At 62.0% G+C, this 114,002-nt stretch carries 99 protein-coding genes, 1 tRNA gene and 1 riboswitch (2 of these 101 only partly in view); of the genes, 45 read left to right on the forward strand and 55 right to left on the reverse strand.

Annotated elements, in window-relative coordinates; translation table 11 throughout:
- The 3 genes from purL to ACTJKM_RS12320 all read right to left on the reverse strand — a co-directional run.
- On the reverse strand, positions 1–508 hold the start of the coding sequence (gene purL, locus ACTJKM_RS12310; RefSeq protein WP_057248941.1) for a phosphoribosylformylglycinamidine synthase subunit PurL. It extends 1,724 nt beyond the left edge of the window; 508 of the gene's 2,232 nt are visible here — the first part of the coding sequence; the start codon lies at positions 506–508; the stop codon falls past the left edge of the window.
- Positions 509–703: 195 nt separating this feature from the next.
- Complete coding sequence (locus ACTJKM_RS12315) at positions 704–1,285, reverse strand: acyloxyacyl hydrolase (protein ID WP_058328255.1); 582 nt, start codon at positions 1,283–1,285, stop codon at positions 704–706.
- A 91-nt stretch (positions 1,286–1,376) separates the two neighbouring features.
- Positions 1,377–2,795 (reverse strand): aminotransferase-like domain-containing protein, encoded by a 1,419-nt coding sequence (locus tag ACTJKM_RS12320; protein ID WP_058328254.1) that lies wholly within the window; start codon positions 2,793–2,795, stop codon positions 1,377–1,379.
- 82 nt (positions 2,796–2,877) lie between these two features.
- Between ACTJKM_RS12320 and ACTJKM_RS12325 the strand changes: the two genes are divergently transcribed.
- Positions 2,878–3,132: a DUF1127 domain-containing protein gene (locus tag ACTJKM_RS12325; RefSeq protein WP_245296174.1), complete on the forward strand. Its 255-nt coding sequence runs from the start codon at positions 2,878–2,880 to the stop codon at positions 3,130–3,132.
- Between the two features lie 90 nt (positions 3,133–3,222).
- Here the strand turns inward: ACTJKM_RS12325 and ACTJKM_RS12330 are convergent, their stop codons facing one another.
- The 4 genes from ACTJKM_RS12330 to purC form a co-directional block, all read right to left on the reverse strand.
- Positions 3,223–3,630: a hypothetical protein gene (locus ACTJKM_RS12330; protein ID WP_057248958.1), complete on the reverse strand. Its 408-nt coding sequence runs from the start codon at positions 3,628–3,630 to the stop codon at positions 3,223–3,225.
- A gap of 56 nt (positions 3,631–3,686) precedes the next feature.
- Positions 3,687–4,358 (reverse strand): phosphoribosylformylglycinamidine synthase subunit PurQ, encoded by a 672-nt coding sequence (gene purQ / locus ACTJKM_RS12335; RefSeq protein ID WP_043614510.1) that lies wholly within the window; start codon positions 4,356–4,358, stop codon positions 3,687–3,689.
- 165 nt (positions 4,359–4,523) lie between these two features.
- Positions 4,524–4,766, reverse strand: coding sequence for a phosphoribosylformylglycinamidine synthase subunit PurS (purS, locus tag ACTJKM_RS12340; protein WP_057248959.1), 243 nt, complete (start codon positions 4,764–4,766; stop codon positions 4,524–4,526).
- An 18-nt stretch (positions 4,767–4,784) separates the two neighbouring features.
- Positions 4,785–5,549 (reverse strand): phosphoribosylaminoimidazolesuccinocarboxamide synthase, encoded by a 765-nt coding sequence (gene purC / locus ACTJKM_RS12345; RefSeq protein WP_058328252.1) that lies wholly within the window; start codon positions 5,547–5,549, stop codon positions 4,785–4,787.
- A gap of 336 nt (positions 5,550–5,885) precedes the next feature.
- Between purC and ACTJKM_RS12350 the strand changes: the two genes are divergently transcribed.
- Positions 5,886–6,200 carry a DUF1476 domain-containing protein gene (locus ACTJKM_RS12350; RefSeq protein ID WP_057248961.1) on the forward strand — a complete coding sequence of 105 codons (315 nt, stop codon included), beginning with the start codon at positions 5,886–5,888 and terminating at the stop codon, positions 6,198–6,200.
- A 53-nt stretch (positions 6,201–6,253) separates the two neighbouring features.
- Here ACTJKM_RS12350 and ACTJKM_RS12355 read toward each other — a convergent pair whose 3' ends face one another.
- Both ACTJKM_RS12355 and ACTJKM_RS12360 read right to left on the reverse strand, forming a co-directional pair.
- The gene (locus ACTJKM_RS12355) at positions 6,254–8,788 is read right to left on the reverse strand and encodes an EAL domain-containing protein (protein ID WP_058328251.1); all 2,535 of its coding nucleotides are present in this window, start codon (positions 8,786–8,788) and stop codon (positions 6,254–6,256) included.
- Between the two features lie 194 nt (positions 8,789–8,982).
- Positions 8,983–9,537, reverse strand: a complete 555-nt coding sequence (locus ACTJKM_RS12360; RefSeq protein WP_058324128.1) for an RBBP9/YdeN family alpha/beta hydrolase — start codon at positions 9,535–9,537, stop codon at positions 8,983–8,985.
- Positions 9,538–9,794: 257 nt separating this feature from the next.
- Here ACTJKM_RS12360 and ACTJKM_RS12365 point away from each other — a divergent pair, with 257 nt between their 5' ends.
- Positions 9,795–10,610: a DUF2189 domain-containing protein gene (locus ACTJKM_RS12365; RefSeq protein ID WP_057248964.1), complete on the forward strand. Its 816-nt coding sequence runs from the start codon at positions 9,795–9,797 to the stop codon at positions 10,608–10,610.
- Positions 10,611–10,814: 204 nt separating this feature from the next.
- On the opposite strand, the gene ACTJKM_RS12370 is transcribed toward ACTJKM_RS12365, so the two are convergent.
- The 7 genes from ACTJKM_RS12370 to ACTJKM_RS12400 all read right to left on the reverse strand — a co-directional run bounded on the left by ACTJKM_RS12370 (position 10,815) and on the right by ACTJKM_RS12400 (position 16,779).
- Positions 10,815–11,120, reverse strand: coding sequence for a PilZ domain-containing protein (locus tag ACTJKM_RS12370; protein WP_058328250.1), 306 nt, complete (start codon positions 11,118–11,120; stop codon positions 10,815–10,817).
- Positions 11,121–11,272: 152 nt separating this feature from the next.
- On the reverse strand, positions 11,273–12,574 hold the full coding sequence (gene purB / locus ACTJKM_RS12375) for an adenylosuccinate lyase (protein WP_058328249.1): 1,302 nt from the start codon (positions 12,572–12,574) through the stop codon (positions 11,273–11,275).
- A gap of 62 nt (positions 12,575–12,636) precedes the next feature.
- Positions 12,637–13,197, reverse strand: a complete 561-nt coding sequence (locus ACTJKM_RS12380) for a hypothetical protein (protein ID WP_440660399.1) — start codon at positions 13,195–13,197, stop codon at positions 12,637–12,639.
- Positions 13,194–13,937: a DUF2259 domain-containing protein gene (locus ACTJKM_RS12385; protein ID WP_058328248.1), complete on the reverse strand. Its 744-nt coding sequence runs from the start codon at positions 13,935–13,937 to the stop codon at positions 13,194–13,196. The genes ACTJKM_RS12380 and ACTJKM_RS12385 overlap by 4 nt, the downstream gene beginning before the upstream one ends.
- Positions 13,934–14,611: a ribulose-phosphate 3-epimerase gene (gene rpe, locus ACTJKM_RS12390; protein WP_058328247.1), complete on the reverse strand. Its 678-nt coding sequence runs from the start codon at positions 14,609–14,611 to the stop codon at positions 13,934–13,936. The genes ACTJKM_RS12385 and rpe overlap by 4 nt, the downstream gene beginning before the upstream one ends.
- Before the next feature lie 75 nt (positions 14,612–14,686).
- A complete protein-coding gene (locus ACTJKM_RS12395) occupies positions 14,687–15,694 on the reverse strand; it encodes a P1 family peptidase (RefSeq protein ID WP_058328246.1) in 1,008 nt (335 codons plus the stop codon).
- Positions 15,691–16,779 carry a branched-chain amino acid ABC transporter substrate-binding protein gene (locus ACTJKM_RS12400; RefSeq protein WP_058328245.1) on the reverse strand — a complete coding sequence of 363 codons (1,089 nt, stop codon included), beginning with the start codon at positions 16,777–16,779 and terminating at the stop codon, positions 15,691–15,693. The genes ACTJKM_RS12395 and ACTJKM_RS12400 overlap by 4 nt, the downstream gene beginning before the upstream one ends.
- Before the next feature lie 331 nt (positions 16,780–17,110).
- On the opposite strand from ACTJKM_RS12400, the gene ACTJKM_RS12405 reads away from it, so the two are divergent.
- From ACTJKM_RS12405 to ACTJKM_RS12435, 7 genes are all read left to right on the forward strand, one after another.
- Positions 17,111–17,560 carry a flavin reductase family protein gene (locus tag ACTJKM_RS12405; protein WP_082615818.1) on the forward strand — a complete coding sequence of 150 codons (450 nt, stop codon included), beginning with the start codon at positions 17,111–17,113 and terminating at the stop codon, positions 17,558–17,560.
- Between the two features lie 126 nt (positions 17,561–17,686).
- Entirely contained in the window at positions 17,687–18,616 is a 930-nt protein-coding gene (locus ACTJKM_RS12410; protein WP_058324135.1) for an AAA family ATPase, read from the forward strand.
- A gap of 2 nt (positions 18,617–18,618) precedes the next feature.
- Positions 18,619–19,872 carry a vWA domain-containing protein gene (locus tag ACTJKM_RS12415; RefSeq protein WP_058328244.1) on the forward strand — a complete coding sequence of 418 codons (1,254 nt, stop codon included), beginning with the start codon at positions 18,619–18,621 and terminating at the stop codon, positions 19,870–19,872.
- A 24-nt stretch (positions 19,873–19,896) separates the two neighbouring features.
- Positions 19,897–20,229, forward strand: a complete 333-nt coding sequence (locus ACTJKM_RS12420) for an XdhC family protein (protein WP_057250185.1) — start codon at positions 19,897–19,899, stop codon at positions 20,227–20,229.
- 2 nt (positions 20,230–20,231) lie between these two features.
- Complete coding sequence (locus tag ACTJKM_RS12425) at positions 20,232–20,939, forward strand: XdhC family protein (protein WP_058328243.1); 708 nt, start codon at positions 20,232–20,234, stop codon at positions 20,937–20,939.
- Positions 20,936–22,552, forward strand: a complete 1,617-nt coding sequence (locus ACTJKM_RS12430; protein WP_058328242.1) for an NTP transferase domain-containing protein — start codon at positions 20,936–20,938, stop codon at positions 22,550–22,552. Before ACTJKM_RS12425 ends, ACTJKM_RS12430 begins: the two co-directional genes overlap by 4 nt.
- 4 nt (positions 22,553–22,556) lie before the next feature.
- Positions 22,557–22,874, forward strand: a complete 318-nt coding sequence (locus tag ACTJKM_RS12435; protein ID WP_058324140.1) for a TfoX/Sxy family protein — start codon at positions 22,557–22,559, stop codon at positions 22,872–22,874.
- 97 nt (positions 22,875–22,971) lie between these two features.
- On the opposite strand, the gene ACTJKM_RS12440 is transcribed toward ACTJKM_RS12435, so the two are convergent.
- The 5 genes from ACTJKM_RS12440 to ACTJKM_RS12460 all read right to left on the reverse strand — a co-directional run bounded on the left by ACTJKM_RS12440 (position 22,972) and on the right by ACTJKM_RS12460 (position 27,900).
- Complete coding sequence (locus ACTJKM_RS12440) at positions 22,972–23,439, reverse strand: NUDIX domain-containing protein (protein WP_058324141.1); 468 nt, start codon at positions 23,437–23,439, stop codon at positions 22,972–22,974.
- 8 nt (positions 23,440–23,447) lie between these two features.
- Complete coding sequence (locus tag ACTJKM_RS12445) at positions 23,448–24,962, reverse strand: DEAD/DEAH box helicase (RefSeq protein ID WP_058324142.1); 1,515 nt, start codon at positions 24,960–24,962, stop codon at positions 23,448–23,450.
- A 199-nt stretch (positions 24,963–25,161) separates the two neighbouring features.
- Positions 25,162–26,493: a M23 family metallopeptidase gene (locus ACTJKM_RS12450; protein WP_058324143.1), complete on the reverse strand. Its 1,332-nt coding sequence runs from the start codon at positions 26,491–26,493 to the stop codon at positions 25,162–25,164.
- A gap of 103 nt (positions 26,494–26,596) precedes the next feature.
- Entirely contained in the window at positions 26,597–27,424 is an 828-nt protein-coding gene (locus ACTJKM_RS12455; protein WP_058324144.1) for a ferritin-like domain-containing protein, read from the reverse strand.
- 8 nt (positions 27,425–27,432) lie between these two features.
- On the reverse strand, positions 27,433–27,900 hold the full coding sequence (locus ACTJKM_RS12460) for a peroxiredoxin (RefSeq protein ID WP_058328241.1): 468 nt from the start codon (positions 27,898–27,900) through the stop codon (positions 27,433–27,435).
- A gap of 412 nt (positions 27,901–28,312) precedes the next feature.
- Between ACTJKM_RS12460 and ACTJKM_RS12465 the strand changes: the two genes are divergently transcribed.
- Complete coding sequence (locus ACTJKM_RS12465; protein WP_058328240.1) at positions 28,313–31,705, forward strand: YhdP family protein; 3,393 nt, start codon at positions 28,313–28,315, stop codon at positions 31,703–31,705.
- Positions 31,706–31,756: 51 nt separating this feature from the next.
- Here ACTJKM_RS12465 and tyrS read toward each other — a convergent pair whose 3' ends face one another.
- Positions 31,757–33,010, reverse strand: coding sequence for a tyrosine--tRNA ligase (tyrS, locus tag ACTJKM_RS12470; protein ID WP_058328239.1), 1,254 nt, complete (start codon positions 33,008–33,010; stop codon positions 31,757–31,759).
- Between the two features lie 98 nt (positions 33,011–33,108).
- Between tyrS and ACTJKM_RS12475 the strand changes: the two genes are divergently transcribed.
- Together ACTJKM_RS12475 and ACTJKM_RS12480 are read left to right on the forward strand one after the other, a co-directional pair.
- The gene (locus tag ACTJKM_RS12475) at positions 33,109–34,236 is read left to right on the forward strand and encodes an anhydro-N-acetylmuramic acid kinase (RefSeq protein ID WP_058328238.1); all 1,128 of its coding nucleotides are present in this window, start codon (positions 33,109–33,111) and stop codon (positions 34,234–34,236) included.
- A gap of 135 nt (positions 34,237–34,371) precedes the next feature.
- Positions 34,372–35,571, forward strand: a complete 1,200-nt coding sequence (locus tag ACTJKM_RS12480; protein WP_058328237.1) for a GGDEF domain-containing protein — start codon at positions 34,372–34,374, stop codon at positions 35,569–35,571.
- Positions 35,572–35,582: 11 nt separating this feature from the next.
- On the opposite strand, the gene ACTJKM_RS12485 is transcribed toward ACTJKM_RS12480, so the two are convergent.
- The gene (locus tag ACTJKM_RS12485) at positions 35,583–36,485 is read right to left on the reverse strand and encodes an alpha/beta fold hydrolase (RefSeq protein WP_440660456.1); all 903 of its coding nucleotides are present in this window, start codon (positions 36,483–36,485) and stop codon (positions 35,583–35,585) included.
- Positions 36,486–36,723: 238 nt separating this feature from the next.
- Entirely contained in the window at positions 36,724–37,401 is a 678-nt protein-coding gene (locus ACTJKM_RS12490; RefSeq protein WP_057250211.1) for an alpha/beta hydrolase, read from the reverse strand.
- 224 nt (positions 37,402–37,625) lie between these two features.
- Between ACTJKM_RS12490 and ACTJKM_RS12495 the strand changes: the two genes are divergently transcribed.
- The 9 genes from ACTJKM_RS12495 to ACTJKM_RS12535 all read left to right on the forward strand — a co-directional run bounded on the left by ACTJKM_RS12495 (position 37,626) and on the right by ACTJKM_RS12535 (position 46,899).
- Positions 37,626–38,792, forward strand: a complete 1,167-nt coding sequence (locus ACTJKM_RS12495; RefSeq protein ID WP_058328236.1) for a cysteine desulfurase family protein — start codon at positions 37,626–37,628, stop codon at positions 38,790–38,792.
- A 150-nt stretch (positions 38,793–38,942) separates the two neighbouring features.
- Entirely contained in the window at positions 38,943–40,412 is a 1,470-nt protein-coding gene (gene sufB / locus ACTJKM_RS12500) for a Fe-S cluster assembly protein SufB (protein WP_058328235.1), read from the forward strand.
- An 80-nt stretch (positions 40,413–40,492) separates the two neighbouring features.
- Positions 40,493–41,248 carry a Fe-S cluster assembly ATPase SufC gene (gene sufC, locus ACTJKM_RS12505; protein ID WP_057250217.1) on the forward strand — a complete coding sequence of 252 codons (756 nt, stop codon included), beginning with the start codon at positions 40,493–40,495 and terminating at the stop codon, positions 41,246–41,248.
- Positions 41,249–41,270: 22 nt separating this feature from the next.
- Positions 41,271–42,551 carry a Fe-S cluster assembly protein SufD gene (gene sufD, locus ACTJKM_RS12510; RefSeq protein ID WP_058324152.1) on the forward strand — a complete coding sequence of 427 codons (1,281 nt, stop codon included), beginning with the start codon at positions 41,271–41,273 and terminating at the stop codon, positions 42,549–42,551.
- A 128-nt stretch (positions 42,552–42,679) separates the two neighbouring features.
- Positions 42,680–43,921 carry a cysteine desulfurase gene (locus tag ACTJKM_RS12515; RefSeq protein WP_058324153.1) on the forward strand — a complete coding sequence of 414 codons (1,242 nt, stop codon included), beginning with the start codon at positions 42,680–42,682 and terminating at the stop codon, positions 43,919–43,921.
- Positions 43,922–43,990: 69 nt separating this feature from the next.
- Positions 43,991–44,371 (forward strand): SUF system Fe-S cluster assembly protein, encoded by a 381-nt coding sequence (locus ACTJKM_RS12520; protein WP_057250224.1) that lies wholly within the window; start codon positions 43,991–43,993, stop codon positions 44,369–44,371.
- Positions 44,372–44,468: 97 nt separating this feature from the next.
- Complete coding sequence (gene sufA, locus ACTJKM_RS12525) at positions 44,469–44,861, forward strand: Fe-S cluster assembly scaffold SufA (RefSeq protein ID WP_058328234.1); 393 nt, start codon at positions 44,469–44,471, stop codon at positions 44,859–44,861.
- A 93-nt stretch (positions 44,862–44,954) separates the two neighbouring features.
- The gene (locus ACTJKM_RS12530) at positions 44,955–46,460 is read left to right on the forward strand and encodes a PAS domain S-box protein (protein ID WP_112996148.1); all 1,506 of its coding nucleotides are present in this window, start codon (positions 44,955–44,957) and stop codon (positions 46,458–46,460) included.
- 10 nt (positions 46,461–46,470) lie between these two features.
- Positions 46,471–46,899 (forward strand): response regulator, encoded by a 429-nt coding sequence (locus ACTJKM_RS12535; RefSeq protein ID WP_057250231.1) that lies wholly within the window; start codon positions 46,471–46,473, stop codon positions 46,897–46,899.
- Positions 46,900–47,065: 166 nt separating this feature from the next.
- Here the strand turns inward: ACTJKM_RS12535 and gcvP are convergent, their stop codons facing one another.
- The 3 genes from gcvP to gcvT are packed head-to-tail and all read right to left on the reverse strand — an operon-like array spanning position 47,066 to position 51,448.
- Positions 47,066–49,930, reverse strand: coding sequence for an aminomethyl-transferring glycine dehydrogenase (gcvP, locus tag ACTJKM_RS12540; protein ID WP_058328232.1), 2,865 nt, complete (start codon positions 49,928–49,930; stop codon positions 47,066–47,068).
- Positions 49,930–50,292 (reverse strand): glycine cleavage system protein GcvH, encoded by a 363-nt coding sequence (gcvH, locus tag ACTJKM_RS12545; RefSeq protein WP_057250234.1) that lies wholly within the window; start codon positions 50,290–50,292, stop codon positions 49,930–49,932. Before gcvH ends, gcvP begins: the two co-directional genes overlap by 1 nt.
- Positions 50,293–50,308: 16 nt before the next feature.
- Positions 50,309–51,448, reverse strand: coding sequence for a glycine cleavage system aminomethyltransferase GcvT (gene gcvT, locus ACTJKM_RS12550; RefSeq protein ID WP_057250236.1), 1,140 nt, complete (start codon positions 51,446–51,448; stop codon positions 50,309–50,311).
- A gap of 141 nt (positions 51,449–51,589) precedes the next feature.
- Positions 51,590–51,677, reverse strand: a riboswitch (glycine riboswitch).
- 162 nt (positions 51,678–51,839) lie between these two features.
- Between gcvT and ACTJKM_RS12555 the strand changes: the two genes are divergently transcribed.
- Positions 51,840–52,229, forward strand: coding sequence for a hypothetical protein (locus tag ACTJKM_RS12555; RefSeq protein ID WP_058328309.1), 390 nt, complete (start codon positions 51,840–51,842; stop codon positions 52,227–52,229).
- A 76-nt stretch (positions 52,230–52,305) separates the two neighbouring features.
- Entirely contained in the window at positions 52,306–53,292 is a 987-nt protein-coding gene (locus ACTJKM_RS12560; RefSeq protein WP_058328231.1) for a DUF1775 domain-containing protein, read from the forward strand.
- 18 nt (positions 53,293–53,310) lie between these two features.
- Here ACTJKM_RS12560 and ACTJKM_RS12565 read toward each other — a convergent pair whose 3' ends face one another.
- The gene (locus ACTJKM_RS12565; protein WP_058328230.1) at positions 53,311–53,667 is read right to left on the reverse strand and encodes a hypothetical protein; all 357 of its coding nucleotides are present in this window, start codon (positions 53,665–53,667) and stop codon (positions 53,311–53,313) included.
- 209 nt (positions 53,668–53,876) lie between these two features.
- On the opposite strand from ACTJKM_RS12565, the gene ACTJKM_RS12570 reads away from it, so the two are divergent.
- A complete protein-coding gene (locus tag ACTJKM_RS12570) occupies positions 53,877–54,338 on the forward strand; it encodes a nuclear transport factor 2 family protein (RefSeq protein ID WP_058328229.1) in 462 nt (153 codons plus the stop codon).
- On the opposite strand, the gene ACTJKM_RS12575 is transcribed toward ACTJKM_RS12570, so the two are convergent.
- Both ACTJKM_RS12575 and ACTJKM_RS12580 read right to left on the reverse strand, forming a co-directional pair.
- Positions 54,302–54,616 (reverse strand): chaperone modulator CbpM, encoded by a 315-nt coding sequence (locus ACTJKM_RS12575; protein WP_058328228.1) that lies wholly within the window; start codon positions 54,614–54,616, stop codon positions 54,302–54,304. The genes ACTJKM_RS12570 and ACTJKM_RS12575 overlap by 37 nt on opposite strands.
- Complete coding sequence (locus ACTJKM_RS12580) at positions 54,613–55,533, reverse strand: DnaJ C-terminal domain-containing protein (protein WP_058328227.1); 921 nt, start codon at positions 55,531–55,533, stop codon at positions 54,613–54,615. The genes ACTJKM_RS12575 and ACTJKM_RS12580 overlap by 4 nt, the downstream gene beginning before the upstream one ends.
- Positions 55,534–55,803: 270 nt before the next feature.
- On the opposite strand from ACTJKM_RS12580, the gene ACTJKM_RS12585 reads away from it, so the two are divergent.
- Both ACTJKM_RS12585 and ACTJKM_RS12590 read left to right on the forward strand, forming a co-directional pair.
- The gene (locus ACTJKM_RS12585; protein ID WP_058328308.1) at positions 55,804–56,046 is read left to right on the forward strand and encodes a hypothetical protein; all 243 of its coding nucleotides are present in this window, start codon (positions 55,804–55,806) and stop codon (positions 56,044–56,046) included.
- A gap of 217 nt (positions 56,047–56,263) precedes the next feature.
- On the forward strand, positions 56,264–56,389 hold the full coding sequence (locus ACTJKM_RS12590) for a hypothetical protein (RefSeq protein ID WP_255571446.1): 126 nt from the start codon (positions 56,264–56,266) through the stop codon (positions 56,387–56,389).
- Positions 56,390–56,564: 175 nt separating this feature from the next.
- Here ACTJKM_RS12590 and ACTJKM_RS12595 read toward each other — a convergent pair whose 3' ends face one another.
- The 6 genes from ACTJKM_RS12595 to ACTJKM_RS12620 all read right to left on the reverse strand — a co-directional run bounded on the left by ACTJKM_RS12595 (position 56,565) and on the right by ACTJKM_RS12620 (position 67,088).
- Positions 56,565–58,241, reverse strand: a complete 1,677-nt coding sequence (locus ACTJKM_RS12595; RefSeq protein WP_058328226.1) for an ABC transporter ATP-binding protein/permease — start codon at positions 58,239–58,241, stop codon at positions 56,565–56,567.
- A 26-nt stretch (positions 58,242–58,267) separates the two neighbouring features.
- A complete protein-coding gene (locus ACTJKM_RS12600) occupies positions 58,268–59,587 on the reverse strand; it encodes a glucoamylase family protein (protein ID WP_058328225.1) in 1,320 nt (439 codons plus the stop codon).
- Between the two features lie 2 nt (positions 59,588–59,589).
- Positions 59,590–63,441 carry a GH36-type glycosyl hydrolase domain-containing protein gene (locus ACTJKM_RS12605; RefSeq protein ID WP_440660410.1) on the reverse strand — a complete coding sequence of 1,284 codons (3,852 nt, stop codon included), beginning with the start codon at positions 63,439–63,441 and terminating at the stop codon, positions 59,590–59,592.
- Between the two features lie 22 nt (positions 63,442–63,463).
- A complete protein-coding gene (locus tag ACTJKM_RS12610) occupies positions 63,464–65,926 on the reverse strand; it encodes a phosphoketolase family protein (protein WP_082663605.1) in 2,463 nt (820 codons plus the stop codon).
- A 211-nt stretch (positions 65,927–66,137) separates the two neighbouring features.
- Entirely contained in the window at positions 66,138–66,803 is a 666-nt protein-coding gene (locus ACTJKM_RS12615) for a CBS domain-containing protein (protein ID WP_058328223.1), read from the reverse strand.
- A gap of 209 nt (positions 66,804–67,012) precedes the next feature.
- Positions 67,013–67,088: transfer RNA gene (locus tag ACTJKM_RS12620), tRNA-Ala, on the reverse strand.
- A 463-nt stretch (positions 67,089–67,551) separates the two neighbouring features.
- Between ACTJKM_RS12620 and adhP the strand changes: the two genes are divergently transcribed.
- Positions 67,552–68,577: an alcohol dehydrogenase AdhP gene (gene adhP, locus ACTJKM_RS12625; RefSeq protein WP_058328222.1), complete on the forward strand. Its 1,026-nt coding sequence runs from the start codon at positions 67,552–67,554 to the stop codon at positions 68,575–68,577.
- A gap of 205 nt (positions 68,578–68,782) precedes the next feature.
- Positions 68,783–71,131: an ethanolamine ammonia-lyase gene (locus ACTJKM_RS12630; RefSeq protein WP_440660458.1), complete on the forward strand. Its 2,349-nt coding sequence runs from the start codon at positions 68,783–68,785 to the stop codon at positions 71,129–71,131.
- 245 nt (positions 71,132–71,376) lie between these two features.
- Here the strand turns inward: ACTJKM_RS12630 and ACTJKM_RS12635 are convergent, their stop codons facing one another.
- The 4 genes from ACTJKM_RS12635 to uvrA all read right to left on the reverse strand — a co-directional run bounded on the left by ACTJKM_RS12635 (position 71,377) and on the right by uvrA (position 80,227).
- Positions 71,377–75,180, reverse strand: a complete 3,804-nt coding sequence (locus ACTJKM_RS12635) for a vitamin B12-dependent ribonucleotide reductase (RefSeq protein ID WP_058328220.1) — start codon at positions 75,178–75,180, stop codon at positions 71,377–71,379.
- Between the two features lie 781 nt (positions 75,181–75,961).
- Positions 75,962–76,765, reverse strand: coding sequence for a DUF72 domain-containing protein (locus ACTJKM_RS12640; RefSeq protein WP_058324166.1), 804 nt, complete (start codon positions 76,763–76,765; stop codon positions 75,962–75,964).
- A gap of 42 nt (positions 76,766–76,807) precedes the next feature.
- Positions 76,808–77,260 (reverse strand): GNAT family N-acetyltransferase, encoded by a 453-nt coding sequence (locus tag ACTJKM_RS12645; RefSeq protein WP_082641124.1) that lies wholly within the window; start codon positions 77,258–77,260, stop codon positions 76,808–76,810.
- 45 nt (positions 77,261–77,305) lie between these two features.
- A complete protein-coding gene (gene uvrA, locus ACTJKM_RS12650; protein WP_058324168.1) occupies positions 77,306–80,227 on the reverse strand; it encodes an excinuclease ABC subunit UvrA in 2,922 nt (973 codons plus the stop codon).
- Positions 80,228–80,506: 279 nt separating this feature from the next.
- On the opposite strand from uvrA, the gene ACTJKM_RS12655 reads away from it, so the two are divergent.
- A complete protein-coding gene (locus ACTJKM_RS12655) occupies positions 80,507–81,064 on the forward strand; it encodes a single-stranded DNA-binding protein (protein WP_057250266.1) in 558 nt (185 codons plus the stop codon).
- Between the two features lie 122 nt (positions 81,065–81,186).
- On the opposite strand, the gene ACTJKM_RS12660 is transcribed toward ACTJKM_RS12655, so the two are convergent.
- On the reverse strand, positions 81,187–81,816 hold the full coding sequence (locus ACTJKM_RS12660) for a MarC family protein (protein ID WP_057250268.1): 630 nt from the start codon (positions 81,814–81,816) through the stop codon (positions 81,187–81,189).
- Between the two features lie 422 nt (positions 81,817–82,238).
- On the opposite strand from ACTJKM_RS12660, the gene gyrA reads away from it, so the two are divergent.
- A complete protein-coding gene (gene gyrA, locus ACTJKM_RS12665) occupies positions 82,239–85,016 on the forward strand; it encodes a DNA gyrase subunit A (RefSeq protein WP_057250270.1) in 2,778 nt (925 codons plus the stop codon).
- A 276-nt stretch (positions 85,017–85,292) separates the two neighbouring features.
- Positions 85,293–85,688 (forward strand): YybH family protein, encoded by a 396-nt coding sequence (locus tag ACTJKM_RS12670; protein WP_058328219.1) that lies wholly within the window; start codon positions 85,293–85,295, stop codon positions 85,686–85,688.
- Positions 85,689–85,798: 110 nt separating this feature from the next.
- On the opposite strand, the gene ACTJKM_RS12675 is transcribed toward ACTJKM_RS12670, so the two are convergent.
- On the reverse strand, positions 85,799–86,728 hold the full coding sequence (locus tag ACTJKM_RS12675) for a LysR family transcriptional regulator (protein ID WP_058328218.1): 930 nt from the start codon (positions 86,726–86,728) through the stop codon (positions 85,799–85,801).
- 92 nt (positions 86,729–86,820) lie between these two features.
- On the opposite strand from ACTJKM_RS12675, the gene ACTJKM_RS12680 reads away from it, so the two are divergent.
- Positions 86,821–87,837 (forward strand): SDR family NAD(P)-dependent oxidoreductase, encoded by a 1,017-nt coding sequence (locus ACTJKM_RS12680; RefSeq protein WP_082663604.1) that lies wholly within the window; start codon positions 86,821–86,823, stop codon positions 87,835–87,837.
- A gap of 55 nt (positions 87,838–87,892) precedes the next feature.
- Here ACTJKM_RS12680 and ACTJKM_RS12685 read toward each other — a convergent pair whose 3' ends face one another.
- The gene (locus ACTJKM_RS12685) at positions 87,893–88,855 is read right to left on the reverse strand and encodes a lytic transglycosylase domain-containing protein (protein WP_440660416.1); all 963 of its coding nucleotides are present in this window, start codon (positions 88,853–88,855) and stop codon (positions 87,893–87,895) included.
- A gap of 80 nt (positions 88,856–88,935) precedes the next feature.
- Positions 88,936–89,445, reverse strand: coding sequence for an N-acetyltransferase family protein (locus tag ACTJKM_RS12690; RefSeq protein ID WP_440660418.1), 510 nt, complete (start codon positions 89,443–89,445; stop codon positions 88,936–88,938).
- Between the two features lie 37 nt (positions 89,446–89,482).
- Here ACTJKM_RS12690 and ACTJKM_RS12695 point away from each other — a divergent pair, with 37 nt between their 5' ends.
- Positions 89,483–90,052, forward strand: coding sequence for a helix-turn-helix domain-containing protein (locus ACTJKM_RS12695; protein WP_440660420.1), 570 nt, complete (start codon positions 89,483–89,485; stop codon positions 90,050–90,052).
- 2 nt (positions 90,053–90,054) lie between these two features.
- Here ACTJKM_RS12695 and ACTJKM_RS12700 read toward each other — a convergent pair whose 3' ends face one another.
- From ACTJKM_RS12700 to trxB, 5 genes are all read right to left on the reverse strand, one after another.
- Positions 90,055–90,858, reverse strand: a complete 804-nt coding sequence (locus tag ACTJKM_RS12700) for an aminoglycoside phosphotransferase family protein (RefSeq protein WP_440660422.1) — start codon at positions 90,856–90,858, stop codon at positions 90,055–90,057.
- Positions 90,859–90,923: 65 nt separating this feature from the next.
- A complete protein-coding gene (locus tag ACTJKM_RS12705; RefSeq protein ID WP_440660424.1) occupies positions 90,924–92,060 on the reverse strand; it encodes an alkene reductase in 1,137 nt (378 codons plus the stop codon).
- Between the two features lie 30 nt (positions 92,061–92,090).
- On the reverse strand, positions 92,091–92,381 hold the full coding sequence (locus ACTJKM_RS12710) for an ArsR/SmtB family transcription factor (protein WP_440660426.1): 291 nt from the start codon (positions 92,379–92,381) through the stop codon (positions 92,091–92,093).
- 618 nt (positions 92,382–92,999) lie between these two features.
- Complete coding sequence (locus ACTJKM_RS12715; RefSeq protein WP_034791460.1) at positions 93,000–93,896, reverse strand: LysR family transcriptional regulator VtlR; 897 nt, start codon at positions 93,894–93,896, stop codon at positions 93,000–93,002.
- A gap of 117 nt (positions 93,897–94,013) precedes the next feature.
- A complete protein-coding gene (gene trxB / locus ACTJKM_RS12720; protein ID WP_440660428.1) occupies positions 94,014–94,988 on the reverse strand; it encodes a thioredoxin-disulfide reductase in 975 nt (324 codons plus the stop codon).
- A gap of 657 nt (positions 94,989–95,645) precedes the next feature.
- Between trxB and ACTJKM_RS12725 the strand changes: the two genes are divergently transcribed.
- From ACTJKM_RS12725 to ACTJKM_RS12735, 3 genes are read left to right on the forward strand one after another with little or no spacing between them, the layout of a single operon-like run.
- Entirely contained in the window at positions 95,646–96,116 is a 471-nt protein-coding gene (locus tag ACTJKM_RS12725) for an Lrp/AsnC family transcriptional regulator (RefSeq protein WP_053247447.1), read from the forward strand.
- Between the two features lie 9 nt (positions 96,117–96,125).
- The gene (locus ACTJKM_RS12730) at positions 96,126–96,947 is read left to right on the forward strand and encodes a glycosyltransferase family 2 protein (protein ID WP_057250288.1); all 822 of its coding nucleotides are present in this window, start codon (positions 96,126–96,128) and stop codon (positions 96,945–96,947) included.
- A gap of 7 nt (positions 96,948–96,954) precedes the next feature.
- On the forward strand, positions 96,955–97,977 hold the full coding sequence (locus tag ACTJKM_RS12735) for a glycosyltransferase (protein ID WP_058328212.1): 1,023 nt from the start codon (positions 96,955–96,957) through the stop codon (positions 97,975–97,977).
- Positions 97,978–98,018: 41 nt separating this feature from the next.
- On the opposite strand, the gene ACTJKM_RS12740 is transcribed toward ACTJKM_RS12735, so the two are convergent.
- Together ACTJKM_RS12740 and greA are read right to left on the reverse strand one after the other, a co-directional pair.
- Positions 98,019–99,077 carry a glycosyltransferase family 4 protein gene (locus tag ACTJKM_RS12740; protein ID WP_057250291.1) on the reverse strand — a complete coding sequence of 353 codons (1,059 nt, stop codon included), beginning with the start codon at positions 99,075–99,077 and terminating at the stop codon, positions 98,019–98,021.
- 86 nt (positions 99,078–99,163) lie between these two features.
- On the reverse strand, positions 99,164–99,640 hold the full coding sequence (gene greA / locus ACTJKM_RS12745) for a transcription elongation factor GreA (protein ID WP_058324180.1): 477 nt from the start codon (positions 99,638–99,640) through the stop codon (positions 99,164–99,166).
- Positions 99,641–99,924: 284 nt separating this feature from the next.
- Here greA and ACTJKM_RS12750 point away from each other — a divergent pair, with 284 nt between their 5' ends.
- Complete coding sequence (locus ACTJKM_RS12750) at positions 99,925–101,415, forward strand: MFS transporter (RefSeq protein ID WP_440660431.1); 1,491 nt, start codon at positions 99,925–99,927, stop codon at positions 101,413–101,415.
- 28 nt (positions 101,416–101,443) lie between these two features.
- On the opposite strand, the gene ACTJKM_RS12755 is transcribed toward ACTJKM_RS12750, so the two are convergent.
- Together ACTJKM_RS12755 and carB are read right to left on the reverse strand one after the other, a co-directional pair.
- Positions 101,444–101,719, reverse strand: a complete 276-nt coding sequence (locus tag ACTJKM_RS12755) for a DUF6894 family protein (RefSeq protein WP_063893379.1) — start codon at positions 101,717–101,719, stop codon at positions 101,444–101,446.
- A gap of 219 nt (positions 101,720–101,938) precedes the next feature.
- Positions 101,939–105,430 (reverse strand): carbamoyl-phosphate synthase large subunit, encoded by a 3,492-nt coding sequence (carB, locus tag ACTJKM_RS12760; RefSeq protein WP_058324182.1) that lies wholly within the window; start codon positions 105,428–105,430, stop codon positions 101,939–101,941.
- 593 nt (positions 105,431–106,023) lie between these two features.
- Between carB and ypfJ the strand changes: the two genes are divergently transcribed.
- A complete protein-coding gene (gene ypfJ, locus ACTJKM_RS12765; protein WP_057250299.1) occupies positions 106,024–106,962 on the forward strand; it encodes a KPN_02809 family neutral zinc metallopeptidase in 939 nt (312 codons plus the stop codon).
- A 61-nt stretch (positions 106,963–107,023) separates the two neighbouring features.
- Here the strand turns inward: ypfJ and ACTJKM_RS12770 are convergent, their stop codons facing one another.
- A complete protein-coding gene (locus ACTJKM_RS12770) occupies positions 107,024–108,016 on the reverse strand; it encodes an aldo/keto reductase (RefSeq protein ID WP_058328210.1) in 993 nt (330 codons plus the stop codon).
- Between the two features lie 119 nt (positions 108,017–108,135).
- On the opposite strand from ACTJKM_RS12770, the gene ACTJKM_RS12775 reads away from it, so the two are divergent.
- The 3 genes from ACTJKM_RS12775 to ACTJKM_RS12785 all read left to right on the forward strand — a co-directional run bounded on the left by ACTJKM_RS12775 (position 108,136) and on the right by ACTJKM_RS12785 (position 112,088).
- Positions 108,136–109,044 (forward strand): LysR family transcriptional regulator, encoded by a 909-nt coding sequence (locus ACTJKM_RS12775; protein WP_057250302.1) that lies wholly within the window; start codon positions 108,136–108,138, stop codon positions 109,042–109,044.
- Between the two features lie 166 nt (positions 109,045–109,210).
- Entirely contained in the window at positions 109,211–110,533 is a 1,323-nt protein-coding gene (locus tag ACTJKM_RS12780; RefSeq protein WP_082663603.1) for a TCR/Tet family MFS transporter, read from the forward strand.
- 142 nt (positions 110,534–110,675) lie between these two features.
- On the forward strand, positions 110,676–112,088 hold the full coding sequence (locus ACTJKM_RS12785; RefSeq protein ID WP_058328209.1) for an MATE family efflux transporter: 1,413 nt from the start codon (positions 110,676–110,678) through the stop codon (positions 112,086–112,088).
- A 135-nt stretch (positions 112,089–112,223) separates the two neighbouring features.
- On the opposite strand, the gene ACTJKM_RS12790 is transcribed toward ACTJKM_RS12785, so the two are convergent.
- Positions 112,224–112,352 carry a hypothetical protein gene (locus ACTJKM_RS12790; protein ID WP_255571450.1) on the reverse strand — a complete coding sequence of 43 codons (129 nt, stop codon included), beginning with the start codon at positions 112,350–112,352 and terminating at the stop codon, positions 112,224–112,226.
- A 359-nt stretch (positions 112,353–112,711) separates the two neighbouring features.
- Between ACTJKM_RS12790 and coaD the strand changes: the two genes are divergently transcribed.
- The 3 genes in view from coaD to ACTJKM_RS12805 are tightly spaced (at most 35 nt apart) and all read left to right on the forward strand, a layout consistent with a single transcriptional unit that may run on beyond the window.
- Positions 112,712–113,206 carry a pantetheine-phosphate adenylyltransferase gene (coaD, locus tag ACTJKM_RS12795; RefSeq protein WP_057250308.1) on the forward strand — a complete coding sequence of 165 codons (495 nt, stop codon included), beginning with the start codon at positions 112,712–112,714 and terminating at the stop codon, positions 113,204–113,206.
- A 35-nt stretch (positions 113,207–113,241) separates the two neighbouring features.
- Entirely contained in the window at positions 113,242–113,814 is a 573-nt protein-coding gene (locus ACTJKM_RS12800; protein WP_058328208.1) for a peptidylprolyl isomerase, read from the forward strand.
- A 22-nt stretch (positions 113,815–113,836) separates the two neighbouring features.
- On the forward strand, positions 113,837–114,002 hold the 5' portion of the coding sequence (locus tag ACTJKM_RS12805; protein ID WP_057250311.1) for a peptidylprolyl isomerase. It continues 344 nt past the right edge of the window; 166 of the gene's 510 nt are visible here — the first part of the coding sequence; it begins with the start codon at positions 113,837–113,839; its stop codon lies beyond the right edge, outside the window.

The following is a 114,002-nucleotide window of genomic DNA, read 5'->3' on the forward strand; positions in this document are numbered from 1 at the left end:
CTTCGCCGCCGACGGTCGGAACGCCGAAGGAATTGCCATAGCCGCCGACGCCGGCAACGACGCCGGAAACGAGGTGGCGGGTCTTCGGATGATCAGGCGCGCCGAAGCGGAGCGCATTCATCGCAGCAACCGGACGGGCGCCCATGGTGAAGACGTCGCGCAGGATGCCGCCGACGCCGGTCGCAGCGCCCTGGTAGGGCTCGATATAGGACGGGTGGTTGTGGCTCTCCATCTTGAAGACGACGCAGTCGCCATCATCGATATCGACCACGCCGGCGTTTTCGCCCGGCCCCTGGATGACGCGCGGGCCTTTGGTCGGCAGCGTGCGCAGCCACTTCTTCGAGGACTTGTAGGAGCAGTGCTCGTTCCACATCGCCGAAAAGATGCCGAGCTCGGTGAAAGTCGGCTCGCGCCCGATCAGGCTCAGGATGCGCTCGTATTCGTCGGGCTTCAGCCCGTGCGATGCGATGAGGTCCGGGGTGATGGGGCGGGTGTTCGAAATCGTCATCGTCGACCGTCAAATCCTTCGGGCGGCGCGCAATCCACTTAAGAGGAATATGGCGCGTGCGAACCGCAACAGACACAGGGAGCGCTTTGCGGCTTCTTTAGCCTATGCTGCGGCGCGGCGCGACAGAAAAATACGGGCGATCAACAGCGGTTGACGCCCGTATAAGCTTTGCAGAAGGCAGTGCGGCGACCAGCGTCAGAACTTGTAGCCGAGCGCAAGGCCGGCGCGTGTCAGGCCGTTGTTCGGACCGTCGCACAGATTGGCATGCGAAGCATGTTCCACGGTCGCCGAGACGTTCCAGTGCTCGTCGAGGCGGACGCCGGCAGCGGCGTATTCGCGGAAGAGGACGCGGCAGCCGAGTTGGGGACCGGAACCATTGGGTTCATCGAGGTCGCCGTCATGAATCGTGCCGCCGGCGCCGAACTCGACGAAGAGGCGCTGGGTCATGTCGAAGGTCCAGCTCAAACCGCCATGGGCCTGATTGACCCCGTTAGACGACGTCGCAACCGCCGCGCCGGTATAGACCCGCGGGCGCAGCAGTTTTTCGCCGAGGTCGGTCGCCCCATCGGCGTCGAACGGGTCGAAATACACGGTGAATGACGGAAAGACCCCGTCTTCCTGCTTATCGCCGGCGGCGATCGACGTCGTCACGCCGAAGCGCATTTCGTCGAAAACACCGTCCGCGGCAAGAGCCGGTGCGGCGGCGGTCAACGTGGTGGTGGCGAGAAGAAGATATGCGATGCGATGCGACAAGGCGGGGCTGAACGGTAGCGGCATGCGGAATCCTTAGAGGCGAATCATGTGCGCAAACTGCTAAAGTAGTATGTTGCTCAACCTTGCCCGAAAGTCACCCCGTGGATTTCTATAGTCACTCAAAACTGTCGTAGCCCGCCCGCCCGCTGTCGAGCAGCCGCTTCAGCGCCTGAAAACCTGCTCTTACCTGGGCTCGGTCCGGCGGCGAGGAAAAACCGATGCGAATGCGATGGAAAACGCGGTCGGTTCGTCCGGCCTTGAACTCGTCCTCGTCGTCGACAAGCACACCCTCCTGCAAAGCAGCCTGCTTGAAGGTACCTGAAAGCCAGGGGTCGGGCAGCTTCATCCAAAGGAACGGAATACAGGGGTGCGAGGTGAACTCGATGCCTTCGAAAATTTCGCGGGCCATCGCCTCGCGGGCGCGCACCTCTTCAATGCCCTTGCTGCGCAGGATTGCAGCCGAACCGGAAAGCACGAGGCGCGCGCAGAGCTCAGCGAGAATGAACGGCAAGCCGCCGCTCACCATTTTGTGGGCAATGCGAATACGCTGGCTGAAATGCGGAGGGCAGGCGACCCAGCCGCCACGGACACCGGCAGCGACCGACTTCGAAAGACCGCCAACCAGGAAGGTGCGTTCCGGCGCAAGCTCGGCCAAGAGCGGCGTCTGATCACCGGTCATTGCGCCATAGAGATCGTCCTCAACAAGCCAGACACCGTATTTGCGGGCGATGTCGGCGATCGCCTGGCGGCGCGCAAGCGGCATGACGGCAACCGTCGGGTTTTGTGCGCTCGGCATCAGGAACGCGAGCTTCGGATGCTGCTGCGCGCAGACGCGCTCGAAATCCTCGGGGATCATCCCGAACTCGTCGCTTTCGACCAGCGTCGTCCGGCGACCGACCAGGCCGGCGCTGCGGCTCACCTGCGAATAGGTGAGCGTCTCGAAGGCGATACGGTCGCCAGGCGCGGTAACCGCAGTGATGACGGCAACCACACCCGCATGGGCACCGAGCGTCGGCACGATGTTTTCCGGCTTCGGGCGGAAGCCGCCGCGCGCCAGCCATAGGCAACCCGCCTCGAACCAATGGTCCGGGAAGTTGCGGGCGTAGCTTGCGATGTCCGCATGGTGGTCGTGACTGATCTCGCCAAGCACCTCGCTCAAGACCGTGCCCTGGCCGATATCGGGCGCCGCTGTGCTGTCGAACCTCAACTTGCCGGCAGGCGCCACAAGCGGCCGGGTGCCGGCGAGCGAAGTCGTCAGCGGATCCGCCTGCTCCGGCGGACGGCTTTCGGGATGATCTAGTACATAGGTGCCGCGACCGACTTCACCGCTCACAAGTCCGCGTTCGCGGACGATGTTATAGGCGCGTCCAATCGTGCCGATTGTCACGCCGATGTCGTAGGCGAGGTTGCGCTGCGGTGGCAATTTGGCGCCGACGGGCAGGGCGCCGTTGCCAATTGCCTGTTCGATCTGGTCAGCAATCCGCGCATAGAGCGGACCGTGACCCTGCTGAATGTCTGGGAGCCAACTTGTCATAGTGACAATTCTTTAGATTACAGCGCGAAATATGTCAATTATCACCGATACAACGATAGCAATCGCTGCATTGGGGTTATCAATGAGTACAATCAATACAATTTGTTTGTCCCGCGCGGAAGCGAAGTCCGTCGAGCGCACCAGCACATTGCTGGGCGGTGACTATTCGGACGAACGCGAAAGTCTCTTGAAGCGGCTGTGGGGGCTCTATTGCGAACTGGCAGCGAAGCGACGCGGTCGCATGGCGCTCGGGGAAATGAGCGATTGGCAGCTTAGGGATATCGGTGTTTCCGAGAAGGACGCGCGCCAGGAATCGACTGTCCCGTTCTGGCGCTAGCTCGGATTAGAACGACTGTCCGACAATGCACAATGGCCGGCGCCCTTTGAGGTCGGCGGCCATTGGTCAATTCGCCAATTTGACTGGGGTCTACTTGCAGCCCTGTCCGCCGGCAGCCCAGCGCTTGATATCGGCGGCCATCCGCGTGCCGACGGGTTCGCTCATCAACGGTCCGAAGGCCTGCAGGCGTGCCGGGTTGCCCTCGGCCTGAACGACGGCGAGCGGGCGTGCTTCCGGGGATTTGCGCGGCACGATCAGTATGCGCGGGCGGCCCGAGAAGGAATTAAGCTCCGGCGCCAGGCGATAGGACTTGAACTCGGAATCGCCCGATTTGAACCAGCAGCCGTTGGCGCCAAGCGCCACGCGCTCCATGGTCGGCAGTGCCGCCGTGTTCGGGCTCGGCGCCGGCGGCTTCGGCGATTGGCACGAAGCGAGAAGGGCCAGGCCAAACGTTGCGCAGGCAAGGCCGGCCAGGCGTGCAGGGACAAATGAAGGCATCGACGGTCTCGCTCGCATTTGGGGGATGGGTCGGATGCCTTCTATCAGCCGGATGGTTAAGCGGCGATTACTTCGAGCGCAGACGCAAAGAGGCCGCGGCCGTCGGAGCCGCCATGAGCCGCTTCGATCAGGTTTTCCGGATGCGGCATCATACCGAGCACGTTACCCTCGGCATTCATCACGCCGGCGATATCGTTCATCGAACCGTTCGGATTGGTGCCTTCGGCATAGCGGAACACCACCTGGCCATTGCCTTCGATCGTCTTCAGTGTCTCAGCATCGGCGAAGTAGTTGCCGTCGTGGTGGGCGACCGGCGAGCGGATGATCTGGCCCTTCGAGTAGGCGCGGGTGAAGTCGGTGTCGGCATTGACCACTTCGAGCTTGATCTCGCGGCAGACGAACTTCAGCGAGGCGTTGCGCATCAGCGCGCCTGGCAGGAGGCCAGCCTCGACGAGGATCTGGAAGCCGTTGCAGACGCCGAGAACCTTGACGCCCTTTTCCGCCTTGGCCTTGATCGCCTGCATGACCGGCATGCGCGCTGCGATCGCGCCACAGCGCAGATAGTCGCCATAGGAGAAGCCGCCCGGGATGACGATCAGATCGACATCGGGGATATCCGTTTCCGTCTGCCAGACGGTGACCGGAGCCTTGCCGGAAATCTTGGTGAGGGCCGCGATCATGTCGCGGTCGCGGTTGAGGCCCGGAAGCTGAACGACGGCTGACTTCATATCTCTGTCTCCGTTAGCGGCGAGATCAAATCTTGATGCCCCACCCCGACGAGCCAGGCATCTCCCGATCGCAGCACCGCTCCGTTGGGCGTTCGTGCTGCTTCGGCGTTTCTTAACGTCTGGATCCGCGCCCGAAGGCACGGACCGATCTTCATGCCTGATCGATCAGGCGAACGAGATGCTGTAGTTCTCGATCACCGTGTTGGCGAGCAGCTTTTCGCACATCGCCTTGAGGTCTTCTTCGGCCTTGGCCTTGTCTGTGGATTCGATCTGCAGATCGAAAACCTTGCCCTGACGGACCTGGCCGATGCCGTCGAAGCCGAGTGCGCCGAGCGCACCTTCGATTGCCTTGCCCTGCGGATCGAGAACGCCGTTCTTCAGCGTCACGGTTACACGTGCCTTGATCACTTTGATTTTCCCCGAAAGTTATTTCACCAGAACCGGACCGGTGCCGCGCACGGGTTCGTTCTCGTTCATGATGCCAAGACGGCGGGCGACTTCCTGGTAGGCCTCGACGAGGCCGCCAAGGTCGCGGCGGAAGCGGTCCTTGTCGAGCTTCTCGCGGGTCTCGATGTCCCAGAGACGGCAGCTATCCGGCGAGATCTCGTCGGCGAGCGCGATGCGCATCATGTCGCCCTCGAACAGACGGCCGCACTCGATCTTGAAGTCGACGAGCTGAATGCCGACGCCCAGGAACAGGCCCGAAAGGAAGTCGTTGATGCGGATGGCGAGCGCCATGATGTCGTCGAGTTCCTGGGGGCTTGCCCAGCCGAAGGCGGTGATGTGCTCTTCGGAGACCATCGGGTCTTCCAGTGCATCGGCCTTGTAGTAGAACTCGATGATCGAACGGGGGAGAACGGTGCCTTCCTCGATGCCGAGGCGCTTGGACAGCGAGCCGGCGGCAACGTTGCGCACGACAATCTCGAGCGGGATGATCTCGACTTCCTTGATCAACTGCTCGCGCATATTGAGGCGGCGGATGAAGTGCGTGGGGATGCCGATCTTGTTGAGATGCGTGAAGATGTACTCGGAAATACGGTTGTTCAGCACGCCTTTGCCGTCGATGACGTCATGCTTTTTCTTGTTGAAGGCGGTCGCGTCGTCCTTGAAGAACTGGATGAGCGTGCCCGGCTCTGGACCCTCATAGAGGATCTTGGCCTTGCCCTCGTAGATACGGCGGCGACGATTCATGGATTCTGTCTCTGTGGTTGTTGGCGCTCTTGGGTCGCGCGCATGGAATATCTCTCGGGGTCCATAACTGAAAAGAACGGATTTCACAATCGGCGTATCTTCCCGTCCCCTGATTTGCATAGGGCGCCCGCGCGTCTCTACCTGGACGCGTCAAGGTCGCCGTGTCACTTTGGGCGCTGCGACGTATGTAGTCCTTGAATCGAAGGCGATTTCAGGAACCATACGGAGGGTAACATGAAAGTCATCAAACCGGAAAACTACGCATTGCAGTTTGACCTCCGTTTTGGTTTATGGCGATAACTATTTCCGGCATGGAATTTTCAGGGAGATCGATTGATGACGACGATGCAGGATCGCGAAAAGGCCTTCGAGGCGAAGTTTGCGCTGGACGAAGAGCTGAAGTTCAAGGCTGAAGCGCGCCGCAACAAGCTTGTCGGTCTCTGGGCTGCCGGTCTGCTCGGCAAGGCCGACGCCGACGCCTACGCCAACGAAGTGGTGGTTGCCGACTTCGAAGAGGCCGGCCACGAAGACGTCGTCCGTAAGATCAAGGCCGACTTTGACGCTGCAGGCGTTGCCCAGACGGAAGATCAGATCCGCTTGCGGATGCTCGAGCTTCTCGGCGAAGCCGTCCAGCAGATCCAGAACAAGTAAGCCTTCAGGCACCAATGCCGACCATTCACGCCCGGCCATGAAGCCGGGCGTTTTTACTTGTCCTCCGTGCCGAAGACCGGCTTCCATCCGCGCCGCAGGCGCCGCTCAAGCTCCAGACGATCCATCGGGCGGGCCAGCGCGTAGCCCTGCAGCACATCGCAGCCAAGATCCCGCAGCATCGCTGCATGCTCCCAGGTCTCGACGCCTTCGCCGACGACCTCGATGTTGAGCGAATGGCCGATGTCGATGATCGCGCGGACCAGCTTGGCCTGTTTCGCGCTCTCCGTCATCGGTCCGACCAGCGCCCGGTCGATCTTGAGCCGCGCCGGATTGAGATTGAGCAGTCCGATGATCGAGGCGTGCCCGGTGCCGAAGTCGTCGATCTCCACCTCGATCCCAAGCGCGCCGAGGGCCGAGATGGTTTCGGCGATTTCATCTTCCGGATCGTCGAGGAAGATGGATTCGAGCAATTCGAACGAGAGGACGCCAGGGGCGATCTGCAGATCACGCAGGTCGGTGATCAGGCCGGGATCACGCAGGCGCGGCGACGACATGTTGACCGAGATCTTGGGAATGGCGAGGCCGGACTGCCGCCAGGACTGAAAGTCGGCATAGGCGAGCTCTACGACCTTTCGGTCGATGGCCGGCAGGACATTGATCTCCTCCGCGACCTTCAGGAAATGGAAGGGGGCGAGCACCCCGCGCTCAGGATGGTTCCAGCGGACCAGAGCCTCGACACCGGTTATCTCGAGCGAACGCGCATCGAACTGCGGCTGATAGTAAACCGTGAACTGCCCTTCCTCGATCGCCTGGCGAATATCGTCGCCGATCCGTTTGGCCGTCAGAATTTGTGTCTGGATCTGTTCAGAAAAGGCTTCGACCCGGTCCCGGCCGAGGCTCTTTGCCCGGTAGAGCGCGATGTCGGCGTTCATCAACAACTGCTTCGCATCGAAATCGTCATGCCCTTTCCAGGCAATGCCGATGCTCGCGCCCAGGCGGCAGAGCTGGCCCTCGTAGGGAATGGGGCGACGGAAGGCGTGCACGATGCGCTCGGCAAGCTCGGAGAGCTGCGGCAGGTTGCGACCGCGGCGGCAGAGAATGACGAATTCGTCGCCGCCGATGCGGGCAATGAAATCGTCATGTCGAGCGTGCGCGCGAAGGATGGCAGCGGCATGGGTCAGCATGGCATCACCAGCCTGGTGCCCAAGCGTGTCGTTGATCTGTTTGAAACGATCGAGGTCGATATGCAGGATGGCGTTGACCGCGACGTTTTCCGCCAGCATCTGGTCAAGGTAGCGCCGGTTGGGCAGATCCGTCAGGTAGTCGTGCAGGGCGTTGTATTCGATCCTTATCCGCGCCAGCTCGAGCTCGCGGTTGCGCGCTTCGGCGGAAGCCTGGGCCTGGCGCAAGTCCTCCTGCAATGCGATGTCTTCGGTGACGTCCCAGTTCGCCCCGATGAGCTTTCGCGTCCCGAGATGATCGATATAGGTCGCCGCATTGGAGCGGATATGCCGGATCGTGCCGTCCGGGCGCACGATCCGAAAGGCATTGCTATAGGGCTTGCCGGAAGCGATGCCTTCGTTGGTCCGAGCGATGACCTTGTCGCGGTCGTCGGGATGCAGGGTGTTTTCCCAGGATTCGGAGCTCGGCGGCCCATCACTTGGGTCGAGGCCGTAGATCTCGAACATGCGCTCGTCCCAGTCGTCCCTCTGGGCGTCGAGGTTGAAGTCGAACACGCCGATCTTCGAAACGCCGAGAGCGAGCCTCAGGCGGCGAGAGACCTCTTCGAGACGGGCCTCCGCCTCCTTGCGCGCCGTGATGTCCGTGTCCGTCCCGATGATGCGGGAGGGTCTGCCATCCGGCCAATAGGCAACTGACGCGCCACGGCTCTCGATCCAGACCCAATGCCCGTCCGCATGGCGCTCGCGGTACTCGAAGGTGTTGAACACTGCCTCGCCAGAATCCTGGCGCTCGATTGCGGCACGCACATGCGCGTGGTCGTCGGGGTGGACGTTCTGGATCCAGGTCTCAAGACTACCGTCGACTTCGGCATCATCGGGCAGGCCACGAAGCCGCTTCCAGGTGGTGGAGTAAAACAGGTTCCCGGTTTCGAAGTCGTGATCCCACACGCCTTCAAGTGCGCTGTCGAGCGCATATTTCCAGCGGGTTTCGTCGTTGCGAAGACCGGCGATTTCGTCGACGAGCTCATGGGCGGGGAGCATCAGCAGGAGAAAGGCGTCCTGGTCGGCAAAAAGCACAGGTGACCAGGAGACAAGCATCGGCAGCGGACCGGAGAGGCTTTCGAAACGGAGCGTCGTGGACGCGGTCGTCGTGGGCGGCAAGATGTTCCGCGCCGGCAACAGCGGCCGGTCCTCATCCAGCACGAGATCTGCGAGAAGGGCTTTGCGGAGCGAAGCGGGTGTCCTTAGCAGCAGTTCGCCGGCACGCGCGTTGGTCGTTACGATCCGTCCCAGATCATTGGCAATGATTGCTCCGGCCGGCAAGCGCTCCAGAGCGGCCTGCGTGAGAACATCCGAATTCGCTGGCGCACCACGCGCACCTTTGGTGAGACCTTCGTTGACGGCCACTTATCCCATGTCCAGCGTTTGCGGCCGCATTTCCAAGGCACGGGAGCCGGAAATCAGGCTGCAAATCAAGATTCGACAGCGCTCAACGCCCTTTGACGACGAGTCACGTTGCCATGCCGACCGATGATGACCGCGGACAATGAACGTCGGATTAATGGGAAGTCGCAGCAGCCGTCAACCGGGGCGGCGAAGCATCAGGGCTTCAGGCGGCTCAGGAACTGAGCGAACACCATCGTTCCCTCCGGCCAGGGGCCATGCCCGGACTCGGTGTTGATATGGCCCGATTCGCCGGCGTCGACGAGCAGCGAACCCCAGGCATTGGCGATATCGTCTGCGTGTTCGTAGGAACCGAAAGGATCGTTGCGGCTTGCAACCATCAGCGACGGGAACGGCAGGGGATCACGCGGATAGGGGCCGAATGTCATCAGATGCTTCGGGCGGATCGTTGGATTGGCCACATCCGGAGGTGCTACCAGGAAGGCGCCAGCGATCGGCTTGTTGAAGTGGGGCAGGGCGTGCACGGCGGTCGCGACGCCAAGCGAATGGGCGACGATGACGACCGGCTTTTCCGCCGCATTGACCTCTTCGATCATGCGCGCCACCCAATCTTCACGCACGGGCTTTGCCCACTCCGCCTGCTCGACGCGGCGCGCGGTGGACATCTTGCGCTCCCAGCGGGTCTGCCAGTGCTCCGGTCCGGAGTTGGTGTAGCCAGGGACAATGAGGATATGGGCGTCGGATACTTTCATAGTGGCCGCGATGTGGCGCTGAAAGCGGCCGAAGTCAAGACCTGCAACGCCGTGCGCTATTTGAGAGGCGCCATGGTCGCAGCAGCACCTCGAAGGACTGGATGTTTTCATCCCTGGATCGGTGACGACTGGAGAAACAGGCAGCAGGCGACAGCGCCTTCATTTTCTGTATAATCGCCATGACGGTCGCGGTCGGTGCGACTTTGTTTCGTCGCATCTCTGTTCCGCGGCCGCTCTAGTTCGTTGAGGAGTGAGCCATGACAACATTCCATGTTCTGTCGGGGGCGGATGCGAGTGTCGCCCACCCCGGGATAAAGAAGATTGGTGTCTCGGATGTGTTCGACGCCTTGCGTCTCGGATTTGAAGATTTTCGCGAAAAACCGTCGCACTACGTCTTTCTATGCCTGATCTACCCGATTGCCGGCGCCGTGCTGATTACCTGGAGTGCAGGCGCAAACATGCTGCCGCTGCTTTATCCGTTGGTCTCGGGCTTTGCCCTGATCGGCCCTGTCGCGGCGATCGGTCTTTACGAAATCAGTCGACGGCGTGAACTCGGCATGGACTATTCATGGCCGCATGCGCTTCGCCTGCATCGCTCTCCAGCCTTGCCATCGATCATGGCCGTTGCCGCCATGCTTTTCGTGGTCTTCATTGTTTGGCTGCTGGTGGCCCAGGCGCTCTACGTACAAATCTTCGGGGCCGAACCGCCGGCTTCGATCGCTGCGTTCTGGAATGGCATCATCGGTACCGAACAGGGCTGGAACCTGATCCTCGTCGGCAACGCCGTCGGCTTCGTCTTCGCCGTCATCGTGCTCGCGACAACGGTCGTATCCTTCCCGTTGCTGATCGATCGCGATGTCGGCGCCGTCGCGGCGGTGGAAACGTCGATCCGCGCGACCCTCGTCAATCCGGTACCCGTCGCGCTCTGGGGCTTCATCATCGCGGCTGGTCTGGTGATCGGCTCGATCCCGGTCTTCGTCGGTCTTGCCGTCATCATGCCGATCTTCGGCCACGCCACATGGCATATCTATCGCAAGATGGTGGAGCCAGGTCCGCGCGCCGGTTCACGATAGGCGAGTCACAGCGAGAGCCGACGCAACCTATCAACGCGAAAAGCGCCGCAGGTCAATCGACTTGCGGCGCTTTCAAGCGTGAGCGAAGACCGGTCTTACGGCCTAGATCACTTCATTGTTTCATCGAAACAATGAAGTGATCTAGGTCTTTGAAATTACGCAATTCCGGACGGAAAACCGTTTCGCACTTTTCCTGGAATTGCTCTAGCGAAAGTGCTTGTAGTAGGAGGAAATCTGCGCCGCCGTGTTGGACGACAGATTGAGCTTGATGCCGATCTTGTCGCCGCGGTACCAGCGTACCATGCCGGTCAGAAAGCCCAGTTCCTCGCTCCTGATCGTCACTTCCTGCCCCGTCTTGGCGCCGATGTCGAAATAGAGCTGGAAGCAGATGCCTTCGTCCGAAAGGTCCTTGACGACGCCGTTGCTGGACCCGGTCTTGCAGGTGACCATGCCGGTGATCTTCGTCTGTGTGCGTGCTGCCGCACGCTCCGTACTGTCCTTGTAGGCCATGTGATCCTCGAACCTGAATTGACAGGCCCGGATCGTCACACACGATCACTGAACATCGCGCTAAAAGAAATGCCCGCATTTGAGCGACGTGCGCCAAATGCGGGCATATTCATGAAATGCAACGCGGGCGCGTGACCCGCGCACAGTCAGGTTCAGCCGAAGACGCGCTTGAAAATCGTGTCGACGTGCTTGGTGTGGTAGCCAAGATCGAACTTCTCGCGGATGTCTTCCTCGGAAAGCGCTGCACGGACTTCCGTATCGGCGAGTAGTTCCTCAAGGAAATCCTTGCCCTGTTCCCAGACCTTCATGGCGTTGCGCTGCACGAGGCGGTAGGCATCTTCACGTGATACCCCTGCCTGGGTCAACGCCAGCAGCACGCGCTGCGAATGAACCAGACCGCGGAACTTGTTCATGTTCTTGATCATGTTCTCGGGGTAGACGAGCAGCTTGTCGATCACACCGGTCAGGCGGGCAAGCGCGAAGTCGAGCGTCACCGTCGCGTCCGGTCCGATCATGCGCTCGACGGAGGAGTGCGAGATGTCGCGCTCGTGCCAGAGGGCAACGTTTTCCATTGCCGGTACCGAGAAGGCGCGGACCATGCGGGCGAGACCCGTCAGGTTCTCGGTCAGTACAGGGTTGCGCTTGTGCGGCATTGCCGACGAGCCCTTCTGGCCCGGCGAGAAATACTCTTCGGCTTCGAGCACTTCGGTGCGCTGCAGGTGACGGATTTCCGTCGCCAGGCGCTCGATCGACGAGGCGATGACGCCGAGGGTGGCGAAGTACATGGCATGACGGTCGCGCGGGATGACCTGTGTCGAAACCGGTTCCGGCTTCAGGCCAAGCGCCTTGGCGACATGTTCTTCCACGCGCGGATCGATGTTGGCGAAGGTGCCGACGGCGCCGGAGATCGCGCAGGTGGCGACTTCCTCACGTGCGGCCAGCAGGCGTTGCTTGCAGCGGTCGAACTCGGCATAGGCAAGCGCCAGCTTGACGCCGAACGTCGTCGGTTCGGCGTGGATACCGTGCGAACGGCCGATCGTCACCGTGTCCTTGTGTTCAAAAGCGCGGCGCTTCAGAGCTTCGAGCAGATGCTCGAGATCCGCGAGCAGCAGATCGGTCGCGCGGACGAGCTGGACGTTGAAGCAGGTGTCGAGCACGTCGGACGAGGTCATGCCCTGGTGGATGAAGCGGCTGTCCGGGCCGACGAATTCGGCAAGATGCGTCAGGAAGGCGATGACGTCATGCTTGGTGACGGCTTCGATCTCATCGATGCGCGCGACGTCGAAGGTGGCAGCGCCGCCCTTTTCCCAGATCGTGCGGGCTGCATCCTTCGGGATCACACCGATTTCGGCGAGTGCATCGCAGGCATGAGCCTCGATCTCGAACCAGATGCGGAATTTCGTTTCCGGCGACCAGATGGCCACCATTTCCGGACGGGAGTAGCGCGGGATCATGGGCTTTAGCTTTCGTCGTCAGTGGAGGATGGCCGTGCCTCTAGCAAAGATAGCCGTGAAGCTCAACGCGTTTGGCTCGTGCGCTCGCTCGCCAGCCACAGGCTGACGCCGACGAGTATAGCACCACCAAGGGGCAGATAGAGGCGAAGCCCCATCACCAGAAACTGGTAGAACGCGATGAGCGAGGTGAAGGCGAACTGGAAAAACCAGGTCCTGGTGCCGGCAGGCGCGTGCCATTGGGCGTAAAACTGCCGATAGTCGAGGGCATAGAGCATCGCCGTCATCGCGACGGTGCCGAGCGAAAGGAAGAAGAAGTAAGCCGCAAAACGTGTTTCCGGCCGACGCCCCAAGGCTGCAAGTCGAGCCAGGAACAGCGATGGCGCCCAGGCCAGAAGCGCCCCGAAGCCGAAGATCAGAAGCAGCTCGGACAGATGAAATGTGAGAGCACGCTCGCGAAGCCAGAGGCCACACCAGGCCGAAAGCACCATCGCGCCGCCCCAGAGCGGCGCACCGATGACAAGCTCCCGCATCGTCGGAAGGGATCGGGCGAACCGTCGTCGATGTAGGGCGCCTACTGGCGCCAGATCTGCTTTTGCCTCGACGCCGGCCGCCGCGTCGTTCATTTCGCGATCCGGGTCGGGATCGCGATCCAGCGTCCATCGGTTGTGCCTTCGAAGCCGAGCGACTTGACGAGAACCATGATGACGTGGGTTTCGGAGCCGTCGTCATTCCGATGGGTGACGGCGCCACTGACCTGATAGCCGGTGGGGCAGCGGCGGCTCTCGGGCAAGCGGCTATCGTCCTGCAGGATGTCTGTTGCCGGCTTGCCGGCCTTCACCGTCATCGACAGACGAAAGCCTTTGACCTCCTTCAGGAAGTCCTTGCAGATGCCTTCCGGCTCGAAGGTTTTCTCTTCGAGCGTCACCGAATAGGTCTCGCGGAACCCTTCGTCGGCCGCAAAGGAATCGTAGGTCAGCGCCAGCGGCTTGGCGTTCGCCTCGGTGATCGGATTATAGGCGGCAAGCAGCCCGGGTGCATCAGCCAGGCGGTAGGCGTCGATCAAGGGTGCCGCACGGCGGCGTGCCTCGTGACGCGCCTTGGAGAGCGGGCTGCCGTCCTCGCGGCTGACGGCACGCACCGGCGCGCCGGGCAAGAAACTGTCATTGCGCGTATCGATCACATAGATGGTCGAATAGGGAAAGCCGGAGCCATCCTGAACGCCGTATTCCTCGAAGGCGAAGACATTGCCGTCGGCCGAAAAACCGATCGGCTGGAGCGCGGCATAGTCGCCCGCCACGGCCGGCGCTGCGGCTGCCGCAGCGCCCAGCAAGAGCACGCTGGGTAGTGCCGCGCGCGGCTTCATCGATAGGCATTTTCAGCCGGCGTGCGGATCGCCTCGATCGCCGTGCGATAGGCTTCGACGGAGCCGCCCTTGAAGATCGCCGAACCGGCGACGAGAACGTTGGCGCCGGCGCCGGTTGCGAAAGCCGCCGTGTCGGGCGTAATGCCGCCGTCGACTTCGATCTCGATCGGACGATCGCCGATCATCGCCTTGATGCGGCGAATCTTTTCCGCCGTAGCTTCGATGAACTTCTGTCCGCCAAAGCCCGGGTTCACGGTCATGACCAGGATGAGATCAACCTGATCGAGCACGTATTCGATGGCGCTTTCCGGCGTTGCCGGGTTGAGCGAGACACCGGCCTTCTTGCCGAGCGACCGAACGGTCTGCAACGAACGGTGAAGGTGCGGACCGGCTTCGGCATGCACGGTGAGGATATCGCAGCCGGCTTTCGCGAAGGCTTCGAGGAACGGATCGGCGGGCGAAATCATCAGGTGGCAATCGAACGTCGCATCGGTGTAGCGGCGCAGCGACTTGATCACGTCGGGGCCGAAGGTGATGTTCGGCACGAAGTGCCCGTCCATGACATCGAGATGGATCCAGTCGGCGCCGGCATCGACGACGTCGCGGACTTCCTGTCCGAGCTTGGAGAAATCGGCCGCCAGGATCGACGGAGCAATGCGGATAGGGTGGGTCATGGCGCACTCCAGCGTGTTTTCCGCGCAATAGCACCGGCTGGCCGCGCAAACAACATGCCTGCGATCAAAGCTGCGTCAGCTGAGCTGCGACCAGCACGGCATGAGGTCGTTTTCTGCCGGGGCGGCGTCGTGAACGCCACGGGCGATGGCGCGTGCCATCGTCGATGCCGCCACCGCGCCGAGGTCGATGAAATCCTCAAGTGTGGGGGTCTTGCCGCTGGCGCCGGTGGCAAGCGCAAAGATGAGATCGCCGTCGAGCGGCGTGTGCGCCGGCCAGAGCGCTCGGGAAAAACCGTCATGGGCGGCGATTGCCAGGCGCTTCGCCTCGGCCTTTGTGAGCACCGCATCCGTCGCGATGACGGCGATCGTCGTGTTGGCGGCGGCGGACTGCCGGTCGCGGAACTTGATGCGGATATCGGCGGCGTCAGCGGGCAGGGGATGCGGCAGGCCGAGTGCACCGAACTCGCCATCAAGCTCGAAGGGCGCCGACCAGAAATGCCTGCTATCACCAACAGTCGCCGAGCCCAACGCGTTGACCGCAACGAGCGCGCCGATGGTGATACCGCTCGGCAGAACGGTCGATGCCGAGCCGAGGCCGCCCTTGACGGTGGCAGTCAGAGCGCCGGTACCGGCGCCGGCGGTTCCGGTCGCGAACGACGGGCCGGCGCGACGAACCGCCTCGAAGCCGAGTTCGCGATAGGGCGGGTAACGTCCCCAGTCCTTGTCGCCACCGTTGATCAGGTCGAACAGGATGGCGGTGGGCACGATCGGTATCCGGTGCGGACCGACGGCAAAGCCGCGGCCCATTTCTCTCAGCGCGGCCTGGGCTCCGGACGCAGCGTCGAGGCCAAAGGCCGAACCGCCGGAAAGCACCAGAGCGTCGACTGTCTGCACCGTATTGTGCGGGTCGAGCAGATCGGTTTCACGCGTTCCGGGCGCGCCGCCCAGCACCTGAACCGCTGCCGTTGCCGGCGGATCGCAGACGATGGCGGTGACACCGGACTTCAGCCGATGATCCTCGGCATTGCCGACCGTCAGGCCCGCGACGTCGGTAATCAGGTTCAGCGGTCCGGTGCGCATCATTGGGCGGTTCCTTCGGCGGGCGCCGGCACGAAGCGGCCGCCTTGCCACTGCATCAGGCGATAGGGATTTTCGGCGCGCTCGTGCTGCGCGTTGAAGACGATGGGGCCGAGCACGGTCGGGTAGGGTCCCTTGGCGAATGCGTCGAGAAGGGGCTTGTCGTCCTTTTCCGCCTGGTCCTTGGCTTGCTCGAGCAGGGAGACCGCCGCAAAGGCGGACAAAACGTAGCCATCCGGCTCGGTTCCGGCGGCGCGCAAGGCGTCCGCGACCGGCTTGCCCTCGGGTGATTGCGATGCGTCCGGCAGGGTGACCGCGAAAACGCCATCGGCGAGCGGCACGGTGAGATCGGCGGCATTCAGCGCGTCGCCACCGAGCAACGCGAGGCCCGCGCCTTCGCCTTCTGCATCGCGCGCGATCACCGCCGTGTCCTGTCTATCGCCACCGGTAAAGACATGGGTCGCGCCGCTCTTCACCAGTCGCCGCACCAGGTTGACCTGCTGCTCCTGGGCGGGCCGATAGGTGTCGGTGAAGACCGGTGTCAGCCCAATTTCACCGAGAGCGGAGCGCACGCTTTCGACCAGTTCCCGGCTGTGGATGGTTCCATCGTCGATCAACGCGATCGGCTTGTCCTTCCAGCGCTGGACGATGGTGTCGACGATGCTGGCAGCCTCGGCGTTGCCGCTCGGCGCAAGACGGAAGAGCGGCCACTTCTTCTTCAGCGCATCTTCCATCAGGACATCGGAACGCACACTGAGGGTGATGGTGGGAAGGCCCGCTTCGGCAAGTGCCGGAAGGGTCGCGTCCAGGCTTTCGGTGCAGAGGAACCCGATCGCTGCCTCGGCGCCGGCCGCAAGCAGCGCCTTGGTCAGCGCTTCGTTGCCGGCCGTATCGCAGGTCTCTGGAATGACGACGATCTCACTGCCGCGATCGCCGGCCTGGAATGCGGCGCCATCGATGATCTGCTTGCCGAGAGGTGCAAACGGGCCTTCGACCGGCGCGACGACGGCCACCTTGATGCCGGCTGCCGCGGCGGGTGCGGCCTGTACCAGTCCGGCCACGACAAGGCTGGCGACGATCGATCGAAGCATTCATTTTCTCCGCTGCCGCATTTTCCCCGGATCAGGAGGGATCCTGACCCTGCGGCGAGCCCAAACATTGCCTTATCCGTGCCGGTCGCGACTGGCGCGCGGCACGGTAGTGGCCGCATGTTTTAAGGATGTGCCCTGCCGCGTCAAAGGAAAAGATGTGACTTCGGCCGCGGATGGTTCTATCCGCGTCGCTGCCGTGTCGCAGATCTGCAAGATTCTCCTTGCAGCGGGTTTCATATTTCCCGGTACTGTCTATGTATGTGGCTGACTTCGCTCGGAGAAAGAATTGTTGGACAAGAGCCGGCTGGACCCCATCAGTTACCGCGACGCCATGAGTCGCCTGGCCGGTCACGTGCAGATCATCACTGTGGCCGATGGTGTCGAGCGGCGCGGCGTCACGGTCACCGCATCCTGCTCCGTGTCCGACAGTCCGCCGACGATTCTGGCCTGCCTCAACGGCGCCAATCCGCGCAATGAGATCTTCACGCGCAGCGACAGTTTCGCGCTCAATCTGCTTGGCGACGAACATCGCGCCATGGCACACGCTTTTTCCGGCCGCGATCAGCTCGACATGGATCTGCGCTTTGCCCTTGGCAAGTGGACCAAGCTGACGACAGGCTCTCCGATCCTCACCAACGCGATCGCTTCGTTCGATTGCCGGCTCATCGAGGTGAAGACGATCGCCACGCATCTGGTGCTTTTCGGCGAAGTCGTCGATGTCGCCATCGGACCGGCGCGGCCGCCACTCATTTATGTGGACCGCGGATACCACTCGCTATAAGTTTTACGTGGCGAGATTTCGTGCCCATCGAGACATGAGAAGATCGCCGTAAGCCTTTGAGTTGGAAGAGTGAATTCATTCGCTTTTCAACATCAAGTTATCGATTCGGGCCGTGGCGGAGGAGACATGGCGACACAGGCGACCACAGCCCTGCCGCAGTCCATCGAGGAGACGATGGCGCTGCTGGAGGCGCATGACTATCTCGCGGGAACGGCGCTCGCGACGGTGCTGTTTCTGGCGCTCAGGATGAAGCGCCCACTCTTTCTCGAGGGCGAAGCAGGCGTCGGCAAGACCGAGATCGCCAAGGTTCTGGCAAAGGCGCTCGATCGGCCGTTGATCCGGCTGCAATGTTATGAGGGCCTCGACGTCGCCTCGGCCGTCTACGAATGGAATTATCCGGCACAGATGCTGGAAATCCGCTTATCGGAAGCAGCCGGCAAGGTCGATCGCAAACGGATCGAAAGCGATATCTTTTCCGAACGCTTCCTGATCCGCCGCCCGGTCCTGCAGGCAATTTCTTCCAGTGCGGGCCGCGCGCCTGTCTTCCTGATCGACGAGCTGGACCGGACAGATGAGGCCTTCGAGGCGTTCCTGCTCGAAGTTTTGTCCGATTTTCAGGTCACGATACCGGAACTTGGAACAATCCGTGCGGACGAACCGCCAATCGTCATCATCACCACCAACCGCACCCGTGAGATTCATGACGCGCTCAAGCGACGCTGCCTCTATCATTGGGTCGATTATCCCAAGGCGGCGCAGGAGTTGGAAATTATCCGCCGCAAGGTGCCCGGCTGCAACGCGACGCTGTCGCGCGAAGTCATCGCCTATGTGCAGCGGCTGCGGACGATCGACCTCTTCAAGAACCCCGGCGTCGCCGAAACCATAGACTGGGCAACGGCGCTGACGGAACTCGACCGGCTGGCGCTCGATCCGGAAACGATCGCCGATACGCTCGGAACATTGCTCAAGTATCAGGACGACATCGCCAGGATAGAGGGTGCCGAGGGGCGCAAGCTGCTCGCCGAAGTCAAGGCGGAACTGCTGGCGGCGGGCTGACCATGGAGGAGCGGGAGCCGCACAGGGACGGTGCTATTGTCCCGCCGCTTGGGGAAAGCGACGGCCGGCTTGCCGACAACATCGTCTTCTTCGCACGCGCCCTGCGTCGCGCCGGCATCAAGATCGGGCCCGGTGCCATCGCCGATGCCATCGATGCGGCGGCACTGATCGGGATCGGCGGCCGGGACGCGTTTTACGCCGCACTGCAATGCGTCTTCGTGAAGCGCCACGAGGACCAGCCGGTGTTCGACGAAGCTTTTCGGCTGTTCTGGCGCTCGCGCGGCCTCGTCGAGAAGATGATCGCGATGATGTCGCCGCTGGCGCCGGAGCGCGAAAGCGAGCGGCACCAGCGGCGTGCCGGCGAGACACGCGTTAGCGATGCGTTGCTTTCCGGGCACGAAGCGGATCGACCGCCACGTGAGGAACCCGAGATCGATATCGATGCGCGCTTCACGGTTTCGGGCCGGGAGCTGCTGCGTCGGGCCGATTTTGCGCAGATGAGTGCTGCCGAACTTGCCGCGGCGAAGCGCGCCCTTGCCGCGCTGACGCTGCCGATGGACCGCGTCGTAACCCGTCGCTTCCGTCCATCAAAGAGGCAGATCCGCATCGACCCGCGCACCACCATGCGTGACGCGATGCGTTTCGGCGGGGAACTGATCCTGCCGCGGTTCCGGGAGCGGCGTGTGGTGCATCCGCCGCTCGTCGTGCTTGCCGACATCTCCGGCTCGATGAGCCAATACACCCGCATCTTTCTGCATTTCCTGCATGCGTTGACCAAGGAGCGGCGGCGCGTGCACACCTTCCTGTTCGGCACACGGCTGACCAATGTCTCCCGCCAGTTGCGCAATCGCGATCCGGATGCCGCGATCGACGACTGCGTGGCTGCGGTGAAGGACTGGTCCGGCGGTACGCGCATTGGCGAAACGCTGCATGAATTCAACAGACGCTGGTCGCGGCGCGTGCTCGGACAAGGCGCCATCGTGCTGATGATCACCGATGGCCTGGAGCGTGACGATGTGGGCGATCTTGAAATCGAAATCGATCGACTGCACCGGTCCTGCCGCCGGCTGATCTGGCTCAACCCGCTGCTGCGCTTCGACGGCTTCGAGGCGCGTGCGCGCGGCGTCAGAGCGATGCTGCCGCATGTTGACGAATTCCGGGCGGTGCACAATCTTGAATCGATTGGGGAACTGGTGAAGGCGCTTTCCGGGCAGGGTTCCCGGCAGGCTGACCCGCGGCGGTTCCTCAGATCTTGATCGGTCCGGCGGGAGGGTGACAATATGCTGGAAGCTGCAAATGTTCTGGACCCGCTCGACATCGCCCAAGCCTGGATGAAGGAAGGGCGCAAGGTGGCGATTGCCACCGTGATCGAAACCTGGGGCTCGGCGCCGCGCCCCGTCGGCAGCCATCTGGTGATCGACGGCGACGGCAATTTTCAGGGCTCGGTTTCCGGCGGCTGCGTCGAAGGCGCCGTCATCACCGAAGCGGCAGATGTGATCGCTTCGGGCGCGCCAAGGATCCTCGATTTCGGCGTTGCGGACGAAACCGCCTGGCGCGTCGGGCTTTCCTGCGGCGGCAGGATTCGGGTCTTTGTTGAACGGGTCGAAGGCTAGCGATGGAACGGAGCATTCTTGAAGCACTCAATGCGGCGCGTTCGGCGCGTCGGGCGGTTGTCACTGTCAGCGCTCTAGCCGGCAGCAGCAGCCAGGTCTATCTTGAGGGCGATGATTGTCCGGATGTCTGGCGCGGCCCGGTCGCGCGCGCCCTGCAATCCGGCAAGGCCGGGATCGTGGAGACGGAGCAGGGCTCTTTCTTCCTCAATGTCTACTTGCCGCCGCCACGCATTCTCGTCATCGGCGCCGTGCATATTTCACAGGCCTTGGCCCAGCTGGCGCCCGTTGCCGGTTTCGACATGACGATCATCGATCCGCGTACTGCCTTCGCAACGCCGGAACGTTTCGCAGGCGTCGAGCTCATCGCCGAATGGCCCGAGGATGCCCTGAAACAGAGGCCGCTCGACCGCTTCACCGCCGTGCTGGCCGTCACCCATGATCCGAAAATCGACGACGAACCAATCCGGATCGCCCTTGCAGCCGGCTGTTTCTACGTCGGCGCGCTCGGCAGCCGGAAAACCCATGCGACACGGGTCGAACGGTTGCGACAGGCCGGTGTTTCCGATGTTGACATAGCCCGCATCCGCGCACCGATCGGCCTCGATATCGGTGCGGCGAGCCCGGCCGAGATCGCCGTCGCCATCCTGGCCGAAATCATCGAGGCGCTACGGCGCCGCGATACCAGCCATGTCAAAGGAGTGATTGCGTGAGGTTCGGGCCGGTCAAGACCAGCGAAGCGGAGGGCGCCATGCTGGCGCATGCGGTCAAGACGGATGAGATCCGGCTGCCGAAGGGCCACCGGCTTTCGCCCGCCGATATCGCCGCCTTGATCGCCTGCGGCACGCTGGAGGTGGTTGTTGCGCGCCTTGACCCCGGCGATCTCATGGAAGACGAGGCCGCAACGCGCATTGCGGCGGCAATTGCACCCGACCACCTGCGCTTCTCTCAGGCGGCAACCGGGCGTGTGAACGTCTACTCTCGGGTTGCCGGCCTCTTCGTCGCGAAGCGCGACACCGTCAACCGATTGAACCGCATCGACCCCGCCATCACGCTCGCCTGCCTTGCCGACCATGTGCCTGTGCAGGCCGGCGACATGGTCGCGACGATCAAGATCATTCCACTCGCCGTGGCCGGCCAACTCGTCGAGGAAGCACAGAAGCTGCTCCGGAGCCATGCCGCCTTCGAAGTAAAACCCTTTTCCGCGCGACGCGCAGCGCTAATAGCAACTCAGTTGCCGACACTGAAACCCCAGGTCATGGACAAGACGAAAACCATCCTGGCGGCTCGCCTGCGGCAATCGGGAAGCGAGCTTGTGACCGAGCGACGCGTCGCACACACGGAAGGCGCGGTCGCCGCGGCAATCGACGAACTCCAGGCCGACCATGACCTGCTGGTGGTCTTCGGTGCTTCCGCTGTCGTCGATCCGGATGATGTGATTCCCGCGGCGGTTCGTCGGGCAGGCGGCGTCGTCGATCATGTCGGCATGCCCGTCGATCCCGGCAATCTTCTCGTTCTTGGCCGTGTCGGCGAGATCCCCGTGATCGGGGCGCCCGGATGCGCCCGCAGCCCGCGCGAGAACGGATTCGACTGGATCCTCGACCGTATCCTCGCCGGCGAGTGGCCGAGCTTCGACGACATAACCGGCCTTGGCGTCGGTGGTTTGCTCGGCGAAATCCCGACCCGGCCGCAGCCGCGCGAAAAAGCAACGGCGTTGCCGTTAGGACCGGTCGAGATCGTCGTTCTGGCCGCCGGCCGCGCCAGCCGGATGGGACCGGACGGCGGGCACAAGCTGCTGGCGACCTTTGACGGCGTGCCGCTGGTTCGCCGCAGCGTCGAGGCAGCGATTGCTGCGGCCCCCGGCGGGGTTGTCGTGGTCACCGGCCACCGCGAGACCGATATCCGCGCTGCGTTGGAGGGTCTGCCCGCGAAGCTCGTCTCGAATCCAGACTACATGTCCGGAATGGCCTCATCTCTGACGATTGGACTTTCGGCCATCAACGAGCGATCCGCGGGCATGTTGGTCATGCTCGCCGACATGCCGGGCGTCAGCAGCGGCGATCTGCGCAGGTTGCTCGATCGTTTTGCGGCCGAAGGCGGCCGCGCCGTCATTCGGGCAACCGCCGATGGGCAACGCGGCAATCCGGTCATCCTGCCGCGGCAAACCTTTTCCGCTGTCCGTCTTTTGGTTGGAGACGTTGGCGCAAGGCACATCATCGAGAAGTGCGGACTGCCGGTCATCGATGTCGAGCTTGGTTCGGCGGCGCGGCTTGATCTCGACACGCCGGAGCAGATTGTGGCTGCCGGCGGTATCCTGGAGGAATGAACGCGTGGACAATGCTGCCATCGAGGAGATGTTCGAGACGCTGGGGCCGGTGACCATCAAGCGGATGTTCGGCGGCAAGGGGATCTATTGCCAGGGCATCATCTTCGCACTCGAGGTGGACGGAGAAATCCTCCTGAAGGGGGACGAGCAGACGGCGCCGACCTTCGAGGCGGCCGGCTCCCGGCAATGGGCCTATGATGGCAAGGGCAAGCCGGTGAAGATGCCCTATTGGAGCATACCGGACGACGCCTTTGACGACCCCGACGAGATGGCGCGCTGGGTGCGGCTTGCCTATGAAGCAGCGTTACGATCGAGAAAATAGAGGATAAACCCGCCAGCGGAGGCAATCCGCGACGACTGCGCCGCTAGAGCATCCCGCTCTCAAGTGGAATCACTGGAGGCGGAAAGATGCTCTATAATCAAAGTGCTAGAGCGTCCTTTGTGCCTTCGCTTGAACGCACGGCGCTCTTGTGCTCCAGCCTGCGCAACGCATCGACTGCGTCGGCCGTAAAACGTGACAGCGGCTGGGGCAGGGCATCGAGATCGAACCAGCCGAGAGCGGAAAGCTTGTCCGGCTCGGTGAGTTCAGGCTCACCGATAAAGTCCCGGGTCACATAGATCATCGAGATCCAGTGCTGGCGGTCAGCCTCGATCACCTGTTCGCTGAGGCAGAGGAACTCGCTCGAACGGATCTGGAGGCCGCTTTCCTCTTCGGCCTCGCGCCGCGCTGCGGCTTCCGAGCGTTCCATATGATCGACCTTGCCGCCGACGATGTTCCAGTGCTCGGCTTCAGGCGCGTTAACGCGCTTGTAGAGCAGGATCTTGCCGTCGCGCACGATTGCAAGTCCGCAGCCGAGACCCGGAAAATCGATGCCCGGCAGGCCCATAGGCTTAATCAGGCCTTGCCGGCAATCAGCATGAAAGCGGGGATTTCGTCGCCGAAGCCAACGGGCGTCGGGCCGTCATCATAGTCGCGGCGGTGACGGTTGCGGCGATCGCGATTGTCATCGTTGGCCGGGTTCGATGCGCGCACCGGACGATCGGCGCGGTTGTTCTGTCCCTGCTTGTTTTCTGCGCTGCGTGCCGGTTTCACCGATTCCGCCCTTTCCACGACTGTTGCAACTTCGGCCTCACTATCGACACGCACGGTATCGGATTTATGATCGGCGCGAGCCCTCGGGCCGCGATCCCCATCTTTTTTCCGGTCCTTGCGGCCATCGCGATCGCGACCGCGATCGCGGCGACCGCTGTCGTGGCTTTCCATCGGCTCGGGCAAATTGGAAAGGTCGCCGTTCAGCCATTCGACCTTCTGGCCAATCAGCTTCTCGATCGCATCGGAGAACTTCGTGTCGCGCTTGGTCACAAGCGTGAAGGAGGCGCCAGAGCGACCGGCACGGCCGGTGCGGCCGATCCGGTGAACATAGTCTTCCGCATGGATCGGAACGTCGAAGTTGAAGACATGGCTGACATCGGGGATGTCGAGGCCGCGGGCAGCAACATCGGATGCAACGAGCAGCGTGATATTGTTGTCCTTGAAGCCGGCAAGCATGGCCATGCGCGAGCGCTGGTCCATGTCACCATGCAGGGCGCCGACCGAGAAGCCATGACGCTCGAGCGACCGAAAGAGGTCGGCGACATCCTTCTTGCGGTTGCAGAAGATGATGGCGTTCTTCAGATCGTCCTGGGCGCGAATCAGATCGCGCAGCACCGCGCGCTTTTCGTAATCCTTGGCGTGCGCCGCGACGAAGCGCTGTGTCACCGTCTGTGCCGTGGAGGCCGGGCGGGCGACTTCGACGCGCTCCGGGTTCTGCAGGAAGCGATCGGCGAGCTTCTGGATTTCCGGCGGCATGGTCGCCGAGAAGAACAGAGTCTGACGCGTGAACGGGATCATCTTGGCGATGCGTTCGATGTCGGGAATGAAGCCCATGTCGAGCATGCGGTCGGCTTCGTCGATGACCAGGATCTCGACGCCGGTCATCAGCAGCTTGCCGCGCTCGAAGTGATCAAGCAGGCGGCCGGGCGTGCAGATCAGAACGTCTGCGCCGCGCTCGAGCTTGCGATCCTGCTCATCGAACGAAACGCCGCCGATCAGAAGCGCGATGTTGAGCTTGTGGTTCTTGCCGTACTTGTCGAAGTTCTCCGCGACCTGGGCGGCGAGTTCGCGCGTCGGCTCCAGGATGAGCGTGCGCGGCATGCGGGCGCGCGCGCGGCCCTTTTCCAGCAGCGTCAACATCGGCAGCACGAACGAAGCGGTCTTACCCGTTCCCGTCTGGGCGATGCCCAGAATGTCACGACGCTGCAGGGCCGGCGGAATGGCGCCAGCCTGGATCGGGGTCGGGATTGTGTAGCCCGCATCGGTGACAGCGGAGAGAACTTTTTGGCTCAGGCCAAGGTCAGCAAAATTGGTCAAAGGGAAATCTGTTTCCGTTCCGGTTCAATAGAACACTGATCGATCGATGGAAAACGCACGAGACGTGGCCGCGCTCATAAGCTGAACGTCGCTGAAAGTCAAGAAATCCAGCACGTTGAAGCAGCAAAAGGTAAATAGTGGCGAATCTGTCGCATTTCTTGTCAAGCCGCGCAAGACCTGGAGACAGCCAAACGACCCGTCAGTTCATGTAGGAGGCGAGCTTCCGGCTGGCATCGAGAAAGCGCATGGGATCCACCGCCTCGCCATTCAGGCGGATTTCATAATGAAGGTGCGGACCGGTGGAACGACCCGTATTGCCGGACTTGGCAATGACTTCACCTTCCGTCACCTGGTCGCCAACCTTCACCAGAACGGCGGAAAGGTGGGCGTATCGGCTCGACACGCCGTTTCCGTGGTCGATTTCGACCATGTTCCCGTAGCCGCCGGTCAGGCCGGCATTCGTCACGGTGCCGGGCGCGGCCGCGCGAATGCGCGTGCCGACCGTCGCGCGGAAGTCGATGCCGGCATGGAGCGCCAGGCGACCGAGGAACGGATCAAGACGGTTGCCGAAGTCGCTGGTGATGTCGCTCGCCGGAGACGGGTTGCCGAACGGCAGCGCGCGGACCTGCGCCCGGGTCCGTTCCAGTTCCAGAAGAGCCGTATCGAGAGCCGCCAGCGACTGGCCGAACTCGTCATCATTCGCCGGTTCGACGAACGGGCCGCCAATGGCGCTATCGACAGAGTCAGACGTCGCGACGGGGACCATTGCTGCGACATCGCCGACCGGCAGGTCGACGCCGGTCCGACCGACGATCGAGCGAATCGCACCCGACGTCTTTGCAGCACCATCCGTCAGTTGCTTCAGTCGCGCCATTTGTTCGAGTTCGACGTCCTTCAGCGACAGCGTCACTTTGGAGAATATCCGGTCGGCACGGTCCGAGGTCGATTCGGCCGCATCGGGTGCGGCATAGGCGAGGGGAGCGGGACGAATTGCACCGGTGACCGACGCGCCGCTCAGGCCCATCAATTTCTCGATCGCCTTTACGCCGCCGCTGCTGGCGTCGGCCCGTTTCTCAAAGGCGAGGGGTTCAATCTCCGGGGTCCCGTTGCTTTCCGTCGTCAGGCCGGAACTTTCGGCCCTTTCGACCAGGGCGCCGAGCTTTCCGTTGCGCGAGGTCAGCGCCATCTGCTGGCGCAGCAGCTTCTCGACCTTTTCTTCGACCACCTGCTGGTCGAGCAGTTGCCGGCTGGTGACGCGATCGACCTGCGCTCTCAATGCCGTGATTCGATCCTCGTATTCGTGCTGCATTCGCGCCTGGCGGGCGATCGTGCCGCCGATGAGATCGTCGCGCAGGACCAGATAGGATGTGGCCGCGAGATAGCCGATGCTGCAGACGCCGGCGAAGGATACGGCGATTGCCGCCATCCAGGGACGAACCGTCATGTGGCGAACCTTGTCGCCACTTGCCAGTATCAGAACGTGATTTTCCTTACGTTTTCCGAAGGCACGATTTGCCGAACGTCCAGACACCCGTTCTCTCCCGCCATGTGCGCGTTGCCTCGCATCACCTGCGGATCATTACACTTCGTTAGGGTTAACAATTGGTAAGGATGATTGCGGTTGCGTGATGCGGCTATCGGTTGGTCGAGGCGGTCATCGAGCGATAAAAGGACGGCGTCAGGCCTGCCTCGGCGCGGGCAATGTCGTTGAACGGTGCCTTCAATGGTCCGCGAAAATTGGCGCGCACCAGCGCCTGGAAGGTCACCGCGGGATCCTTCTTCTCGCGGGCGCAGAGGAAACGGAACCATTTGGCACCGACGGCAACATGGCCTTTCTCGTCTTCGTAGATCACATCCAGAACGGCGGCGCTCTCGACGTCGCCGGTTTCGCGCATCTTGGCCTGAAGGGCCGGCGTCACATCGAGACCGCGCGCTTCGAGAATGAGCGGCACCACGGCAAGGCGGGCCGTCAGGTCGTTGCGGGTATCGTGCGCCGCTTGCCAGAGCCCGTCATGGGCAGGCATGTCGCCATAGTCTGCACCGAGATCGTTCAGCCGCTGCCGGACCAGCCGGAAGTGCTTGGCCTCCTCGAAGGCGACGCGCATCCAGCCGTCAAAGAAGGAATTGGGCACCGGCTCGGTCGCAAAGCGGGCGACGATATCGAGGGCCAGGTCGACGGCGTTCAACTCGATATGGGCGATCGAGTGCAGCAAGGCGATGCGGCCCTTGAGGGAACCGAGCGACCGCCGCTTCACCTGCGTCGGCGGTGTCAGTACGGGCTTGTCCGGCCGCCCGGGGCGAACCGGAACGGGTCGGTCGAGCGGCGAGCGCAGCGACAGCGTGCGGCGCTGCCAGCGCCGTGCCGTTTCTTGCGCAAGCGCCGTCTTGACCTCGAGGTCGGCGGCGCGAATCGCTTCGACTGCGCCGCCCCGCAGGCTGTGAAACACGGGCAATTCGGTCATGGGTTTCCTCAGAGGGCCTTTGCGGCGGCCAGGACCTCCTGGGCGTGACCGTCGACTTTCACCTTTTCCCATACCCTGACGACGACGCCGTCGGCGCCGATCAGGAAGGTGCTGCGTTCGACGCCCATGTACTTGCGGCCGTACATCATTTTCTCAACCCAGACGCCGTAGGCAGTCACCACCGCCTTTTCCTCGTCGGCAGCGAGCGTCACTGTGAGGTTGTGCTTCTTGGCGAAGCGATCGTGCTTTTTCACCGAATCGGGGGAGAGGCCGATCAGCGTTATGCCGGCTGCGGCAAACTCTTCGGCAAGTTCGGAGAACGAGATCGCCTCCAGCGTGCAGGCCTGCGTATCGTCCTTCGGATAGAAAAACAGCACGACGGGGCGGCCGCGAAAGGCGGAAAGCGAGATCGTGCCGCCGCCATCGCGCGGCAGCGTGAAGTCGGGAGCGACATCTCCGGGAGCGGGTCTTGCCATGATTAAACCTTCCTTCTGCCAAGTTTTGCAGACAATCGGACGCTACTGCATGTGGCCCTTGATCGTTGCCGATCAATGCGAAATCTGCGGCAACTCAAAGTTCTACAGCGACTTCTGCGCGCCTCTTAAGGCACGCCGCGCTGTAGGGCATATCGAAATTCGTCGACTGCCGTCCAGCGCATTTGTGCTAGATTCGACAGGTTTCGGACGGCGTCAGCCGCTACGAAACGTTGCAGTCGCTCGCCCGCGCGATTCCCGTTGAGGGTGGTGGCTTTCCACAGCATGGTCCCGCGTCTCATGGTGACTCTGCACGACGACATGTGGTCTACAGGAAACGAGAACCAGCCGTCCGCAACGATTGAAAAGAAGGCGCGGCGAAAAAGCTCGTATCGAACGGAGGACGTCCGCGCTGATGAGTGAGATCCGCGGCGAAAAAGTCGGCTTTCGCAAGAAAGACATCGTCGCGCTGCATGCGTTGCCTTCGGCGCAGGCTCACGATCCCATGATCGTGCACGCACCACGCAAGCGCGCCCTGCTGCGTCTCTGTGCCAAGATTGCCCTGTCCATATCCCTGCTCGCCCTCATCATAGGGGCGATCCTCGTGACCGTGATCGAAAGCGGCATGATGGACAGCACGCTGAACGCGCGTGCCCGGACGGCCCTCAATGCTGCGCTCGGAGACGCCTACCGCGCCGACGTCGGCAGCACGGTCGTGCGCGTGACGGCAAGCGGCGCGATTGCGCTCAAGGCCCGCGAGGTGGCGCTCAGCGAAGCGGCATCCGGCCAACCCGTCGCGAAGCTTCGCTCGATCTCGATCGCACTCGACCCATTGGCGCTGATGACCGGCCGCATCGCCGTCTCCAGCCTTGAAGCGGAAGGCGGCGATTTCGATACCGGGCTCCTTCCTCGGGGCGAGCCGCTCGATCTCACCAAGATCCGTATCGCCGATGTCGGCGATGCGCTCGAGGCCCTGTTCTCCCATGTCGACCGCATGTCGCAGATGGCGGCCGGGCGGGGCAGCCAGACCGTAACACTCTCCGACTTCAGTTTTTCCGTCGTCGGCGCCCGCAACCGCGTCGTTCCGGTCGTCGCCTCCGCACTCGAATTCAACCGGGATGCCAGCGGTTCGATGAGCGTCAAGGGCAGCGCCACCGTCGATGGTGTCGAGGTCGATATCACCGCCGACGCGCTTGGCCAGAGAGGGCACGTGACCGGCTTTGATGCGGCGATCACCAATCTGCCTCTCGCGCCGTTCTTCTACCACGGCAAGTCGGGTGCGGAGCAGGCCTTTGGCATCGACGCGACGGCAGGGCTGACGTTGAACGCGACGCGGGCAGTCGGGGAGGCGAAGCCGGATCTGCGCGTGGCAGTGCGCACCTCCAAGGGCACCTTCCATGCCGGCGGCCTCGTCTCGACGCTCAATCCGTCGCAAATGGACATCGCCTATGATTTCGGGCGCTCCGCGGTCGAGATCCTGCCATCGGTCGTCAAGATCGGCCGCTCGACCTTTCCGTTCACCGGCGCGGTCATCGACCTCGACAAACTTGCCGGCGCCACGGACAATGGCTTCGCGATCGATCTCCTCCTGAAGAACGCAAGCTCGGCCCCGGAAGACGTCACCGATCAGCCGCTGACCTTCGATGCCAAGGCAAGCGGCCGGTTCACCGCAGACACCCACCGGTTGATCTTCGATCAGCTCGCCGTGTCGAGCCCGCTTGGCTCGATGTATGGCTCGCTTTCGGTCGCCTTCGGCAAGACTTCGCCGCAGATCAGCTTTGCCGCCGTCAGCGACCGCATGGAGGCGACGGCCGTCAAGCAGTTGTGGCCGTGGTGGATCGCCAAGGGCGCTCGCCGTTGGGCGATCGGCAACCTCTTCGGCGGCATAGTCACCAATGCGCGCATCGAAGTGTCAGTTGCCGAAGGCCGGATTGCCAACAACGAAGGGGAGTTGAAGCTCAACGAACAGGAGCTCAACATCAACTTCGACATCGACGACACCCGCATCAACATAACCGGCGAGATACCGCCGCTGCGCGACACCTCCGGCAAGTTCAAGCTGAGCGGCCAGCGCATGACGGTTGAGATCGGGCAGGGCACTGCCTATTTCCCGTCGGGACGGTCCGTGGCGCTCAACGGCGGCGACTTCATCCTTCCCGATGTCTACACCAAGCCGCTGATGGCGGAGATGAAGATCGAGGTTGGAGGTGCTGCGGATGCGATTGCCGAACTCGTCACCTACAAACCGATCCAGGCACTGCAAAAGACGTCGCTGCTCCCGGAGGACTTCAGCGGTCCTCTCACCGCGCTTGTCGGTGCGCGCTTCGGCCTGATCTCGGACCAGCGCCCGCCCAAGCCGCTGTGGCAGGTGGAGATGCAACTGGACAAGGTCAGCGTCAACAGGGCGTTCTATGGCCGGCCGGTATCCGACCTCGTCGGAACGTTCCGGGTCGACAATCAGCAGGCCGTGCTCGATGCCGACGCGCAACTGGAGGGCGCCAAGGTCAGCATTGCGTTGACGGAACCGGTCGATAGCGATTCGAAGGTCAAGCGCTCGCGTGAGATTTCAGGCACCTTGGACCAGGGTGTCTGGCAGAAGCTGGCGCCGGGCCTGTCGAAGATCGTCTCCGGACCGATCAGTGCCGACGTGACGATTGGCGATCAGGATCGGGTAGAGGCGAAGATCGGGCTCGCAAAGGCCGCTCTGTCCTTGCCGTGGATCGGCTGGAGCAAAGGAGCCGGCATTCCGGCGGAGGCGCGTTTCACGGCGAGCAAGTCCGGTGACACCGTCGTCATCTCCGATTTTGCCGTCGCCGGAGACGGTTTCGGTGCACGGGGTGATCTGCAGGTGGACGGCGGCGGACTGGTCTCCGCCCGCCTCGACAACGTCCGACTGGCCCAGGGCGACGACTTCAAGGTTTCGGTCGACCGCGGCAAGGGGGGCTATACGGCCACGCTCAGCGGCGCGGCTGCAGACATCAGGCCGATCCTCGCGCAGATGAAGGCGGGAAGCGACCAGAGCCAGGGCGGCGGCGACGACATCACCATCAAGGCCCAGCTCGATCGCGTCACCGGCTTCAACGGCGAATCCCTGTCGAATGTGAACCTGGTCTATGCCGAACGCGGCAGCCAGATCGAGGACGTCAATCTTTCGGCTGTCACCGGCAGCGGTCAGGCGCTTGTCGCCCGGATCGCCAAGGCCGGCGCCGATAATACGCTTGAGCTGACCGCAGGCGACGCCGGCGCGCTGGCGCGCTTTGCCGATATCTACCAGAACATGCGCGGCGGCCTGCTCAATCTCAAACTGCGCGATCGTGGCGGGCGTTCCTGGCGCGGGAGCGTCGACATCCGCAAGTTCCAGCTCGTTGGTGAACAACGCCTGCAATCGATGGTGTCGACGCCAACAGGCGCCGACGGGCGAAGCCTCAATCAAGCGGTCCGCCGCGACATCGACGTGAGTTCGGCCCGCTTCGAGCGCGGTTTCGCCCAATTGGCGCTCGACCGCGGCGCGATCCGCGTTGACGGCGGCGTGTTGCGCGGAACCGATGTCGGCGCGACCTTCCAGGGGACGGTGCGCGACAACAACGGCATCATGGATATGACCGGCACCTTCATGCCGGCCTATGGCCTGAACCGTATCTTTGGCGAACTGCCGCTGATCGGTGTACTGCTCGGAAATGGCCGCGACCGCGGCCTGCTCGGCATCACCTTCAAGCTCAACGGCCCCTTCAATCAGCCGAAGCTGACGGTCAACCCCTTGTCGATCATCGCGCCGGGCGTCTTCCGCAGCATCTTCGAGTTCCAATGAAAAAGGCCGGCGCTAGGGCCGGCCTCAGTCATCTACTCGTTGAGGCTCGGCTTAGGCCGGGCGCACGAGGATGTGCTTCTTCTTGCCGAGCGACAGTTTGACGACATTGTCGGCGGTGACGTCGCCGGTGCCGATGAGGCGGCGCTCATCGGTGACCGCCTCGTCGTTGATCCTGACGGCACCGCCTTGCACATGGCGACGGGCTTCGCCGTTGGAGGCGGCGAGGCCGGCGCGCACGATCAGCGTCAAAAGCCCAAGGCCGGCTTCGAGCTCGGCGGTCGGGATTTCGACCGAAGGCAGGTTGTCGGCGAGCGCGCCTTCCTCGAAGGTCTTGCGCGCGGTTTCCGCCGCCTGCTCGGCGGCCGATCGGCCGTGCAGCATGGCGGTGATTTCCGTCGCCAGGATCTTCTTGACCTCGTTGATCTCCGACCCGCCAAGCTTCGACAACCGCTCGATCTCGGCCATCGGCAGCGTCGTATAGAGCTTCAGGAAGCGGGTGACGTCCGCGTCCTCGGTGTTGCGCCAGTACTGCCAGAAGTCATAGGCCGACAGCATATCCGGGTTGAGCCAGATCGCGCCGTTGACCGACTTGCCCATCTTGGCGCCCGACGACGTCGTCAACAGCGGCGAGGTCAGCGCGTAAAGCTGCGGCGTGCCCATGCGGTGGCCGAGGTCGATGCCGTTGATGATGTTGCCCCACTGGTCCGATCCGCCCATCTGCAGCCGGCAGCCGGTGCGCTTGTGCAGTTCCACGAAGTCGTAGGCCTGCAGGATCATGTAGTTGAACTCGAGGAACGACAGCGATTGCTCGCGATCAAGCCGCGTCTTGACGCTGTCGAAGGACAGCATGCGGTTGACCGAGAAGTGACGGCCGACGTCGCGCAGGAACTCGAGATAGTTGATCCCGAGCAGCCAGTCGGCGTTGTTGATCATCAACGCGTCCTTGGGGCCGTCGCCGTAGGTGAGGTAGTTGGAGAAGACCGTCTTGATGCTGGCGATGTTGGCTTCGATCGTCGCCGGCGTCATCAACTGGCGCGCCTCATCCTTGAAGGACGGATCGCCCACCATGCCGGTGCCACCGCCCATCAGCGAGATCGGCTGATGGCCGGTCGCCTGCATCCAGTGCAGCATCATGATCTGGATGAGACCGCCGGCATGCAGGCTCGGTGCGGTCGGGTCGAAGCCGATATAGGCCGTCACGATTTCCTTCCGGAACAGTTCATCCAGGCCAGACTCGTCGGAGATCTGGTGGATGAAACCACGCTCGCTGAGGGTGTGAAGGAAATCGGACTTGAAACCGGACATATTCTGTCTCTCTTGCGGGGAAGTTTTTGAACGAACGGGCGTTTAGCACTGTTTCCGCGCATAATCACTTCAAAAGTGATTCTGGAAATGTTGACGGCATGACACGGACAAGAACGGCAATCGGCCTGATGAGCGGCACGAGCATGGACGGCATCGACGTCGCCATGCTGAGGACCGACGGCGAAGACATCGTCGAGCGCGGCCCCTCCGCCGGCTTTGCCTATGACGCCCGCTTTCGCGACCGGCTGAAGCAGGGACTGGTCGACGCAAAGACGATCACGCAACGGGATCAAAGGCCCGGCGCGCTGTCGCAGCTTGAGCGCGACCTGACGCTGCGGCATGCCGAAGCAGTCAAAGCCTTCCTGCAGCAAAACGACCTGTCGCCGACGGCTATCGACGTGATCGGCTTCCACGGGCAGACCGTGCTACACCGTCCCGACGAGGCCCTGACGGTACAGATCGGCGACGGCCCGCTGCTTGCCGGCGAAACGGCTATTGACGTCGTCTACGACATGCGCGCCAACGACATGGTGCATGGCGGGCAGGGCGCGCCGCTGATCCCCGCCTATCACGCCGCTCTGGCGCGGGGTGCAGCCGGTCTCGCGGCGCCGGTCGTCTTCGTCAATATCGGCGGCATTTCCAACCTGACCTTCATCGGCGCGGGCGAAACGCTCGTTGCCTATGACAGCGGCCCGGGCAACGCGCTGATCGATCAATGGGTCGAGGCACATGCCGGCATTCCCTTTGACCAGGGCGGCATGATCGCCAGCGAGGGCGCCGTTCTTCCCGATCTCGCGGAGCGCTACCTCGCCAATCCCTTTTTCACCGCGAAGCAGCGCCGGTCGCTCGACCGAAACGATTTTGCGCCGCCGACGGGAAGCGACGCCGGTCTTGCCGACGGCGCCCGCACGCTTGCCCATGTGACCGCAGCGGCGATCCTCAAGTCGGCCGTACACCTGCCGCAGCGGCCATCGACCTACATCATCTGCGGCGGCGGCCGCCTCAATCCGGTGATCATGCGCGACCTCGCGGCGCTCGCCAAGGAAGAGGGTGCAGCGGTGCTGCCGGCGGAGGACGCCGGCTTTAACGGCGATTCCATGGAGGCTGAGGCCTGGGCCTATCTCGCCGTAAGATCGCTGCAGGGCTTGCCGCTGACCTATCCGGGAACGACCGGGGTCCGGCGGCCTGTCACGGGCGGAAAACAAGCCGCCAGACCTGCTCGCTGATAGGCCCGAAACGGTATATGCTATCCACCGAATGGATTAATCAATTCTTCGCATCGGCCAATTAGGATCGGCCTCCGCGACCACCGGAGGTGGCGAAAGGCGGCTAGCCGCAGGACGAAGGTTTCGGGTTCTTCGATGGGTGGTGCGATCTCTCTGCTGGCTGTGAACTTTATCATTGCGCAGATTTTCACGGTCGCATTCCTCACCATTGCCGTAAAGAGCCGACAGCGCCGCGCGGCGCTGTGGTGCGCGGCCGGTTTTACCGTCGCGTCGCTTGCTGCCGTTTGCGAAGCGATCGTTCCCTTCTCGTCGACACCGCGGCTCTTTGCCATCGGCGCCTTCGCCTGCGTGCTCGGCGGCTTCTGTCTCCTGCGGTTTGGCCTCGGCCTCTTCTATCAGGTTCCGGTGCGTTGGCCGGTGCTTGCCGCGTGTTTCGTCGTGGGCGTTGCGCTCGACATGGAGATCTACGATTTGCCGCGCGGCACCTGGCAGCACGCCATCCCTTACCAGATGCCTTTCTTCCTGATCCAGGTGTGGACCGCGTCCGTGGTGCTGCGCTCGGGGCGACGCTCGTTCTCCGACTGGCTGCTTTTCGGTCTTCTGGCGCTCTGCTCGCTCTATTATCTCGTGAAAATCTATGCCGCCGTTGCGGCCGGCTCGGGCGTCACCGCCCAGGACTACGTCTCGAGCCCATTCGCGCTCATTTCCCAGGCACTCGGCGCGATGCTGATCGTCGGGGCAGGGCTTGCCATGCTCGGCGTGATGGTGAAGGACATCGTTGACGATGTGCAGGCCCGTTCGGAAATCGACCTGCTTTCGGGGCTCTACAATCGCCGTGGCTTCATGGATCGCGTCATGCCGCTCTTGCATGCGCGTGCGACCCAGACGCCGGGCACGCTTATCCTCGCCGACCTCGATCGCTTCAAGTTGGTCAACGACACCTATGGCCACCTCGCCGGCGACGAGGTGATCCGTCGTTTTGCGCGGGTGCTGATGGACGTCATGCCGAACCGTGCCGTGGCAGGCCGCCTTGGCGGTGAGGAATTCGCGGTGTTTCTGCCCTGCACGGACTTGTCAGAAGCGCGCGTCGTCGCGCACGGCATGCGCGCTGCCATCATGTCCCAGCAAATCGCCGGCCTGCCGGAAGCAGCGCGCGTGACGGCGAGCTTCGGCGTCACCGCCGTCGGCAGCGGCGAGGCCTTGGATCCCGTCATGCAGCGCGCCGACATGGCGCTCTACTCGGCCAAGGCAAACGGGCGCAATCGGGTCGAATGCACGGAGACGCCGACCACGGTCGTCAATCCGACCGTGCCGCAGTGGGTCGGTCGCCCCTAGGGGCCGCGGGCTCAAGCATAGATTGGACTGGCGTCCGCAAGCGCGCTGGATGTCTTGCCGATACCCTTCGCCTGCAGAAAGCGAAGAATGTCCAGAGTGAACTGGTCAGGATCCTGCAAGAGGGAGAAGTGACTGACTTCCGGTTGGATCAGCAAACCGGAGTTCGGAATGTTGTCGGCGATGAACAGTGTATCCGTTCGCTTGATGACTTCCTCGTGATCGCCATCCACGACCCAGACGGGAACCCGGATTCCCTGGAGATCGCGGTCCGTCATGTTTGGCTGTGAGGTCCACATCTTCAGCATCTGATCATAGAAGGCAGCGTATCCGCCGGGAGTGCGGGACAACCGCTCGTACTCGACGCGGGCCCGGGCCTCGTATGCGTTGAACATGGCGCTATTGGTTAGATCGAAGGTTCCGGACGGGTTGCTGTTTGCCCCGAAGGCGAATACGCCGCTGACCCGCTCGGGATGCAGCATCGCCAGCTTGAGGCCGGTAATGGCACCGTCGCTCCAGCCGACAATGGCACTTCTGGGTATGTTCAGCTGTTCCATCACCCCGACGACGTCGGAAACCATGAGGTCGTAACCGACAAGGTTGTCCCAGGTGCTGCGGCCGTGGCCGCGGCTGTCGAGAACGATGACTTGGTAGAACTTGGCGAGTTCAGGAACCTGGCGCCCCCAATAGTCGGAATTGGCCAGGCCTCCATGCAACATGATGATGGGCTCGCCTGTGCCGTAGACCGAGTACCAGATTTCCGCACCCGATACCGGTACGAACCCGTTCTGCGTGGCCGCTGGAAGCGCCGGAGTGTCCGGAAGGGTCTGCCATTTCGGTTCGCCAAATGAAACGCCCAACATTCCCGTCATCGCGATCCCCCAAAAAAGCGCCTGGCGTGACGCGCACGCCAGCACGGACAAACGGATCAACTCCAAATAACCCTGCCGTCCTTTAAACAGCTCAGACTTGCACCATACGCCGTTTGCGCGGCTCTGAAATCACCCCACCGGGTGAAGGACGACCGGACTTCGGAGTTAAATGAGGGTAACAGCGACGCGGCGCAGCGCTCAAACGTACGCAAAGCTCGCCGCAAACGAAAAGAGCCGTGCGGTCCGAAGAACGCACGGCTCTACTGCTCAATCTACCAAACGGTCAGCGAATGCGCTTGGCGGCCGGCTCCGGCGTCAGTTCGCCGTTCAGGCGACGGTCGAGATAGTCCTCGCATTCGCCCATCAGTCCGTCGACCTGACCATTGAAGAAGTGGTTGGCGCCGGGCACCGTGCGGTGGGTGATGAGAATGCCCTTCTGCGCCTTCAGCTTCTCGACGAGACCGTTCACGTCCTTCTCCGGCGCGACCTTGTCGGAATCTCCGTTGATGATCAGGCCGGAGGACGGGCAGGGCGCCAGGAACGAAAAGTCGTAGATGTTCGGCTGCGGTGCCACGGCCATGAAGCCTTCGATCTCCGGACGGCGCATCAGGAGCTGCATGCCGATCCAGGCGCCGAAGGAATAGCCGGCAACCCAGCAGCTCTTGGAATCCGGATGCAGGCTCTGCACCCAATCGAGCGCGGACGCCGCATCCGACAGTTCGCCGGCGCCGTGGTCGAACTCACCCTGGCTGCGACCGATGCCACGGAAATTGAAACGGAGCGTGGTGAAGCCGCGCTTCTGGAACATATAGAAGAGCTGGTAGACGATCTGATTGTTCATCGTGCCGCCGAACTGCGGATGCGGGTGCAGGATGATGGCGATCGGGGCGCTCTTCTGCTTCGAAGGCTGATAACGGCCTTCGAGGCGGCCGGCGGGTCCGTTGAAAATGATTTCGGGCATTGGCTCTCCGGGAGTGTTCCTGGTTCGAATCTTGGGTTCAGATCGCGATCAGTCTTGACGAAAGCAGTCAGCTTTTCTAAAACCTAGTTTAGAACCGTTCAAAACTTCTGTGCGGGCATTCCGCCTTGTGCTTCGTCTCTTAAGGCAAGCGACGCGGAAAATTCAAGGAAAATGCATCGCCAGAGGTTGCCGGCTTGCGGCCTGTTGGTCTAGCGAAGGAAATCATGTCGGGTTCGCGCATCTACATGGACTGGAATGCCACGGCGCCGCTTCTGAGCGAAGCGCGCGAGGCCTGCCTGTTCGCGATCGACCTCGTCGGCAACCCTTCTTCCGTCCACGGCGAGGGCCGTGCGCTGCGCACGCTCATCGAAAATGCCCGCCGCGATGTGGCCGCCCTTTGCGGTGCGAAAGCTGCCAGCGTCATCTTTACCAGCGGGGCGACGGAAGCGGCCAATCTGGTGCTGACGCCCGATTTCCGCATGGGCCGCACACCGCTCAAGATCAGCCGGCTATACGCGTCGGCGATCGAACACCCTGCGATACGCGAAGGCGGACGCTTTGCGCGCGAAGCCGTTTGCGAAATCCCCGTGACCTCGGCGGGTGTCGTCGATCTTCAGGCGCTTCGCGAACTGCTCGCAGCGCATGACCGTGAACTTGGCTTGCCGATGGTCGCCGTCATGCTGGTCAACAACGAGACCGGCATCATTCAGCCAATTGCCGAGATTGCCGAAATCGTTCGCGCCAAAGGTGGTATACTTGTCGTCGACGCGGTGCAGGCCGCGGGCCGGCTGCCGCTGGCGATCGAAGAGCTGAACGCCGATTTTCTCATTCTCTCCTCGCACAAGATCGGTGGCCCGAAAGGCGCAGGCGCGCTGGTGGCGCGCGGCGAGGTGTTGATGCCCGCACCGCTGATCCGCGGCGGCGGGCAGGAGAAGGGGCATCGTTCCGGGACTGAAAATCCTGTGGCGATTGCCGGCTTTGCCGCCGCCGCCAGAAAGGTCGGCGAAGGCGTTGGCCAGCGGATGAGCGCCGTTGGAGCGTTGCGCGACAAGCTCGAAGGCGAGATGCTGAAAGCGGCAACGGATGTGGTCATACACGGCCGCGACGTTTCGCGCGTTGGCAACACGACATTCTTCACGCTCCCTGGCCTGAAAGCCGAGACGGGACAGATCGCCTTCGATCTCGAAGGCGTCGCGCTTTCGGCCGGATCGGCCTGTTCGTCCGGCAAGGTGGGACAGAGTCACGTGCTGACGGCGATGGGCTACGATCCGCGCCAGGGTGCACTGCGGATCTCGATCGGCGAGGCGACGACCGCGGCTGACATCGAACGTTGCGCCGCGGCCTTTGCAAAGGTAGCAGCACGACGCCGGGCACCGGGGCAGGCCGCCTGACGCGGACGACGGGACGAAATTGCGGAAAAGCAATTTTCCGCTTGGCAAACAGGGTGAAAAGCGCCTTTTAGCCATTACATAAGCGGTGCGCTCAGTCGCATCGTGTTGACAAGCTACCGGACCTTGGATCCGGAAAGATTGGAGAACGACATGCCTGCCGTGCAGGAGACCATTGATCAGGTCCGTCAGATCGACGTCGACCAGTACAAATACGGCTTCGAAACGACCATCGAAGTCGAGAAGGCCCCGAAGGGCCTGTCGGAAGACATCATCCGCTTCATTTCGGCCAAAAAGAACGAGCCGGAATGGATGCTCGAGTGGCGCCTTGGCGCCTATCGCCGCTGGCTGACACTCGAGGAGCCGACCTGGGCCCGCGTCAGCTATCCGAAGATCGACTTCAACGACATCTACTACTACGCAGCGCCGAAGGGCCTCACCGGTCCGACGTCGCTCGACGAGGTCGACCCCGAAATTCTCAAGGTCTACGAGAAGCTCGGCATTCCGCTGAAGGAACAGGAAATCCTCGCCGGCGTGCAGAAGTCGAGGATCGCCGTCGATGCCGTGTTCGACAGCGTCTCGGTCGTCACCACCTTCAAGGAAGAGCTGAAGAAGGCCGGCGTGATCTTCATGTCGATCTCCGAGGCGATCCGCGAACATCCCGAGCTGGTGCAGAAGTATCTCGGCTCCGTCGTTCCGACGACCGACAACTACTATGCGACGCTGAACTCCGCGGTCTTCACCGACGGTTCCTTCGTCTACGTGCCGAAGGGCGTTCGTTGCCCGATGGAGCTTTCCACCTATTTCCGCATCAACGAGAAGAACACCGGCCAGTTCGAGCGTACGCTGATCATCGCCGAGGAGGGCGCCTACGTGTCCTATCTCGAAGGCTGCACGGCGCCGCAGCGCGACGAGAACCAGCTTCACGCTGCCGTCGTCGAGCTCGTCGCCCTCGATGAGGCAGAGATCAAGTACTCGACGGTGCAGAACTGGTATCCGGGCGACAAGGAAGGCAAGGGCGGCATCTACAACTTCGTCACCAAGCGTGGCGATTGCCGTGGCAAGAACTCCAAGATCTCCTGGACGCAGGTCGAAACCGGTTCGGCGATCACCTGGAAGTATCCATCCTGCATCCTGCGCGGCGACGGTTCGCGCGGCGAGTTCTATTCGATCGCGGTCTCGAACGGCCACCAGCAGATCGACTCGGGCACCAAGATGATCCACCTCGGCAAGAACACGTCGAGCCGCATCGTCTCCAAGGGCATCGCTGCCGGCGTTTCGGAAAACACCTATCGCGGCCAGGTCTCGGCCCACCGCAAGGCCGAGAACGCCCGCAACTTCACCCAGTGCGATTCGCTTTTGATCGGCGACAAGTGCGGCGCGCACACCGTGCCCTATATCGAGGCGAAGAACTCGACGGCGCAGTTCGAGCATGAAGCCACGACGTCCAAGATCTCCGAGGACCAGCTGTTCTACTGCCTGCAGCGCGGCATCCCGACCGAAGCGGCGATCGCGCTGATCGTCAACGGCTTCGTCAAGGAAGTCATCCAGGAACTGCCGATGGAATTCGCCGTCGAAGCGCAGAAGCTGATTGGCATCTCGCTGGAAGGTTCCGTCGGCTAAGGCCCTGAACTGAATATTGAATGGCGCGCACGTCGTGTTTGCGCGCGAACAAACGTTCGTTTCCCAAGAGGACGATAGAAATGCTTGAAATCAAGAACCTGCATGCCCGCATCGCCGAAGATGGCACCGAAATCATCCGTGGCCTGAACCTCACGGTGAAGGCAGGCGAAGTTGCTGCCATCATGGGCCCGAACGGCTCCGGCAAGTCGACGCTCTCCTACATCCTCTCGGGCCGTGAAGACTACGAAGTCACCGAAGGCGACATCCTCTACAACGGCGAGAGCATCCTGGAGCTCGACGCTTCCGAGCGTGCGGCCAAGGGCATCTTCCTCGCCTTCCAGTATCCGGTCGAAATCCCCGGCGTCGCCACGATGCAGTTCCTGAAGGTGGCAATGAACGAGCAGCGCAAGTATCGCGGCGAAGACGAACTGACGACGCCGGAATTCATGCGCCGCGTCAAGGAAGCTGCAGCCGAGCTGAAGATCGCTCCGGAAATGCTGCGTCGCCCGCTGAACGTCGGCTTCTCCGGCGGTGAGAAGAAGCGCGCCGAAATCCTGCAGATGTCGCTGCTCCAGCCGAAGCTGTGCGTGCTCGACGAGACAGACTCGGGCCTCGACATCGACGCGCTGAAGATCGTTGCAGACGGCGTCAACGCGCTGCGCTCGCCGGACCGCGCCGTCGTCGTCATCACCCACTACCAGCGCCTGCTCGATTATATCGTTCCGGACACGGTGCACGTCCTCTACAAGGGCCAAGTGATCAAGTCGGGCGACAAGATGCTGGCGCACGAACTCGAAGCCAACGGCTACGCCGACATCATCGATGCCGCGGCTTGACGCCTGTTGAAGGAGTGTTCGAATGAATATGCAACAGGCAATCAAGATGACGGCCGCCGAGACGGCGCTCGTCGATGCCTATACCGCGCAGATCGGCGATTTGCCGGGTGATGGTTCGGTTCTCTCGGTCCGCGACACGCTGGTGCACGAACTGAAGACGGCTGGCCTGCCGACCCGCCGCGTCGAATCCTGGCACTATACCGACCTGCGCACCCTGCTGCGCGCAGTGCCGGCCGCCGACCCGACGGCCTTTGCCGATCGCGTCGATGCGCTGGTTCCGGGCTCGACAGTACTTTCCGTCCGCAACGGCCAGGCTGAGGTCAAGGCCAGCCTGCCTGATGGCGTGACCGTCCGTTCCTATGTCGACAGCCTGCTCGACGGTTCGGCGGCCGCCGGCCTCGCCGTGCTCGGCTTTGACGACGCGATCGGCCGCATCAATGGCGGTCTTGTCCGCGGCGGTCTCGAAATCGACGTGGCTGCTGAAACTGCTCTGGAAGATCCGCTGGAAATCCAGCTGGTACAGAGCCTCGGCCAGGCGCATACGCGCTTCCCGGTCGCCTTCGGCGCCAACACCAAGGCAACCGTGATCGAGCGGCATCTTTCGACCGATGCCGGCGAGAGCTTCGTCTCGTCTGTCAGCGACGTGACGCTTGCGGAAGGTTCCGAGATCATCTGGATCATCCTGCAGCAGCAGGGCATTTCCGATACCCATCTCGGCCAGCTCCGCTTCGACCTCGGCAAGAACGCCAAGCTGCATCTCTTCGTGATCAATGCCGGCGGCAAGCTGGTGCGCCAGGAGATCCACGGCAAGACGAGCGGCGAGGGCGCGGATTTCAAGCTGCGCGGCATCAACCTGCTCGGTGGTGAAAGCCACACGGACGTGACCTTCACGCTCGGCCACAACGTGCCGCACACGACCTCGACGGAGGTCATCCGCAACGTCGTGTTCGACCGCGCCAAGGGCGTCTTCCAGGGCAAGATCCTGGTCGCCAAGGACGCCCAGAAGACCGACGCGAAGATGGCGTGCAACACGCTGCTCTTGTCCGACGATGCCGACCTGTCGGCGAAACCGGAACTGGAGATCTTCGCGGACGACGTCCAGTGCGGTCACGGTGCGACGGTTACCGACATCGACCACACCCAGCTCTTCTACATGCTGGCGCGCGGCATTCCAGAGAACAAGGCGCGGGCGATGCTCGTCAACGCCTTCGTCGCCGAGATCGTCGAAGAGCTGGAAGAGCACGAAGCGCTGGTCGAGGCACTCGAAGACGTCATCTCGACCTGGCTCGACAAGCACGCCTAAGGCTATTGCGTAATTCCTTAATTCGGAAGCGATTTCGGGATAGAATTATGCAGCAGTTCAACATGTTACAGCGACCTTAGCGCGTCCGGAATGACGCGCGGCGCTGTAGCGAAATTGGATTGAAAGACATGGAACACTCCGTACCGGTGCCTGCCTACGACGTCGAAGCGATCCGCAAGGATTTCCCGATCCTATCGCGAACCGTTTATGGCAAGCCGCTTGTCTATCTCGACAACGGCGCATCGGCGCAGAAACCACAGGTCGTGATCGACGCGGTGGCCCATGCCTATTCCAACGAATATGCCAACGTCCATCGCGGCCTGCATTTCCTGTCGAATGCCGCGACGGAAGCCTATGAGGCGGCGCGCGATAAGGTGCGCCGCTTCCTGAACGCCCCTTCGCCCGACAACATCATCTTCACCAAATCCTCGACCGAAGCGATCAACACGGTCGCCTATGGCTACGGCATGCCGAAGCTCGGCGAGGGTGACGAGATCGTGCTGTCGATCATGGAGCACCACTCCAACATCGTTCCCTGGCACTTCATCCGTGAGCGTCAGGGCGCCAAGCTTGTCTGGGCGCCGGTGGACGAGAACGGCGCGTTCCACGTCGAAGACTTCGTCAAATGCCTGACGGACCGCACCAAGCTCATCGCCATCACCCATATGTCGAATGCGCTGGGTACGGTGGTTCCGGTCAAGGAGATCTGCCGCATCGCTCGCGAACGCGGCATCCCGGTTCTGGTCGACGGCAGCCAGGGTGCCGTGCACATGCCGGTCGACGTCCAGGACATCGATTGCGACTGGTACGTGATGACCGGCCACAAGCTTTACGGCCCCTCCGGGGTCGGCGTGCTCTACGGCAAGATGGACCGGCTGAAGGAGATGCGGCCGTTCCTCGGCGGCGGCGAGATGATCGAGGTGGTGACCGAAGATTACGTCACCTATAACGATCCGCCGCACCGCTTCGAGGCGGGCACGCCGCCGATCGTACAGGCGATCGGGCTTGGCTACGCGCTCGACTACATGGAAAAGCTCGGCCGCGCAGCGATCCAGGCGCATGAGGCAGACCTGACGGCCTATGCGCGCGAGCGTCTTTCGGCGGTCAATTCGCTTCGGGTTTTCGGCGACGCGCCCGATAAGGGCAGCATTTTTGCCTTCGAGATCGCCGGCATCCATTCCCACGACGTCTCGATGGTCATCGATCGCGCCGGGGTCGCTGTTCGCGCCGGCACGCATTGCGCTCAGCCGCTCTTGAAACGCTTCGGTGTTACCTCCACATGCCGTGCATCTTTCGGCCTCTATAACACCAGGGCCGAAGTGGACGCGCTGGCGGACGCGCTGGAGCATGCACGCAAGTTTTTCGCCTAAGAAATTGGTAAAAGGTTCAAAGAGTTCTCGTAGTCTTTTGAACCAAAAGAGAAAGTCCAGGAGGCCGATATGAGCCTTGATGCAACGGAAGAAAAGGTCGATGTCCGCGAGGGCATCGTGCATTCGGCGATCCCGACCGAGGAACTGGCGCGCCTCAGCGACGATATCATCGCCGCACTGAAGACCGTCTACGATCCGGAAATCCCGGCCGACATCTTTGAGCTTGGCCTCATCTACAAGATCGACATCGAAGACGACCGGATGGTCAAGATCGACATGACGCTGACCGCACCGGGCTGCCCGGTTGCCGGCGAAATGCCGGGCTGGGTCGAGAATGCCGTCGGCGCCGTCGAGGGCGTATCGGGCGTCGAAGTCTCGATGACCTTCGATCCGCCATGGACGCCGGACCGCATGTCCGAGGAGGCGCAGGTCGCTGTCGGCTGGTATTGAGCCGGCGCCGCATATTGATCCGTTAAGGCACGGATACTACATTTGATTCTGTAAGGCGCCGGGCCTTTACCCCGGTGACGACAAGGAGAATGAGCCCATGGGCTTTGCCGTAATGAGCCTGACCGATTCTGCCGCCGACCGCGTCCGTTCGATCGTCGAAGGCGCCGGTGCCGATGCCAAGGGCATTCGCGTCGGCATCAAGAAGGGTGGCTGCGCCGGCATGGAGTATGCCGTCGACCTGGTGACCGAGCCCAACCCCAAGGACGACCTGATCGAACATCAGGGCGCCAGGGTCTGGGTCGCGCCCGAAGCCGTGCTCTATCTGCTTGGCACGCAGATGGACTTCGAAGTCACGACGCTGCGTTCCGGTTTCACCTTCAACAATCCGAACCAGACGTCCGCCTGCGGCTGCGGCGAATCGGTCGAACTGAAGCCCGCCGACCTCGCGGTTCTGGCCGCACAGGGCGATGCGGTAGTGCGCGCCAACTAAATTTCCTCCATTCCTTCAAACGGATAGCTCGGCCCGGTTTTCGCCGGGCCATTTTTCTGCTGAGATGCTTGAACATGGAACAGGGGATTGGGCATGGCGGCGTTCAATGAGGATCTCGTCTTCAAGGCGCTCTACGAGACGTTTCCCGATCCGGTGATCATCATCGACGCCGAGCGCGTCATCCGCTCCGCAAACAACGCCGCCCTTCGTCAGTTCGGCTATTCCTCAGAAGAATTCATCGACCGCTCGGTGCGGCTGATCTATGCCAACGACGCGGAATACGAGAAGCGCCTGCGCAACCGCGCGGCACGCGTCGACGAAACCGCGGCCCGGACGTCGAACTATCTCTATGTCAGGCGCGACGGATCGACATTTTCCGGCCACCTTCGCACGACGCCGCTGCTCGACGACCAGGGCGAGGAACTGGCGCTCATCGGCATCATCCGCGACGTTTCCGATCTCACGGAGGCTGTGGGCGAGCGGCAGAAGGCTTCCGATATGCTCAACGCAGCGCTGGAAGCGATGCCAGAGGGCTTTGCCATTTTCGACCGGCAAGAGCGGCTGGTCGTTTATAACAGGGCGTATCAGGCAATCTGCGGGCCGGCCGGCGCGGCGCTGAAGCCCGGCATCACGGCCGAGGAGATCCTGCTTCTGGCGCGACAGGGCGGCCATTATCCCGATGCCTTGCCGGGCACCCGCGAGGGCGACGAGTGGATCGCTTCGCGCCTGCGCGATTTCCGTCACCCCGATGGTCGACCCAGGATATACCGCTATGCCGATGATCGTTGGCTGCGCGTGGAGAATATCAAGGCGAAGGACGGTAACACCGTCGTCGCACGCGTCGACGTCACCGATCTCAAACGCGCCGAGCTCGCGCTCGAGCGCCAGCGGCAGGAACTCGAGCACAAGAACGAGGCGCTCGATCAATTCACCGCGACGGTCTCCCATGACCTCAAAGCGCCGCTCAGACACATCTCCATGTTCTCCGAAATGATCGAGGACGATCTGGCGGCAGGAAGCCAGGCTGAACTCGCCGAGAATGCGCGTCATCTGCGCGACAGCGTGAAACGCATGAACAGGGTGATCGACAGCCTGCTCGACTATGCGCAGATCGCGCACCGGATCACCCATTGGACAGAGGTGCGGCTCACAGACATTGTTGCCGAGACGCTGACGATCCTGGCCGGTGATATACAGGACGCGCAGGCAACCTTCGAGGTTGGCGACCTGCCGGAAGTGGAAGGGGACCCGGAGCTTCTGCGCCGCCTGGTCCAGAACCTGATCGGCAATGCGATCAAGTATCGGCACACCGACCGCCAACCGGTGATCCGCATTCACGGCGGCGTCGCCGATCAGATCGTTGAGCTGGTGGTCGAAGACAATGGCATCGGCATCGACCCGCGCTTTTCGACTCGGATTTTCGAAGTGTTCCAGCGGCTGCACAAGGACGAGACCGTCTATGGCGGCACGGGGATAGGTCTGGCACTTGCCAAGCGCATAGCCGAAAGCCACGACGGCTCGATCCGACTTGACACCACCTTCCGCGAAGGCGCACGTTTCATCGTGCTTCTTCCGAGGCGGCTACGGAAGGCAAACTAGGGCGGAACAGGTGGTCTCGACGCCAAAGCGACTGCTCTTGGTGGAGGACGACGCGCACGACGCGCGCTTCGTCATGCGTGCCTTCGCACAGGTCGACGAGACCATCGATCTGGTGCTGGCGGCGGATGCGGACGACGCGATCGCCCAGCTTGCCCGCACCCATTTCGACTTTGTGCTCCTGGATATCAAAATGCCCGGCAGCGACGGTATCGAGCTTCTGCGGCGCATCCGCAGGGGGCAGGCGACCGTCCTGATCCCGGTCATCGTGCTGACGTCATCCAGCAATCCGACCGACGTGCTCCATTGCTACCGCGCCGGCGCCAATGCCTATGTGGCCAAACCTGCTTCGGTCGCCGGCTACAGGCACTTTGCCGAGGCCTTCGTCCGCTTCTGGATTGAAAACACCATCCTGCCTCCCGGAATGACCACGCGTCGGTAAGTGCGCGCCTCCAAAAACGCGGGCGGACGAACGCGTCACGTCCTGGTGTCGATCCTTGTAGATTTCGGGAATCAATCTGGATGAGGGCACGCGCTGCGCGCTGCCACGGGCGCCGGACGGCGCTGAGGAAACCGGCGGAGCGAGCGCCCCGCCGGCTTTGTTGACGTTACTCTGCCGCTTCCGCGTAGCTTTCCAGCGGCGGGCAGGTGCAGACGAGATTGCGGTCGCCAAAGACGTTGTCGACACGGTTGACCGGCGACCAGTACTTGTCGACCCGGAAGGCGCCCGGCGGGTAGCAGGCCTGTTCGCGCGAGTAGGGACGATCCCATTCGCCGACCAGGTCTTCGACCGTGTGCGGGGCATTCTTCAGCGGGTTGTTGACCTTGTCCATGCGGCCTTCCTCGATCGCACGGGCTTCCTCGCGGATCGCCAGCATCGCATCGCAGAAGCGGTCGATCTCGGCCTTGGTTTCCGATTCCGTCGGCTCGATCATCAGCGTGCCGGCAACCGGCCAGCTCATGGTCGGCGCATGGAAACCGCAGTCGATCAGCCGCTTGGCAACGTCGTCGACGGTGACGCCGGCGCTTTCGACCAGCGGGCGGGTGTCGATGATGCACTCATGCGCCACGCGGCCCTTCGACGACTTGTAGAGCACCTCATAGGCACCCTTCAGGCGGGCAGCGATGTAGTTGGCGTTGAGGATCGCCACCTTCGTCGCCTGGGTCAGGCCCTCGCCGCCCATCATCAGGCAGTAGCTCCAGGAGATCGGCAAGATCGAAGCCGAGCCGAAGGGAGCCGCCGAGACCGCACCCTCATGTCCGTCCGTTTCCGGATGGCCGGGGAGGTACGGGGCCAAGTGCGCCTTGACGCCGATCGGGCCCATGCCGGGACCGCCGCCGCCATGCGGGATGCAGAAGGTCTTGTGCAAGTTGAGGTGGCTGACGTCGGAACCGATGTCGCCGGGGCGGGCAAGGCCGACCATGGCGTTCATGTTGGCGCCGTCCAAGTAGACCTGGCCGCCGTGCTTGTGCACGATCTCGCAGACCTCACGCACATTCTCCTCGAACACGCCATGGGTCGACGGATAGGTGATCATGCAGCACGAGAGGTTTTCCGCGTACTGCTCGGCTTTCGCACGGAAATCGTCCATGTCGATGTCGCCGTTTTCACTCACCTTGATGACGACGACCTTCATGCCGGCCATCTGCGCGGAGGCCGGGTTGGTGCCGTGCGCCGAGGTCGGGATCAGGCAGACGTCGCGATGGCCGTTGCCGTTGGCGATGTGATAGGCGCGGATCGTCAACAGACCGGCATACTCACCTTGCGCGCCCGAGTTCGGCTGCATCGAGATCGCGTCGTAGCCGGTGACGGCGCAGAGCTTTTCCGACAGGTCCTCGATCATGTGCTGGTAGCCAGCCGCCTGCTCCTTCGGCACGAAGGGATGGATCTCGGAGAATTCCGGCCAGGTGATCGGCAGCATTTCCGCGGTCGCGTTGAGCTTCATCGTGCACGAGCCGAGCGGAATCATCGCCCGGTCGAGCGCGAGGTCGCGGTCCGACAGACGGCGGATGTAGCGCGTCATCTCGCTTTCTGCGCGGTTCATGTGGAAGATCGGGTGCATCAGGTACTCGCTTGTGCGCAGAAGCGGCTGCGGCAGGCGGTAACCCGGCTCGAACTGTTCCACCTTGAAGTCGCCGCCGAAGGCGCGCCAGACGGCTTCGAGCGTGACCGGGCGCGAGCGCTCGTCAAGGCTGATGCCGATCTTGGTCTCGCCGATCTTGCGCAGGTTCACTTCCTCGGCGACCGCGGTCTTGAGGATGATGCCCTGCAGCTTGCCGACTTCGACGGTGATCGTGTCGAAGAACACATCGGGCTCTACGGTATAGCCGAGCTTTTCAAGGCCCATGGCGAGACGCACGGTCTTCTGGTGAACGCTCTGGGCGATCGCCTTGATGCCCTTCGGTCCGTGGAACACCGCGTACATCGAGGCCATGACGGCGAGCAGCACCTGGGCGGTGCAGATGTTCGACGTCGCTTTCTCGCGGCGGATGTGCTGTTCGCGGGTCTGCAGAGACAGGCGATAGGCGCGGTTGCCGCGCGCATCGACCGATACGCCGACGAGGCGGCCGGGCATGGAGCGCTTGTGCGCGTCCTTGACCGCCATATAGGCCGCATGCGGACCGCCATAGCCGACCGGCACGCCGAAGCGCTGGGTGCAGCCGATAGCGATATCGGCGCCCATCTCTCCGGGCGACTTCAGCAGAGCCAGCGCCAGCGGATCGGCGGCGACGGTTGCGATCGCGCCGGTCTGGTGCAGGCGGGCGATCAGGCCGGTGAAATCGTTCACGTGGCCGTAGGTGCCCGGATACTGGAAGATCGCGCCGAAAACATCGACCGGATCGAGATCGGTGAAGGGATTGCCGATGACGATCTGCCAGCCGAGCGGCTCGGCGCGGGTCTTCAGGAGAGCGATCGTCTGCGGGTGGCAGTTCTCGTCGACGAAGAAGGTCCTGGCCTTCGACTTCGAGACGCGCTCGGCCATCGCCATGGCTTCAGCTGCGGCGGTCGCTTCGTCGAGCAGAGAGGCGTTGGCGACGTCGAGGCCGGTCAGGTCGCAGACCATGGTCTGGTAGTTGAGCAGCGCCTCGAGGCGGCCCTGGCTGATTTCCGGCTGGTAGGGCGTATAGGCCGTGTACCAGGCCGGGTTTTCCAGGATGTTGCGCTGGATCACCGGCGGCGTGATCGTGCCATAATAGCCCTGGCCGATCAGCGACACGAGCTTCTGGTTGCGGTTGGCCGTTTCGCGCATCTTGTCGAGCGCCTCGCGCTCGGTCATCGGCGCGGCCCAGGCGAGCGGCGTCTTCTGGCGGATCGACGGTGGCACGGTATCGTCGATGAGCGCGTCGAGTGACGGGTAACCGACGACCTTCAGCATCTCGTCCATTTCGGCCGGCGACGGGCCGATATGACGCCGGTTGGCGAAGTCATACGGCTTGTAGTCGGTAAAGGTGAAATCCTTGGGCATGCTCATCAGGCGACGAGCTCCTTGTAGGCCGCTTCTTCGAGAAGGGCGTCGGCTTCGCTGGGATTGGCAAGCTTCAGCTTGAAGAACCAGGCAGCACCCTGCGGGTCGCTGTTGACCAGCGACGGGTCGTCGACGATCGCCTGGTTCACTTCGACGATTTCGCCGTCAAGCGGACAATAGACGTCGGAGGCTGCCTTGACGGATTCGACGGTGGCGGCGGTATCGCCCTTGGCGAAGGTCGAGCCGGTTTCCGGCAGCTCAACGAAGACGAGGTCGCCAAGCTGGCCGGCGGCGTGCTCGGTGATGCCGACGGTTGCGACACCAGCTTCGATCTTCAGCCACTCGTGTTCCTCAGTGAACTTCAACATGTGCGCTCTCTCCTGATCAGCGTTTGTAGGTTTGTTTGACAAAGGGCAGGGCGGCGACCGCTATGGGCAGGTACTTGCCGCGCACTTCCGCAAAGAGGGTGGTGCCGATTTCGATGTGGCCGGCATCGACGTAGCCCATGGCGACGGGGCCATCGACGGAGGGGCCGAAACCACCCGACGTCACCTGGCCGACAGGCGTCTTGCCCTCGGCATCGGCGAACAGATTTGCGCCGCCGCGCACGGGCGCGCGTCCTTCCGGCTTCAAACCAACGCGGCGGCGCGAAGCGCCATCGGCCAGCTGGCCGAGGATGCGATCGGCACCGGGGAAGCCTCCCTCACGGGCGCCGCCGGCCCGCCGGGCCTTCTGCATCGCCCACTCGATGGCGCCCTCGACCGGCGTGGTCGTGGTGTCGATGTCGTTGCCATAAAGACAAAGACCCGCTTCCAGACGCAGCGAATCACGCGCGCCAAGGCCGATCGGCTTGACATCGGGATGCTCGAGCAGCCGCTGTGTGACATCCACTGCGGATGCGACGGGAATGGAGATTTCGAAACCGTCTTCGCCGGTGTAGCCGGAGCGGGAAATGATGCAGGCAACATCATGCAGATCGGCTTCGGCGACGTCCATGAAGCGCATGGCCGAGACATCGGCCCACAATTCGCCCAGCACGGCTTCGGCATGAGGACCCTGCAGCGCGATCAGCGCGCGGTCGTCGAGCATGGTGACTTCGCAGGTGTCGGCGAGCCCCTTTTTCAGATGCTCGAAATCCGCATCCTTGCAGGCGGCGTTGACGACGAGGAACAGGTGGTCGCCACGGTTGGCGATCATCAGGTCGTCGAGGATGCCGCCCTCGGCATTGGTGAAGATCGCATAACGCTGCCGGCCTTCGCCAAGGCCGAGCACATCGACCGGCACCAGCTTTTCAAGCGCAAGCGCTGCGTCTTCGATCTTGCCGGACTTCGGCCGGACAATGACCTGGCCCATATGCGAAACGTCGAAGAGACCGGCGGCAACACGGGTGTGCTGGTGCTCCTTCATCACGCCATCGGGGTACTGCACCGGCATGTCGTAACCGGCAAAGGGCACCATGCGCGCGCCGAGTGAAAGGTGCAGCGCATGCAGCGGCGTATGTTTCAAATGGGGATTCTGTTCCAAATCCGGCCTCCAGGTCTGGCGCTCCCGCGCCGGCTCACACTTCCGGCGTCAATCGCCGTCGATTCGAGCCCCCTCTGTCCCTTTGCCTGAGATTGTTATCCCTTCGGCGAGCGTTGAAACGCTTCTCTCCAGAGTCCTACCGGCACCTTGCTGGTCCTTTGGCCTGAGAGTTTCCGGGGCGGTTGCTCCTTCGGCACCGGTTTGAACCGGCTTCTCCCAACAAGATCGTCTCCAGATAACGGCGAAGGCGGGAGCTTGGCAAGAGGGCGGTGTCGCGGTGAAACACATTTTTGTCGCACGACCAAAAGACGCAGCCACGGCGGGTGCGGCAATTCTGTCTTTGCATTCTTCTCCGGTTGAGGATAACCCAAGCGAAATACCGGGGATGACCATGACAGGGCGCGAAGGCAAATTCGGGATAGCAGTGCGGCTGATCGCCGTATTCGCGCTCGTGTTTCTGACCTTTGCCCACAAGCCGCTCATCGCCAAGACGCTGACGCCGGCCGAGATCGCCGCCTATCAGCTGCCTGACGGTTCGATCGCCGAAATCTGCTTCGGCATGGACGGCGTCGACCACCAAAGCGGCAAGGGCCAATCGATGGCCCCGGTCTGCGAAGCCTGCCGGCTCTCAGGTTCGATCCTCCTGCCAGTTCCGCCGACCGAGAGCGTTCGCGCCGATGCCGGCGAATGGCAGCTATCGCCGGATCTCGCTGACAACGCCACGCCCCATCAGCATCTGCGCCTGCTGCCGCCTTCGCGCGGGCCGCCGACACGCTCGTAATCCTCCTCTCGCAGTCCCATTACAATTCGCCGCGTTCAAGCGGCTTGGACCACCCCCGTGGTCAGGAGATTACGACATGAACACGACCAGACTGGCTTCGCTTTCGCTCGGCCTTACCCTTGCCGCAAGCGGCATTGCCCACGCGCACGCCACGTTCGAAAACGACAAGGCGCCGGTGGAGAGCACCTTCAAGGCGGTGCTGCAGGTGCCACACGGCTGCGACGGCAAGCCGACGACGGAAGTGCAGATCAAGCTGCCCGAAGGCTTCGTCTTCGCCAAACCGCAGCCGAAGCCCGGTTGGGAGCTCGAGGTGATCAAGGGCGATTACCAGAAAACCTACGACAATCATGGCGAGAAAGTCTCGTCCGGCCCGGTGGAAATCCGCTGGAAGGGCGGCAACCTCTCGGACGACTACTACGACACCTTTGTCGTGCGCGGCAAACTCTCAGGCTTCGACAAGGAAACCGTGCTTGCCTTCCCGACCACGCAGCTTTGCGGAACCGAAGGCAAGGTCGTCTGGGATCAGGTTGCTGCCGAAGGCCAGAACGCGCATGACCTGAAGAGCCCGGCGCCGACAGTGACGGTAACGATGGCCTACGCTGCCGATCCTCATGCCGGCCATGGCGGGCATATGGCTGCTGCCGACGGGGCGGCGAAACTTGGCGACCTCGAGATATCAGGCGGCTCGGTCAAAGCCATGCTGCCGGGCGCCAAGGTCGGTGGTGGCTTCCTGACGATCAGGAATGGCGGGGCAGGCGAGGATCGGCTCGTGGCCGTCGAAAGCCCCGCGGCTGCTCGCGTCGAAATTCATGAAATGAAGATGGAAAACGACGTGATGAAGATGCGCAAGCTCGATGACGGCGTTGGCGTACCGGCCGGTGAAACGGTCGAGCTCAAGGCCGGCGGCCTGCATCTGATGTTCATGGACGTGAAGACGCCGTTCAAGGAAGGTGAAGCCGTTCCCGTCACGCTCGTCTTCGAAAAGGCTGGCAAGGTCGATGCGACGTTCCCGGTGGGCTCGGCCAAGGGCGGCGCGGCGGCCGGCGGACACAAGCATCACTGATTGAGAGATTGCGACGCCTCAGGCGGCGTCGCTTTCATCCTCTTGGCCGGCCGGTTCATCCTGCCGGTCTTCGTTTTCGCGGCTCTCGGCTCCGTCGTCGTCATCGCGCATGAATTCGAGATAGCGGCGCAGCGCTTCGGCTTCCGAGCGTTCCGGCAACCGGCCATCGGCGCTCATGAGCATGAAGGAGAGGGGCAGGGCGCCCTTGGTCTTTGGGATCGAGACCGGCGTCAGCGTGGGCTCCTCGGCGCGCCGGATCGAAAGCAGCGTGATCGCTTCGTCGGTCGGACCGTCACCCCGCACGCGTGCAGACGGCTTCAGCGCTTCCGCTGCATAGGCCGCTGTCGTCGCGGATACTGTGACGACCTGTGTCACGTCTTTCCTGCCTTCCCGTCGTTCAATCCTTTCTTGTCGCTCAACTCCACTTGCAGGCGTGTAAAAACCGGCACCTGCCTTTTAATAAAATCCTAACGACGGCCAGATTCGTGGCAGTTGCGGTGAACGAATCCCGAAGCGCGAACCTGTACTTGCGATATCACTAAAGTTCGCGCACACTCGCCCAGATAGAAACGGGGAGGCTTCAAATGACCGAGCGAAGCGTGTTGGAAACCAGGATTCGGGCCCTCTACCTTGCCCGCAACGTCAACGACCTCGACACCATGATGGCGCAACTCGATCCGGACTTCAGCTTCCGCATCGTCGGAAACGGCAGGCTCGGCACGATGGCGCTCGGGGTCAACACGCCGGAAACGGTGCGCAGCAGTTTCCAGGCCCTCGTTGAGAACTGGGACCTGAGCGAGATGGAGATGGTTGGCGCTTACGCTGACGGCGATACTATCGTCGTCCACCGCGCCGGCGTCGTTTGCTTCATTCCATCGCAAATCCGTCAACGGACCGAAATCATCGACAAGTTCACGTTCCGTGACGGGCGGATCGTCGATCTGACGGAGTTCGTCGACACCTTGTTCGTCGCCGAAACGATCGGGCTACTGGACGCGCGGGACGGCGACTATTCGCTCTCAACTCTGGACAGGATGAGCCTTTGAACTTCCGGCTCCTGGGCTCGGATGGCGTTCATCAACACGGCGAGGCGGCCACGCAGGCCGTGGATCTGGTCGAGCAGTCGCATGGCGACATCAACGCCGTCGTCGTTGACGCCCATTGGACCTGTCAGATCCTGGATCAGACGGGCGCGGGCAAGATCAGCGTCTTCGAAAAGCCAGCCTGCTTCCGCCTCGCGCGGCATCAGCCAACGCTGTTCGATCCAGATGCGCAAGACCTTCACCTCGATGTCGAGGTGTTCGCAGAATTCGCGGTCGTTCATGCTTGCCCTCCCATGCCTTTGCGCGGGTCTTCCGCCTTTCCGTCTGCCCAGCTTTCAACGAAGGCGGATAGCGCCGGATCGGGGGTCTGCGGCAGCACGATCTTCAGGCTGACATAGGCATCGCCATGGCCGCCGCCGGACTTGTGCAGGCCCTTGCCCTTCAAACGCAATGTCTTGCCGGTGTTGGAGTGCGGCGGGATCGTGACATTGACCGCCCCGTCGATCGTCGGAACCCGGATCTTGCCGCCGAGCACCGCTTCACTCAGTGAGATCGGCACCTCGTAGCGAACGTCGTCACCATCGGTTGCAAAAAGAGGATGCGGCCTGACGCGGATATCGATCAGCGCGTCGCCGGCCGGCGCACCGTTGAACCCGGGTTCGCCCTTGCCACGCAGCCGCAGCGTCTGGCCGTCGCGCGTGCCGGGCGGGATGGTGAGATCAAGCGCCGGTCCGCCGCCCGGCAGGCTGATCTCGGTCTTGGTGCCGTTGGCCGCGTCGAGAAAGCCGATCTCCATGGAAAAGTGCTGATCACGGCCGCGCTGGCGTTGCTGCTGGCCGCCGCTGCGACGGGAAAAGAAACTCGAGAATATATCGTCCGCATCCGCGAAATCCGAAAAGCCATGTGCGCTCTCGTAGCGTCCCGCCGTATCTCCAGACGAGGCATAGTCGCGGTAGTAGTGGCGGGGTGCAGTCTCCGCACCCGTCTCGTCAATTTCGCCGCGATCGTATTTGCCGCGTTTCTCCTCGTCACTGAGGAGGGCGTAGGCCGCCGAAACAGCCTTGAAGCGGTCCTCCGCTCCTTTGTCTCCCGGGTTAAGATCCGGGTGCAATTTCTTGGCGAGCTTGCGATAGGCGCTCTGGATGTCCTTTTGTGTCGCTTCGCGGCTGACGCCGAGCGTTTCGTATGGGCTCGTCATGCGGTCTCCCTCAGGCGGCATCGATTGAGGTCGCATCGCCGACGCTCTGCGTGCGTTGCGATCATGCGTCTTCAATCACTCGCCTAAGAGCATAGGGCGGATTTTCGCGCGCGACAGGGGCGGCGCACCATGCGTGACGCATTGTCGCCGGCGCGGCCGGTTGCGGCTCTGCACCTTCGACCATTTCGCGAATTCGCGATCTCTGATACAATCAACGCCGGGAAGTTTTCTTTGGAGTGCAACGTTGCCTCGAAGCTCGGGGAGGTCGAAATGTCCGTCCGCCTGCAACTCGCCATCATGGTCGGCCTGATGATCAATGCCATCCTGTTCGGAATCGGCATCGTAACGGTTTTGTCGATCCCGGTTCTCGCCGACAACGCGAAGTATTCGATCCCGGCCCTGGTCGTCGCCTGTTTTGTCACGACGCCGTTCGTCGCCTGGATCATGGCGCCACGGCTTCGCCTCAGATACTGGCAGGAGCGGGAGCAGGGGAACAAGCAGCAGCCGATCTAGCCCGCGCGCTCATCGATCATTGACCAAGATTTACACAAATTCATGGAGATTCTGGATGCGCGAGCGGCCAAGTGGTCGCCGGTACAAATTACATCTTCAACGATCAAGCGTTTTGCTATACCACCGACTAGATGCTGCCTGTCCCGTACGCTAATCCTTATATACCCACTAGTCTCAAGGACATAGCCGCTGTTAAGGCCCGAAAGGAACCGACTTCATGAGAACGATCGTATTGCTGTTCGCACTCGTCACTCTGGCCGCCTGCTCGCAGACCGGCGGCGGTGGCACGCACTATGTTGGCGGTGACGGCGATTACTACCAGGGCATCGTCGCCCCCCGGTAACAGCGGTCGTTTTCCATGGATCACTTGGCTGCCGCGAGCGCGCCTTCGCCAGAGGGAAAAGGCTCGGCTAGTCTGGTGGGCCAGCGGCCGTCGGGCCCAAAGTGACAGGCTTTGGCCGCCCCCGCATCGCGCTTGATGTCGTCCCGAGCAAGGAGTGCGGTGCGAGGCGAAGCGGTCATGCTCGGCGATGGGTCCATGTCCAACGGCCATCCTCCTGACAATCCAGCACGGCTTCGTAGAGATGACGCGCGTCGCCTTCTTCGCCATTGTTGATGCAGGTAATCGCGTTCTTGGAGAGCAGGTTCAGCACCTTCCGAAACGTTTCATGACCGAGGGTTGCTTCAAGCCGGTCAAGAAAGACATATCGCGGTCTGGCGAGAAGCACCTTGGCGACAGCCAAGAGCTGTTGCTCACCCAGGGACATCTCCCGGTCCTGTTCCTTCTCCAGCCCGAGCGCGTCGTGAACGAGGCCGTCGAGACCAACGCTGCGCACGACCTCGAGCATTTGACTGTCGGAGGCATCGCCCGGGTTATCCGGAGGCAGAAGAATTTGCCGAAGCGACCCCGGCGGCAGATAGGGGCGCTGCGGAAGAAACATCAGGTCGTTCGGGCGCAGGATCCGCCCGGCGCCGGCGGTCGGAATTCCGGCGGTTGCCCTGAAGAGCGCTGCACCCGCAGCCCCATGCGATCCCGATATCAACACCGGTGTTCCCGGCGGGATCGTTACCGACAGATCATGTAGCAATGCGTGGCCGCCAGCCGAGCCCAACGTCACGTGGTCGAAGGCCAAATTGCCATCTTGCTTGACCAGTTCGATGCCGGTCCCACCACCCCTTGTTCGGCTCTTTTCAATGGCTTCGAGCAGGGAACTCAGCCGGGAAACCACTGCGGCGAAATTTGAGATCGAATTGAATTGCCGAACGATCAAGGAGAACGCGCCCACGAGCATGGCAAAGGCCGCGCCGGATTGCGTGATCACTCCGAATTCGATTTCCCCCCGCATGAAAGCCGGAGCAATGATCAAGTCCGGGATGATCTGAATCATCCAATTGTAGCCGCTCGTAAAATAGGCCAAGTTCCGGTTGACCGCGGTAATGGTGAGGATGTTGGCGATCAGATCATCGAGGCGCTGCATCAATCGCGTTTTTTGCTGGCCTTCAACGCTGGCCACCATCACCGATTCAGCGTTTTCGCGCACATGCATGAGGCTGGACCTGAAGCTCGCTTCCTTGTCGAGTCGCTCATAGTTCAGGCCGATGAGAGGGCGCCCCAAAACGATCGTCATGTAGGAGCCGCAAGCCGCATAGAGCACGGCTACGACAAACAGCAGGGGACTTATGGACCAAAGCACGCCTGAGAACGTCACCACCGTCAGTGTACTGCTGAACAACATGATGATGTAGGAGAGGGTGGTAACCGTGAATGCCTGGATGTCTTCGGATATCCGCTGGTCCGGGTGGCTCAGCGTCCCTGAGACCTCCAGGCGATAATAGGCCTCATTCTCCAGATAGAGATCGACGGCGCGTCTCGTCAGGAACCCGCGCCAAAGCAGCGCCAGCCGTTCTTCGACAAAGCGTGCGATGACGCCGACAACGGTAAGGACGGCAAAGACGCAGATGTAAAAGACCGCTTGCCGAACGAACTCATCCATCTGGCGCTCGGCGATCGCAGTCATGAAATTGCGGCCGACGTAATTGTTCACCACGTTGAGGCCATTCAAGCCGAAGAGCAGAGCCATGAGCCCGGCAAACATCCACCTGGCCCTGCCGCCGACTTCGGATGCCAGGAAAAATCGGACAGCTCTTGCGAAACGAAATGCGGTCGTTCTGATCGGTACTGGCTGGCTGTCCATCTGAGTACCTTTTGTTGGTTTGGCCCTCAGAGCCAGCCGCCGGAAAAACCTGCTCGCCTCAAACCCACCACCACGGGCGCGCACCGGCGCATGATGTTCCACAGCAAGCCTGTTCGGTAGTTCTCGATCATCAGGACGACCGGGCCCTGGTCGATGCCGAAGTGGTAGGGGCTGACCCACCAACCGGCTTCGGTTCCTTCCACCGGAAAGCTTCGGTTGAACGATGGCTTGAAGCCGTAAAGCCTGGTCATGCCGAGCTTCATGCGGGCGCAGTTCCAGATTGTCGGGATGACGATCTCCGGCGCGAACGGCAGCGAGGCGACGACGGCCCAGGGCGACACGGTTCCGTCATCCGGGCCGAAGGGCGCGCCGCGGGCGAGATAATCGAAAAACTCCCTTTCGCTGCCGTTCACGGTACGCTTGGTCCAACCCGGCCCGTCGCTCGCCGTGAAGCCCCAGCAATGCTCGCCGTAGCCGACGAAATTCTGCGGATTGCGGATGGCATATTCCTGCTGGACGAATGTCGCGTGCCGGCTGTTCTGGAAATAGTCGCTGTTGTGCTCGCGCATGAACTCGTCACGGATCCCACGGAAATCGATCCACATATGCGAGAGCTGGTGGGTGAAGAGAGGGCCCGAATAGAGCAGCTCGCGACCATAAAGGTTCCGCCAGTCGTAGCTTTCGGTATAGGCGGCATAGGCTTCCGCCGGCAGCGGATGGGTCGGCGAGCCGAGACCGAGTATGTAGAGAAGCAGGCCCTCGTCGTAGCCGCGCCAGCGATAGGGAATGAAGCCGTTCTCCGGACGCCAGCCATGGGTCAGCGTAAGTCCGTGATCGCAGGCCCAGTTCCAGTCGGCACGCTCATAGAGCGCATTTGCCGACCGGCGAATTTCGATTTCATCCGGCGTATCGCCATCAAAATAGGCGGCCACCGTCAGTGCACCAGCGAAAAGGAAGGCGGAGTCGATCGTCGACAATTCGCATTCCCAAACGCGTCTGCCGGTCTCAATGTCCAGGAAGTGATAGAAGAAGCCCTTGTAGCCGGAAGCATCCGGCTCCGGCCCTTGCGGGCATTGCAGGAGAAACTGCAGCCGTCGACGCGCGATCTTTGCGGCGAACTTGCGAATGACAATGCCCCGCTCGATAAGCACGGGGATCGTCGCCAGCGCCATGCCGATCGCCGCAATACTTGCGGGTGCATCTTCCTGTGTCTTGTCGCGCACGAGGCCGTTGTCGGGATTGGTGCAATGCAGATAGTACAGCAGCGTCGTGAACTGCAGCCGGGCAAGATCCTGCTCGGTCGGCATCCGGTTCAATTCGGGGTCTGTCGACAACAATCCCGGCATGGCTAGGCCACCACGAGGCGGACGTCGTGATCTCGTCCGTCGTCCACGAGTGGAACACTTCGGTCAGCGACCTTCCTGCCATCAAGGCTCAGCGAATAGTGCTTCTGTCCTCGTTTGGAATCTCGGCTCACCTTGATACGGTATGTTGATCTCCCATACCGAAAATCAACATCGTATGTCGACCACCCGGTGGGAATGCACGGCTCGACAAAAAGCCGGGGCCCCTGACGGCGAATGCCGAGAATGGCCTCAAGACCAACGCGGTACAGCCAGCCCGCCGATCCCGTATACCAGGTCCAGCCACCGCGGCCGGTGTGAGGAGCGGCGCCATAGACGTCGGCGCTGACAACATATGGCTCGACCATGTAGCGGTCGGTGTCTTTGGGTGACAGGGCATGGTTGATGGGATTGAGCATGCTCCAGAGCTGAAACGCCCGATCGCCATCCCCCAGCAATGCTGTCGCCAGCGCCACCCACGTGGCCGCGTGGGTGTACTGGCCGCCATTCTCCCGAATTCCGGGCACATAGCCCTTTATGTAGCCGGGCTGCAGCGCGCCCTTGTCGAACGGCGGATCGAAAAGCTGTATCAAGCCGCTGTCGGTACGAACGAGCCGCTCCCAAACCGCGCGCATTGCCTGCGCGGCGCGCTCGGCATCTGCAGCACCCGAGATAACTGCCCAGGCCTGCGGGATCGCGTCGATCTGACACTCGTCGTTCGACTGGGACCCGAGGGGAGTGCCATCGTCGAAGTAGGCACGGCGATACCAGGCGCCATCCCAGGCGTGGGTCTCCAGGGATATGCGCAGGGTCTCGGCGCGCTCCTTGCACCATTTGGCCCGTTCGTCATCTGCCATCGCCGATGCGATGGCGGCAAAGGATCCAAGGACGGTCAGAAAGAACCATCCGTTCCATACGCTCTCGCCTTTGCCTTCCGCGCCGACCCGGTTCATGCCGTCGTTCCAATCGCCCGTTCCCATAAGCGGAAGCCCGTGGCTGCCTAGCCGCAAACCTCGGTCAAGTGCCCGACAGCAGTGCTCATAGACGGTCCCGCTCTCCTGGCTGGCCGGAGGCACCTCGTAGCGCTCCTCCTCCTCGTCCTCTAGAGGCGGCGAGACGATGAAAGGAACCTGTTCGCTGAGGAGCCCGTAGTCTCCGGAGACCGATACATAGTGATGGACGACGTAGGGCAGAAAGTAGAGGTCATCCGTCATGCGTGTGCGCACGCCGGCACCCGATGGCGGATGCCACCAATGTTGAACGTCTCCCTCGGCAAACTGGCGCGAGGCAGCGCGAAGGATGTGCGTTCGCGCTTCATCGTGCGCGCAATGGACGAGGGCTGCGACGTCCTGGAGCTGGTCGCGAAATCCATAGGCGCCGCCGGATTGGTAGAACCCTGTTCGCGCCCAGATACGGCAAGCCAACACCTGATAGAGCAACCAGCGGTTCATCATGAGGTTGAAGGCCGTATCTGGCGTTCGGACCGTGACGGCGTTCAGCAGATGATCCCACTGTTGTGAAACGGCTGCCAGCGCGTTCCTGGCGCCCCTCGGTTCGGCATGTTCGCGGACGAGCCTGCGCATTTCCTCGCGGCTTTCGGCCTGCCCGAGCACGAATACCAGCTCGACGGTCACCGCCGGCGGGATTGAAACGCTGACCATGAGGGCTGCGCAGGGGTCGAGCAGAGAACCGGTTTGTCCCCCGAGATCGAAGCCTTCCAATCCCACCGGCTGAGCGATGGAACCGTTTCTGCCGAGGAACGCGCGCCGATCGCATGTGAACGATCGGACAGGCGCGCTTGAGGCGGCGAATGCGAGCGTTCCGGAAAAATCCCCTTCCCAGACGTTCCGGGCAACGATAGCACCGATCTCGCTGTCAAATTCGCATTCGACCCGGGAGCATGCGCTTTCGCGCAGCGTGCCGAGGACCCATTCAACGAAGTAGGTGGCGGTAAGGCGGCGAAGTCGTTTTCCGTCGTTGCGAATAGCAAGGCGGACAACCTTGATCGCTCCCGAGGCCGGCACGTGGACAGTCATTTCATGATGCAATGGTCCGCGACTGCTTTCGTAGCACGTGTAACCTTGACCATGCTTCGTCCTCGTCGTCGATGTCTGGCCGAGAGGCAAAGGCGTCGGCGTCCATAGCTCCGCCGTCTGCTCATCGCGCAAGTAGATAACTTCACTCGGCGGGTCCGAGACCGGGTCGTTAGACCAGGGCGTGAGCCTGTTCAGTTGGCTGTTGCCCGCCCAAGTGTACCCAAGACCGCTGTCGCTCGTCAGGCAGCCAAACGCGCTATTGGCAAGGACGTTACACCACGGCGTTGGCGTCGCATCCGCTCCGATCACATATTCGCGCCCGTCTTTGGTAAACCCTCCACGGCCATTCCAAAAAAGCAGGCCATCTCGTGGGGCCTCGTGACGCCTTTCGTGCGCGGCGGAAACATTCGTCCTGGTCTCCCTCAGCGTCGGAAAAGTGGTGGCCGATCTCGCCGAAAGTTGAGCTGAAAGGGATCCTTGACTGCAGCAAAGGACGAGGCGCGCGGCGGCCGTGATCGCATTTTCTGCACTGGCCGAAACACCGGCCCTCGGTGGGAAATGAACACCCCCGGCTTTGCCGAGGGTTTGCTCCACATGGACCGTCGCCTTGGCGCTCAACTGCAAGCTTTCGCTCGCTTCCTCTTCATCAAGGACCGCGAGATCGAAGGGAAATCCGCGACTGGCAAGGAATGCGTGGGCATTGATGACATTGTCGACGAGAGCGTCCTCGTCGGTTTTGTCGATACGCAGCAGGAGAATTGGGATGGCTCCCGATAGTCCCGCCGATCCCAAGTCGTCGCGGTTCAGCCGCCTCGTGTCGGGCGCGCTGCCTTCCCTTAAGCCGGCAACAGAAAATGCCAGATGTGCTACGAGCCGATTGTAGACGGCCAACTCTTGAGGAGAGGGTGACTGGGGCGGGCCTTCATTGTTTTTCTCGGCGTCCACCAACGCTTGACGCGCGGCGTCGATATTGGCGAAGCGTCTTGCTATTGCGGCAGCGTCTACATCACTATCGGCTGAGCCCGTTACGAATGCGATCAGTTCCATTCCGGAGGGTTCCAGATCGACTGTCCGGCGCAGGCTGAAGATAGGGTCGAGCACGGGGCCCGTCGTCCCTGATAAACGGCTCCCCGGCACCAGGGCGTCAGGGTTTGAGGCCGTCCGCCGCCGGCCAAGAAATCTGTAGCGGTCCGTTTCATATTCCACCACATGGCCCTGGCGGCTTGACGCAGACACGTGTACCGCCCAGACGGGGCGCTCCGATGCACTGCGCGGCCGGCGCCGTGCGAACAAAGCGGTTGTTTCGGTATCGAACCAGGTTTCGATGAAAAGCTTGGCAAATGCCGGATGTGCGCTATCGGCGCTTCGACCATTCAGGCAGACTTCGGAATAGCTTGTCAGCTCAAGCTTTCTCGCTTTCTCACCCTTATTGCAGAGTTTCAGCAAACGCACCTCGGCATCGCAATCCAGTGCGACCGCCACGTCCCATCGAAGATCGATGTCTCCGAGCAAACAGCGATACTCGGCACGATCACCGTGAAACGTGTGTTCGTAGATCGCATCCGGATGGCAGATCGGCTGCCGGCCAATCGTCCAGACCTCGCCGCTCTCAAGGTCGCGGATGTAGCAGAACTGGCCCCAGCAATCGCGTGTGCCGTCCTCACGCCAACGCGTGATGTCGAGGCCGCGCCAGGTTTCATACCCGGCACCGGCCTCGGTCAGAAGCACGTTGTAGTGCCCATTCGAAAGCAGGATCGTGTCAGGAGGCACGCCTGCCGGACGTGTCGCACTGACGTCAACCTTGCCAGCTGGCCGGACCATCAGACCGATCCTTCATTGCGGGCTACACATTGTCACCCTCAGTCGACGTCCTGGGCTTCGCCTGTTGCGCACCCGGAACGCCCCATTTCCAACCGCTGATCGACGGCATGTCGTCACCATGCTTCTCGATATATTCGCGATGCTCGATCAGCTTGGCTTGAATTGCCTGCTTGAAATAGGCGGCGCGCGCCCCGAGCTGGGGCAGGCGGTCGATGACATCGCCGGCGAGATGGAACCGATCGAGCTCGTTGAGCACCACCATGTCGAACGGCGTCGTCGTCGTACCTTCCTCCTTGTAGCCACGAACATGCAGGTTGCCGTGGTTGGTGCGGCGGTAGGTGAGGCGATGGATCAGCCACGGATAGCCGTGGAAGGCGAAGATGATCGGCTTGTCCCTGGTGAAGATACCATCGAAGTCACGGTCCGTGAGGCCGTGGGGGTGCTCCTCCGCCGGTTGCAGTTTCATCAGGTTGACGACATTGACGACCCGCACCTTCACTTCCGGAAGATGCTCGCGCAGCAATTGCACCGCGGCCAGCGTTTCGAGCGTCGGAACGTCGCCGCAGCAGGCCATGACGACATCCGGTTCGCTGTCGGCATCGTTGCTCGCCCAATCCCAGATGCTGACGCCCATGCTGCAATGGCGCACCGCCTGTTCCATTGTCAGCCATTGCGGCCCGGGTTGCTTTCCGGCCACGACGACGTTGATGTAGTTGCGGCTGCGCAGGCAATGGTCGGTGACAGACAGCAGCGTGTTGGCATCCGGCGGCAGGTAGACGCGGATGACGTCAGCCTTCTTGTTGACGACGTGATCGATGAAGCCGGGATCCTGATGGCTGAAGCCGTTGTGGTCCTGCCGCCAGACATGGGAACTCAGGAAGTAGTTCAGCGACCCGACGGGCCGGCGCCAGGGAATTTCGTTGCAGACTTTCAGCCACTTGGCATGCTGGTTGAACATCGAATCGATGATGTGGATGAAGGCTTCGTAGCAGGAGAAGAAGCCGTGGCGGCCGGTCAGCAGATAGCCTTCGAGCCAGCCCTGGCACTGGTGTTCGCTGAGCACCTCCATGATGCGGCCGTCCGGTGAGAGGTGGTCGTCCTCCGGATAGATTTCGGCCATGTAGCAGCGATTGGTGACCTCCAGCACGTCCTGCCAGCGGTTCGAGTTGTTTTCATCCGGACTGAACAGGCGGAAGTTCCTGGCGTCCATGTTGGATTTCATCACGTCGCGCAGGAACTTGCCCATGACGCGGGCCGCTTCCACATTGGTCCCGCCGGGACGGGGAACCTCGACGGCATAGTCGCGGAAGGCCGGCATCTTCAGATCGCGCAGCAACAGGCCGCCATTGGCGTGCGGATTGTCGCTCATGCGGCGATGTCCCGTTGGCGCAAGTGCTGCGATCTCCGGCTTCAGCCGGCCTTGATCGCTGAAAAGCTCCTCGGGGCGATAGCTCTTCATCCATTGCTCGAGGATGCGGATGTGCTCGGGCTTGTCCATCTCGCCCATCGGCACCTGATGCGCCCGCCAGTAGCCCTCGCATTTCTTGCCATCGATCTCCGGGGGGCAGGTCCAGCCCTTCGGCGTGCGGAAGACGATCATCGGCCATGCCGGCCGCTTCAGATTGCCCCTCACGCGGGCATCGTCCCAGATCTGCCGGATCTCGGCCATCGCCGTATCCAGCACAGCGGCGAGTTGCTGATGCACGCTTGCCGGATCATGCCCTTCGACGAAGTAGGGCTTGTAGCCCATGCCCTCGAAGAACTTCTGCAACTCGTCGCGCGGAATGCGGGCGAGGAAGCACGGATTGGCAATCTTGTAGCCGTTCAGGTGCAGGATCGGCAGCACGCAGCCGTCGCGGGCAGGGTTCAGGAACTTGTTGCTCTGCCAGCCTGTCGCAAGCGGCCCGGTCTCGGCCTCACCGTCGCCGACCACGCAGGCGACGACGAGGTCCGGGTTATCGAAGGCGGCACCGTAGGCATGGCTCAACGCGTAACCGAGTTCGCCGCCCTCATGGATGCTGCCGGGCGTTTCCGGCGCCACATGGCTCGGGATGCCACCTGGAAAGCTGAACTGCTTGAAGAGCCGCTGCATGCCCTCGGCATCTTCACCGATGTTCGGATAGAACTCGGTGTAGGTCCCTTCGAGATAGGCATGCGCCACCAGCGACGGCCCGCCGTGCCCCGGCCCGATGATATAGATCATGTTGAGGTCGTCGCGCTTGATCACGCGGTTGAGATGCACATAGAGCATGTTGAGGCCGGGCGACGTGCCCCAGTGGCCGAGCAGGCGCGGCTTGATGTGTTCGCGTTTCAGCGGCTCGCGCAGGAGCGGATTGTCGAGCAGATAGATCTGGCCGACAGAAAGGTAGTTCGAGGCGCGCCAATAGGCGTCCATCAGGCGGAGTTCGTCTGCCGACAATGGCGTTGTTGAATGCGAGCTCCCGGATGCCGTCTCTTTCATCGATACCGTTTCAGGCGAAACCATCTGAACCTCCCGATCATTAGGACATTGCCTGGATTTCTCCGACTTGCAGTCGTGCAAGCCACTGCAGTCTCTTGAATTCGCTACGGTCGTTGCTGTTTGCCGGCGACGGGCAGAATGATGGAACACCTGTCTTCGGACGACAGCGGCTGGGATCGTCTTGCCAACTCGGTGTCGCGAACACCTGCGTGTCGCGGCACAATTAAAAGGGGCGCTATTGCGGATATGGTTCCGAGAAGTGCTCGACCACGCCCCGAACGCCACGGACATTTTCGGCCACGATCCGTGCGGCCCTCCGGCACTCGGCCGTCTCCACGTTGCCCCAGAGATGAACGATGCCATCGGTCACTGCGACCTTCACATCCAGACCTTCGAGGCCGGTGTTCTCGCCGAGGCGCACGAGAATGCTGCGCCGGATCGCTTCATCACCCGCGGCCGTCTCGTCCTGCTTTGCCGACAAAACCGCCTGCAACAGATCGGCGCGGCTGACGATGCCGACCAGAACGCCGTTCCTGAGAACGGGAAGGCGCTTGATGCCACGTTCCTGCATCAGCGCCGCCACCCGCGAGAGCGGCGCATCCTCGTCGATGGTAACGGGATCGGCTGTCATGGCGTCGCCCACCCTCCAGGAGGATCGGCGTATATAGGCGTGGGCCCTGTCATCGGCCGCAAGCGTCACGTCCGCCAGCGGTCCGCCGCCACCGAGTTCCGTCCGCCGGATCAAGTCGCCCTCGCTGATCAGCCCAATGAGACGGCCTTCATCGTCAACGACCGGAAGGCCGCTGACGTGGCTGTCGAACATGATCCGGGCTGCCTGTCTGACGCTGTTGTCAGGCGAAAGCCTGACGATCTTTGTCGTCATCACATCTTTGACGCGCATGTCGATCCAACTCCGAAAAGGACCTTGGTACCGTCATTAGCGGGCGTAAGGTAAACCTATCGCGGCGGTTCGACAACCTGTTCGTGGGGGAGATGTTCGAGTTGGGCGCTGGCGCTGGCAGAACCCATGCTGCAGCTTCTAGTCGAGCGCAAACACTCGTGCACAGCCCGATTGGATTTAACTAGCTCTCGACGCGCGCGGTTGTGTTCTGGTGGAGCCGAAGGGAGTCGAACCCTCGACCTCCGCAGTGCGATTGCGGCGCTCTCCCAACTGAGCTACGGCCCCATAACATCCAGTCAACACGACACGTGCCGAGCATGTCAATACACTTGAGACGACGCGCCTGGTTGGACATCATTGCGCGAAGCGACGCGCTCGATCGGTTCGTCGGGCGATCCGTTTCAAAACCGTTTCTTCGAAGTAGCGGGCAGACGCGCCATTGCCGCCCGGGGTCTTCATCGACGCGCGCCGCTGTATGTTACAGTAGGTCACGCCCCCAAGCGCGGGGAGCCATTGTCGAACTATGCTCGCGGGTTTACGCTGATGCGTAACGAAAGCACCGCCCGAACCTCGCTGAAATTCTGGCGGTGCGTGTCAACGATGAGATGACGCCCGAATCCCGGCCGCGAACGTCCATGGCGCCCGGATGAATGTGGAATTCTTCTGTATCCGACATGGGCGCCTGCCGGCTCCGCACTTCCCTTAATGGGCCTCTCAGTGGGCCCGGCGATTTGGAGGAGGATTAGCAATGGCCCAGACGATGAAGGCCGCCGTCGTTCGGCAGTTCCGCACGCCCCTTGTGATCGAGGAGGTGGCGGTGCCGACGCCGCAACCTGGGCAGATCCTCGTCAAATATGAAGCAACGGGCGTCTGCCACACCGACCTCCATGCAGCAAATGGAGACTGGCCGGTAAAGCCTAGCCCGCCGTTTATTCCGGGACACGAGGGCGTCGGCTATGTCTCGGCAGTGGGTGCTGGTGTCAAGAGAGTGAAAGAGGGGGACAGGGTCGGCGTTCCCTGGCTTCACAGCGCATGTGGTTACTGCCCGCATTGCCGTACCGGTTGGGAGACACTCTGCGCATCACAGTCGAACACCGGATATTCCGTCGACGGAACATTTGCCGAGTATGGACTGGCGGATCCCGACTTCGTCGGCAGCCTGCCCACCGGGCTGGACTTCGGCCCTGCTGCGCCGGTTCTTTGCGCCGGCGTGACCGTTTACAAGGGATTGAAGGAAACGGAAGTACGGCCCGGCGAATGGGTCGCCGTCTCCGGCATCGGTGGCCTTGGCCACATGGCTGTGCAGTACGCAAAGGCGATGGGCATGCATGTCGTCGCCGCGGACATCTTCGACGACAAGCTGGCACTTGCAAAGCAGCTAGGCGCCGACATTACAGTCAACGGCAAGGCGAAGGATGCCGTAGAGCAGGTAATCAAGGCGACCGGCGGCGTGCATGGGGCGCTCGTAACTGCGGTTTCACCTGCTGCAATGGAACAGGCGTTCGGATTCCTGCGATCGCGGGGCACGATGGCGCTCGTCGGCCTTCCCCCTGGGATGATCTCCGTGCCGGTCTTTGAAACGGTGCTCAAGCGCATAACGCTGCGCGGATCGATCGTCGGCACCCGCCAGGATCTGGAGGAATCGCTGCAGTTTGCCGCTGAAGGCAAGGTCGCGCCGCATTTCTCATGGGACAGCCTCGAGAACATCAATGAGATCTTCCACCGGATGGAGGCCGGCAAGATCGACGGGCGCATCGTCATGAGCCTGCAGTAGCTGGCCCAGCCGTGCCCGTCCGGTCGAGAGGCCCCGCTTCGTTTCCGCCAAAGGAACGGTGCCGCATCGATCGATGGGAATAGCGGGCCCATGCCCGGAGTGGAGAATGTATTGCGCACCCAAACTGCGCGCCTCCTCAAATCGCCGTCCTCACCAGGGCCGTTTGGCGAAATGCCCGGAGACCTTTTGCAGAAAGGAAATGGCAATGAGCAAGGGCATGTTCTCGGATCAGCACGGTCTGTCCAGACGAGATCTCCTGCTGGTGGCAGGGACTGCGGCGGCCACGCTCGCCACATACAGCCAGGCTGCCCGGGCAGCACCGGGCGGAGGCACCCTTGTGATCGATGAGGTGAAGCAGGGCGAGGACGTCTTTGCCTATATCAGCAGGATCAAGGGCGGTTTTGACGAGACGACCTATCGGCAGGTGCTGGGGTGTGCGAACGCGTTCAAGGAAGGAGATCAGACGATCGGGGTGGTGGCGGAAAATGACACATCGCGAACGAACGCCCGGGCCCTTCTGGCAAGCACGAAGATCGGAGACCTTCACCAGCGCCCGCTGCTTGAGGACGATCTGCAAAGGCTGATCTGGCAGACAACGGACCAGGCCCAGCACGAAAAGGTCAAAGACTGGACCATGGGCCAGCTGAAGGAGTTTCTCCTGACTGCATCGGAAGAAGAGATCAAAGGCATCATGAATGGGCTGACCAGCGATACGATCGGTTGCGTGCCGAAACTGATGAGCAACGAAGAGCTTATCTCCGTCAGCCAAAAGATCTTCAACGTCATGCCCGGCACCAAGTTGGGGGCCAAGGGGTATATGGGCGCGCGTATTCAGCCGAATTCGCCAACCGACCACCCCGACGACATCATGTGGCAGGTCTTCGACGCATTCTCCTATGCGACTGGCGACATCGTCATCGGCACCAACCCGGTGGACAGTACCGTCAACAGCGTCGTCACGGTGGAACGTGCCCTCAAGGATATCGTCGATACCTTCAAGCTGGTTGACGTCATTCCCTGGTGCGTGCTCGCCCACATCGACGTTCAGGCCGAGGTGAACGAGAGCTTCCCCGGAACGGTATCCACGGTGTTCCAGAGCCTCGCGGGAACGGATGACTGCAACAAGATCTTCGACATCACCAATGAGAAGATCCTGAAATATGCAAGCGCGAAGGCAGGGGAAAGATATGGCCTCTACTTCGAGACCGGGCAGGGCTCGGAATTCACCAACGGCGTGGCAAACGGCGTCGACATGATGGTGCTTGAGTCTCGAAAGTACGGCTTCAGCAGAGCGGTCAGCATCGAGCTTGCGAAGGTGCAGCCCAAGGGCGCATGGCTCCATGTCAACGATGTTGCCGGCTTCATCGGGCCGGAGGTCTTCAAGAGTCGCGAACAACTCGTACGGTGCTGCCTCGAAGACATGGTCATGGGCAAGCTCCATGGGCTGACCATCGGCCTCGATATCTGCACCACCCTGCATATGACTGTCAGCCTGGACGATCTGGATTGGTGCCAGGACCAGATCATGCCGGCCAATCCGGCCTACCTAATTGCTCTGCCCACCAAAAATGACCCGATGTTGAGCTATCTCACGACCGCGTTTCAGGATCACGTGCGCGTACGGGAGAAATTTGGCTTCAAGGTCAACGATGCGATGTGGGATTTCTACAAACGCATCGGGATCGTCGGCAACGACAACAGCTACACGTCAAACTACGGGGATCCCCTCTGGGTCTACTATCAGTACCGCCTCGCCAAGGGTGACAAGCGGCCAAAGGAAACTGTCTACGCCGAAGGCAGGCAGATGATGATGGAGGTCGAAGCGAGAGGCGTCGACCTGGCGACGGGCCACGGAGAGAAGATCTGGGATCTCAACCCTGCGCTCGCGACGAAAGTAAGGGGTCTATATGACGACGCCAAACAATCTCTTTGGGCCGAACTTACGCCGGAGTTTATCGCTGCCGTGCCCGGCGTCGTCCCGGTTCGCACCCTGTCCAAGGACCGAAACGACTACATTGCGCACCCGACCACCGGTGAAACGCTGAGCCCGGATTCCATCAAGGAGATTGAGCGGGTAAGGGCTTCGTGGAAGGCCGACATGCCCAAAGGTCAGATCGTCATATCGGACGGTCTCAATGCCAAGGCCATCATGGATGACGGGCATCTAGCGCCTTACCTCGAAGAGATGCGAAGGTTGCTTGGAGACGCCGGTGTCACGGTGAGCGACAAGAACATCCTGGTGACCAGCGGCAGGGTGCGGGCCGGCTACAGGATCGGCGAGATGCTCTTTAAGGATGCCGACCCCAACAGTTTCCGCGGAATTCTCCACATCATCGGCGAGCGGCCCGGAACCATGCACCACGCCTACTCGGTCTATATCACCGTCGCCAAAGGCAAGCGTTGGGCGGAGAAGGACATCGATCACGACATGACGAAACTGGTCAGCAACGTCGCCGATACCGCGCTTGCACCCAAAGAGGCGGCGAGGGAGACCCTGACCATCATCCGGGAGATCATCGGCAAGGATGTGAACGGCAGCCGACGATATGGATGATCGCGCATCGTGCTGCAGGACAGCAGAGCGGTATCTGCCCTGGGAGCGGCAACAGCGGCGTCAGCTTTGCACACAAGCACGACAGGACGCGCTGACTGACCGAGTCACGTCCCATCCACGAAAAAACCCAGGGGCACGGCTCAAACGCCCCTGGGCAAAATTCTGGTCGGGGGACAGTCACGCGTTCCATGAAAACCGCGTGACTGATTGATACGTCACCACAACCACCATCTCGGTGGAGCAGGTTAGCTGCAGCCGCTCGTCGCACCGCAGGTGTCGCACTTCTCGCAGGTGCCGTTGCGCACCATCGTGAAGTTCTGGCACTCGGTGCACATGTTGCCGGTGTAGCCCTGCATGATCGAGCGGGCGCGGCGCTCGGCCTCCACCTTTTTGGCGTCCGTCTTGGCCGATGCCGCTTCGGCGGCTGCCTTGTCGGAGAAGAGAGCCGTCACTTCCGTAACCGTCTCAGCCGTTTCCTCGGCAATCTCTTCGGCCAATTCCGCCGCACGTTCTTCGTAATCGCGCTTGAAGGCGACGATTTCGGAGGTCGCGATGGCGGTTGTCGTCTCGATCTTGCGCACCGTGTTGCCGGCGATCGCCGTTACGGTTGCGCCAGAAGAGGCGCGGGCAGGAGCAGCCGTTGCCGAGCCCTTCGGCTCGCCGGCGCGTTCGGCCGTGCCACCGACGATGGTCGGCTTGTAGCCACGGGTCCAGCCTGTCGAAATCAGGTTGGTCTTGCCTTCCTGGATCCCCTTGCCGAGCGCCGTGTTGCTGAAATCGGACGTGTCGACATGGGCGAGGTCGTGGCGGCCGAGATAGGAGACGGCGAGTTCGCGGAAGACGTAGTCGAGGATCGACGTCGCGTTCTTGATCGCATCGTTGCCCTGGACCATGCCGGCCGGCTCGAACTTGGTGAAGGTGAAGGCCTCCACATATTCTTCGAGCGGCACGCCATATTGCAGGCCGAGCGAGATGGCGATGGCGAAGTTGTTCATCATCGCACGGAAGGCAGCGCCTTCCTTGTGCATGTCGATGAAGATCTCGCCGAGGCGGCCATCACCGAATTCGCCGGTGCGCAGATACACCTTGTGACCACCGACAACGGCCTTCTGGGTGTAGCCCTGGCGGCGGTTCGGCAGCTTTTCGCGGGCGCGGATCACCTTTTCGATGACGCGCTCGACGATCTTTTCGGTGATGGTCACGGCCTGGGCGGCGGCCGGCGCCTGGATCAGATCCTCCAGAGCATCCTCGTCCTTGTCGTCCTCGATCAGCGAGGCGTTCAGCGGCTGCGACAGCTTGGAACCATCGCGGTAAAGGGCGTTCGCCTTCAGCGCCAGCTTCCAGGAAAGCATGTAGGCGTTCTTGCAGTCCTCGACGGTCGCCTCGTTCGGCATGTTGATCGTCTTGGAGATGGCGCCCGAGATGAACGGCTGGGCAGCCGCCATCATGCGGATGTGGCTTTCGACCGAGAGGTAGCGCTTGCCGATCTTGCCGCAGGGGTTAGCGCAATCGAAGACCGGCAGGTGCTCGTTCTTCAGGAACGGCGCGCCTTCAAGCGTCATCGCGCCGCAAACGTGGATGTTGGCTGCTTCGATGTCCTTCTTCGAGAAGCCCATATGGTCGAGCAGGTTGAAGTCCATCGCGCCGAGCTGCTCGTCGGTGACCTTCAGCGTGCCCTTGAGGAAGTCGGCGCCCAGCGTCCACTGGTTGAAGACGAACTTGATGTCGAAGGCACTCTTCAACGCGGCGTTGACCGCTTCGACCTTCTCGTCGGTGAAGCCCTTGGCCTTCAGCGTTGACGGGTTGATTGCCGGCGCCTGGTTCAGGTTGCCATGGCCGACGGCGTAAGCCTCGATCTCGGCGATCTGGCTTTCGCTATAACCGAGCGAGCGCAGCGCTTCCGGTACGGCACGGTTGATGATCTTGAAGTAGCCGCCGCCGGCGAGCTTCTTGAATTTCACCAGCGCGAAGTCGGGCTCGATGCCGGTCGTATCGCAGTCCATGACGAGGCCGATCGTGCCGGTCGGCGCGATGACGGTTGCCTGGGCGTTGCGGTAGCCGTGCTTTTCGCCGAGTTCCAGCGCCTTGTCCCAGGCGCTCATGGCGTGGATGACGAGGTCCTGGTCCGGATTGTCGCCATGGATGAGGGCGACCGGGTTGACCGAGAGCGCCTCGTAGCCGGTCGTCTCGCCATAGGCGGCGCGGCGATGGTTGCGGATGACGCGCAGCATGTTGTCGCGGTTCGGGGCAAAGCCCGGGAACGGACCCAGCTTCTCGGCCATTTCGGCCGAGGTGGCGTAGGAAACACCAGTCATGATCGCCGTCAGCGCGCCGGCGATGGCGCGGCCTTCGGCGCTGTCATAGGGAATGCCCGAGGACATCAGCAGGCCGCCGATGTTGGCATAACCGAGGCCGAGCGTGCGGTATTCGTAGGAGAGTTCGGCAATCTCGCGGGACGGGAACTGCGCCATCATGACCGAGACTTCAAGGACGACGGTCCACAGGCGGACGGCGTGCTCGTAGTCGGCGATGTTGATGCGCTTGGTCGCCGCATCCTTGAACATCATCAGGTTCAGCGAGGCGAGGTTGCAGGCGGTGTCGTCGAGGAACATGTACTCCGAGCACGGGTTCGACGCGCGGATCGGGCCGGCGGCCGGGCTCGTGTGCCAGTCGTTCATCGTCGTGTTGAAGTGCAGGCCCGGATCGGCGGACGCCCAGGCGGCGTAGGAGATCGACTCCCAGAGGTCACGGGCCTTCAGCGTCTTCATCACGCGGCCGTCCTTGCGGGCGGTCAGCTGCCAGTCGCCATCGGCTTCGACGGCGCGCAGGAAGTCGTCCTTGATCGAGACCGAGTTGTTGGAGTTCTGGCCCGAAACCGTGAGATAGGCTTCCGAATCCCAGTCGGTGTCGTAGGTCTTGAACTCGAGGTCCTTGTAGCCCTGCTTGGCAAACTGGATGACGCGCTGGACGTAGTTTTCCGGAACCAGCGCCTGCTTGGCAGCGCGGATCTCGCGCTTCAGCGCCGGGTTCTGCTTCGGGTCGTAGCAGGCGTCGTCGGTGCCGTCGCAGTTGACGCAGGCCTTCATGATCGCCTTCAGGTGTTTGGCGACGACCTTGGAACCGGTGACGAGGGCGGCAACCTTCTGCTCTTCCTTGACCTTCCAGTTGATGTATTCCTCGATGTCCGGATGGTCGATGTCGACGACGACCATCTTGGCGGCGCGACGGGTGGTGCCGCCCGACTTGATGGCGCCGGCGGCGCGGTCGCCGATCTTCAGGAACGACATCAGGCCCGAGGACTTGCCGCCGCCCGAGAGCTTTTCGCCTTCGCTGCGCAGATGCGAGAAGTTGGAGCCGGTGCCCGAGCCATACTTGAACAGGCGCGCTTCACGCACCCAGAGATCCATGATGCCGCCCTCGTTGACGAGGTCGTCGGCAACCGACTGGATGAAGCAGGCGTGCGGCTGCGGGTGTTCGTAGGCCGACTTGGACTTGGTCAGCTTGCCGGTGAAGGGGTCGACATAGAAATGGCCCTGGCCGGGACCATCGATGCCGTAGGCCCAATGCAGGCCGGTGTTGAACCATTGCGGCGAGTTCGGCGCAACGCGCTGAGTGGCGAGCATATAGGCAAGTTCGTCACGGAAGGCGGAGGCGTCTTCTTCGCTGGCGAAGTAACCGCCCTTCCAGCCCCAATAGGCCCAGGTGCCGGCCAGGCGATCGAAAACCTGGCGTGCATCGGTTTCGGAGCCGTATTGTTCATCCTTCGGCAGCGCCTTCAGCGCTTCCGTGTCGGGAACCGAGCGCCAGAGGAAGGAGGGGACATCGTTCTCCTCGACGCGCTTCAGCTTGGCAGGCACGCCGGCCTTGCGGAAATACTTCTGGGCGAGGATGTCGGCAGCGACCTGACTGAACTGAGCCGGAACGTCGATATCGGCTAGGCGGAAGACGATCGAACCATCGGGGTTCTTGATCTCACTCGTAGCCTTGCGGAATTCGATCTCCGCATAGGCGGATTGCCCGGCCTTGGTGAAACGACGTTCGATCTTCATTGTCCCTGGTCCTTCGTGTTGCCTAGCGCCCGCCACAGGCGCAATTGTCCCCGCCCGGCCGCGAGGGTCATCCCGCAGCCAGTCTCAGCTTCCGTCCTTGGAGAGAAACCCATAACCGGGTTACCCTGTATCTTGTGATATAGGCTGGCTGCAAGCACTAAATATAGTGTTAACAGCATCTTTTTGCCAGCCAAATATTGCCCCAGCAGGCCCAAAAAATCGCACAAAAATCCTCACGGCGACCGCATGGTGAAATCCATGACTGCCGCCTGTCAGAACCGACGATTTGGTGAGATGAACCGGGCGCTAAACAATCCGGTCCGCCGCCGTCGCAACGTGAAATCCATTAACCGTGAATCGTCCGGGGGCGTCAAGGGGTGGTTTGTGACGGAAGTTTGAGCGCTAGATGTTGTGTGGACCGACTGTGGAAAACGGGGACATCGGCCAACCCCATGAAAATCAGGCACTTCCAGAGGTTACCTGTGAGACTAACGCAACGGTCAGCACCAAATCAAAAAATTGACGGGTAAAAAACCGCATAAAAACCGTCCCCAACGGTACCCTCGGTTGCGCTCAGGAAAACGATATGGGGTGGCCGTGGTGATTCGCGCCTTACGCCTTGAGGCGGCTCGCCTTTTGGGTCGCGAACGGAGTATCGGCACTACCTATAGTGCTCTACACCATCCCGCTCCCGGCCGACGATACTGGCGCAGGTGCAAAGACTGGCAGGTTCGTGAGGGGTGAGCGGGATCAGCGGCACGCACTGATCCCGCCTTGGAACTCAATCGACGCGCTTCTGCAACGCGCGGGCACCATTCGGCGCATTCACCTTGCCCTCGGTGATGAAGTAGGCAAACACATCGCGCGGCTCTTTCTTGGCCTTGCGGTCCGGGGCGCTCTTCTCAAGCCCGCTCGGCTCGTCGCCACTGGCAAAGCTCTTGGCGCGCTCGGCCCAGAGGTCGAGCTTGTCGGCCGCATAGCAGGTCTCGATATCGTCGCTGCCCTTCTGCAGACGCAGATAGACGAAGTCGGCGGTAACGTCGGCGATCATCGGATAATCCGCATGTTCGGCGAGCACCACGGCAACGCCGTATTTCTCCAGCAGCGCCACAAACTCCGGAACCTGGAAGGTGGGATTTCGGACCTCGACCACATGGCGGAGCGAAAGCCCATCCTGTTTTGCCGGCAATAGTTTCAGAAAACCCTCGAAGTCGTCAGGTTCAAACTTCTTCGTCGGCGCGAACTGCCAGAGGATCGGTCCGAGATGAGGCCCAAGCTCGGTCAAGCCCTGCGTCAGGAATCGCTCCATGGATTCACCGGCTTCCGAGAGAACCTTGCGGTTGGTGACGAAGCGGCTTGCCTTCAGCGAAAAGATGAAATCATCCGGCACCTCGGAGGCCCATTTGGCGAAGGTCTCGGGCTTCTGCGACGAATAATAGGTGCCGTTCACCTCGATCGCACGAAGCTGCTTGCCGGCGTATTCGAGCTGCCGCTTCTTTGCCAGCGTGCTCGGATAGAAGGTGCCCTCCCAGGGCTCGAAGGTCCAGCCGCCGATACCAACGCGGATCTTTCCGGATTTTGCCATGCCATCCTCCTCAACAACGGTCGTCGCTTGACCGCGTGCTTTTCAGTCTTTGATCGATTTCGCCATGTCCAGGAGTGTCCACCCTGGACGATAGGGATTGGGTCGGCGACCCGTTTCTTGAAATCCATAGGCGCGATAGAGGGCGATGTTTCGCTCCATGCGTGAATTGGTATAGAGCCGCACCTCCGGCAAGCCCCACTCGGCCGCCTTGCCGTCCAGGAATTTCAGCAATTCGATGCCGAGCCCCTGGCCCTGACAGGCTGGGGCAACGGCAATGCTGAAAATCAGCAGGTGATCGGCGTGCCGCTCGAAAACGGCAAGCGCCGCGACAACTTCATCTTGCTCCCGAAGCCAAACCTCGCCGCGAAGAATGCGAGGCGCAGAGTCCTCGGTGACCGGGAGCGGCGGCCCGCCAAGCAGCGCCCGATAGGGCTCGTAGGCCGCCTCCGTCATGCTTTGCACCGCGGCCAGATCTTCCAGACGAGCAGGCCGCATCATGCCGCGATCACTCCTTCCGATCGCCGATCGGCGTCGAGGCGTTCACTCCGCCGCCTCGACCTTTTTCATCGGCCGGCGATCGAGAAGCTCCTTCAGGAACTGGCCGGTATAGGAGCGCCTCTCCTTGACCACCTCTTCGGGCGTGCCCTTGGCGATGACCTCGCCGCCACCATCGCCGCCCTCGGGACCGAAGTCGATGACCCAGTCTGCGGTCTTGATGACTTCGAGATTGTGCTCGATGACCACGACGGAATTGCCCTGGTTGACGAGCTCATGCAGAACTTCAAGAAGCTTGGCTACGTCATGGAAATGCAAGCCGGTCGTCGGCTCGTCGAGGATATAAAGCGTACGGCCGGTGGAACGCTTCGACAGTTCCTTGGCGAGCTTGACGCGCTGGGCTTCGCCGCCCGAGAGCGTGTTTGCCTGCTGACCCACCTTGATGTAGCCGAGGCCGACCTGGTTGAGCGTCACCAGCTTGTCGCGCACGGCCGGGACGGCGGCAAAGAACTCGACGCCTTCCTCGACCGTCATGTCGAGCACGTCGGCGATCGACTTGCCCTTGAAGTGCACATCGAGCGTTTCGCGGTTGTAGCGCTTGCCGTGGCAGACGTCGCAAGTGACGTAGACATCCGGCAGGAAGTGCATCTCGATCTTGATGACGCCGTCGCCCTGGCAGGCCTCGCAGCGGCCACCCTTGACGTTGAAGGAGAAGCGGCCCGGCTGGTAGCCGCGCGTCTTTGCCTCCGGCAGACCGGCGAACCAGTCGCGGATCGGCGTGAAGGCGCCGGTATAGGTCGCCGGGTTCGAACGCGGCGTGCGGCCGATCGGCGACTGGTCGATGTCGATCACCTTGTCGATATGCTCGAAGCCATCGATACGGTCATGCTCGGCCGGGTTCTCGCGCGCGCCCATGATGCGGCGGGCGGCGGACTTGTAGAGCGTTTCGATCAGGAAGGTCGACTTGCCGCCGCCGGAGACGCCGGTCACGGCCGTAAAGACGCCGAGCGGGATCGAGGCGGTGACGTTCTTGAGGTTGTTGGCGCGCGCGCCGACAACGGTGATTTCCTTTTTCTTCTTCGGTTTGCGGCGTTCTCCAGGCACGGCAACCGCAAGCTCGCCTGAGAGATACTTTCCGGTCAGCGATTTCGGGTTGGCCATGACGTCGGCAGGCGCCCCTTGCGCGATGACTTCGCCGCCATGGATGCCGGCAGCCGGGCCGATATCGACGACATAATCGGCGGTCAGGATCGCGTCCTCGTCGTGCTCGACCACGATCACGGTGTTGCCAATGTCACGCAGATGGCGAAGCGTGTCGAGCAGGCGGGCATTGTCGCGCTGGTGCAGGCCGATCGACGGCTCGTCGAGCACGTAGAGCACGCCCGTCAGGCCGGAGCCGATCTGCGATGCGAGCCGGATGCGCTGGCTTTCGCCACCCGACAGCGTTCCCGAGTTTCGCGACAGGCTGAGATATTCAAGGCCGACATCGTTGAGGAAACGCAGACGGTCGCGGATTTCCTTGAGGATGCGGACGGCGATTTCGTTCTGCTTGGTGTTGAGATGCGCCGGCAGCGCTTCGAACCAGTCGCGCGCGATGCGGATCGACATCTCGGTGACTTGGCCGATGTGCAGCTTGTCGATCTTGACCGCAAGCGCCTCAGGCTTCAGCCGGAAGCCGGCGCAGGCCGGGCAGGGCGCCGCCGACATGTAGCGCTCGATTTCCTCGCGCGCCCAGGCGCTGTCGGTCTCCTTCCAGCGACGCTCCAGATTGGGCACGATGCCCTCGAAATTCTTGGTGGTGTTGTAGGAACGAGCGCCGTCCTCATAGTGGAAGACGATCTTCTCTTCCGTTCCGTGCAGGATCGCATTCTGCGCTGCGGAGGACAGTTCGTTCCAGCGATTGCCGAGCTTGAAGCCGAAGGCCTTGCCGAGCGCTTCGAGCGTCTGGTTGTAGTAAGGCGAGGAGGACTTGGCCCAGGGCGCAATCGCGCCGTCGCGCAGCGTCCGGTGCTCCTCCGGAACGATCAGCGCCACGTCGATCTTCTGCTGGCTGCCGAGGCCGTCGCAGGTCGGGCAGGCGCCGAAGGGGTTGTTGAAGGAGAACAGGCGCGGCTCGATCTCGGAGATCGTGAAGCCGGAGACCGGGCAGGCGAATTTTTCCGAAAACAGCACGCGCTCATGAGTCTCGTTGAGCGACTTGTTGGCGGAGCCGCCGGCGGCCGTTTCTTCCGGCGGCAGCGGCTTGTCGGCAAACTCGGCCACGGCAAGCCCATCGGCCAGCGTCAGGCAGGTCTCCAGGCTGTCGGCGAGGCGCGAGGCAAGGTCCGGCCGGACGACGACACGGTCGACCACCACATCGATGTCGTGCTTGTATTTCTTGTCGAGCGCCGGAACCTCGGCGATCTCGTAGAAGGTGCCGTCGACCTTGACGCGCTGAAAGCCCTTCTTCATCAGCTCGGCGAGTTCCTTCTTGTATTCGCCCTTGCGGCCGCGAACGAGCGGCGCAAGAATGTAAAGGCGCGTGCCTTCGCCGAACTCCAGCACGCGGTCGACCATCTGGCTAACCGTCTGGCTCTCGATCGGAAGGCCCGTTGCCGGCGAATAGGGCACGCCGACACGCGCGAAGAGCAGGCGCATATAGTCGTAGATTTCGGTGACCGTGCCGACCGTCGAGCGCGGGTTGCGCGAGGTCGTCTTCTGCTCGATCGAGATCGCCGGCGACAGGCCGTCGATCTGGTCGACATCCGGCTTCTGCATCATCTCGAGGAACTGGCGCGCATAGGCCGACAGGCTCTCGACATAGCGGCGCTGCCCTTCGGCATAGATCGTATCGAAGGCGAGCGAGGACTTGCCGGAGCCGGAAAGTCCGGTCATCACGATCAGCTTGTTGCGCGGCAGATCGAGGTCGATGCCTTTCAGATTGTGCTCGCGCGCACCACGAATGGAGATGGTCTTGAGTTCACTCATCGGAAGCCAGCTTTTGCATGTCGGTTGAAAGCCCCCTATGTAATGACGCTAACGCCCATGTCGAGGCGCAATCGGCAAAACAGGCGGCCAATTCGAGTCGGTTGACAGGATCATAGCCAAATACTAGAACAAAGAAAGAACAAATCGCCCATAAAACGACCAAATCTGTTGTGGATTATGTGCGAGGCGGGGCGTATCGGCGGCATCGGACCGCTAAGATGCGCGCTCTTGAAATTCCAAGCCGGGCCGGCGGCCCGGTGAAACCACGGGAAAAGCAACATGGCTGGAAGCGTCAACAAGGTAATCTTGATCGGAAATGTCGGGGCAGACCCGGAAATCCGGCGCACGCAGGACGGCCGGCCGATTGCCAACCTGCGCATCGCAACCTCGGAATCCTGGCGCGACCGCAACAGCGGCGAGCGCAAGGAAAAGACCGAATGGCACACGGTCGTCGTCTTCAACGAGGGCCTCTGCAAGGTCGTCGAACAATATGTGAAGAAGGGCGCCAAGCTCTATATCGAAGGCGCGCTGCAGACGCGCAAGTGGCAGGACCAGAACGGCAACGACCGTTATTCGACCGAAATCGTGCTGCAGGGCTTCAACTCGACGCTGACGATGCTGGACGGTCGCGGCGAGGGCGGCGGCTCCGGCGTCAGCCGCGGTGGCGGCGGCGACTTTGGCGGCAGCAACTACGGCGGCGGTGGCGGCGGTGGTTACGACGACTACGACCAGTCGCGCCAGTCTTCCGGTGGCGGCCGTTCGGGCGGTGGCCAGGGCGGTCAAGGCGGCCAGGGCGGTGGCTTCTCGCGCGATATGGACGACGACATCCCGTTCTGATCGCCCATCGATCAGTGTCGATCAGTATTGACGCAAAACGCCATGTCCTCTGGGACATGGCGTTTTTTGTTGTCCGTTCTCTTTGTCGCTCGTTCGGCGACGAAAGGCGATCAGCCGCGGCTCTAAAGCGCCATTGCCGATTTGACGCCGTCGACAACGAACTGCACCGCCAGCGCCGCCAGGATGACGCCGAGCAGGCGCGTCAGGATGGCGCGGCCGGTGACGCCGAGAAAGCGATCGATGCGCTCGGCGATGACGAGCGCAAGGAACAGGCTGAGCATAGACAGCGCGATGACGATCAAGAGTTGCGTGCGCTCGACCGCCGTCGGGAACGAGCCGGCGAGGAGGATCGTCGCGGAGATCGCGCCTGGCCCGGCAATCAGGGGAAGCGCGAGGGGAAAGACCGCGATGTTATGGATGTGATCCTTGGTGGTCGCGTTCTCGCCGGTCTTTTCCTTGCGTTCCTGCCGCTTCTCGAAAATCATCTCGAAAGAGATCCAGAACAGTAGAAGACCGCCGGCGATGCGGAAGGCGCCGATCGAGATGCCGAGCAGCCCGAGGATGCCGTTGCCGAACACGGCGAAGGCGGCAAGGATGAAGAAGGCGATCAGCGAGCCGCGGGTGGCCACCTGAAAGCGCTCCTGTCGGCTGAGACCGACCGTCAGACTTAGGAAGATCGGCGCGAGGCCGGGCGGATCGAGCGTGACGAGAAGCGTGGTGAGTGCATTGACCAGGAGGTCGACATTGAACATCCGTTTCCCCTTCCGGATTTCGCCCCGGGTTTTCCCGGTGGCATGAAGGCATTGTTAGGCAAGCGGCACGGGCTTGGGAAGAGGGCGGCAAACAAAGTCTCAGCAATGACTTAATGAGCAATCCCTTGCGGCAATCGGACCGCAAATGCGCGGCGTCGCGGCGATTGGCGGCAGGGGTCTTCCGATTTCCCGCGCGATGCCCTAGAAAAGCCTGCTCCGGCGGCAAAAGACTGTTCACAACTGCCGCATGGCTCTTCGGCTCCTGATCTGGACTGTCGAACGAATCATGCAGCGAATCAAAGCGTTACAGTGACATCTTCACAGGTTGGCGGGTGAACGGCGCGAAGGGCCGCAAATTGGCGCTTCCCGTGGCAATCCGCTATAAATATCCGACTGATTCTGAACAAAGATCGTGATCACCATTGACTGAGCAAAGCACTCCCGGCGGCGGAAAAACTCCGCCAGGCATCGAGCCGATTTCCATCATCGAGGAAATGCAGCGGTCCTATCTCGATTACGCGATGAGCGTCATCGTCAGCCGCGCGCTTCCCGACGTGCGTGACGGTCTGAAACCCGTGCACCGCCGCATCCTCTACGGGATGAGCGAGCTCGGCATCGACTGGAACAAGAAATACGTCAAATGCGCCCGCGTCACCGGGGACGTGATGGGTAAGTATCACCCGCACGGCAACGCAGCGATCTACGATGCGCTGGCGCGTATGGCGCAGGACTGGTCTCTCCGCCTGCCGCTGATCGACGGCCAGGGCAACTTCGGTTCGGTCGACGGCGACCCGCCGGCAGCCGAGCGCTACACCGAATGCCGCCTGCAGAAGGCGGCCCATACGCTGCTCGATGATCTCGACAAGGAAACCGTCGATTTCCGCGACAACTATGATGGCACGCTGAGCGAGCCGTCCGTCGTTCCGGCGAAGTTCCCCAACCTGCTCGTCAATGGCGCCGGCGGTATCGCCGTCGGCATGGCGACGAACATCCCGCCGCATAACCTGGTCGAAGTCATCGACGGCTGCATGGCGCTGATCGACAATCCGGCGATCGAACTGCCGGAATTGATGGAGATCATCCCGGGCCCGGACTTCCCGACCGGCGCATTGATCCTCGGCCGCTCCGGCATCCGTTCGGCCTACGAGACCGGCCGCGGTTCGGTCATCATGCGTGGCCGTGCGCATGTCGAGCCGATGCGCGGCGACCGCGAGCAGATCATCATCACCGAGATCCCCTTCCAGGTGAACAAGGCAACGATGATCGAGAAGATGGCCGAACTCGTGCGCGAGAAGCGCATCGAGGGCATCTCGGATCTGCGCGACGAATCGGACCGTCAAGGCTATCGCGTCGTCATCGAACTGAAGCGCGACGCCAATGCCGACGTTATCCTGAACCAGCTCTACCGCTACACGCCATTGCAGACCTCGTTCGGCTGCAACATGGTGGCGCTGAACGGCGGCAAGCCGGAACAGATGACGCTGCTCGATATGCTGCGTGCTTTCGTCTCCTTCCGCGAGGAAGTCGTTAGCCGGAGAACGAAGTACCTGCTGCGCAAGGCGCGTGACCGCGCCCACGTCCTGGTCGGTCTCGCAATTGCCGTTGCCAACATCGACGAAGTGATCAAGCTGATCCGGCATGCGCCCGATCCGCAGACCGCACGCGAACAGTTGATGGAACGCCGCTGGCCCGCCCATGACGTCGACAGCCTCATCCGGCTGATCGACGATCCGCGCCACCGGATCAATGAAGACAACACCTACAACCTGTCGGAAGAGCAGGCCCGCGCCATCCTCGACCTGCGCCTCCAGCGCCTGACTGCGCTCGGCCGCGACGAAATCGGCGACGAACTCAACAAGATCGGCGAGGAAATCAAGGATTACCTCGACATCCTGTCCTCGCGCCTGCGCATCATGACCATCGTCAAGGACGAGCTCATCGCTATCCGTGACGAATTCGGCACCCCGCGCCGAAGCGAGATCATGGAAGGCGGCCCTGACATGGACGATGAGGACCTCATCGCCCGTGAAGATATGGTCGTGACCGTCTCGCATCTCGGCTACATCAAGCGCGTGCCGCTGACGACCTACCGGGCGCAGCGCCGCGGCGGCAAGGGTCGCTCGGGCATGGCGACCAGGGACGAGGATTTCGTTACCCGGCTATTCGTCGCCAATACCCATACGCCCGTTCTGTTTTTCTCCTCGCGTGGCATCGTCTACAAGGAGAAGGTCTGGCGCCTGCCGATCGGCACCCCGCAATCGCGCGGCAAGGCGCTGATCAACATGCTGCCGCTGGAGCCCGGCGAGCGCATCACCACCATCATGCCGCTGCCCGAGGACGAGGCGACCTGGGAAAACCTCGACGTCATGTTCTCGACGACCCGCGGCACGGTTCGCCGCAACAAGCTGTCGGACTTCGTCCAGGTCAACCGCAACGGCAAGATCGCGATGAAGCTCGAGGAGGAGGGCGACGAGATCCTCTCCGTCGACACCTGCACGGAGCATGACGACGTCATGCTGACGACGGCGCTCGGCCAGTGCATCCGCTTCCCGGTCGACGACGTGCGCGTCTTTGCCGGCCGCAACTCGATCGGCGTTCGCGGCATCAACCTCGGCGACGGCGACCGCATCATCTCGATGGCGATCCTTGGCCATGTCGATGCTGAGCCGTGGGAACGGGCAGCCTATCTGAAGCGTGCAGCCGCCGAGCGGCGCACGACGAACGGCGAAGAGGAAGAAATCGCTCTGGTCGGCGAGGAAGTCACCGACGGTGGCGAACTCAGCAACGAACGCTTCGAAGAACTAAAGGCACGCGAACAGTTCGTGCTGACGGTCTCGGAGAAGGGCTTCGGCAAGCGCTCGTCGTCCTACGATTTCCGCACCTCGGGCCGCGGCGGCAAGGGCATCCGCGCCACAGATACCTCGAAGACGACGGAAATCGGCGTACTCGTCGCGGCCTTCCCGATCGAAGACAACGACCAGATCATGCTCGTCTCCGACGGTGGCCAGTTGATCCGCGTGCCGATCAATGGCGTCCGGCTTGCGAGCCGCGCGACCAAGGGCGTCACCATCTTCTCGACCGCCAAGGACGAGAAGGTCGTTTCGGTCGAGCGCATCAGCGAGCCTGACGGCGACGAGGAAGGCGAGGAGGCGGCTGTCGAGAACGGAGCGCCGGAAACGCCAGCTGAATCCGAGGGTTAACTGCCCACGCGATAGAAGCGCCAAGGATTTTGAAAGCCCGCCATCTTGGCGGGCTTTTCTATTGGCGGCGCACGCGTCCCTTTGCGAGCGACGCAACTTGCCCACGAGATCGAAGCGCGTTACACGCGAACCATGGAAAATGTCGGCAACGTCAACGCTTCGATTATTCGCACCATTCTTCGAATGGTGGGTTGACGCGCGCTCCTTTTCCAAAAGCAGCAACCCGCCGCAAGGCGGGTTTTGTTTATCCGTCTTGCGCAAACCCAAGAGACGGACATGTCAGATCACGAACTGAAACAGGTTATCCAAGCTGCCGACCGTGCAATCACGGGGGAAGATTTTGAGAGCTTGATGGATTTCTACGCCGACGACGCGACACTGGTCGTCAAACCCGGTCTCAACGCGACCGGAAAGTCCCAGATCCAAAAAGCGTTCGTGGCGATCGCCGCCCATTTCAAGAACCAGATGAAAGTCCGCCAGGGCGAGATGAAAGTGATCGAAGGTGGCGACACCGCGCTCGTCATCATGGAAACGGTGCTCGATACGGTGGACGCGGAGGGCGCCGATGTCTCCATCGTGAGGCGGGCGACCTATGTCTTCCGCAAGACGGATGCCGGCAAATGGCTTTGCGTCATCGACAATTCCTACGGCACAACGCTGCTTGATGGGTAGTCGCCGCGCTAGATCATTTCAGTGTTTCATTGAAACACTGAAATGACCTAAGTCTTTGAAATTACGCAATTCCGGACGGAAAACCGTTTCGCACTTTTCCTGGAGTTGCTCTAAGTGGAAGCATCCCCGTCCTGGGCCGCGGGTGCGACACCGCGAATGTAGTCGCGCAGCCCCTTGGCGAGCGCATCGAAAGTGACGCGGCAGCGCGGCGCCGTCTTCAGGTTCTCGTGCATCACCAGCCAGGTGTCGAGCTTCATCTCGAAGAGGCCAGGCAGCACCGGCAGAAGGTCGGGGTCGCGCGCCGCCAGTCCGTTCTGGCAGATGCCGATGCCGAAGCCGGCGCGGATCGCTGCGAACTGGGCAAGGTTGCTGTCGGCCTTGAGCGCAAACCGTGCCGTCGGCAGTTCTGGCGAACGTGCGATGATCGCCCGGATCGCCGCGGTTTCCCGGTCGTAGCCGATCAGGCTGTGATCCGCGAGGTCGGTCAGTGCCCGAGGCATGCCGCGCCGCGCGATGTAGCGGCGGTGGGCGTGAAAACTGATGGGGACGACGCCGAGGTGGCGGGCGATCAATGCATCCTGCGCGGGCGCGACCATACGCACCGCGATATCGGCCTCCTGGCGCAACAGGTCTTCGACCGCATCGGAGGCGGAAAGTTCGATCGTCAGCTCCGGATAGGCCTCGTGCAGCTCCGCCAGGATCGGCGGTAGGACCTCGATGCCGATGACCTCGCTGGCGCTGATGCGCACGGTACCGCTGACGGCATCACGCTGGCTGGACGCCGCCCGCAACAGTGCCGCAGATGTCGCCGAGAGCGTCTCGGCATAGGGCTTCAGCGCCAGCGCGGCATCGGTCGGCAGCAGGCCATGCGGGGAGCGCACGAAGAGCGGATAGCCGAGTGCCGCTTCCATGGCGTCCACGTGCCGGCCGACAGTCGGCTGCGTCAAGCCGAGCTCGCGGGCGGCCGCCGACAGCGACCCCTCCCGCAGCACCGCGAGGAACGTTCTGTAGAAGTCCCAGCTCAAATCTATTCTGCTCATACATTTCAGTATATCTGGTCAAGGCTTTTCGGCAATTCCGTTTAGCTCGGCGATGCGTGATCCTGTCTTCATCGAAACGGATGGAGCGAGACATGGCCGAGATGCGGGAAAGAATGAGGATCGCGCTGGTGCTCGGGGCGACGGGCGGCATCGGCAGCGCCGTGGCACGCGGGCTCAGCAAACGCGGCTGGCAGGTGCGCGCCTTGAACCGAAACGCCGAGAAGGCGGCGCAGGCGGAGCCGGCGTTCGACTGGCGGCAAGGCGATGCCATGATCGCGCGCGACGTTCACGCTGCGGCGCAAGGGGTCGATCTGATCGTGCACGCCGTCAATCCGTCCGGCTACCGCAACTGGGGAACCCTGGTGCTGCCGATGCTCGACAACACCATCGCTGCTGCGAAAGCCTCAGGCGCGCGCATCCTCCTGCCGGGAACGATCTATAATTTCGGCCGGGATGCCTTTCCCGTTCTGACCGAGGACGCACCGCAGAACCCGGACACCGACAAGGGCCTGATCCGCAAGGAGATGGAACGTCGCCTGAAGGACGCGTCCGAGGCAGGCATCGGCGTCATCATCGTCAGGGCAGGAGACTTCTTCGGCCCGGGAGCCGCCAACAACTGGTTCTCGCAAGGGCTGGTAAAGCCCGGAAAACCGCTGACGGCGATTTCCTATCCCGGCCATGAAGGCACCGCGCACCAGTGGGCCTATCTACCCGATGTCGCGGAAACCATGATCCGCCTCGTCGAGCGTGCCGAAAGCCTGCCGCGCTTTGCCGTCTATCACATGCGCGGCTTCCTCGACCGGAACGGAACGGAGATGGTGGCGGCGATCCTCCGCGTCGTCGGTAAGCCGGAGCTACCCGTTCGGGCTTTTCCCTGGTGGCTGATCGGCCTTGCCGCGCCCTTCGTCCCGCTCTTCAGGGAACTGCGCAAGATGCGCTACGTTTGGCGCGAGCCTCTGAGAATGCCGAACGAGCGGCTGTTGGCGGTTCTCGGCGAAGAACCGCATACGCCAATCGACGAGGCGGTCGCAACGACGCTCAGGGGACTTGGTTGCATGCCTATAGAGGCAGAGGCCAGAACGGCCACTGGTGACCGCGTTCTCGCGTAGTGGAATTGCCTGGCGAAGCCGCTACGGCTAGCGGCACGGATGGCGCGTCGAACCGTCAGTTCCTGAAGACAAGGCAGGCGCCACCGCTCTTGCGAATGGTGGCGCAGAGCTTGTTTGCTTCCGCCTGGGTCTCGCGGCCGATGCGTGCGGCGTAGCGGATCCTGAGGCCAAAGCTGGCATTGCGCTCCCTGAGCAGGAGGGCCTTCTCGCTGCGGATCGGTTCCGGCAGGCGCTTGGCAGCACGCACAAACAATCGCTGCGCCACCGACTTCTGGAAGTGCGCGGCGAGTTGCACGCCCCAGGGCGCCCATTCGGCTTCGTCGATCACCTCGATATCGCGAAGGTTGCGGGTGCTGGCGAGCGCCACGCAACCATCGAGAAAGGTCTTGCCCTTGTCGAGCGTCAGGTCGAGCGTCTTCGGTGGATTGTCGCGCCAGTCCTCGACGCTGTAGGTGGTGATCGCCAGGACGTAGTTGCGCGTCTCAGTCGGCAGCCAATCGACCTCGAGAAAACGCTCCAGCCCGTTTTCTCCGGCATTGTAGGCGGCGGCGGCAAAGCCGAGATTGCCGTAGCGCGACTTGAGCTCGTTCAGATATTCCGCGGACTTGCCCAGCGCTTCGACGACATCGAAGCTGTTGTTGAGCCCCCGCATCTTCGCCGTTCCAGGCATGAACTGCGCGATCCCTTCGGCCCCCTTGGGGCTGACCGCATTCGGCCGGAACAGGCTTTCACGCCAGATCAGGCGGGCGAAGAAGGCCGCGGGCAGGTCGTTCACCGTCGCATAGTGGTCGATCACGCCGCAGACGTCGCGGGCGAAATTCTCCTTGCTGATGCAGAGCGCCTTCGCGGGATCGATGACCGACCGTCCTGAATAGACGCATTTCGGTTGGGGGATGAGCTCATCGATACGAGCGACCGCGGGGACCGCTCTGTATGCCGGAAGGCTGACAAGCAGCGCCAGCGCCGCTCTCGCGACCCGTGCCCAAGCGCCCGATCTCACCTTCCGCCGAAGACCCACGTTAAAGTGTTTCCAGAAACAGTCCTTGCGCGTTCATAGCATCTCCGACCGCCTCGACAAACGGTCATTGTCGAGACGGTCTAGCGCGGCGAACCTGTCGGGAGCACCAATTGCATGAATGTCAGATCGAGCCAGCGGCCGAATTTCGTGCCGACTTCGCGCATGCGGCCGGTGTCGACAAAGCCCAGTTGGGCATGAAGGCGGATCGAGGCCGTGTTTTCCGATTCGATGCCCGCGATCATCACGTGTTTGCCCAGCCGCTCAGCCTCGGCGATCAGCGCGACCATAAGCTTGCGGCCAATGCCACCGCCGCGCCGATCCTTGTGAACATAGACGGAGTGCTCGACCGTGTGGCGATAACCGTCGAAGGCGCGCCAATCGCCAAAGGACGCATAACCGACGACGTCGCCTTCATCGGAGACGGCCACCAGCACCGGATAGCCCGCGTCCACGCGCGCCTTCAGCCAGGCCGCTCGATTGGCGACGTCGACCAGGGTCTCGTTCCAGATCGCCGTCGTGTTGGCCACCGCGTCATTGTAGATCTCGCAGATGACTGGCAGATCGTCTTGGATGGCCGCTCGGATCAGCATGCTTGCTCCTCACATTCGTTCACTATATGACTACGAAATGAATACTAAAGTAGACAGCCTGGATCAACGGCTCAGTGAACGAATTCGTCTCGAAAGGGAAGCGCGCGGCTGGTCGCTGAGCGAGCTTTCGGAGCGCTCGGGTGTCTCGCGTGCGATGATCCACAAGGTCGAGCGGGGCGACAGCAGCCCGACGGCGACATTGCTCGCCAAGCTTGCGGGCGCGTTCGGGCTGACCATGTCCAGCCTGATCGCGCGCGCAGAAATGAGCCAGGGCAGGCTGTCGCGACGCCGGGACCAATCGGTCTGGCGCGATCCACAAACAGGATATCTCAGGCGCCACGTGTCACCGATGTCGGAGCTGCCGCTCGAACTGGTCGAGATTGAGCTTCCGGCAGGCACCGAAGTGCCGATCCCGGCATCCGCCTATGCGCTTCACCGTCGATGGATATGGGTGAAAAAGGGCAGCCTGACCTTTGTGGAAGGCCTCGAGACCCATGTTCTCGGCGAGGGGGATTGCCTGGAGCTTGGCCCGCCGCAGGATTGCGTTTTCCGCAATGTCAGCGGCGAGACCTGTATCTACGCCGTCATCCTGTTGAGGACCGGCTGAGCTCAACGGTCGAGCTCGGCGATTGCGATCTGCGCCATCGTCAGGTCGCTCTCCACGCCGAAGTCGTCACCATCCTCCAGGAACCAGGCAGCGGAAAGCCCGGCATAGGCCAACACCCAATTCAGGATGCGGCGCGGGTGAAGGCCGGTCTCCTCGGCGACGATGGGCAGGTGCCGCTGCAGCCGGCCCGGCGCGGTGACCAGTGGCAGCTCAGGATTGCAGAACAGGTTGGCATAGTCGTAGCCGCGATCACCGAGAACGCGCTTCGGGTCGATTGCCAGCCAGCCGCGGTCGCCGAAATCGAGGATGTTGGCGTGATGCACGTCGCCATGCAGCACGACAGGCGGTTCCGGATCGGCAAACAGGCCCTTCGCCGCCGCAAGTGCACGCGCAAAAAGGCCGCCTTGAGCAGGAGCGGCCGCCTCCAGTGAAGCGAACCATTTGTCGAGCGGCACGAGATCCTGGGGAACGGGTGTCGAACGCGGAGCATGAAGCTCGGCAACCGTGCGGCAGATGATGCGCGTCACCTCTTCATCGCTTCCCGTCATCGCCATGTGGAACAGGTTGCGCTGGCTGTCCGTGCGCTCCATCAGGACGGCATCACCATCGGACTCATAGATCTGCGCGGCGCCGTGCCCGTTCCAGTAGAGCATCGGCAGGCGACCGAACTTTTCCTCGGGATCCTGCGCGACTTTCAGCATCGCTGGCTGGTTGCGGTAGCGGACGGGATGAAGATGGCTGGAAGGTGTAACAATAATCTCGCCGTCAGGCTGCAATGACCATTTTTCAAAATATCTAGAAGACATAATGGGTTAACTTCCCAATGGACAAATGCCCCGTCGGGTGACGGGGCATCGGCCATGTGGGAGCGTCAGGCGACCTGTTCAAGGGCCGGATAGTCGGTGTAGCCCATGGCGCCGCCACCATAGAAGGTCGTCTGATCCGGCGTGTTGAGCGGCGCGTCGAGCTTCAGCCGCTCGACGAGATCCGGATTGGCGATAAACGATTTGCCGAAAGCGACGAGATCGGCTTCGCCGTCCTTGATCGTCTTCACCGCCAGCGCCCTGTCATAGCCGTTGTTCGTCATCCAGGCAGCCTTGCCGCCAGCCGCGACATAGGTGGAACGCAGCGCGTCATAATCGAATGGGCGGTCGCCCTGCTGGTGGTCACGTGGACCACCCGTCGCGCCTTCGATGATGTGGATGTAGGCGAGGGGATAACGAGCGAGGTTCTTGACCGCATAGCCGAAGAGCGTTTGCGGCTCCGGATCGAAAACGTCGTTGGCCGGCGTGACGGGCGAAAGGCGGATGCCGACGCGTCCGGCGCCGATTTCCTTCGTCACGGCATCCATGACCTCAAACAGGAAGCGGGCACGGTTCTCGATCGAACCGCCGTAGGCATCCGTGCGGTGGTTCGAGCCGGAACGCAGGAACTGGTCGATGAGATAGCCGTTGGCCGCATGGATCTCGATGCCATCGAAGCCGGCGTCGATCGCAGCGCGCGCAGCCTTGCGGTAGTCCTCGACGATACCTCCGATCTCGGCGACATCAAGCGCGTGCGGTTCGGAGGTTTCGGCAAAGGAACCGGTACCGTCAGAATTGATCAGATAGGTCTTGGACTTGGCACGGATTGCAGAGGGCGCAACCGGCTTCAAACCATCCGGCTGCAGCGAATTGTGCGAGATACGGCCGACATGCCACATCTGGACGACGATCCGGCCACCCTTCGCATGCACCGCATCCGTCACCTTGCGCCAGCCTTCCAGTGCCTCCGGCGTATAGAGACCGGGCACGTCGGCATAGCCCTGGCCCTGCTGGGTGATCGCCGTTCCCTCGGTGATCAGCAAGCCGGCCGTCGCGCGCTGCTCGTAATAGGTGACGTTCAGTGTGTTCGGAACGGCACCGGGTGAACGATTGCGTGTCAACGGCGCCATGACGATGCGGTTCTTCAGCGCGATGTCGCCAATGGTGATGGGGTCAAAAAGCGAGGCCGTGGGAGGTCCTTTCATGGAGGTCTGCTTGGGAGGAGCTGTTTGCTTTTAGAGATCGCCGATGCTTTTGCGGAAGGCGGCAATCGTCTCTTCATCGCGGCGGTAGAAGATCCACTGGCCAACCCGGCGCGTTGTCACGAGGCCGGCGCGCTGAAGCACTGCGAGATGCGAGGAAACGGTCGACTGCGACAGGCCGCAGCGTTCGAATTGACCGGCGCATACGCCGAGATCGAGCGGATGTTCCTGCGTTGGGAAATGGAGCTGGGGCTCTTTCAGCCAGGCGAGGATGTTCACCCGCACTGGATGGGCAAGCGCCTTCAATATCTCGTCTCGATCCATTGTATATCGCCATATCGAGTTTTATCGATAGATGTATCGCTAAAACCCGATATTCAAATAACAAGACCGTGAACACCATGAAGGCAAAAAAAGAGGGCCTCAAGAAAACTTGGGCCCTTGTAGTTGTGAAGGTAATAAGAACCTCCAGAGGGGAACAGCTAATGCGGTGGCGGGGGAGGAGGAGCCACCAAGAATGCATCAGCTGCATTTTGATATGGGAAGCGAAGTATCGGCTTTCAATAGCCGACTGTGATTTTCGTCACGGCTCGCTCGTCTTCAAACAGTAGACAAAAAAAGAGGGCCACAAGATGACTTGGGCCCTTATAAGTTGTGAAGGTAATTAAACCTCCAGAGGGGAACAGCTGCTGCGGTGGCACTGGGAGGAGAAGCCACCAAAGATGCATCAGCTGAGTTTGGTATGCTGCTTTTTTGGGCGGGCAGCAATCATTTAATATGCATGACAGCCATGTCATGTGCGCATCCCTGCCTATTTTTGCGTCGCACAATGAAAATGCGCCGCACAAAAGTGAAGGCGCATTCAAAAATCTTACATCAAAAACAAATAGTTACGATAACGATAAAGAAATGCTCACAAAAAGAGCATTTGCCGATTGAACGTCAGAAGTTCCAGTTCCGGGCCTTGGCGACGATGTAATCGCGGAAGACCTTGAGCTTCGCGGCATTCTTCATCTCGTCTGGATAGCAGAAATAGGTATCGAACGAGGGGATGTCGGCGCTGATTGGAAGCTGTATGAGGCCCGGGTCGCGGCCAACGATATAGTCAGGCAGCATCGCAACGCCGATGCCCAGGAGGCAGGCGCGCTTGATCGAGGTCTGGCTGTTGATCTGCAGGTGCGACACGCGCGGATTGTCGGAATCGCGGCCTGCGATTTCGAGCCAGTTGACGTCGAGCAGATAGTTCGGCGCCGGTTCACCGAAGGTGATGATGCGGTGATTGTCGAGATCCTCGACCGACTGCGGCTCGCCGTATTTGTTGATGTAGGACGGCGCCGCATAGACGTGCATATGCACCGTGAACAGCTTGCGCTGAATGAGGTCCGACTGCTGCGGCTGGCGCAGGCGAATGGCGCAGTCCGCATGGCGCATGTTCACGTCGAGCTCTTCATTGTCGAGGATGAGCTGGACTTGCACGTCCGGGTGCAGCGACATGAACTCCTGGATCTTGTCGGTGAGCCAGCCCTGGCCGAGGCCGACGGTCGTGGTGATGCGCAGCTTGCCGCTTGGCTTGTCCGTGGTTTCGCTCAGCTGAACCTTGACGCTCTCGAGCTTCATCAGCACTTCGTGCGCCGTCCGGTAGAGGATCTCGCCCTGCTCGGTGAGGATCAGGCCGCGCGCATGGCGGTGAAACAGCTTGATGCCGACGTCCTGCTCAAGCGAGCTCACCTGCCGGCTGATCGCCGATTGCGAAAGATGGAGCTTGTCTGCCGCATGCGTGAACGACCCAGCCTCGGCCGCCGCGTGAAAAATGCGCAGTTTGTCCCAGTCCAGCGACATGAAGTCCCCCATAAGAAACCACTCCGGAAGACGGGGTCCTGTCTTCCGGATGTGGCTGATGCGTCTGTTCCCACACGGGGCGAGGTGCCTCAGCGGCACCACCCCGATTCGCAGCTTCTATTCGGCTGCAATTGCGACGGGCATATGACCCGCCAGGTATTTCTCGGTCTCGAGCGCTGCCATGCAGCCCATGCCGGCCGCCGTCACCGCCTGACGATAGATGTCGTCCGTCACGTCGCCTGCGGCAAAAACGCCGGGCACGTCCGTCGCCGTCGAATCGGCCGCGGTCCACAGATAGCCGTTGGACTTTTGCCGAAGCTTGCCTTTGAAAAGTTCGACCGCCGGGGCGTGACCGATTGCGACGAACACCCCGTCGGTGACCATGTCGGCGGTTTCGCCGGTCTTGGTGTTGCGCAGCTTCACGCCGTCGACCGAGGCGGGCATCGGCGGCTTGGCCGGTGCGCCCAGATATTCGACGACCTCATGGTCCCAGATCACCTTGACGTTCGGCTTGGCGAACAGGCGCTCCTGCAGGATTTTCTCGGCGCGGAAGGAATCGCGGCGGTGCACGACGGTGACGGTCTTGGCAAGGTTCGACAGGTAAAGCGCTTCTTCAACGGCCGAGTTGCCGCCGCCGACGACGATGACATCCTTGTTGCGGTAGAAGAAACCGTCGCAAGTGGCGCAGGCCGAGACGCCGAAGCCCATGAAGGTCGGTTCGGTCTCGATCCCGAGCCACTTCGCCTTGGCGCCGGTGGCGATGATCAGGGCGTCCGCCGTCCAGTCGGTACCGCTATCGGTCTTGATGCGGAACGGACGCACGGACAGATCGACGTCGGTCACGAGATCGTTGACGATCTCGGCGCCGACATGGGTCGCCTGCTTCAGCATCTGCTCCATCATCCACGGGCCCTGGACCGGATCGGCATAGCCCGGATAGTTCTCCACGTCGGTGGTGATCATCAACTGGCCGCCCTGTTCCAGGCCGGCGATCAGCACCGGCTCGAGCAGGGCGCGCGCCGTATAGATGGCGGCCGTATAACCGGCCGGGCCGGAGCCGATGATCAGCACTTTCACGTGACGGGCAGTCATAGTCTTGTCCTTCGTTCACGGGGAGAGGGAACGCTCTCGTCCGATTCCATTGCGTCAATGGGAAATAGTTCCATAGTTTAGGTATTCCCTACCACGACTTTCAAGGGCGTCGGCCCTGATACACACAAGTGCTTGAGCGCCAAGCCTAGTTTTGCCACCAGATGACGCGTTTGTGCACCAGGTTTCGGCCATGCGATCCGTCTTTACCGAGCCATGCGCCGGGAGCAGTGCGACAGCGGAATTAATGCCGCATCGGGCCAAGCCGATGCCGCTTCGGACGGTGGCGGCCCATTTTTGCGGTAAGACCGGTGTCAGCCATGCCATTTTCCCGCGAATAGTCGGCGGGACTGCTTGTTGTCCAGCGGGTTTGGCGATATTTCACGCGGATTCACTTTGCTGGAGAAGCATATGGGGTTGAATGCCGGCCGTGCTTGGTTCCATCGCGCTGCGCTCGGCCACGCACCGACTCGAGACGACCTCGCCCTTCTGGAGCGCGCCTTGCCGAGAATCTCGACCGAGATGATCGCCGCTGCGCCGGGATAGGGGACGCACCAGTCAACATCGCCGGCCATCGGGGCCAGCTCAACCGTCAGCAAATACAAAGTTTTTGACTTTGCCCTCGCGCAAAAAGTCACCACGCAAAAAGGACGAACGTTCATGACGAAACAAGTCGAGCTCGACGCAATCGATCTCAAGATCCTTCGCGAGCTCCAGCGTGATGGCCGGATGACCAATGTCGATCTCGCCCAAAGGGTCGGCATCTCTGCGCCGCCGTGCCTCAGGCGCGTGCGCAAGCTCGAGGAAACCGGCGTCATCAAGGGCTATCACGCGCTGCTGAATGCACCGGCACTCGGCTTCGATCTCGTCGCCTTCTGCATGGTCGGTCTGAAGCGCCAGTCGGAAGCGGACCTGAAGGCTTTCGCGGCCGCCACCGCCGAATGGCAGATCGTCCGCCAAGCCTGGACAGTTTCCGGCGAAAGCGACTTTTTGCTGCATTGTGTCGCCGAGAATCTGACGGCTTTCCAGGATTTCGTCATCGAAGTGCTGACGGCCAACGAACGAGTAGACACGGTGCGCACGATGCTGACCATTCGCCAGGTCAAGGATATCGGCCTCGTTCAGATCTAAGGCCCGCCCATGAACAAGCTTCCGCTTTCCGCCTTCATCATCTGCCAGAACGAAGAAGCCTACCTCGGCAATTGCATCGAGAGCCTCGAGCAATGCGCGGAAATCGTCATCGTCGATTCCGGCTCGACCGACGGCACGCCGGCACTCGTGCAGTCCTATATCGACGAGGGCTGGCCGATCCGTTTCCTGCATGAGCCGTGGCGAGGGTATGCCGGTCAGAAGCAGTTTGCGCTCGACCAGTGCACGCAGCCGTGGTGCCTCAACATCGATTCCGACGAGCGCCTGGACGAGCCACTGAAGGCGCTGCTGCCATCGCTGCTCGATGCACCGGCGGAGACGGTCGGCTGGCGCGTCGCCCGCAGGCCCTATCTGATCGGTTACGGCTACACGCCCGAGCGGGTGCACGAGCGGCGGAACCTCAGGCTGATCCGCCAGGGCAGGGGACGCTACGACCTCAATCAGAAGGTCCATGAGGGGATCGTTCCGGATGGCGCCGTCAGTGCCGCACGCAAGGGAAGCCTGCTGCATTACCGGCCGCTGATCATCGACGAGCAGATCCTCAAGGAAAACAAATACTCGACGCTGAAGGCAGACCAGCAGTTTGCGGCCGGAAAGTCCGCGCGACCCTACAAGATGCTGTTCAGCCCACCGCTCTATTTCTACCGGCTCTATTTCCGCAATGGCCTTTGGCGCTGCGGCTTTCCGGGTTTCATCGAAGCGACGACGGGGGCGGTCTACGCCTTCCTGACCGCAGCCAAGATCTATCAGAGGCACGCGCTGAAGCGCCGTCCGAACCATGACGACATGGATCGGCGCCAGACCAGCCCGTGAGGTTCCCATGAAAATCATGCACTTTCATTTCGGCAAGGACGGCGGCGCAGAGCGCTTCTTCGTTCATCTGGTGAATGCGCTTGGCGAGCGCGGCGTCGAGCAGACCTCGGTCATCCGGCCCGGACGCATCTGGCGGAAGGATATCGAAGGTGCAACGCGCATCATCGAAAGCAATTTCCGCAACCTGTCGCTCGACCGGATCCTTTTGCCGATGAAGGTCAGCAGCATGGCGCGCCGCGAGAAGCCGGACGCGCTCTTTGCCTGGATGCCGCGCGCCAGCCGCCTCATGCCGAACTACAAGGGCTGCATCAAGATTTCCCGCCTCGGCGACTATCCGCTGCGTCTCGAATATTTCCGCAATACCGATTGTCTCGTCTGCAACACGCCCGGAATTGCCGAGCATGTGCGCAAGATCGGCTGGAAACGCGACGTCGAGGTGATCTCCAACTTCACCGGGACGGAACGCGTCGCGCCAGTCAGTCGCGCCACGCTCGACACGCCGGAGAATGTGCCGGTCGTCATGTCGATGGGCCGGTTCGTGCCGCGCAAGGGCTTCCACACGCTGATACAAGCCATCGCCAAGGTGCCGGACGCCTATCTCTGGCTGGTCGGCGACGGCGAGGAGCGGGAAAACCTCGAGAAACTTGCGGCCGACCTCGGGGTGGCAAAGCGTGTGCGCTTTGCCGGCTGGCAGAAGGATACGCGGCCGTTTCTCGCCGCTTCGGACATCTTCGTCATGGCATCGAGCCATGAGCCGCTCGGCAATGTCATCCTCGAGGCCTGGGCCCAGGGCACGCCGGTTGTCTCCAGCCGTTCGGAAGGGCCGCAATGGTTCATGCGCGATGGCGAGAACGGCTCGATGGTCGACATCGGCGACGCCGACGGTTTCGCCCAGGCGATCGACCGCATCGCGAGCGACGCGTCACTGGGCGAGCGCCTCGCCGCACGCGGCCACGAGACGCTGATGAACCAGTTCTCGAAGCAGGCGATCACTGACGCCTACTTGAAGCTCTTCGCTTCCAGGCGCTGAGCTAATTTCGCTCGCGCGGCTGCCACACGAATGGCAGCCGATCAGGAACGCATCAGCCGTTCGTAGACGGCGTTGATCGCACGGGCCTCGCCCTCGATGGCGAAGGAGGCGCAGGTGAGCCCCAGGCCGTTGGCGCCTGCCATCGTGCGGCGGCGATCATCATCCATGAAGCCGGCAGTCGCCTCAACCATCGCCTGCAGATCGTTTGCCGCAATGACCGTGCCGGTTTCCTGCTCGCCGACGACGACCAGTTCCGAAAACGCACCGACATCGGTCGCAATAACCGGCACACCGGTTGCCATGGCTTCGAGCGGCGTCAGACCAAAACCTTCCCAGCGCTGCGGCGCGATGAAGAGGTCGAGCGCGCGATACCAATCGGGAATGTTGGTGTGCTCGCCGACGAAACGGATGCGGTCCGTCAGACCGGCTTTTGCGACCCGTTCCTTCAACTCGTTCTCGAACGCCACATGCGGGCCGGTCGCGCGCCCCGCGACGATGGCACTCCAGCCCGGCCGGCAGGGGAGCAACGCGATCATGCTATCAACGAAGAGGTCGGTTCCCTTCTGCTTACGCACCCGTCCGAAGCAGCCGACATATTTCTGCGCCGGATCGAGCCCGAGCGCAGACTTGGCGGCGACTGTATCCGCCGGCGGCTGGAAGCGTTTCGTGTCGATGCCGTGCAGGATGACCGTGTTCGGTACTTCGAGATAGGCGGCGGTCTTGCCGCTCGTCGCGATCACCGCATCCATCCTGGAGATCAGGAACTTGCTCCAGCCAGTGTGGCGCCGCTGCGAAGCCGAGGTGAAGACGATCTTCAGCTTCATGCCGAGCAGATCGCGCAGCACGATCGCCGGCAGCATCTCGACGTTACGGCGTGCATGCCAGACCCGGCAGGGCCGACCATCCGGTGCGCTCCACAAGCGCAGGAGATCGCGGAATCGGATCGAGGGCAGGGTGTCCGGCAGCCCCGGGCCAAGCACGGCGACCTTTTCGCCAAGCGCGCGCTGGATCGGAACCAACTGGATAATGGTGGACGTCACGCCCGAGAGGCGGCGCTTGAAATTGGGAGCGATGACCTCGACGTTCCGGATATCGGCCACGAAAGCGCACTCCTTGCGCGAGCAACGATCGTCTTTTGGAAAGAGAGAAATGGGGCGAAGGGAGGCTTCGCCCCTGCCGGGGCTGATCAGCCCCAGTTGACCGCGAGAATTTCGTAGGCCTTGGAGCCGCCGGGGGCGTTCACTTCGATGGAATCGCCGACTTCCTTGCCGATCAGGGCGCGCGCGATCGGCGACGAGATCGAGATGCGGCCAGCCTTCACGTCGGCTTCCTGGTCGCCGACGATCTGATAGGTCTTTTCCTCTTCGGTGTCCTCGTCGACCAGCTTGACCTTGGCGCCGAATTTGATCTTGGAGCCGGACATCTTCGAGAGATCAATGACTTCCGCGCGGGCGATCAAGTCTTCGAGCTCAGTGACGCGGCCTTCGTTATGGCTCTGCGCCTCCTTGGCGGCATGGTATTCGGCATTTTCCGACAGGTCGCCATGTGCACGGGCTTCGGCAATCGCCTCGATGATTCGTGGTCGTTCTTCCTGCTGGCGCCAGCGCAGCTCCTCCTGCAGGTTGACGAATCCACCCTGTGTCATCGGCACTTTTTCGACCATTTCATTGTCCTTCATCAAGCACGAGGCGNGGCGGCGCCAACGCAAAAGAAAACGGTCTCCGGCGCGTAAACACCGGAACCGTCCGAAACTTCGAACCTTCGTTATAGCAGAAACGGAAGCGCGAAAGCCAGATATTTCGCCACCATCCACCGAAGCCAACAAACCATCCGCAACTTGTAGACGAAGGAAACCGGTGGCAAGTTTTGCAGAAACAGCTTTACCTCAACTGCGGTTGAGGTCGTATCAGAACTGCTCCTGCAGAATATCACGAGGAAGCATGGCCCATGGATCTTGCCAAGGACCACCACATCAAGACAGGCCCGAACGCGGAGCCGCAAACGGATGGCCGCTGGAGCGAACTGCTCCGGCCCGACTATCTGGCGGCAACGGTCACACTTTGCCTTGGGGTCGCACTCTTTGCGTTCAATGAATTTTTCATTTCGACGGCGCTACCGACGGCTGTCGCGCAGATCGGCGGCGCCACGCTGCTTTCATGGGCGGTTACGCTCTATCTCGTCTTTGCGATTCTCGGCGGGGCGCTGGCGGCCAATCTGAAGGCAAGGTTCGGCGCACGTGGCACGCTGATTGCTGCCGCCGTCGTATTTGTCGCCGGAACCCTGATCGCGACGACCGCGAGCAGCATGCCGCAGGTGCTTGCCGGGCGGGTGTTCCAGGGATTCGGCGAAGGTATCATCGCCGCGGTCTGCTACGCGCTGATCCCGGAACTCTTCCCGCCGCGGCTGGTGCCGAAGATCTTCGGAGCCGAAGCCATCGTCTGGGCAATGGCCGCCTTCGGCGGTCCGCTCGTCTCCGGATTCCTGACGGAGCATTGGTCCTGGCGGGCGGCCTTCGGCGTCAATATTCCGGCAGCCGCAATCTTTGTCGTGCTCGTCCTCGCCATCGTGCCGGCACAAAAGGCACCAGCCAGCAAGCCACGTCCGATCCCGCTCCTGCGGCTGATTGTCGTCGGCGCCGGAATATTGCTGATATCGGTATCGACCACGGCCAGAAGCGTTCCCTTGACGGTCGCGGCGCTGGCGACAGCGCTGACGATCCTCTGGGCGGTGGTCCAGACCGACCGGCGCGCAGAACATTCGATCCTCCCTGCCGGCGCTTTCGCGCTCGCGAAGCCGCTTGGCACCGGCCTTTGGGTGGTGCTGCTGATGCCGCTGGCGCAGGCATCCGGCTCGATCTACCTCATCTATGGCCTGCAGCATGTGTGGAACTTCAGCCCGACGGCTGCCGGCTTTTCCGGCGCGCTGATGGCGATCTCCTGGAGCCTGACCGCAATTCTCGTTGCGAGCCTGCGCTCACATGATCTGCGCGTGAAGCTGATCCAGGCCGGGCCGGCTCTTCTCAGTATCGGACTTGCCGGCCTGACGATCGCGGTCGCCATCGACGAATTCCGCCTGGTCTTTCCGAGCCAGATCGCGATTGGCGCCGGCTTTGGCATCTCCTGGGGCACGCTCAGCCAGTTGATGATGGATGTGTCGCCGCATAAGGAACGCGACAAGACGTCAGCCTTTTTGCCGACGCTGCAATCGGCCGGCTACGCCATCGGTGCTGCAATCTGCGGGCTTACCGCAAATCTTCGCGGCTTTGACGAGAAGGCAAGCGTGGCGACGATGCATGGCGCATTGTTCACCGTCTTTGTGGTCGCATCCGTGATATCGACGGCATCGCTCTATTTCGGCGTCAGAACCGTGCGGCTTGCAGGCAAACGATCGCGGCACGCCCAAGGAGGAGCGGCGCTCGGGGCGCTCGCAGGAGACTAGAGCGCCGTGCGTTCAGACAGATGACGTTCTAGGCAGCTGCGTGGAGCGGCGTACCGACGTGACGGCGCCCAAGAAGCGCCCGTTGCTCGCCGCCGCGCCCGATCGATGGCACGATCGTTGCGAGCAGCCTGCGATTGCTGGAGAAGACTTCGACCTTCAGCGATCCATAGTCCGCGTCGCGGCCGATCTTGTCGGCGATGCGCTGACCATAATAGAGGGCCGAGCCCTCATCGAAATGGATGATGCCGTCCTCGTCGACGAAGTGCTCGTCGCCGCAATGCAGATCGAAGAAATAGAGTTGCACGATCTTGCCCCATATCGCGCCATGCCGGAGGTTTCTCCGATCCCGAAGTGCGCAGGCGTATAAGAGCATGGTGCGGAAGAATGCAGGCTGAACCGCTCGTTCATCGGGCATTCAGCCGGAGGTGCCGGACAAAGGTCGCGCCATACGGCATCCCACACGGACGATCGTTTCGCGGGGAGCGAAAACGGCGCGCGAGATTGTCGCGCGCCGCTCGTCGTATCAGGCCTTGAAATAGCTCTGCAGCGGACGCACTTCGAGGCTGCCGGCCTTCAGCGCCTTGATCGCATGGGCTGCCGCTTCCGCGCCGGCCATGGTGGTGTAGTAGGGCACCTTCTGCATCAGCGTCGCGCGGCGAAGCGACTTGGAGTCCGAGATCGCCTTGTTGCCGTCGGTCGTGTTGATGACGAGCTGGACGTGACGGTTGCGGATCGCGTCTTCGACGTGCGGCCGGCCTTCCTGGACCTTGTTGACCTTGGTGGCGGCAATGCCGTTTTCACCGAGGAAACGCGCGGTGCCGGCCGTGGCCATGACCTTGAAGCCGATATCGACGAGAATGCGGATCGCCGGAAGAACCCGGGTCTTGTCCTCGTCGCGCACCGAAACGAACACCGTTCCATCGCGCGGCAGGTCGACGCCTGCGCCGAGCTGCGACTTGGCGAAGGCCAGCGCATAGTCGGTGTCGAGACCGATGACTTCGCCGGTCGAGCGCATTTCCGGACCGAGCAGCGTGTCGACGCCGGGGAAGCGGGCGAAGGGGAAGACCGCTTCCTTCACCGCAATGTGCTTCAGGTTGCGCGGATCCGGCTTCTCGCCATAGGCGGCGATCGCGACGTCGAGCGTTTCGCCGGCCATCACGCGGGCTGCGATCTTGGCGATCGGCGCGCCGATCGTCTTCGCGACGAAGGGCACGGTACGCGATGCGCGCGGGTTGACTTCAAGCACGTAGATCGTGCCGTCCTTGATGGCGAACTGCACGTTCATCAGGCCGCCGACATTGAGCGCCTTGGCAAGCGCTGCCGTCTGGCGTTCGAGTTCGTCGACCATGGCCGTGTCGAGCGTATGCACCGGCAGCGAGCAGGCGCTGTCGCCCGAGTGGATACCGGCTTCCTCGATGTGTTCCATGATGCCCGAGACGAAGACGTCCTTGCCGTCGCAGAGGCAGTCGACGTCCACTTCCGTGGCATTCGTCAGGTAGCTGTCGAAGAGCAGCGGGTTCTTGCCGAGCAGCGTGTTGATCTGGCCGGTCTTGTCGTTCGGGTAGCGCTGCTTGATGTCTTCCGGAACCAGGCCCGGAACCGTGTCGAGCAGATAGGTCTGCAGCATGCTTTCCGAATGAATGATCTGCATGGCGCGGCCGCCAAGAACGTAGGACGGGCGCACGACCAGCGGGAAGCCGATCTCGGCAGCGACCAGGCGGGCCTGCTCGACCGAGTAGGCGATGCCGTTGCGCGGCTGGTTGAGGTCGAGCTTCATCAGCAGCTTCTGGAAGCGGTCGCGGTCCTCGGCAAGGTCGATCATGTCGGGTGCCGTGCCGAGGATCGGGATGCCGTTCTTTTCCAGCGCTTCGGCCAGCTTCAGCGGCGTCTGGCCGCCGAACTGCACGATGACGCCGACGAGTTCGCCCTTTTCCTGTTCGGCGCGCATGATCTCGATCACGTCTTCGGCCGTCAGCGGCTCGAAATAGAGGCGATCGGAGGTGTCGTAGTCGGTCGAAACCGTCTCCGGGTTGCAGTTGATCATGATCGCTTCGTAGCCGGCATCCTTCAGCGCGAATGCCGCGTGGCAGCAGCAGTAGTCGAACTCGATGCCCTGGCCGATACGGTTCGGACCACCACCAAGGATAACGACCTTCTTGCGGTCGGAAACCCCAGCTTCCGACCGGGCGGCACCGACGAAGGGCGTTTCGTAGGTCGAGTACATGTAAGCGGTCGGCGAGGCGAATTCGGCGGCGCAGGTATCGATGCGCTTGTAGACCGGGCGAACATTCAGCGCGTTGCGCAGTTCGGCCACTTCCTTCGGGCGCTTGCCGCCGAGCGTAGCGAGGCGCGCATCGGAGAAGCCCATGGCCTTCAGCATGCGCAGGTTCTCGGCATCCTGGGGCAGGCCGTGCTCGCGGATGCGTGCCTCCATGTCGACGATCGCCTTGAACTGGGCGATGAACCACGGATCGATCTTGCTCGCCTCGTGAACATCTGCCTCGCTCATGCCGAGGCGGAGCGCCTGGGCAACCATACGCAGCCGGTCCGGCGTCGGCGTGCCGATCGCGGCGCGGATGGCGTTGCGGCCATCGCCGTTGTCGTCCATGTCGGGGATTTCGATTTCGTCGAGGCCGGTGAGGCCGGTCTCAAGGCCACGCAGCGCCTTCTGCAGCGATTCGGCAAAGGTGCGGCCGATCGCCATGACTTCGCCGACCGACTTCATCGCGGTGGTCAGGACCGGCGAGGCGCCCGGGAACTTCTCGAAGGCGAAGCGCGGGATTTTGGTGACGACGTAGTCGATCGAGGGCTCGAAGGAGGCCGGCGTCGCGCCGCCGGTGATGTCGTTGTCGAGTTCGTCCAGCGTGTAGCCGATGGCGAGCTTCGCCGCGATCTTTGCGATCGGGAAGCCGGTCGCCTTGGAGGCGAGCGCCGAGGAGCGCGATACGCGCGGGTTCATTTCGATGACGACCAGACGGCCGTCCTTCGGGTTGACGGCAAACTGCACGTTCGAGCCGCCGGTCTCGACGCCGATCTCGCGCAGAACCGCGATCGAGGCGTTGCGCATGATCTGGTATTCCTTGTCGGTCAGCGTCAGCGCCGGAGCAACGGTGATCGAATCGCCGGTGTGCACGCCCATCGGATCGATGTTTTCGATCGAGCAGATGATGATGCAGTTGTCCGCCGTGTCGCGGACGACCTCCATTTCGTATTCCTTCCAGCCGAGCACCGATTCTTCGATCAGCACTTCGGTGGTGGGCGAAGCGTCGAGGCCACTGCCGACGATGTCGAAGAATTCCGTGCGGTTATAGGCGATACCGCCACCGGTGCCGCCGAGCGTGAAGGACGGGCGGATGATCGCGGGCAGGCCAACATCGTCGAGCGCCTGCGCGGCGATCGCCATCGCATGGTTCAGATAGCGCTGCTTGCGGTCGCCTTCACCGAGGTTCCACTGGTTCTCCAGCTCGTCGAGCGCCTTGTCGAGGTCCGGGCCGGACAGTCGGCCCTTCAGTTCGGCGCGCTCGGCCTCATGCACCTTGCGGTCATGGTCCTTGATGTCGGTGGCGTTCGCCAGCCGCGACTTCGGCGTCTCCAGGCCGATCTTCGCCATCGCCTCGCGGAAGAGGGCACGGTCTTCGGCCTTGTCGATCGCGTCGGGCTTGGCACCGATCATCTCGACATTGTAGCGGTCGAGAACGCCCATACGGCGCAGCGACAGTGCGGTGTTGAGCGCGGTCTGGCCGCCCATGGTCGGGAGCAGCGCGTCCGGGCGCTCCTTGGCGATGATCTTGGCGACGACTTCCGGGGTGATCGGCTCGACATAGGTCGCATCGGCGAGGCCCGGATCGGTCATGATCGTCGCTGGGTTGGAGTTGACGAGGATGACGCGGTAGCCTTCCTCCTTCAGCGCCTTACAGGCCTGGGTGCCGGAATAGTCGAATTCGCATGCCTGACCGATGACGATCGGCCCCGCGCCGATGATAAGAATGGACTTGATATCTTGGCGCTTCGGCATGGTCGGTCATCCGTTTCTAGCTGCGCGAAAAACCGGCCAAAGTGGGAGGTCACCGGCCGGGCACGCATTGATGGTCTTTTCAGGCTAGAAGCGGCTTATAGGCAAATGTATCTGCAAGCGAAACCCCGAAAATACCGGAATCGACAAGAAGCCGGCATATTTGCGCGTTCTCTGCTTTATCGCTCGCTCGGCGGCACTAAAACCGCGCCAAAGCGTTAGGCGCCGACGGCGCGCACTGGCGGCTTCGACCCGGACGAGCAGGTCGTGCGGATCGGGCCGGGGCTTGTGCACTTCTTCCACGCCGAGGCGACCGATTCCTTCAAGCCGCAACGCCTTCACGAAGGCTCCGCCTCGTCCCGCTCTGCGGGTGGCTTAGGAGCGGCAAAGCGACTTTACGTCAAGGAGAGCGGAGCAGACTTCAGCCGGCGGAGTTTTCGCTGCCGATATCCGTAGCGGGAGCTAGCAGCCGCAGCAAAAAGTTTGGCCAGATCGCGAACTTACGGGCGGCGATTGCGTTTTACAACGACGTTGGGCGCATCTTATAAAAGAGCAAACCGACAACGCCCTTTTTACAGAGGCTGGGAGGACAGATCATGGAATGGAAAGGCCGCCGCCAATCCGAAAACATCGAAGACCAGCGCGGCGCGAGCCCGGGTGGCGGCAATCCGTTCGGGCGCGGCGGTGGTTTCCGCATGCCGGGCGGCGGAGGCGGTATGCGGCGCGCCGGCGGCGGCATGAGCTTCGGAACGATCATCTTCCTCGTCATCCTCTACTTTATCCTCAAGGCCATGGGCATCGACATGCTGCAGGTGCTGGAAGGTGGCGGCGGTCAGGTACAGTTGCCCGGTTTCGAGCAGAGTGACGGCTCGCCGGCACCGCGCGGTTCGGCCCAGGAAGAGGAAATGAAGTCTTTCATGGCGACCGTGCTCGCCGAGACCGAGGATACCTGGAACGGCATTTTCCAGGCGAGCGGCAAACAGTACGAAGAGCCCAAGATGGTGCTCTTCCGCGGCCAAGTGCGCTCCGCCTGCGGCTTCGCGTCTGCCGCCTCCGGGCCGTTCTATTGCCCGGGAGACCACAAGGTCTATCTCGACATGAGCTTCTTCGATGAACTCGCCCAGAAGTTCGATGCATCCGGCGACTTCGCCCAGGCCTATGTGGTTGCGCACGAGGTCGGCCACCACGTCCAGAACCTGATCGGCGTCTTGCCGAAATTCAACCAGATGCGCCAGTCGATGAGCGAAACCGAAGCCAATCAGATGTCGGTGCGTGTCGAACTGCAGGCCGATTGCTTCGCCGGCGTCTGGGGCAAATTTACCGAGCAGAAGGGCCTGCTCTCGCAAGGCGACCTCGAAGAGGCGCTGAACGCCGCCACCCAGATCGGCGACGACACGCTGCAGAAGCGGATGCAGGGCTACGTCGTTCCGGAGAGTTTCAACCACGGCACCTCCGAACAGCGCATGCGCTGGTTCAAGCGTGGCTTCGACAGCGGCAAGATGTCGGCCTGCGATACCTTATCGGGCGCCGTCTAGCCGCTTCTAAACAAGAAAACTGTCAGGGTCGGCACGATTGCCGGCCCTTTCGTTTGTCGGGTCAGCGTTCGCTGTCCATATGGGCGAGTTGGGCCTCGGGATAGCGGGCGCCCGCAGCGGCATCTTTCGGAACCGCCTGTTCGATTACCGCCAGATCGCCGGCACTGAGATCGACATCGCGCGACGCGAGGGCTTCCGCCAAGCGGTCGCGCCGGCGTGCACCGATCAACGGCACGATGTCCTTGCCCTGGGCGGCTACCCAGGCAATCGCGATCTGAGCCACCGAAACGCCCTTGCTTTCAGCGACCTGCCTCAGCGCTTCGACGAGGGCGAGGTTCTTGTCGATGTTGCCCTCCTGGAACCGCGGGCTCATGGCGCGGAAATCGCCCTTGCCGGCCGCGCCTTTCTGCCAGTGGCCACTGATCAGGCCGCGTGACAGCACGCCATAGGCGGTGACGCCGATACCGAGAGCGCGGCAGGTCGGCAGGATCTCGCTCTCTATGCCGCGTGAAATCAGCGAATACTCGATCTGCAGATCCGAGATCGGGTGGACGGCAGCGGCGCGGCGGATGGTCTCGGGCCCAACCTCGGAGAGGCCGATATGGCGGACATATCCAGCCTTCACCATGTCAGCGATCGCACCAATGGTATCTTCGATCGGAACGTCGGGATCGAGCCTTGAGGGACGATAGATGTCGATATGATCGACGCCAAGCCGCTGCAGCGTATAGGCGAGAAAGTTGCGAACCGCCTTCGGCCGGCAATCATAGCCAGCCCAGTTGCCCGCAGCATCGCGCAATGCGCCGAACTTCACACTCAACAGCGCCTTGTCGCGCCTACCGCCCTTCAGCGCCTCGCCGATCAGCATCTCGTTGTGGCCCATACCATAGAAGTCACCGGTATCGAGTAGCGTGATGCCGGCCTCCAGCGCGGCGTGGATGGTGGCGATGCTTTCGGCACGGTCGGCCGGGCCGTACATGCCGGACATGCCCATGCAGCCGAGTCCGAGCGCCGACACCGAGGGGCCGGTCTTTCCGAGTGAAACGTAATCCATTCTCGTTCTCCTTCGACATGGCCGAAATCCGCCGGCCGTTGATCGGTCTCTTGTTTACTTCCTTTGGCGTCGTGCGATAATCCGACCTCAATCGAACGACTTGTACGAAATTCCGCACAATGAACGACCTGCCGCTTGCAGATCTCGATGCCTTTACCGCCGTTGCCGCGACGCGCAGCTTCCGCGCCGCTGCCAAGAAGCGCGGCGTTTCCGCGTCGTCGCTGAGCGAGGCGCTGCGACGGCTCGAAGCCAAGCTGCAAGTGCGCCTGCTCAACCGCACGACCCGCAGCGTGACACTGACGGAGGCGGGCATGCGGTTGCTGGATCGGCTGACGCCGGCGCTCGGCGAGATTGCCGGCGCGCTCGATCAGGTCAACGAGATGCGCGACAGTCCGGCGGGAACGCTGAAACTGAATGTCCCGACCATCGTTGCCCGCGAAATCCTACCACCGATCGTCGGCCGCTTCCTCAGCAAGCATCCGGCAATCTCCTTGGAAGTGACGGCGGAAGATGGGTTCGTCGACGTTCTGGCGGCGGGTTTCGACGCTGGCGTTCGCTATGAGGAACGGGTCGAGCGCGACATGATCGCCATACCGATCGGGCCGAGCCGGCAACGCTACGTCACCGCGGCGGCACCGGATTATCTCGCCAGGCACGGCGTGCCCCAACATCCACGCGATCTGCTTGACCATGGCTGTATTCGCCACCGTTTCGCCAGCGGCATTTCTCTTCCCTGGGAGTTCGGTGAAGGGGAGGCGGCGCTGACGATCGCGCCTCCTGCCGTCGTGACCGCCAATACGATCGACCTCGAACTCGGCGCTGCCCTTGACGGGCTTGGCATCATCCGGACCTTCGAGGAGTTCGTCGCCCCGGCCATCGCGGCAGGACGGCTCCGGCCCATTCTTGAAGACTGGACGACGAGTTTTTCCGGACCGTTTCTCTACTATGCGAGCCGCAGGCATATGCCGACGCCGCTGCGCGCCTTCGTGGATTTCTTGAAGCTTGAACAGCGGCGCGACAACGGGTGAAGCAGATGCACGTCACCCGTCACATCAACCATTGCGATAGTCCCATCAGATAATTTGAGACGTTCACGGATTGTTTCGCGCGAAATGATCCGTTACACCTAAATTGGTAGCGTTGTTCACGTTCTGTCCCGCATCCCGGGGCAGGCCGCTCGGGGGAAGGGATCGCATGCGCGACGAGAAGTTTGTGCGACGCGGCCTGTTCCTCGTCTTCCTCATCCTGTTCCTGGATATCATCGGCATTGCGATCATCGTTCCAGTGCTGCCGACCTATCTGGAGGAACTGACCGGCTCCGATATCAGCGAAGCGGCAATCGACGGTGGTTGGCTGCTGCTCGTTTATGCGGCGATGCAGTTTCTCTTCGCGCCGCTGATCGGCAACCTCAGCGACCGATTCGGCCGCCGTCCGGTGCTGCTCGCATCGGTCTTCACCTTCGCACTCGACAATCTGATCTGTGCGCTCGCCACCAGCTATTGGATGCTGTTCATCGGCCGTGTGCTCGCCGGCATCAGCGGTGCAAGTTTCGGCACCGCATCGGCCTATATCGCCGACATCAGCCATGACGGAAACCGCGCCAAGAATTTTGGGCTGATCGGCATCGCCTTCGGGACCGGCTTCGCCCTCGGCCCGGTGCTTGGCGGTCTGCTCGGCGAATTGGGGCCACGCGTGCCGTTCTACGGTGCCGCGGCGCTCTCCTTCGTCAATTTCATTCTCGGCGTATTTCTGCTGCCCGAGACGCTGGATCGCGCCAATCGCCGTCGCTTCGAGTGGAAGCGCGCCAATCCGCTCGGCGCCCTCAAGCAGATGCGCAACTACCCAGGCATCGGCTGGGTTGGGCTCGTCTTCTTTCTCTTCTGGCTCGCCCACTCCGTCTATCCGGCGGTCTGGTCCTTCGTATCCAACTACCGCTATGGCTGGAGCGAGGGGCAGATCGGGCTATCTCTCGGTATCTTCGGCATCGGCGGCGCGTTCGTCATGGCCGTCATACTGCCGCGCGTCGTGCCACGGCTTGGCGAGTGGCGGACGGCGGTGCTGGGACTGACCTTCACCACCCTTGGCGCCATCGGCTATGCGGGTGCCTGGCAGGGGTGGATGATCTATGCGGTGATCATCGCAACCGCGCTCGAAAGCCTCGCAGATCCGCCATTGCGCAGTATCGCTGCCGCCCACGTGCCGCCATCGGCACAGGGAGAACTTCAGGGCGCGCTGACCAGCATCGGCAGCATCACCACGATCATCGGCCCGCTGGTCTTCACCCAGGCTTTCGGCTATTTCACCAGCCCTAGCGCTCCCGTCGCCTTCGCCGGTGCGCCCTATGCGCTCGCGAGTTGCTTCCTCGTCGGCGCGCTCGTCGTGTTCCTGTTGAAGATACCCAGAAGCAGGGCGGTAGGACCGCAAGGGCTGGAGGAGGCTATCGAGCCGGTTGCGGCTGCGGTTGCAGCAGCGGAAGAGGCTGAAGGGATCGAACAGCCAAGAATGCACGGAAATTGATCAATTTTCGTGATCTATCGATGAAAGTTTGAGCAACCTCGCCCTTGCGGCTGGCTCTTTGCCCGGGGGTATTCTATCTCCGGTTTTCCTCCCTCCGACCTTTAGTTGCGGCCGAGGCCGCATCGACCACCAGGAATCTGCCATGCTGACCGCGAATGCGAGCCTGAAGCCGTTGACGACCGACAACTCCTGGCGGATGCATTATCGCGCGAGCTTCTATCTCGGCGTGCCCTTTATCGGCGCCCAGCTCGCCCAGCTCGCGATCAACACGACGGACGTCCTGATGGTGGGCAAGCTCGGCGCCACCGAACTCGCGGCGATCATTCTTGCGACGCAGATGTATTTCACCGTCTATGTTTTCGGGAACGGCTTTGCCAACGCGGTGGTTCCGATGGCAGCCCAAGCCGTTGGTCGAGGCGACAAGGTTTCGGTGCGCCGCTCCGTGCGCATGGGCATGTGGGTCGTGCTGCTCTACGGGGTGCTGACGGCGCCGGTGCTCTGGATGGCCGAACCGATCCTGCTTTTCGCCGGTCAGCAACCCGAGGTCGCAGCCCTTGCAGGGGAATACATCCGCATCGCCCAGTGGGCGATCTTTCCCGGCCTGATTTTCATGGTGCTCAGAGCCTTCTTGAGCGGCCTCGAGCGGGCAGGAATCATTCTCTACGTGACGCTGGCGACTCTCGTACTCAATGCCGCTCTTTGTTACGTGCTGATCTTCGGCCATTTCGGCTTCCCGCAGCTCGGCATCTTCGGTGCAGCGGTAGCGGCGCTCGGCGTTGCGTTGCTCGGCGCGGCGCTGACGATCGGCTACATCAAGAGCAAGCCTGAGCTCAACCAGTACGAACTGTTCGTCCGATTCTGGCGGCCTGACTGGACGGCGTTCTGGGAGGTCGTGTCTCTCGGCATTCCGATCTCGCTGACGATCCTTGCCGAAGTGAGCCTCTTCACCGTCGCTTCGCTGCTGATGGGCACGATCGGCACGATTGAACTTGCCGCGCACGGCATCGCCCTGCAGTTCGCCTCACTCGCCTTCATGATCCCGCTCGGGCTCGCGCAAGCCGCCACGGTGCGTGTCGGCCTTGCCTACGGCCGAAACGACATGCTGGGCGTCCGGCGCGCGGCGGTTGCATCACTCGTGCTCGGTGCGGGCTTTGCCGTCGTCGGGAGCGCGATCTTTGCCCTGTTCCCGAGCCATCTCGCCGCCCTTTATCTCGACACCAACCGCCCGGATGCCGCGGCAGTACTGGCCTTCGCCGCGCCGCTCATCGTCATTGCCGGCGCCTTCCAGCTCGTCGACGGCATGCAGGCGATCGCCGCCGGCATGCTGCGCGGGTTGAAGGACACCAAGGTGCCGATGCTGCTGGCGTTGATCTCCTATTGGCCGATCGGCTTCGTCTGCGCCTGGGCCTTCGCCTTTCCGTTCAACTTCGGCGGCATGGGCGTCTGGTTCGGCTTCGTCCTCGGGCTCGCGGCAGCCGCCGTGCTTTTGAACTGGCGCTTCTTCCGGATGATCGGCGCGATTTCGACCACGCCCCCGAGGCACACCGCGATTTAGCGATAGGCTCCAGGCTGCGGGCAAAGAAAAAGCCGGACGGGCAGGGGATGCCGTCCGGCTTACAATGGCGACCGCCTCAGGGGAAGGGAACGGCGTCGCCTACTACCAAGCTTCGATTACGAAGCCTCGAAACCGCTAGACGTTGAAACCGTCAAGCCGCTCCGAACCCTGGCGATCGCGCTGGAGGTCGCGTATCGTTCGGGCAAAATCGATCAAAAAAACGAAACTGATGACCGCTGCCGCGATCATGAACAGGGTGGCCATGACGCCCTCCATCAACGGAAGATCTTCTGGGTCACGAATTGCTCGCGCCGGGCACGGGACTCATTGCGAAGTCCATGTATCGTCGCAAACAGCATCGCGAAAAACATCGCCATCGAAAACAGAGCAAGTCCCATAGCCGTAATCCTTTCGCATCCTAAACGGCAGTACGTTCGAAAAGTTCCGTTGTTTACTGCGCTACACTAGCGTTCTGCGTGTGAAGCACCGTTGAACATGGCATTCATTTAGCATTCATTCTTTCTGTCCCGCTGTTTCCCAGGGAACAGCTCTAGCCATCGGCACAACTCTTGCGATCCGTCGCCGTCCGTGACAAAAGGCTTCACCAAACGGAAACAGGTGCGATGACCACGGCATTTTATCCCGGCTCCTTCGATCCGATGACGAACGGCCACCTCGACGTACTCGTGCAGGCGCTGAACGTGGCGGCGAAGGTCATCGTCGCAATCGGCATCCACCCGGGGAAGGCGCCGCTTTTTACCTTTGATGAACGCGCCGAACTCATCCGTCGCTCGCTTCAGGAATTCCTGCCCGACCGGGCCGGCGATATCGACGTCGTCGCCTTCGACAATCTGGTCGTCGACGCGGCACGCGCGCGCGGCGCGAAACTGCTTGTGCGCGGGCTTCGCGACGGCACGGACCTCGACTACGAAATGCAGATGGCCGGCATGAACCGGCAGATGGCCCCCGACATCCAGACGCTATTCTTGCCCGCAGGCACGGCGTCGCGGCCCATTACGGCCACATTGGTCCGCCAGATCGCGGCCATGGGCGGTGACGTCAGCGCCTTCGTGCCCGCGGCAGTTTACCAAGCACTGCAGGCCAAACGCCGCGCTTGAGGCGCGGCCCTCTTTACACCACGCAGGGAGAAACCATGAAAATCCTCCACCTCGCTTTTGCCGGCGCCCTTGCGCTTGCCTCCTGGACGGGAACGGCGATCGCGCAATCGGCCGACAACTTCATCACGATCACGCTCAAGGATGGGCCGGTCGTCGTTGAACTGCGTCCGGACATTGCCCCGAAGCATGTCGAGCAGATCAAGGCGCTTGCCGCCGCCGGCGAGTATGACAACGTTGCCTTCCACCGCGTGATCAAGGGCTTCATGGCCCAGACCGGCGACGTGCAGTATGGCGATATGGAAAACGGCTACCAGCCACAGGCTGCCGGCACCGGCGGCTCGTCGAAGCCGGATCTGCCGGCCGAGTTCTCCGACGTTCCGTTCGAACGCGGCACGGTCGGCATGGCCCGCTCGCAGGATCCGAACAGCGCCAACTCGCAGTTCTTCATCATGTTCGCACCGGGCGACTTCCTGAACGGCCAGTACACGGTCGTCGGCAAGGTCGTTTCGGGTATGGAGAACGTCGACAAGATCAAGCTCGGCGACGATGCCAACAACGGCTCCGTCACCGATCCCGACCGCATGATCAGCGTCAAGGTCGGCAAGTAAAGTCAACAGAAGGAGAAAACCCATGGCCGAGATCAAGGATCCGGAAAACACGATCATCATGGAGACCACCAAGGGCAAGATCGTCATCGAGCTTCTGCCTGACGTCGCTCCGGGTCATGTCGCCCGCATCAAGGAACTGGCTCGCGAAGGTGCCTATGACGGCGTGGTATTCCACCGCGTGATCGAGG

Source organism: Ensifer sp. 22460, assembly GCF_052044935.1.
In the GTDB taxonomy this organism is placed as follows: Bacteria; Pseudomonadota; Alphaproteobacteria; order Rhizobiales; family Rhizobiaceae; genus Ensifer.

What these genes read in the sequence shown, in the direction of transcription:
- ACTJKM_RS12315 (WP_058328255.1), bottom strand. Translation starts at nt 1,285, where the DNA reads ATGCCGCTACCGTTCAGCCCCGCCTTGTCGCATCGCATCGCATATCTT.
- ACTJKM_RS12320 (WP_058328254.1), bottom strand. Translation starts at nt 2,795, where the DNA reads ATGACAAGTTGGCTCCCAGACATTCAGCAGGGTCACGGTCCGCTCTAT.
- ACTJKM_RS12325 (WP_245296174.1), top strand. Translation starts at nt 2,878, where the DNA reads ATGAGTACAATCAATACAATTTGTTTGTCCCGCGCGGAAGCGAAGTCC.
- ACTJKM_RS12330 (WP_057248958.1), bottom strand. Translation starts at nt 3,630, where the DNA reads ATGCCTTCATTTGTCCCTGCACGCCTGGCCGGCCTTGCCTGCGCAACG.
- purQ (WP_043614510.1), bottom strand. Translation starts at nt 4,358, where the DNA reads ATGAAGTCAGCCGTCGTTCAGCTTCCGGGCCTCAACCGCGACCGCGAC.
- purC (WP_058328252.1), bottom strand. Translation starts at nt 5,549, where the DNA reads ATGAATCGTCGCCGCCGTATCTACGAGGGCAAGGCCAAGATCCTCTAT.
- ACTJKM_RS12350 (WP_057248961.1), top strand. Translation starts at nt 5,886, where the DNA reads ATGACGACGATGCAGGATCGCGAAAAGGCCTTCGAGGCGAAGTTTGCG.
- ACTJKM_RS12360 (WP_058324128.1), bottom strand. Translation starts at nt 9,537, where the DNA reads ATGAAAGTATCCGACGCCCATATCCTCATTGTCCCTGGCTACACCAAC.
- ACTJKM_RS12365 (WP_057248964.1), top strand. Translation starts at nt 9,795, where the DNA reads ATGACAACATTCCATGTTCTGTCGGGGGCGGATGCGAGTGTCGCCCAC.
- ACTJKM_RS12370 (WP_058328250.1), bottom strand. Translation starts at nt 11,120, where the DNA reads ATGGCCTACAAGGACAGTACGGAGCGTGCGGCAGCACGCACACAGACG.
- purB (WP_058328249.1), bottom strand. Translation starts at nt 12,574, where the DNA reads ATGATCCCGCGCTACTCCCGTCCGGAAATGGTGGCCATCTGGTCGCCG.
- ACTJKM_RS12380 (WP_440660399.1), bottom strand. Translation starts at nt 13,197, where the DNA reads ATGAACGACGCGGCGGCCGGCGTCGAGGCAAAAGCAGATCTGGCGCCA.
- ACTJKM_RS12385 (WP_058328248.1), bottom strand. Translation starts at nt 13,937, where the DNA reads ATGAAGCCGCGCGCGGCACTACCCAGCGTGCTCTTGCTGGGCGCTGCG.
- rpe (WP_058328247.1), bottom strand. Translation starts at nt 14,611, where the DNA reads ATGACCCACCCTATCCGCATTGCTCCGTCGATCCTGGCGGCCGATTTC.
- ACTJKM_RS12395 (WP_058328246.1), bottom strand. Translation starts at nt 15,694, where the DNA reads ATGATGCGCACCGGACCGCTGAACCTGATTACCGACGTCGCGGGCCTG.
- ACTJKM_RS12400 (WP_058328245.1), bottom strand. Translation starts at nt 16,779, where the DNA reads ATGCTTCGATCGATCGTCGCCAGCCTTGTCGTGGCCGGACTGGTACAG.
- ACTJKM_RS12405 (WP_082615818.1), top strand. Translation starts at nt 17,111, where the DNA reads ATGAGTCGCCTGGCCGGTCACGTGCAGATCATCACTGTGGCCGATGGT.
- ACTJKM_RS12410 (WP_058324135.1), top strand. Translation starts at nt 17,687, where the DNA reads ATGGCGACACAGGCGACCACAGCCCTGCCGCAGTCCATCGAGGAGACG.
- ACTJKM_RS12415 (WP_058328244.1), top strand. Translation starts at nt 18,619, where the DNA reads ATGGAGGAGCGGGAGCCGCACAGGGACGGTGCTATTGTCCCGCCGCTT.
- ACTJKM_RS12420 (WP_057250185.1), top strand. Translation starts at nt 19,897, where the DNA reads ATGCTGGAAGCTGCAAATGTTCTGGACCCGCTCGACATCGCCCAAGCC.
- ACTJKM_RS12425 (WP_058328243.1), top strand. Translation starts at nt 20,232, where the DNA reads ATGGAACGGAGCATTCTTGAAGCACTCAATGCGGCGCGTTCGGCGCGT.
- ACTJKM_RS12440 (WP_058324141.1), bottom strand. Translation starts at nt 23,439, where the DNA reads ATGGGCCTGCCGGGCATCGATTTTCCGGGTCTCGGCTGCGGACTTGCA.
- ACTJKM_RS12455 (WP_058324144.1), bottom strand. Translation starts at nt 27,424, where the DNA reads ATGACCGAATTGCCCGTGTTTCACAGCCTGCGGGGCGGCGCAGTCGAA.
- ACTJKM_RS12460 (WP_058328241.1), bottom strand. Translation starts at nt 27,900, where the DNA reads ATGGCAAGACCCGCTCCCGGAGATGTCGCTCCCGACTTCACGCTGCCG.
- ACTJKM_RS12465 (WP_058328240.1), top strand. Translation starts at nt 28,313, where the DNA reads ATGAGTGAGATCCGCGGCGAAAAAGTCGGCTTTCGCAAGAAAGACATC.
- tyrS (WP_058328239.1), bottom strand. Translation starts at nt 33,010, where the DNA reads ATGTCCGGTTTCAAGTCCGATTTCCTTCACACCCTCAGCGAGCGTGGT.
- ACTJKM_RS12475 (WP_058328238.1), top strand. Translation starts at nt 33,109, where the DNA reads ATGACACGGACAAGAACGGCAATCGGCCTGATGAGCGGCACGAGCATG.
- ACTJKM_RS12480 (WP_058328237.1), top strand. Translation starts at nt 34,372, where the DNA reads ATGGGTGGTGCGATCTCTCTGCTGGCTGTGAACTTTATCATTGCGCAG.
- ACTJKM_RS12490 (WP_057250211.1), bottom strand. Translation starts at nt 37,401, where the DNA reads ATGCCCGAAATCATTTTCAACGGACCCGCCGGCCGCCTCGAAGGCCGT.
- ACTJKM_RS12495 (WP_058328236.1), top strand. Translation starts at nt 37,626, where the DNA reads ATGTCGGGTTCGCGCATCTACATGGACTGGAATGCCACGGCGCCGCTT.
- sufB (WP_058328235.1), top strand. Translation starts at nt 38,943, where the DNA reads ATGCCTGCCGTGCAGGAGACCATTGATCAGGTCCGTCAGATCGACGTC.
- sufC (WP_057250217.1), top strand. Translation starts at nt 40,493, where the DNA reads ATGCTTGAAATCAAGAACCTGCATGCCCGCATCGCCGAAGATGGCACC.
- sufD (WP_058324152.1), top strand. Translation starts at nt 41,271, where the DNA reads ATGAATATGCAACAGGCAATCAAGATGACGGCCGCCGAGACGGCGCTC.
- ACTJKM_RS12515 (WP_058324153.1), top strand. Translation starts at nt 42,680, where the DNA reads ATGGAACACTCCGTACCGGTGCCTGCCTACGACGTCGAAGCGATCCGC.
- ACTJKM_RS12520 (WP_057250224.1), top strand. Translation starts at nt 43,991, where the DNA reads ATGAGCCTTGATGCAACGGAAGAAAAGGTCGATGTCCGCGAGGGCATC.
- sufA (WP_058328234.1), top strand. Translation starts at nt 44,469, where the DNA reads ATGGGCTTTGCCGTAATGAGCCTGACCGATTCTGCCGCCGACCGCGTC.
- ACTJKM_RS12530 (WP_112996148.1), top strand. Translation starts at nt 44,955, where the DNA reads ATGGCGGCGTTCAATGAGGATCTCGTCTTCAAGGCGCTCTACGAGACG.
- gcvP (WP_058328232.1), bottom strand. Translation starts at nt 49,930, where the DNA reads ATGAGCATGCCCAAGGATTTCACCTTTACCGACTACAAGCCGTATGAC.
- gcvH (WP_057250234.1), bottom strand. Translation starts at nt 50,292, where the DNA reads ATGTTGAAGTTCACTGAGGAACACGAGTGGCTGAAGATCGAAGCTGGT.
- ACTJKM_RS12555 (WP_058328309.1), top strand. Translation starts at nt 51,840, where the DNA reads ATGACAGGGCGCGAAGGCAAATTCGGGATAGCAGTGCGGCTGATCGCC.
- ACTJKM_RS12560 (WP_058328231.1), top strand. Translation starts at nt 52,306, where the DNA reads ATGAACACGACCAGACTGGCTTCGCTTTCGCTCGGCCTTACCCTTGCC.
- ACTJKM_RS12570 (WP_058328229.1), top strand. Translation starts at nt 53,877, where the DNA reads ATGACCGAGCGAAGCGTGTTGGAAACCAGGATTCGGGCCCTCTACCTT.
- ACTJKM_RS12575 (WP_058328228.1), bottom strand. Translation starts at nt 54,616, where the DNA reads ATGAACGACCGCGAATTCTGCGAACACCTCGACATCGAGGTGAAGGTC.
- ACTJKM_RS12580 (WP_058328227.1), bottom strand. Translation starts at nt 55,533, where the DNA reads ATGACGAGCCCATACGAAACGCTCGGCGTCAGCCGCGAAGCGACACAA.
- ACTJKM_RS12585 (WP_058328308.1), top strand. Translation starts at nt 55,804, where the DNA reads ATGTCCGTCCGCCTGCAACTCGCCATCATGGTCGGCCTGATGATCAAT.
- ACTJKM_RS12590 (WP_255571446.1), top strand. Translation starts at nt 56,264, where the DNA reads ATGAGAACGATCGTATTGCTGTTCGCACTCGTCACTCTGGCCGCCTGC.
- ACTJKM_RS12595 (WP_058328226.1), bottom strand. Translation starts at nt 58,241, where the DNA reads ATGGACAGCCAGCCAGTACCGATCAGAACGACCGCATTTCGTTTCGCA.
- ACTJKM_RS12600 (WP_058328225.1), bottom strand. Translation starts at nt 59,587, where the DNA reads ATGCCGGGATTGTTGTCGACAGACCCCGAATTGAACCGGATGCCGACC.
- ACTJKM_RS12605 (WP_440660410.1), bottom strand. Translation starts at nt 63,441, where the DNA reads ATGGTCCGGCCAGCTGGCAAGGTTGACGTCAGTGCGACACGTCCGGCA.
- ACTJKM_RS12610 (WP_082663605.1), bottom strand. Translation starts at nt 65,926, where the DNA reads ATGGTTTCGCCTGAAACGGTATCGATGAAAGAGACGGCATCCGGGAGC.
- ACTJKM_RS12615 (WP_058328223.1), bottom strand. Translation starts at nt 66,803, where the DNA reads ATGCGCGTCAAAGATGTGATGACGACAAAGATCGTCAGGCTTTCGCCT.
- adhP (WP_058328222.1), top strand. Translation starts at nt 67,552, where the DNA reads ATGGCCCAGACGATGAAGGCCGCCGTCGTTCGGCAGTTCCGCACGCCC.
- ACTJKM_RS12630 (WP_440660458.1), top strand. Translation starts at nt 68,783, where the DNA reads ATGAGCAAGGGCATGTTCTCGGATCAGCACGGTCTGTCCAGACGAGAT.
- ACTJKM_RS12635 (WP_058328220.1), bottom strand. Translation starts at nt 75,180, where the DNA reads ATGAAGATCGAACGTCGTTTCACCAAGGCCGGGCAATCCGCCTATGCG.
- ACTJKM_RS12640 (WP_058324166.1), bottom strand. Translation starts at nt 76,765, where the DNA reads ATGGCAAAATCCGGAAAGATCCGCGTTGGTATCGGCGGCTGGACCTTC.
- ACTJKM_RS12645 (WP_082641124.1), bottom strand. Translation starts at nt 77,260, where the DNA reads ATGCGGCCTGCTCGTCTGGAAGATCTGGCCGCGGTGCAAAGCATGACG.
- uvrA (WP_058324168.1), bottom strand. Translation starts at nt 80,227, where the DNA reads ATGAGTGAACTCAAGACCATCTCCATTCGTGGTGCGCGCGAGCACAAT.
- ACTJKM_RS12655 (WP_057250266.1), top strand. Translation starts at nt 80,507, where the DNA reads ATGGCTGGAAGCGTCAACAAGGTAATCTTGATCGGAAATGTCGGGGCA.
- ACTJKM_RS12660 (WP_057250268.1), bottom strand. Translation starts at nt 81,816, where the DNA reads ATGTTCAATGTCGACCTCCTGGTCAATGCACTCACCACGCTTCTCGTC.
- ACTJKM_RS12670 (WP_058328219.1), top strand. Translation starts at nt 85,293, where the DNA reads ATGTCAGATCACGAACTGAAACAGGTTATCCAAGCTGCCGACCGTGCA.
- ACTJKM_RS12675 (WP_058328218.1), bottom strand. Translation starts at nt 86,728, where the DNA reads ATGAGCAGAATAGATTTGAGCTGGGACTTCTACAGAACGTTCCTCGCG.
- ACTJKM_RS12680 (WP_082663604.1), top strand. Translation starts at nt 86,821, where the DNA reads ATGGCCGAGATGCGGGAAAGAATGAGGATCGCGCTGGTGCTCGGGGCG.
- ACTJKM_RS12690 (WP_440660418.1), bottom strand. Translation starts at nt 89,445, where the DNA reads ATGCTGATCCGAGCGGCCATCCAAGACGATCTGCCAGTCATCTGCGAG.
- ACTJKM_RS12695 (WP_440660420.1), top strand. Translation starts at nt 89,483, where the DNA reads ATGAATACTAAAGTAGACAGCCTGGATCAACGGCTCAGTGAACGAATT.
- ACTJKM_RS12700 (WP_440660422.1), bottom strand. Translation starts at nt 90,858, where the DNA reads ATGTCTTCTAGATATTTTGAAAAATGGTCATTGCAGCCTGACGGCGAG.
- ACTJKM_RS12705 (WP_440660424.1), bottom strand. Translation starts at nt 92,060, where the DNA reads ATGAAAGGACCTCCCACGGCCTCGCTTTTTGACCCCATCACCATTGGC.
- ACTJKM_RS12710 (WP_440660426.1), bottom strand. Translation starts at nt 92,381, where the DNA reads ATGGATCGAGACGAGATATTGAAGGCGCTTGCCCATCCAGTGCGGGTG.
- ACTJKM_RS12715 (WP_034791460.1), bottom strand. Translation starts at nt 93,896, where the DNA reads ATGTCGCTGGACTGGGACAAACTGCGCATTTTTCACGCGGCGGCCGAG.
- trxB (WP_440660428.1), bottom strand. Translation starts at nt 94,988, where the DNA reads ATGACTGCCCGTCACGTGAAAGTGCTGATCATCGGCTCCGGCCCGGCC.
- ACTJKM_RS12725 (WP_053247447.1), top strand. Translation starts at nt 95,646, where the DNA reads ATGACGAAACAAGTCGAGCTCGACGCAATCGATCTCAAGATCCTTCGC.
- ACTJKM_RS12730 (WP_057250288.1), top strand. Translation starts at nt 96,126, where the DNA reads ATGAACAAGCTTCCGCTTTCCGCCTTCATCATCTGCCAGAACGAAGAA.
- ACTJKM_RS12735 (WP_058328212.1), top strand. Translation starts at nt 96,955, where the DNA reads ATGAAAATCATGCACTTTCATTTCGGCAAGGACGGCGGCGCAGAGCGC.
- greA (WP_058324180.1), bottom strand. Translation starts at nt 99,640, where the DNA reads ATGGTCGAAAAAGTGCCGATGACACAGGGTGGATTCGTCAACCTGCAG.
- ACTJKM_RS12750 (WP_440660431.1), top strand. Translation starts at nt 99,925, where the DNA reads ATGGATCTTGCCAAGGACCACCACATCAAGACAGGCCCGAACGCGGAG.
- carB (WP_058324182.1), bottom strand. Translation starts at nt 105,430, where the DNA reads ATGCCGAAGCGCCAAGATATCAAGTCCATTCTTATCATCGGCGCGGGG.
- ypfJ (WP_057250299.1), top strand. Translation starts at nt 106,024, where the DNA reads ATGGAATGGAAAGGCCGCCGCCAATCCGAAAACATCGAAGACCAGCGC.
- ACTJKM_RS12770 (WP_058328210.1), bottom strand. Translation starts at nt 108,016, where the DNA reads ATGGATTACGTTTCACTCGGAAAGACCGGCCCCTCGGTGTCGGCGCTC.
- ACTJKM_RS12775 (WP_057250302.1), top strand. Translation starts at nt 108,136, where the DNA reads ATGAACGACCTGCCGCTTGCAGATCTCGATGCCTTTACCGCCGTTGCC.
- ACTJKM_RS12780 (WP_082663603.1), top strand. Translation starts at nt 109,211, where the DNA reads ATGCGCGACGAGAAGTTTGTGCGACGCGGCCTGTTCCTCGTCTTCCTC.
- ACTJKM_RS12785 (WP_058328209.1), top strand. Translation starts at nt 110,676, where the DNA reads ATGCTGACCGCGAATGCGAGCCTGAAGCCGTTGACGACCGACAACTCC.
- ACTJKM_RS12790 (WP_255571450.1), bottom strand. Translation starts at nt 112,352, where the DNA reads ATGGCCACCCTGTTCATGATCGCGGCAGCGGTCATCAGTTTCGTTTTT.
- coaD (WP_057250308.1), top strand. Translation starts at nt 112,712, where the DNA reads ATGACCACGGCATTTTATCCCGGCTCCTTCGATCCGATGACGAACGGC.
- ACTJKM_RS12800 (WP_058328208.1), top strand. Translation starts at nt 113,242, where the DNA reads ATGAAAATCCTCCACCTCGCTTTTGCCGGCGCCCTTGCGCTTGCCTCC.